This is a genomic window from Brevundimonas sp. (genome assembly GCF_019636155.1).
GTDB lineage: Bacteria > Pseudomonadota > Alphaproteobacteria > Caulobacterales > Caulobacteraceae > Brevundimonas.
In genome coordinates this window covers 1-107,376 of sequence record NZ_JAHBYB010000010.1, presented here as the reverse complement: position 1 = coordinate 107,376, position 107,376 = coordinate 1, and the positions used below count along the sequence as shown (strand labels likewise).

General features: G+C 67.8%; 110 protein-coding genes and 3 tRNA genes. 64 read left to right on the top strand and 49 right to left on the bottom strand.

From position 1 onward, the window contains the following. The first annotated feature begins 19 nt into the window (after window positions 1-19). From trbE to KF910_RS11575, 8 genes are read left to right on the top strand one after another with little or no spacing between them, the layout of a single operon-like run. The gene (gene trbE / locus KF910_RS11610; protein WP_292263027.1) at window positions 20-2,476 is read left to right on the top strand and encodes a conjugal transfer protein TrbE; all 2,457 of its coding nucleotides are present in this window, start codon (window positions 20-22) and stop codon (window positions 2,474-2,476) included. Further along, window positions 2,473-3,249: a P-type conjugative transfer protein TrbJ gene (gene trbJ / locus KF910_RS11605; protein WP_099957429.1), complete on the top strand. Its 777-nt coding sequence runs from the start codon at window positions 2,473-2,475 to the stop codon at window positions 3,247-3,249. Before trbE ends, trbJ begins: the two co-directional genes overlap by 4 nt. A 10-nt stretch (window positions 3,250-3,259) precedes the next feature. Then, window positions 3,260-3,649, top strand: coding sequence for a putative entry exclusion protein TrbK-alt (trbK-alt, locus tag KF910_RS11600; RefSeq protein WP_099957428.1), 390 nt, complete (start codon window positions 3,260-3,262; stop codon window positions 3,647-3,649). A 4-nt stretch (window positions 3,650-3,653) separates the two neighbouring features. Then, entirely contained in the window at window positions 3,654-5,009 is a 1,356-nt protein-coding gene (gene trbL, locus KF910_RS11595; protein ID WP_111467807.1) for a P-type conjugative transfer protein TrbL, read from the top strand. Next, window positions 5,009-5,692 carry a conjugal transfer protein TrbF gene (trbF, locus tag KF910_RS11590; protein ID WP_099957426.1) on the top strand — a complete coding sequence of 228 codons (684 nt, stop codon included), beginning with the start codon at window positions 5,009-5,011 and terminating at the stop codon, window positions 5,690-5,692. The genes trbL and trbF overlap by 1 nt, the downstream gene beginning before the upstream one ends. Next, on the top strand, window positions 5,689-6,738 hold the full coding sequence (gene trbG, locus KF910_RS11585) for a P-type conjugative transfer protein TrbG (RefSeq protein ID WP_099957425.1): 1,050 nt from the start codon (window positions 5,689-5,691) through the stop codon (window positions 6,736-6,738). Before trbF ends, trbG begins: the two co-directional genes overlap by 4 nt. After that, window positions 6,735-7,955 carry a TrbI/VirB10 family protein gene (locus KF910_RS11580; RefSeq protein ID WP_099957424.1) on the top strand — a complete coding sequence of 407 codons (1,221 nt, stop codon included), beginning with the start codon at window positions 6,735-6,737 and terminating at the stop codon, window positions 7,953-7,955. The genes trbG and KF910_RS11580 overlap by 4 nt, the downstream gene beginning before the upstream one ends. Window positions 7,956-7,957: 2 nt before the next feature. Then, a complete protein-coding gene (locus tag KF910_RS11575; RefSeq protein WP_099957423.1) occupies window positions 7,958-8,182 on the top strand; it encodes a DUF2274 domain-containing protein in 225 nt (74 codons plus the stop codon). 370 nt (window positions 8,183-8,552) lie between these two features. On the opposite strand, the gene KF910_RS11570 is transcribed toward KF910_RS11575, so the two are convergent. Next, window positions 8,553-9,791: an outer membrane beta-barrel protein gene (locus tag KF910_RS11570; protein WP_099957421.1), complete on the bottom strand. Its 1,239-nt coding sequence runs from the start codon at window positions 9,789-9,791 to the stop codon at window positions 8,553-8,555. A 179-nt stretch (window positions 9,792-9,970) separates the two neighbouring features. After that, the gene (locus tag KF910_RS11565; protein ID WP_099957420.1) at window positions 9,971-10,867 is read right to left on the bottom strand and encodes a LysR family transcriptional regulator; all 897 of its coding nucleotides are present in this window, start codon (window positions 10,865-10,867) and stop codon (window positions 9,971-9,973) included. 502 nt (window positions 10,868-11,369) lie between these two features. Here KF910_RS11565 and kdpF point away from each other — a divergent pair. The 12 genes from kdpF to rnk all read left to right on the top strand — a co-directional run bounded on the left by kdpF (window position 11,370) and on the right by rnk (window position 25,199). Continuing rightward, window positions 11,370-11,465 carry a K(+)-transporting ATPase subunit F gene (kdpF, locus tag KF910_RS11560; RefSeq protein WP_206289431.1) on the top strand — a complete coding sequence of 32 codons (96 nt, stop codon included), beginning with the start codon at window positions 11,370-11,372 and terminating at the stop codon, window positions 11,463-11,465. Between the two features lie 130 nt (window positions 11,466-11,595). After that, window positions 11,596-13,299, top strand: coding sequence for a potassium-transporting ATPase subunit KdpA (kdpA, locus tag KF910_RS11555; RefSeq protein ID WP_099957419.1), 1,704 nt, complete (start codon window positions 11,596-11,598; stop codon window positions 13,297-13,299). Between the two features lie 103 nt (window positions 13,300-13,402). Next, window positions 13,403-13,990 (top strand): potassium-transporting ATPase subunit KdpC, encoded by a 588-nt coding sequence (gene kdpC, locus KF910_RS11550; RefSeq protein WP_416354707.1) that lies wholly within the window; start codon window positions 13,403-13,405, stop codon window positions 13,988-13,990. Window positions 13,991-14,005: 15 nt separating this feature from the next. Further along, window positions 14,006-16,090 carry a potassium-transporting ATPase subunit KdpB gene (gene kdpB / locus KF910_RS11545; protein WP_099957417.1) on the top strand — a complete coding sequence of 695 codons (2,085 nt, stop codon included), beginning with the start codon at window positions 14,006-14,008 and terminating at the stop codon, window positions 16,088-16,090. Window positions 16,091-16,127: 37 nt separating this feature from the next. Next, window positions 16,128-18,818: a sensor histidine kinase gene (locus KF910_RS11540; RefSeq protein ID WP_099957416.1), complete on the top strand. Its 2,691-nt coding sequence runs from the start codon at window positions 16,128-16,130 to the stop codon at window positions 18,816-18,818. Next, window positions 18,790-19,509 (top strand): response regulator, encoded by a 720-nt coding sequence (locus KF910_RS11535; RefSeq protein ID WP_099957415.1) that lies wholly within the window; start codon window positions 18,790-18,792, stop codon window positions 19,507-19,509. Before KF910_RS11540 ends, KF910_RS11535 begins: the two co-directional genes overlap by 29 nt. 44 nt (window positions 19,510-19,553) lie before the next feature. Then, the gene (locus KF910_RS11530; protein WP_099957414.1) at window positions 19,554-20,306 is read left to right on the top strand and encodes an STAS/SEC14 domain-containing protein; all 753 of its coding nucleotides are present in this window, start codon (window positions 19,554-19,556) and stop codon (window positions 20,304-20,306) included. Between the two features lie 467 nt (window positions 20,307-20,773). Beyond that, window positions 20,774-21,742: a magnesium and cobalt transport protein CorA gene (locus tag KF910_RS11525; RefSeq protein ID WP_099957413.1), complete on the top strand. Its 969-nt coding sequence runs from the start codon at window positions 20,774-20,776 to the stop codon at window positions 21,740-21,742. A gap of 209 nt (window positions 21,743-21,951) precedes the next feature. Then, window positions 21,952-22,281 carry a hypothetical protein gene (locus KF910_RS11520; protein ID WP_123834561.1) on the top strand — a complete coding sequence of 110 codons (330 nt, stop codon included), beginning with the start codon at window positions 21,952-21,954 and terminating at the stop codon, window positions 22,279-22,281. A 30-nt stretch (window positions 22,282-22,311) separates the two neighbouring features. Next, a complete protein-coding gene (locus KF910_RS11515; RefSeq protein ID WP_275298328.1) occupies window positions 22,312-22,440 on the top strand; it encodes a hypothetical protein in 129 nt (42 codons plus the stop codon). A 108-nt stretch (window positions 22,441-22,548) separates the two neighbouring features. Further along, a complete protein-coding gene (locus KF910_RS14335; RefSeq protein ID WP_099957412.1) occupies window positions 22,549-23,448 on the top strand; it encodes a LysR family substrate-binding domain-containing protein in 900 nt (299 codons plus the stop codon). 1,322 nt (window positions 23,449-24,770) lie between these two features. Then, window positions 24,771-25,199 carry a nucleoside diphosphate kinase regulator gene (rnk, locus tag KF910_RS11505; RefSeq protein ID WP_099957410.1) on the top strand — a complete coding sequence of 143 codons (429 nt, stop codon included), beginning with the start codon at window positions 24,771-24,773 and terminating at the stop codon, window positions 25,197-25,199. A 78-nt stretch (window positions 25,200-25,277) separates the two neighbouring features. Here rnk and KF910_RS11500 read toward each other — a convergent pair whose 3' ends face one another. After that, window positions 25,278-25,952, bottom strand: a complete 675-nt coding sequence (locus tag KF910_RS11500) for a glutathione S-transferase family protein (protein ID WP_165080823.1) — start codon at window positions 25,950-25,952, stop codon at window positions 25,278-25,280. Between the two features lie 241 nt (window positions 25,953-26,193). On the opposite strand from KF910_RS11500, the gene KF910_RS14330 reads away from it, so the two are divergent. The 3 genes from KF910_RS14330 (at window position 26,194) to KF910_RS14325 (ending at window position 28,401) form a co-directional block, all read left to right on the top strand. Then, window positions 26,194-26,904: an AraC family transcriptional regulator gene (locus KF910_RS14330; RefSeq protein WP_416354706.1), complete on the top strand. Its 711-nt coding sequence runs from the start codon at window positions 26,194-26,196 to the stop codon at window positions 26,902-26,904. 60 nt (window positions 26,905-26,964) lie between these two features. Beyond that, window positions 26,965-28,136 (top strand): IS3 family transposase gene (locus KF910_RS11495; RefSeq protein ID WP_292262996.1). Its coding sequence is split into 2 segments (ribosomal slippage): window positions 26,965-27,229 and window positions 27,229-28,136, totalling 1,173 coding nucleotides; the frame shifts between segments, so codons are not numbered across the junction. A 43-nt stretch (window positions 28,137-28,179) separates the two neighbouring features. Then, the gene (locus KF910_RS14325; protein ID WP_416354705.1) at window positions 28,180-28,401 is read left to right on the top strand and encodes a helix-turn-helix transcriptional regulator; all 222 of its coding nucleotides are present in this window, start codon (window positions 28,180-28,182) and stop codon (window positions 28,399-28,401) included. A gap of 307 nt (window positions 28,402-28,708) precedes the next feature. On the opposite strand, the gene KF910_RS11490 is transcribed toward KF910_RS14325, so the two are convergent. From KF910_RS11490 to KF910_RS11460, 7 genes are all read right to left on the bottom strand, one after another. Continuing rightward, window positions 28,709-29,449 carry an SDR family NAD(P)-dependent oxidoreductase gene (locus KF910_RS11490; protein ID WP_099957407.1) on the bottom strand — a complete coding sequence of 247 codons (741 nt, stop codon included), beginning with the start codon at window positions 29,447-29,449 and terminating at the stop codon, window positions 28,709-28,711. Window positions 29,450-29,518: 69 nt separating this feature from the next. Next, on the bottom strand, window positions 29,519-30,541 hold the full coding sequence (locus tag KF910_RS11485; protein WP_099957406.1) for an NADP-dependent oxidoreductase: 1,023 nt from the start codon (window positions 30,539-30,541) through the stop codon (window positions 29,519-29,521). Between the two features lie 45 nt (window positions 30,542-30,586). After that, a complete protein-coding gene (locus KF910_RS11480) occupies window positions 30,587-31,012 on the bottom strand; it encodes a nuclear transport factor 2 family protein (RefSeq protein WP_206289432.1) in 426 nt (141 codons plus the stop codon). A gap of 20 nt (window positions 31,013-31,032) precedes the next feature. Next, window positions 31,033-31,482, bottom strand: a complete 450-nt coding sequence (locus tag KF910_RS11475) for a VOC family protein (protein WP_099957405.1) — start codon at window positions 31,480-31,482, stop codon at window positions 31,033-31,035. 2 nt (window positions 31,483-31,484) lie between these two features. Beyond that, complete coding sequence (locus KF910_RS11470) at window positions 31,485-31,877, bottom strand: ester cyclase (RefSeq protein WP_099957404.1); 393 nt, start codon at window positions 31,875-31,877, stop codon at window positions 31,485-31,487. A 42-nt stretch (window positions 31,878-31,919) separates the two neighbouring features. After that, the gene (locus KF910_RS11465; protein ID WP_099957403.1) at window positions 31,920-32,576 is read right to left on the bottom strand and encodes an NADPH-dependent F420 reductase; all 657 of its coding nucleotides are present in this window, start codon (window positions 32,574-32,576) and stop codon (window positions 31,920-31,922) included. Continuing rightward, window positions 32,573-33,538 carry an SDR family NAD(P)-dependent oxidoreductase gene (locus KF910_RS11460; protein WP_099957402.1) on the bottom strand — a complete coding sequence of 322 codons (966 nt, stop codon included), beginning with the start codon at window positions 33,536-33,538 and terminating at the stop codon, window positions 32,573-32,575. Before KF910_RS11460 ends, KF910_RS11465 begins: the two co-directional genes overlap by 4 nt. Before the next feature lie 148 nt (window positions 33,539-33,686). On the opposite strand from KF910_RS11460, the gene KF910_RS11455 reads away from it, so the two are divergent. Further along, window positions 33,687-34,268 carry a TetR/AcrR family transcriptional regulator gene (locus tag KF910_RS11455; protein ID WP_099957401.1) on the top strand — a complete coding sequence of 194 codons (582 nt, stop codon included), beginning with the start codon at window positions 33,687-33,689 and terminating at the stop codon, window positions 34,266-34,268. Between the two features lie 76 nt (window positions 34,269-34,344). Here KF910_RS11455 and KF910_RS11450 read toward each other — a convergent pair whose 3' ends face one another. Together KF910_RS11450 and KF910_RS11445 are read right to left on the bottom strand one after the other, a co-directional pair. Then, window positions 34,345-34,908 carry a carboxymuconolactone decarboxylase family protein gene (locus KF910_RS11450; RefSeq protein ID WP_099957400.1) on the bottom strand — a complete coding sequence of 188 codons (564 nt, stop codon included), beginning with the start codon at window positions 34,906-34,908 and terminating at the stop codon, window positions 34,345-34,347. 9 nt (window positions 34,909-34,917) lie between these two features. Next, window positions 34,918-35,814: a LysR family transcriptional regulator gene (locus tag KF910_RS11445; RefSeq protein ID WP_099957399.1), complete on the bottom strand. Its 897-nt coding sequence runs from the start codon at window positions 35,812-35,814 to the stop codon at window positions 34,918-34,920. Window positions 35,815-35,961: 147 nt separating this feature from the next. Here KF910_RS11445 and KF910_RS11440 point away from each other — a divergent pair, with 147 nt between their 5' ends. Genes KF910_RS11440 through KF910_RS11430 form a run of 3 tightly spaced genes read left to right on the top strand, consistent with a single transcriptional unit; the run spans window position 35,962 to window position 37,993 of the window. Then, on the top strand, window positions 35,962-36,366 hold the full coding sequence (locus KF910_RS11440; protein WP_099957398.1) for a Dabb family protein: 405 nt from the start codon (window positions 35,962-35,964) through the stop codon (window positions 36,364-36,366). Window positions 36,367-36,371: 5 nt separating this feature from the next. Next, window positions 36,372-37,544 carry an alpha/beta hydrolase family protein gene (locus tag KF910_RS11435; RefSeq protein ID WP_099957397.1) on the top strand — a complete coding sequence of 391 codons (1,173 nt, stop codon included), beginning with the start codon at window positions 36,372-36,374 and terminating at the stop codon, window positions 37,542-37,544. Between the two features lie 5 nt (window positions 37,545-37,549). Beyond that, entirely contained in the window at window positions 37,550-37,993 is a 444-nt protein-coding gene (locus KF910_RS11430; protein WP_165080825.1) for an ester cyclase, read from the top strand. A 130-nt stretch (window positions 37,994-38,123) separates the two neighbouring features. Here KF910_RS11430 and KF910_RS11425 read toward each other — a convergent pair. Continuing rightward, window positions 38,124-38,200: transfer RNA gene (locus tag KF910_RS11425), tRNA-Arg, on the bottom strand. Between the two features lie 309 nt (window positions 38,201-38,509). Here KF910_RS11425 and KF910_RS11420 point away from each other — a divergent pair. Together KF910_RS11420 and KF910_RS11415 are read left to right on the top strand one after the other, a co-directional pair. Beyond that, on the top strand, window positions 38,510-39,805 hold the full coding sequence (locus tag KF910_RS11420) for a hypothetical protein (protein ID WP_292262983.1): 1,296 nt from the start codon (window positions 38,510-38,512) through the stop codon (window positions 39,803-39,805). A 38-nt stretch (window positions 39,806-39,843) separates the two neighbouring features. Continuing rightward, complete coding sequence (locus KF910_RS11415; protein ID WP_292262981.1) at window positions 39,844-41,070, top strand: CaiB/BaiF CoA transferase family protein; 1,227 nt, start codon at window positions 39,844-39,846, stop codon at window positions 41,068-41,070. Here the strand turns inward: KF910_RS11415 and KF910_RS11410 are convergent. Continuing rightward, the gene (locus tag KF910_RS11410) at window positions 41,067-41,630 is read right to left on the bottom strand and encodes a GNAT family N-acetyltransferase (protein WP_292262979.1); all 564 of its coding nucleotides are present in this window, start codon (window positions 41,628-41,630) and stop codon (window positions 41,067-41,069) included. The two genes, KF910_RS11415 and KF910_RS11410, sit on opposite strands and share 4 nt — an antisense overlap. Beyond that, window positions 41,627-42,163, bottom strand: a complete 537-nt coding sequence (gene thpR / locus KF910_RS11405) for an RNA 2',3'-cyclic phosphodiesterase (protein ID WP_292262977.1) — start codon at window positions 42,161-42,163, stop codon at window positions 41,627-41,629. Before thpR ends, KF910_RS11410 begins: the two co-directional genes overlap by 4 nt. Before the next feature lie 129 nt (window positions 42,164-42,292). Here thpR and KF910_RS11400 point away from each other — a divergent pair, with 129 nt between their 5' ends. Continuing rightward, on the top strand, window positions 42,293-43,042 hold the full coding sequence (locus KF910_RS11400) for a Bax inhibitor-1/YccA family protein (RefSeq protein ID WP_292262975.1): 750 nt from the start codon (window positions 42,293-42,295) through the stop codon (window positions 43,040-43,042). A gap of 51 nt (window positions 43,043-43,093) precedes the next feature. Here KF910_RS11400 and KF910_RS11395 read toward each other — a convergent pair whose 3' ends face one another. From KF910_RS11395 to KF910_RS11385, 3 genes are read right to left on the bottom strand one after another with little or no spacing between them, the layout of a single operon-like run. After that, entirely contained in the window at window positions 43,094-44,266 is a 1,173-nt protein-coding gene (locus KF910_RS11395) for a DegT/DnrJ/EryC1/StrS family aminotransferase (RefSeq protein ID WP_292262973.1), read from the bottom strand. Next, window positions 44,260-44,886, bottom strand: a complete 627-nt coding sequence (locus KF910_RS11390; RefSeq protein ID WP_292262971.1) for an acetyltransferase — start codon at window positions 44,884-44,886, stop codon at window positions 44,260-44,262. Before KF910_RS11390 ends, KF910_RS11395 begins: the two co-directional genes overlap by 7 nt. Window positions 44,887-44,914: 28 nt before the next feature. Continuing rightward, on the bottom strand, window positions 44,915-45,790 hold the full coding sequence (locus KF910_RS11385; RefSeq protein WP_292262970.1) for an isoaspartyl peptidase/L-asparaginase family protein: 876 nt from the start codon (window positions 45,788-45,790) through the stop codon (window positions 44,915-44,917). A gap of 110 nt (window positions 45,791-45,900) precedes the next feature. On the opposite strand from KF910_RS11385, the gene KF910_RS11380 reads away from it, so the two are divergent. The 3 genes from KF910_RS11380 to KF910_RS11370 are packed head-to-tail and all read left to right on the top strand — an operon-like array spanning window position 45,901 to window position 48,394. Beyond that, window positions 45,901-46,908 (top strand): NADPH:quinone oxidoreductase family protein, encoded by a 1,008-nt coding sequence (locus KF910_RS11380; RefSeq protein WP_292262968.1) that lies wholly within the window; start codon window positions 45,901-45,903, stop codon window positions 46,906-46,908. Next, window positions 46,905-47,636 carry a 2OG-Fe(II) oxygenase gene (locus KF910_RS11375; RefSeq protein ID WP_292262966.1) on the top strand — a complete coding sequence of 244 codons (732 nt, stop codon included), beginning with the start codon at window positions 46,905-46,907 and terminating at the stop codon, window positions 47,634-47,636. The genes KF910_RS11380 and KF910_RS11375 overlap by 4 nt, the downstream gene beginning before the upstream one ends. Next, the gene (locus tag KF910_RS11370) at window positions 47,633-48,394 is read left to right on the top strand and encodes a 2OG-Fe(II) oxygenase (RefSeq protein ID WP_292262964.1); all 762 of its coding nucleotides are present in this window, start codon (window positions 47,633-47,635) and stop codon (window positions 48,392-48,394) included. The genes KF910_RS11375 and KF910_RS11370 overlap by 4 nt, the downstream gene beginning before the upstream one ends. Here the strand turns inward: KF910_RS11370 and KF910_RS11365 are convergent. After that, complete coding sequence (locus KF910_RS11365) at window positions 48,388-48,786, bottom strand: YkvA family protein (protein ID WP_292262962.1); 399 nt, start codon at window positions 48,784-48,786, stop codon at window positions 48,388-48,390. The two genes, KF910_RS11370 and KF910_RS11365, sit on opposite strands and share 7 nt — an antisense overlap. Window positions 48,787-48,841: 55 nt before the next feature. Between KF910_RS11365 and KF910_RS11360 the strand changes: the two genes are divergently transcribed. Then, window positions 48,842-49,624 (top strand): SDR family oxidoreductase, encoded by a 783-nt coding sequence (locus tag KF910_RS11360; protein ID WP_292262960.1) that lies wholly within the window; start codon window positions 48,842-48,844, stop codon window positions 49,622-49,624. Between the two features lie 143 nt (window positions 49,625-49,767). After that, window positions 49,768-49,842 (top strand) — tRNA-Gly (locus KF910_RS11355). Window positions 49,843-49,975: 133 nt separating this feature from the next. Here the strand turns inward: KF910_RS11355 and katG are convergent. Further along, a complete protein-coding gene (gene katG / locus KF910_RS11350) occupies window positions 49,976-52,210 on the bottom strand; it encodes a catalase/peroxidase HPI (RefSeq protein ID WP_292262958.1) in 2,235 nt (744 codons plus the stop codon). A gap of 257 nt (window positions 52,211-52,467) precedes the next feature. On the opposite strand from katG, the gene KF910_RS11345 reads away from it, so the two are divergent. Next, window positions 52,468-53,025, top strand: coding sequence for a peroxiredoxin (locus KF910_RS11345; RefSeq protein WP_416354704.1), 558 nt, complete (start codon window positions 52,468-52,470; stop codon window positions 53,023-53,025). Between the two features lie 171 nt (window positions 53,026-53,196). Next, window positions 53,197-53,733, top strand: a complete 537-nt coding sequence (locus tag KF910_RS11340; RefSeq protein ID WP_292262955.1) for a carboxymuconolactone decarboxylase family protein — start codon at window positions 53,197-53,199, stop codon at window positions 53,731-53,733. A gap of 2 nt (window positions 53,734-53,735) precedes the next feature. On the opposite strand, the gene KF910_RS11335 is transcribed toward KF910_RS11340, so the two are convergent. Both KF910_RS11335 and KF910_RS11330 read right to left on the bottom strand, forming a co-directional pair. After that, window positions 53,736-54,257, bottom strand: coding sequence for a hypothetical protein (locus tag KF910_RS11335; protein ID WP_292262953.1), 522 nt, complete (start codon window positions 54,255-54,257; stop codon window positions 53,736-53,738). A gap of 46 nt (window positions 54,258-54,303) precedes the next feature. Next, window positions 54,304-55,155, bottom strand: coding sequence for a glutamate racemase (locus KF910_RS11330; RefSeq protein WP_292262951.1), 852 nt, complete (start codon window positions 55,153-55,155; stop codon window positions 54,304-54,306). Between the two features lie 124 nt (window positions 55,156-55,279). Between KF910_RS11330 and KF910_RS11325 the strand changes: the two genes are divergently transcribed. Both KF910_RS11325 and KF910_RS11320 read left to right on the top strand, forming a co-directional pair. Continuing rightward, the gene (locus KF910_RS11325) at window positions 55,280-57,445 is read left to right on the top strand and encodes a M3 family metallopeptidase (protein WP_292262949.1); all 2,166 of its coding nucleotides are present in this window, start codon (window positions 55,280-55,282) and stop codon (window positions 57,443-57,445) included. 92 nt (window positions 57,446-57,537) lie between these two features. Further along, window positions 57,538-58,047: a pyridoxamine 5'-phosphate oxidase family protein gene (locus KF910_RS11320; RefSeq protein WP_292262947.1), complete on the top strand. Its 510-nt coding sequence runs from the start codon at window positions 57,538-57,540 to the stop codon at window positions 58,045-58,047. Window positions 58,048-58,111: 64 nt separating this feature from the next. On the opposite strand, the gene KF910_RS11315 is transcribed toward KF910_RS11320, so the two are convergent. Beyond that, the gene (locus KF910_RS11315; protein WP_292262945.1) at window positions 58,112-58,987 is read right to left on the bottom strand and encodes an AraC family transcriptional regulator; all 876 of its coding nucleotides are present in this window, start codon (window positions 58,985-58,987) and stop codon (window positions 58,112-58,114) included. 116 nt (window positions 58,988-59,103) lie between these two features. On the opposite strand from KF910_RS11315, the gene KF910_RS11310 reads away from it, so the two are divergent. The 6 genes from KF910_RS11310 to KF910_RS11285 all read left to right on the top strand — a co-directional run bounded on the left by KF910_RS11310 (window position 59,104) and on the right by KF910_RS11285 (window position 63,779). Then, a complete protein-coding gene (locus KF910_RS11310) occupies window positions 59,104-59,451 on the top strand; it encodes an ArsR/SmtB family transcription factor (RefSeq protein ID WP_292262942.1) in 348 nt (115 codons plus the stop codon). Continuing rightward, on the top strand, window positions 59,448-59,921 hold the full coding sequence (locus tag KF910_RS11305; protein WP_292262940.1) for an SRPBCC family protein: 474 nt from the start codon (window positions 59,448-59,450) through the stop codon (window positions 59,919-59,921). The genes KF910_RS11310 and KF910_RS11305 overlap by 4 nt, the downstream gene beginning before the upstream one ends. Continuing rightward, the gene (locus KF910_RS11300) at window positions 59,918-60,571 is read left to right on the top strand and encodes a glutathione S-transferase family protein (protein WP_292262938.1); all 654 of its coding nucleotides are present in this window, start codon (window positions 59,918-59,920) and stop codon (window positions 60,569-60,571) included. Before KF910_RS11305 ends, KF910_RS11300 begins: the two co-directional genes overlap by 4 nt. A 13-nt stretch (window positions 60,572-60,584) precedes the next feature. Further along, the gene (locus KF910_RS11295) at window positions 60,585-60,878 is read left to right on the top strand and encodes a DUF167 family protein (protein WP_292262936.1); all 294 of its coding nucleotides are present in this window, start codon (window positions 60,585-60,587) and stop codon (window positions 60,876-60,878) included. A 67-nt stretch (window positions 60,879-60,945) separates the two neighbouring features. Next, complete coding sequence (locus KF910_RS11290; RefSeq protein WP_292262934.1) at window positions 60,946-62,418, top strand: amidohydrolase; 1,473 nt, start codon at window positions 60,946-60,948, stop codon at window positions 62,416-62,418. Then, window positions 62,418-63,779 carry an amidohydrolase family protein gene (locus KF910_RS11285; RefSeq protein WP_292262932.1) on the top strand — a complete coding sequence of 454 codons (1,362 nt, stop codon included), beginning with the start codon at window positions 62,418-62,420 and terminating at the stop codon, window positions 63,777-63,779. Before KF910_RS11290 ends, KF910_RS11285 begins: the two co-directional genes overlap by 1 nt. A gap of 1,148 nt (window positions 63,780-64,927) precedes the next feature. Here the strand turns inward: KF910_RS11285 and KF910_RS11280 are convergent. Both KF910_RS11280 and KF910_RS11275 read right to left on the bottom strand, forming a co-directional pair. After that, window positions 64,928-66,529 (bottom strand): helicase HerA-like domain-containing protein, encoded by a 1,602-nt coding sequence (locus KF910_RS11280; RefSeq protein WP_292262929.1) that lies wholly within the window; start codon window positions 66,527-66,529, stop codon window positions 64,928-64,930. Between the two features lie 60 nt (window positions 66,530-66,589). Then, entirely contained in the window at window positions 66,590-67,147 is a 558-nt protein-coding gene (locus tag KF910_RS11275; RefSeq protein WP_292262927.1) for an IPTL-CTERM sorting domain-containing protein, read from the bottom strand. Between the two features lie 105 nt (window positions 67,148-67,252). On the opposite strand from KF910_RS11275, the gene KF910_RS11270 reads away from it, so the two are divergent. The 9 genes from KF910_RS11270 (at window position 67,253) to KF910_RS11230 (ending at window position 77,487) form a co-directional block, all read left to right on the top strand. After that, window positions 67,253-68,440 (top strand): AI-2E family transporter, encoded by a 1,188-nt coding sequence (locus KF910_RS11270; protein ID WP_292262925.1) that lies wholly within the window; start codon window positions 67,253-67,255, stop codon window positions 68,438-68,440. Window positions 68,441-68,708: 268 nt separating this feature from the next. Beyond that, complete coding sequence (locus KF910_RS11265) at window positions 68,709-73,559, top strand: NAD-glutamate dehydrogenase (RefSeq protein ID WP_292262923.1); 4,851 nt, start codon at window positions 68,709-68,711, stop codon at window positions 73,557-73,559. Window positions 73,560-73,575: 16 nt separating this feature from the next. After that, complete coding sequence (locus KF910_RS11260; protein WP_292262921.1) at window positions 73,576-74,040, top strand: universal stress protein; 465 nt, start codon at window positions 73,576-73,578, stop codon at window positions 74,038-74,040. A gap of 97 nt (window positions 74,041-74,137) precedes the next feature. Further along, window positions 74,138-74,692, top strand: a complete 555-nt coding sequence (locus KF910_RS11255; RefSeq protein WP_292262919.1) for a NifU family protein — start codon at window positions 74,138-74,140, stop codon at window positions 74,690-74,692. A 62-nt stretch (window positions 74,693-74,754) separates the two neighbouring features. Continuing rightward, window positions 74,755-75,333, top strand: a complete 579-nt coding sequence (locus KF910_RS11250; protein ID WP_292262915.1) for a helix-turn-helix domain-containing protein — start codon at window positions 74,755-74,757, stop codon at window positions 75,331-75,333. A gap of 66 nt (window positions 75,334-75,399) precedes the next feature. Continuing rightward, window positions 75,400-75,774 carry a helix-turn-helix domain-containing protein gene (locus KF910_RS11245; protein ID WP_292262909.1) on the top strand — a complete coding sequence of 125 codons (375 nt, stop codon included), beginning with the start codon at window positions 75,400-75,402 and terminating at the stop codon, window positions 75,772-75,774. 91 nt (window positions 75,775-75,865) lie between these two features. Beyond that, window positions 75,866-76,549 carry a tRNA (adenosine(37)-N6)-threonylcarbamoyltransferase complex dimerization subunit type 1 TsaB gene (gene tsaB, locus KF910_RS11240; RefSeq protein ID WP_292262906.1) on the top strand — a complete coding sequence of 228 codons (684 nt, stop codon included), beginning with the start codon at window positions 75,866-75,868 and terminating at the stop codon, window positions 76,547-76,549. Beyond that, window positions 76,546-76,962 carry a ribosomal protein S18-alanine N-acetyltransferase gene (gene rimI, locus KF910_RS11235; protein WP_292262895.1) on the top strand — a complete coding sequence of 139 codons (417 nt, stop codon included), beginning with the start codon at window positions 76,546-76,548 and terminating at the stop codon, window positions 76,960-76,962. The genes tsaB and rimI overlap by 4 nt, the downstream gene beginning before the upstream one ends. Window positions 76,963-77,013: 51 nt before the next feature. Then, on the top strand, window positions 77,014-77,487 hold the full coding sequence (locus tag KF910_RS11230) for a Fur family transcriptional regulator (RefSeq protein ID WP_292262892.1): 474 nt from the start codon (window positions 77,014-77,016) through the stop codon (window positions 77,485-77,487). A gap of 27 nt (window positions 77,488-77,514) precedes the next feature. On the opposite strand, the gene KF910_RS11225 is transcribed toward KF910_RS11230, so the two are convergent. The 4 genes from KF910_RS11225 to coaBC form a co-directional block, all read right to left on the bottom strand. After that, window positions 77,515-77,817 (bottom strand): DNA-binding protein, encoded by a 303-nt coding sequence (locus tag KF910_RS11225; RefSeq protein ID WP_292262891.1) that lies wholly within the window; start codon window positions 77,815-77,817, stop codon window positions 77,515-77,517. A gap of 72 nt (window positions 77,818-77,889) precedes the next feature. Beyond that, window positions 77,890-78,249, bottom strand: a complete 360-nt coding sequence (locus KF910_RS11220) for a hypothetical protein (RefSeq protein ID WP_292262890.1) — start codon at window positions 78,247-78,249, stop codon at window positions 77,890-77,892. A 71-nt stretch (window positions 78,250-78,320) separates the two neighbouring features. Then, a complete protein-coding gene (gene dut, locus KF910_RS11215) occupies window positions 78,321-78,770 on the bottom strand; it encodes a dUTP diphosphatase (RefSeq protein WP_292262889.1) in 450 nt (149 codons plus the stop codon). Then, window positions 78,767-79,999, bottom strand: a complete 1,233-nt coding sequence (gene coaBC, locus KF910_RS11210; protein ID WP_292262888.1) for a bifunctional phosphopantothenoylcysteine decarboxylase/phosphopantothenate--cysteine ligase CoaBC — start codon at window positions 79,997-79,999, stop codon at window positions 78,767-78,769. Before coaBC ends, dut begins: the two co-directional genes overlap by 4 nt. Window positions 80,000-80,124: 125 nt before the next feature. On the opposite strand from coaBC, the gene KF910_RS11205 reads away from it, so the two are divergent. Beyond that, a complete protein-coding gene (locus KF910_RS11205; RefSeq protein WP_292262879.1) occupies window positions 80,125-80,625 on the top strand; it encodes an S-type pyocin family protein in 501 nt (166 codons plus the stop codon). Between the two features lie 21 nt (window positions 80,626-80,646). Here the strand turns inward: KF910_RS11205 and KF910_RS11200 are convergent, their stop codons facing one another. The 8 genes from KF910_RS11200 to dnaK form a co-directional block, all read right to left on the bottom strand. After that, the gene (locus KF910_RS11200; RefSeq protein ID WP_292262873.1) at window positions 80,647-81,060 is read right to left on the bottom strand and encodes a helix-turn-helix domain-containing protein; all 414 of its coding nucleotides are present in this window, start codon (window positions 81,058-81,060) and stop codon (window positions 80,647-80,649) included. 87 nt (window positions 81,061-81,147) lie between these two features. After that, the gene (lnt, locus tag KF910_RS11195) at window positions 81,148-82,728 is read right to left on the bottom strand and encodes an apolipoprotein N-acyltransferase (RefSeq protein WP_292262866.1); all 1,581 of its coding nucleotides are present in this window, start codon (window positions 82,726-82,728) and stop codon (window positions 81,148-81,150) included. Beyond that, on the bottom strand, window positions 82,725-83,165 hold the full coding sequence (ybeY, locus tag KF910_RS11190; RefSeq protein ID WP_292263033.1) for an rRNA maturation RNase YbeY: 441 nt from the start codon (window positions 83,163-83,165) through the stop codon (window positions 82,725-82,727). Before ybeY ends, lnt begins: the two co-directional genes overlap by 4 nt. A gap of 17 nt (window positions 83,166-83,182) precedes the next feature. Continuing rightward, complete coding sequence (locus tag KF910_RS11185) at window positions 83,183-84,193, bottom strand: PhoH family protein (RefSeq protein ID WP_292262862.1); 1,011 nt, start codon at window positions 84,191-84,193, stop codon at window positions 83,183-83,185. Beyond that, window positions 84,193-85,620 carry a tRNA (N6-isopentenyl adenosine(37)-C2)-methylthiotransferase MiaB gene (miaB, locus tag KF910_RS11180; protein WP_292262860.1) on the bottom strand — a complete coding sequence of 476 codons (1,428 nt, stop codon included), beginning with the start codon at window positions 85,618-85,620 and terminating at the stop codon, window positions 84,193-84,195. Before miaB ends, KF910_RS11185 begins: the two co-directional genes overlap by 1 nt. A gap of 42 nt (window positions 85,621-85,662) precedes the next feature. Further along, complete coding sequence (dapB, locus tag KF910_RS11175) at window positions 85,663-86,412, bottom strand: 4-hydroxy-tetrahydrodipicolinate reductase (protein ID WP_292262858.1); 750 nt, start codon at window positions 86,410-86,412, stop codon at window positions 85,663-85,665. Beyond that, on the bottom strand, window positions 86,409-87,608 hold the full coding sequence (gene dnaJ / locus KF910_RS11170; RefSeq protein WP_292262856.1) for a molecular chaperone DnaJ: 1,200 nt from the start codon (window positions 87,606-87,608) through the stop codon (window positions 86,409-86,411). Before dnaJ ends, dapB begins: the two co-directional genes overlap by 4 nt. A gap of 251 nt (window positions 87,609-87,859) precedes the next feature. Further along, window positions 87,860-89,782 carry a molecular chaperone DnaK gene (dnaK, locus tag KF910_RS11165; RefSeq protein WP_292262854.1) on the bottom strand — a complete coding sequence of 641 codons (1,923 nt, stop codon included), beginning with the start codon at window positions 89,780-89,782 and terminating at the stop codon, window positions 87,860-87,862. A 272-nt stretch (window positions 89,783-90,054) separates the two neighbouring features. Here dnaK and KF910_RS11160 point away from each other — a divergent pair, with 272 nt between their 5' ends. From KF910_RS11160 to KF910_RS11150, 3 genes are all read left to right on the top strand, one after another. Next, window positions 90,055-90,450: a hypothetical protein gene (locus tag KF910_RS11160; RefSeq protein ID WP_292262852.1), complete on the top strand. Its 396-nt coding sequence runs from the start codon at window positions 90,055-90,057 to the stop codon at window positions 90,448-90,450. Between the two features lie 202 nt (window positions 90,451-90,652). Next, entirely contained in the window at window positions 90,653-91,372 is a 720-nt protein-coding gene (locus KF910_RS11155; protein WP_292262847.1) for an alpha-ketoglutarate-dependent dioxygenase AlkB, read from the top strand. A gap of 61 nt (window positions 91,373-91,433) precedes the next feature. Then, window positions 91,434-92,324, top strand: coding sequence for a dienelactone hydrolase family protein (locus tag KF910_RS11150; protein ID WP_292262842.1), 891 nt, complete (start codon window positions 91,434-91,436; stop codon window positions 92,322-92,324). Window positions 92,325-92,761: 437 nt separating this feature from the next. Here the strand turns inward: KF910_RS11150 and KF910_RS11145 are convergent, their stop codons facing one another. From KF910_RS11145 to hemC, 5 genes are all read right to left on the bottom strand, one after another. After that, window positions 92,762-93,244: an SRPBCC domain-containing protein gene (locus KF910_RS11145; RefSeq protein WP_292262838.1), complete on the bottom strand. Its 483-nt coding sequence runs from the start codon at window positions 93,242-93,244 to the stop codon at window positions 92,762-92,764. Beyond that, entirely contained in the window at window positions 93,237-93,584 is a 348-nt protein-coding gene (locus KF910_RS11140) for an ArsR/SmtB family transcription factor (protein ID WP_292262836.1), read from the bottom strand. Before KF910_RS11140 ends, KF910_RS11145 begins: the two co-directional genes overlap by 8 nt. 78 nt (window positions 93,585-93,662) lie before the next feature. After that, a tRNA-Thr gene (locus tag KF910_RS11135) sits at window positions 93,663-93,738 on the bottom strand. A gap of 35 nt (window positions 93,739-93,773) precedes the next feature. Next, window positions 93,774-94,451 carry a uroporphyrinogen-III synthase gene (locus KF910_RS11130; protein WP_292263031.1) on the bottom strand — a complete coding sequence of 226 codons (678 nt, stop codon included), beginning with the start codon at window positions 94,449-94,451 and terminating at the stop codon, window positions 93,774-93,776. Window positions 94,452-94,471: 20 nt separating this feature from the next. Further along, window positions 94,472-95,410, bottom strand: a complete 939-nt coding sequence (gene hemC, locus KF910_RS11125) for a hydroxymethylbilane synthase (RefSeq protein WP_292262823.1) — start codon at window positions 95,408-95,410, stop codon at window positions 94,472-94,474. A gap of 41 nt (window positions 95,411-95,451) precedes the next feature. Between hemC and tsaD the strand changes: the two genes are divergently transcribed. The 3 genes from tsaD to KF910_RS11110 are packed head-to-tail and all read left to right on the top strand — an operon-like array spanning window position 95,452 to window position 97,992. After that, on the top strand, window positions 95,452-96,594 hold the full coding sequence (gene tsaD, locus KF910_RS11120) for a tRNA (adenosine(37)-N6)-threonylcarbamoyltransferase complex transferase subunit TsaD (protein ID WP_292262818.1): 1,143 nt from the start codon (window positions 95,452-95,454) through the stop codon (window positions 96,592-96,594). 13 nt (window positions 96,595-96,607) lie between these two features. After that, complete coding sequence (locus KF910_RS11115; RefSeq protein WP_292262815.1) at window positions 96,608-97,606, top strand: NAD(P)H-dependent glycerol-3-phosphate dehydrogenase; 999 nt, start codon at window positions 96,608-96,610, stop codon at window positions 97,604-97,606. Then, window positions 97,603-97,992: a Rieske (2Fe-2S) protein gene (locus KF910_RS11110; protein WP_292262808.1), complete on the top strand. Its 390-nt coding sequence runs from the start codon at window positions 97,603-97,605 to the stop codon at window positions 97,990-97,992. Before KF910_RS11115 ends, KF910_RS11110 begins: the two co-directional genes overlap by 4 nt. Before the next feature lie 6 nt (window positions 97,993-97,998). On the opposite strand, the gene KF910_RS11105 is transcribed toward KF910_RS11110, so the two are convergent. The 4 genes from KF910_RS11105 to KF910_RS11090 are packed head-to-tail and all read right to left on the bottom strand — an operon-like array spanning window position 97,999 to window position 102,159. Beyond that, window positions 97,999-98,817 (bottom strand): creatininase family protein, encoded by an 819-nt coding sequence (locus KF910_RS11105; RefSeq protein WP_292262804.1) that lies wholly within the window; start codon window positions 98,815-98,817, stop codon window positions 97,999-98,001. A 51-nt stretch (window positions 98,818-98,868) separates the two neighbouring features. After that, entirely contained in the window at window positions 98,869-99,468 is a 600-nt protein-coding gene (locus KF910_RS11100) for a TetR/AcrR family transcriptional regulator (protein ID WP_292262799.1), read from the bottom strand. 1 nt (window position 99,469) lies between these two features. After that, a complete protein-coding gene (locus KF910_RS11095) occupies window positions 99,470-101,041 on the bottom strand; it encodes a DHA2 family efflux MFS transporter permease subunit (RefSeq protein WP_292262795.1) in 1,572 nt (523 codons plus the stop codon). Continuing rightward, window positions 101,038-102,159, bottom strand: a complete 1,122-nt coding sequence (locus KF910_RS11090) for an HlyD family secretion protein (RefSeq protein ID WP_292262781.1) — start codon at window positions 102,157-102,159, stop codon at window positions 101,038-101,040. The genes KF910_RS11095 and KF910_RS11090 overlap by 4 nt, the downstream gene beginning before the upstream one ends. Window positions 102,160-102,291: 132 nt before the next feature. On the opposite strand from KF910_RS11090, the gene nth reads away from it, so the two are divergent. After that, on the top strand, window positions 102,292-102,978 hold the full coding sequence (nth, locus tag KF910_RS11085; RefSeq protein WP_292263029.1) for an endonuclease III: 687 nt from the start codon (window positions 102,292-102,294) through the stop codon (window positions 102,976-102,978). On the opposite strand, the gene KF910_RS11080 is transcribed toward nth, so the two are convergent. After that, window positions 102,959-103,843 carry an ATP-grasp domain-containing protein gene (locus KF910_RS11080; RefSeq protein ID WP_292262775.1) on the bottom strand — a complete coding sequence of 295 codons (885 nt, stop codon included), beginning with the start codon at window positions 103,841-103,843 and terminating at the stop codon, window positions 102,959-102,961. The two genes, nth and KF910_RS11080, sit on opposite strands and share 20 nt — an antisense overlap. 80 nt (window positions 103,844-103,923) lie before the next feature. Between KF910_RS11080 and KF910_RS11075 the strand changes: the two genes are divergently transcribed. Beyond that, complete coding sequence (locus KF910_RS11075; RefSeq protein ID WP_292262773.1) at window positions 103,924-104,943, top strand: adenosine kinase; 1,020 nt, start codon at window positions 103,924-103,926, stop codon at window positions 104,941-104,943. A gap of 3 nt (window positions 104,944-104,946) precedes the next feature. Here KF910_RS11075 and KF910_RS11070 read toward each other — a convergent pair whose 3' ends face one another. Together KF910_RS11070 and timA are read right to left on the bottom strand one after the other, a co-directional pair. Then, entirely contained in the window at window positions 104,947-106,098 is a 1,152-nt protein-coding gene (locus KF910_RS11070) for an MltA domain-containing protein (RefSeq protein ID WP_292262767.1), read from the bottom strand. Then, a complete protein-coding gene (timA, locus tag KF910_RS11065) occupies window positions 106,095-106,706 on the bottom strand; it encodes a TIM44-related membrane protein TimA (protein ID WP_292262763.1) in 612 nt (203 codons plus the stop codon). The genes KF910_RS11070 and timA overlap by 4 nt, the downstream gene beginning before the upstream one ends. A 151-nt stretch (window positions 106,707-106,857) precedes the next feature. On the opposite strand from timA, the gene secB reads away from it, so the two are divergent. Further along, the coding region (gene secB, locus KF910_RS11060) for a protein-export chaperone SecB (RefSeq protein ID WP_292262758.1) at window positions 106,858-107,376 on the top strand (519 nt) is incomplete at its 3' end.

Genomic DNA, 107,376 nt, shown 5'->3' with positions numbered 1-107,376 from the left:
GGTCTGAGGAGCGACGCCGATGATGAACCTCGCCGAATATCGCAACCGCAACACTCGGCTCGCCGACTATCTCCCTTGGGTCGCTCTGATCGGCGAAGGCGTGGTGCTGAACAAGGACGGCAGCCTGCAGCGCACCGCGCGCTTCCGCGGCCCCGACCTCGACAGCGCCGTACCGGCCGAGCTGGTCGCAGTCGCCGGTCGGCTGAACAACGCTTTCCGTCGTCTCGGCTCAGGCTGGGCCATCTTCGTCGAGGCGCAGCGGCACGGCGCCGCCACCTATCCCGCCAGCATGTTCGCCGACAGCGCCTCGGCCCTGGTCGATGCCGAGCGCAAGGCTGACTTCGAGGAAGCCGGCGCGCATTTCGAGTCCAGTTATTTCCTGACCTTCCTCTATCTGCCGCCGGCCGAGGACGCCGCCCGCGCCGAGACCTGGCTCTACGAGGGCCGCGATCGCAGCGGCGTCGATGCGCATGAGATCCTGCGCGGCTTTGCCGATCGCACCGATCGCATCCTCGAGCTGATCGACGCCTTCATGCCCGAATGCGCCTGGCTCGATGACGGCGAGACGCTGACCTATCTGCATTCGACCGTCTCGACGAAGCGGCACCGCGTCCGCGTCCCCGAGACGCCGATGTATCTCGATGCGCTGCTCGCCGATCAGCCGCTGACCGGCGGGCTGGAGCCCCGCCTGGGCGATGCGCATCTGCGCATCCTCACCATCGTCGGCTTCCCGACAGCGACCACGCCCGGCATCCTCGACGAGCTGAACCGCCTGGCCTTTCCCTATCGCTGGTCGACGCGCGCCGTCCTCCTCGACAAGACTGACGCGACCAAGCTGCTGACCAAGATCAGGCGGCAATGGTTCGCCAAGCGCAAAAGCATTGCGGCGATCTTGAAAGAGGTGATGACCAACGAGGCTTCGGCGCTGGTCGACACCGACGCGGCCAACAAGGCGGCCGACGCCGACATGGCGCTGCAGGAGCTGGGCGCCGACTACGCCGGCCAGGCATATGTGACGGCGACGATCGCGGTTTGGGATGACGATCCCCGCATCGCCGCCGAAAAACTCCGTCTCGTCGAGAAGGTAATCCAGGGCCGCGACTTTACGGCAATGCCCGAGACCATCAACGCCGTGGATGCTTGGCTCGGCTCGCTGCCTGGCCATGTCTACGCCAATGTCCGGCAGCCGCCGATCTCGACACTGAATCTCGCCCACATGATCCCGCTGTCGGCGGTGTGGGCTGGACCGGAACGGGACGAGCACTTCAATGCACCCCCACTGCTTTACGGCAGAACCGAAGGCTCGACCCCGTTCCGGCTTTCCATCCATGCAGGCGACGTCGGCCATACTCTGATCGTCGGCCCGACCGGCGCCGGCAAATCCGTGCTGCTCGCCCTCATGGCGCTTCAGTTCCGGCGCTATCCGCGATCCCAGGTCTTCTCCTTCGACTTCGGCGGCTCGATCCGGGCCGCAGCCCTCGCCATGCGCGGCGACTGGCACGATCTCGGCGGTGGGCTTACCGAAGGCGCTGACGACAGCGTGTCACTGCAACCGTTGGCGCGGATCGACGATGTCGCCGAGCGGGCATGGGCCTCCGACTGGCTGATCGCGATCCTGGGGCGCGAAAGAGTCCCGGTCACGCCCGAGGTCAAGGAGCATCTGTGGTCGGCGCTGTCGTCGCTGGCCTCCGCGCCTATCAGCGAACGCACCCTAACGGGTCTCTCGGTTCTCCTCCAATCCAACGATCTGAAACAGGCGCTCCGACCATACTGTGTTGGCGGCCCCTATGGCCGGCTGCTCGATGCCGAGGCCGAGCATCTGGGCGAAGCCAATGTTCAGGTCTTCGAAACCGAGGGATTGATCGGCACCGGTGCTGCCGCCGCTGTGCTCGCCTATCTCTTCCATCGCATAGAGGACCGCCTAGACGGGCGTCCGACGCTGCTGATCGTCGACGAAGGCTGGCTCGCGCTGGACGACGAAGGGTTCGCCGGCCAGCTCCGCGAATGGCTGAAGACGCTGCGCAAGAAGAACGCCAGCGTCATCTTCGCCACCCAGTCGCTCTCCGACATCGACGGCTCGGCGATTGCACCGGCGATCATCGAGAGCTGCCAGACACGCATCCTTCTGCCTAACGAGCGCGCGATCGAGCCGCAGATTACCGCCATCTATCGCCGCTTCGGTCTCAATGACCGGCAGATCGAGATCCTCGCCCGCGCGATGCCAAAGCGCGACTATTACTGCCAGTCGCGGCGCGGCAACCGCCTGTTCGAGCTCGGACTATCCGATGTCGCGCTGGCGCTGTGCGCAGCCTCATCCAAGCAGCACCAAGCGCTGATCGCCGAGGTTCACGCGCGAAGCGGCACCGACGGCTTCCTCTCCGAATGGCTGATCTCGAGCCGGCTCGCCTGGGCTGCCGATCTCATTCCCAACCTCACCAACGTCATCCCCCAAGCCCATCAGGAGGTATTCTCATGACACGCTCATTCCGTTCGCGCTCTCGCGCACTGCGTTTCGCCACGATCATCGCTGCGACACCAGTCGCTATCTCGCTCTTTATCAGCACGCCAGCGGCGGCCCAATTCGGCGGCATCGTCTACGATCCGACGAACTACGCGCAGAATGTGCTGACGGCTGCGCGGACGCTCCAGCAGGTCAACCAGCAGATCACGCAGCTTCAGAACGAAGCGACAATGCTGATCAATCAGGCCCGCAACCTTGCGAGCCTGCCATACTCGTCGCTTCAGCAGCTTCAGCAATCGGTACAGCGCACGCAGCAGCTCCTGCAACAGGCGCAGGGCATCGCCCTCAACGTCCAGCAAATCGATCGCGCGTTCCAGACCACCTACGGAAATGCATCGATGTCGGCTTCCGATCAAGCGCTTGTCGCGCAGGCGCGTGAACGCTGGCAGAACACCGTCGGCGGGTTGCAGGACGCCATGCGCGTCCAGGCCGGCGTTGTCGGCAACATCGACACCAACCGTAGCGAGATGTCCGCGCTTGTCGGGCAGAGCCAGGGCGCGACCGGTGCGCTGCAGGCGACCCAGGCCGGCAACCAGCTTCTCGCCCTGCAGGCGCAGCAGCTTGCCGACCTCACCGCGGTCGTGGCCGCCAACGGCCGTGCGCAGAGTCTGTCCGAGGCCGAGCGTGCGGCCGCGGCCGAGCAGGGTCGTGAGCAACGCCGTCGCTTCCTGACGCCTGGCAACGGCTACCAGCCGGGCAACGCCCGCATGTTCCCGAACGGCAACTGAGACCGCGGCCATGGACGGCAAGATGCTCGCTAGGATCGGCGCGGCGGTGTTCGTCGCCGTCGCGATCACCGCGACCGCGATCGAGATGACGCGGAAAGAGGAGGCGCCAGCGTCTTGGTCGTCAGGCCGCGCCGTTCAAGCGCGGGTCGATCCGCTGCGCGACGCCCTGATCCGCTGCCAGGCGCTCGGCGAAGACGGACCGCGCGATCCGGCGTGTCGCCGCGCATGGGCCGAGAACCGAAACCGCTTCCTCGCGCCCGGTGCCCGCCCGGCCGAGCGTTTGCCGGACATGCCGTCCGCGCCGCGAGAGAGCCTCACCCCTCAGCCTGATGAGCGCAACCCTCCGATGCCGCCGGCCGCCGCGCCAAGCCTCACCCCACAGCTCGACGAGGCTCGGTAACGTCATGGGCAACACCGGCGTTATCGACCATTTCCTCGAGGTCTTCACCCGCTACATCGACAGCGGTTTCGGACTGCTCAGCGGCGAGGTCGCTTTCATTGCGACCACGTTGATCGTGATCGACGTGACGCTGGCCGCGCTGTTCTGGAGCTGGGGCGCCGACGACGACATTTTGGCCAGGCTGGTCAAAAAGACGCTGTTCGTCGGTGTCTTCGCCTACATCATCGGCAACTGGAACAACCTCGCCCGCATCATCTTCGAAAGCTTCGCGGGCCTCGGCCTCAAAGCCAGTGGAACAGGCTTCACCACGGCCGATCTCTTGCGTCCGGGCAAGGTCGCACAGACGGGTCTGGACGCCGGCCGGCCGCTGCTCGATTCCATTTCCAGCTTGATGGGCTACTGGTCGTTCTTCGAGAACTTCATCCAGATCGCCTGCATGTTCCTGGCCTGGGCGCTGGTGCTTCTCGCCTTCTTCATCCTCGCCATCCAGCTCTTCGTCACGCTCATCGAGTTCAAGCTGACAACGCTCGCCGGCTTCGTGCTGATCCCGTTCGGCCTGTTCGGCAAATCGGCCTTCATGGCCGAGCGAGTGCTTGGCAACGTGATCTCGTCCGGGATCAAGGTCTTGGTGCTGGCCGTCATCATCGGCATCGGCTCGACGCTCTTCTCCGAATTCACGTCCGGTTTCGGCGGCCAGAACCCCTCGATTGATGAAGCGATGGCGATCGTGCTGGCCGCTCTGTCGCTACTCGGTCTTGGCATCTTCGGTCCCGGCATCGCCAGCGGGATCGTCTCAGGCGGTCCTCAACTCAGCGCCGGCGCCGCCGTCGGGACGGGCCTTGCCGCCGGTGGCATGGTCGCTCTTGGCGCCGGCGCCGTCGGCGCGGCCGCATCCGGCGGTGCCGCACTGGCTGGTGGCGCCGCCGCCGCCGCTCGGGGCGGCGCCGCGCTCGCGGGTGGCGCATCGACCGCATACAGCCTTGGCGCAGCCGGACAGTCCGGTGCAGCCGGCGTCGCTTCCGGGCTCGGCGGGGTCGCCCGCGCCGGCGGCAGCGCCGCCGTGTCGCCGCTGCGCCGTGCCGCGTCGCGCGCTGCCGAAAGCATGCGTTCCAGCTTCAGCGCTGGCGGCAAGGCGGCATTCGAAGCCACAGGCGGAACTTCCACCATGGGCTCGATCGGCGGTGATGCCGCCGGCGACGGAGCAGCGCCCGCGCGCGCTGGCGGCGCTCCGGCCTGGGCGCAACGCATGCGGCGCTCCCAACACATGACCCACGCCGCGCAGGCCACAGCCCATGCCGTTCGCTCAGGCGACGCACATGGCGGTGGCTCGTCCGTCAACCTGTCCGAAGGCGATCGCTGATGTTCAAACGACCCTCTACCCATTACGGCAAGGCTCCCGAGCCGGAGACGCCTTATCAGCGCGCCGCCCAAGTTTGGGACGAGCGCATCGGCGCATCACGCATCCAGGCCAAAAATTGGCGATTGATGGCGTTTGGCTCGTTGCTCCTGTCAGCCGGATTCGCCACCGCGCTCGTCGTACAGTCAGCCCGCGGGACCATCGTGCCCTGGGTGGTCCAAGTCGACCGGCTCGGCCAGGCGCAAGCGGTTGCCCCCGCTCAGGCGGACTATCGTCCGACCGATCCGCAAATCGCCTTTCACCTCGCGCGCTTCATCGAGCAGGTCCGATCGATTCCCGCGGACGCCATCATCGTCCGCCAAAACTGGCTGCGAGCTTACGATTTCACGACCGACCGCGGCGCTGCAGCCCTGAACGACTACGCGCGGTCGAACGACCCGTTCGCAAAGGTAGGCCGTCAGCAGATCGCCGTCGATGTCTCCAGCGTCATTCGCGCGTCACCCGACAGCTTTCGCGTTGCCTGGGTCGAGCGCCGCTACGAAAACGGCCAACTCGCCGAGACCACGCGCTGGACCGCGATCCTGACGATCGTGGTCCAGATCCCCCGCAACGCCGATCGCCTCCGGGCGAACCCGCTCGGCATCTACGTCAACGCAATAAATTGGTCACGGGAGCTTGGGCAATGAAGCCGTCTTTCCGTAAAGCCGGAAACCCGGCTTCACACAGTCTCGCATTTCCGGCTCTCCGCAGAGCCGCAATCCCGGCGATCCTGCTGGCGACGACTGCCCTCGCTGGCTGCGCCACCACCACGCCGCCGCCCGAGATTTCCTACGACAACGCGGCTCCCGCCGTGCAGACTGTCGATCCGCCTGCACCTGTCACCGTGGTCGAGCTGCCGCGCCCGCTGCCGCTGCCCGGCCAGTTGCAGCGCGTCGAGCCATCGCGGCGTCCGGCCGAGCCCGCTGATCCGACGGCGCGAGTGAACCAGGCCAACGCCGCCGCGCGCATTCAGCCGGTGCGCGATGGCTTCATCAATTCGATGCAGGTCTATCCCTTCACCCAAGGCGCACTCTATCAGGTCTATACCGCCGTCGGTCAGATCACCGATATCGCGTTGCAGCCGGGCGAGCAGCTCGTCGGCTCCGGCCCCGTCGCCGCCGGCGACACCGTGCGCTGGATCATCGGCGACACCGAGAGCGGCGCGGGTGCGACGCGGCAGATCCATATCCTGGTGAAGCCAACGCGCGCCGAACTGATGACCAACCTCGTCATCAACACCAACATGCGCACGTACCACATGGAGCTTCGGTCGACCGAGCGCACCTATATGGCATCGGTCTCCTGGCAGTACCCGCAGGACCAGCTCATTGCGCTGCGCCGGCAGAACGCCGAGGCCCAGGCGGCGCAGCCTGTGGCCAGCGGTGTCGATCTTGCCAACGTCAACTTCCGCTATGCGATCGAAGGTGATCGGGCACCCTGGCGTCCCTTGCGCGCTTTCGATGATGGTCGCCAGGTCTTCATCGAGTTTCCCCGCGGCATCGGTCAGGGCGAAATGCCGCCTCTCTTCGTCGTTGGCGCGGAAGGCGACACCTCAGAGTTGGTGAACTACCGCGTGCGCGGGCACCACATGATCGTCGACCGCCTCTTCGCCGCCGCTGAACTGCGGTTTGGTTCCGGCGATCGGCAGCGGCGCGTTCGCATCACACGCACCGACGGGAGGCCGACTTCGTGAGCGAGAACCCTCTCCGGAATGAGGATGCGCCCAACGACGACGCGCAGCCGTTGACCGGCGAACCGGCCAGCGCGGCGCCGATGCGGCTGCGCGCGGATCCACCCCGCGTCACCCGGCTATCGCGCAAGGTCCTGGCTGGCGTGGGCCTCGTCGCGAGCCTCGGCCTCGGTGGCGCCTTGATCTACGCGCTTCAAACCCGCGACAGCGGCCGACCCAATGAGGAACTCTACTCGACCGAGAATCGCTCGACGGCTGACGGGCTCGCGGGCCTGCCGCGCGATTACAGCGGTGTTCCTCGGCTCGGTCCACCGCTTCCCGGCGATCTCGGCCGGCCGATGCTCAGCCCGGCGAACGGCGGACAGCCTGTTCCGGCCCCTGGCATCGCGACTCCGAATCCCGGGGTTAGTCAAGAGGAGCAGCGGCGCCTTCAGGAAATCGAAACCGCCCGGACCAGCCGGCTGTTCTCCGGGTCGGAGTCCCGCGTCGGTGCCCCCGCAACAACGCCGGCCGTCGTGCCTCCGCCGACGCCAAATCTCGCCAGCCTCGGGCTCGCGCCGCCGCCGGCAACGCCTTCAGCCCAGGATCGTCAGAACGCCTTCCTCAATGCCGCGCCCGATCGCAGGACGGTGGCGCCCGATCGAGTCGTCGCGCCGCCGTCTCCAAACGTTCTGCAAGCCGGCGCCGTCATCTCGGCTGCGCTCATCACCGGAATTCGTTCCGATCTACCTGGACAGATCACGGCGCAGGTCACCGAGAACATCTACGACAGCCCGACCGGGCGAATCCTTCTCGTGCCGCAGGGCACGCGCGTCGTGGGCCAGTACGACAACAGCGTGCAATTCGGACAGAGCCGCGTGCTCTTGGTCTGGAACCGGCTGATTTTCCCGAACGGTCGTTCGATCGTGCTAGAACGCCAACCCGGAGCTGACTCCCAAGGATTTGCCGGCCTTCAAGATGGCGTGGACTACCACTGGTGGGATCTCGCCAAGGCCGCTGGTCTGTCCACACTCCTCAACGTCGGTGCTGAACTTGCCGTCGATGATCAAGACCGGCTGCTGCGAGCCATCCGCAATGGTGGCCAGGACACGATCAACGATGCCGGTCAGCAGATCGTTCGCCGCCAGCTTAACGTCGCTCCGACGCTCACGATCCGGCCGGGCTTCCCGGTCAGGGTGATCGTGACGCGGGATCTGGTACTAGAACCATATGGAGGGTGATCATGGCGAAGCTCAAGCTTGGCGCGCTCTTGGAAGACAAGGCTGTTAAGGTGTCGCTCGAACTGCCGGCCTCGCTGCATCGCGACTTGGTGCTCTACGCCGAGGTCCTGGGGCGCGAACAGGGGCAAACCATTTCAGATCCGATCAAGCTCATAGCGCCGATGTTGCAGCGTTTCATCGCGACCGATCGCGCGTTCACAGCCGCCAGGAAGTCAGCTCCGGACTGACGGGGACGACCCCATCAGTATATTCCGTGTATGACGCGAACAGCGGTGCTAACCAAAAGCAGCCACAGCGCCTCGTCCCAATGGTTGAACCCATCACGCCTCAGGAATTTCTCACGGAGCGTGATCGCAAAGACGGCGCTACAGATCGAGTAAAGCGAGAGTACGAACGACACCATTGGGAAATAATGCGCCCGGCCGTATAGCCCAATAATAGAGGAGACGCAGAGTTTTGTAGCGAAGCGTCGAAGCGTCAGGCGCGACTCGGCGTCTAGATGCGGCATCATGAATGCTCGCTGCCATCATCGCGCCGACTATGCGTTCGCGGGTCCCATCGATCAGCTCGCACGTGCGCGATAGCGCGGTGCGGCCTTCAAAAAAGTATGCCTGTCTCGATCAGCGCGCGCACCTGATCGCGTCGATCGAAGTCACGACCGAAGCCAAAGCCCGCCTCGAGGTTCCCGATCCGGGTGTACGACACCTCTCCTCGCGCGAAGAATATGCCTTTCTGATAAGTCGGCGTTAAGGTCAGCGACCAGGCACTGCTTCCGGGACCATAAAGCAAGTTCGTTGGCGCACACGACGCGTCCGATCCGCATCTTCCCCCGCTAGTCTTCAGATACTCAGCCCGCGCGCCGAGCGACCACTCCTTGTCGATCGCGTATTTAACGAGCAGCGCCCCGCCGTAGGTATCGGCGGAACGATTGATGCCGAGCTGATCATCGCGGCCAACGTGGCTGTATTGGAGATACGGCGTCAGCGTGAGCGGACCGCTCGTATGGGTGTAAATGAGATTGAAAATGCTGCTATTGTTCTGCGCCAAAGGCGTCGCGAAGGAGGATTTGTCATTACGCGATAGCGCACCAGCGCCGACGAAGCTCAGCGAATTCGAGGAATCAAACGCGTAGGAAAGCGTGCCCGAGAGCCAGTTCAGCTTTCCCGAAAAGTAGCCGTCGTTAAGCGAGACCGCCGCACTGACCGCTCCCTTGGCGTAGTTCACTTGAACGCCGCGGCTGATGGCCGGCTCCTGATTCCACAGCAAGCCGCGCTCGATATTGACGTTTTGGAAGGTGAACGTCGACTCCGCGCCGACCATCGTCGGCAGTAATCCGGCAGACACGGATAGTTCGGGCGATATCACCGCTTTCGCGTACGCCACCGGAACCGGACCAAAAAGCTGTTCTGTCGCTTCGGTCGCCTTCAGGTAAGACGTACCCAGCGAAGGGATGGAGTAAATGCCCGTCTGAACATAGAACTGTAGCGGGCCCCGGGTCGTTTGAAACTGGACTTGCGCGTTGCTGATATCGACGAAGCCATCGCGGTTGCCGATCCCGCCGGCGTGCGTTGCATTGGTCTGCGCGACGCCAATGCCCGTCACTTGGCCCGACACCAGAACCTGACCGAACGGTCCTGCCTCAAGCGCGATGGCGTCAGGATTAGGGACGAGGGGGCCAGCAAAACTGGGTGCCGGAACCGGATCTGCATATGCCGCGCTCGCGCCGAAGAGCGTAGCGCACGCCACTCCAAGCGCCAGGGTCGAGGGCGATGTCAACCACCGTTTGTGTCGCGGCGTCGACTTGCGAATAGCAGAGAAATCGGCAGGTCCGGGCATATTGCATCCCCATTTGATTGGGCAGATGCAGCGAAGCACTAATTTTACGCGTATAAAGTCGGCGCTTTATCTGACGCTGGGACGTAAGGATCGCATATATATTTGGGAGGGATCGGCACTGTTTGACGCCGCTTAGACCGCCTGGCGGTAATGGAACTCAGAAACGGCGGCTTCGACCATTATGCAGTAGCTGCTTGCCCGGACGTCAAGCTCAGCAGCCGACGAAAGGGCGGGTTGTCATTCTCGGTCGACCAAACCGCCGAGAAGGGCACCGCACACCCTTCGAGCCTCCGATAGGTGATGCCGGGGAACGACGTCTCCGCGACCGATTGGCTTGCTATCGAGATGCCCCTGCCAATCGCAACCAACTGCATCAGGGTCTGTGACGACACCCGGTCACGCTGTATCCGTGGCGAATATCCAATAGAGGAGAGGTGCCGGAAAACGAACGCTTCGATATCGCGTCCCGGCGTAGCTTCGGTCACCAGAAACTGCTTCAGCCGGATGTCACTCCACGCGATTTCGCTCTTCTTCGTGAGTGCATCACTCTCCGGCAAGACGACGAACACATCCTCGCTCCACAGCCGTTTGGTGGCAAGGCTTCCAGTGTCAAGCGGCGCGGCCATGAACGCGATATCGAGATTGCCGCGCTCCAGGTCCTCGAAGAGCTGTGTATGTGTGCCTTCCACAAACTCAAGCTGCACCGCTTCATGCTGCCGACAAAAGCGAATAAGGAGCTCCCCGAGAAACCCGGTTGCGAGCGGAGATGACAGGCCGACGCGAACCGTACCGGACCGGCCGCGACCTATCGTGCCGACATCGCCTACCGCGCGATCAATCTCGTTCAGCGCGGCTTGGGCATGCTCGACAAAAATCGAGCCAGCTTGCGTTAGCGAAACGCCCGACCTCTTGCGAAGAAATAGGCTGGAGCCCAGCCCGTCCTCCAAGTTTCTGACCTGTCGACTGATCGTCGACTCCCGCACCCCAAGGCGTGAGGATGCCTTGCGAAAGCTTCCAAACCGGGCGGCCGTCACAACGTATCGTATGTGCCTAAGTTCTAGCTCAAATGCCTTCACCGCCGGAGGGGCCGAGCTGTGCAGCGATGTCGGCGGCGATGGAAGCTACAGCGCATCTCGGCGTTACCTGTGATTGGAACGCGTCGAGTCGAACGCGATGCTATAGGAAGCTGCTTACCCCGCGTGACATAAGGATCGCGTAGAGTTTCGGGGGCGACCGCAAAGACCGCGTAAGACGCAGCCCTCATTCGCCAGTTCGAAAGCCTACTCTACTTCACTCGCATTCATCTATTCATGACCGGCCAAGAAACGTCGCAGGCGGTAGCTGTGACATGCTCCCTTACGCCATCCTTATACACGGGCGTAAAAACTCAGCGCCGCCTTTACGTGCAACGTCTTAAAGGCGTCCCGCAGACTGACACTAAACTGGAGCTGCAGCCAAAATGCTCAGCAACTTTCTGGCCGAGAAGCCGAGATCTGCGCGTCTACTGAGCCGCGTGCGTCCGCGCTCGCGCACGCAGAGACGATCTTTCGGCGTCGTCGCGCTGTTTGGAGAATCCTCGTGACCGAAACCCTCATGATTGGTCTGGCCGGCGCCTGCGCGGTCGGCCTCTTCATCTACCTTTTCTACGCCCTCATGAAGCCTGAGCGCTTCTGAGCATCAACGATCCATTCTAACCGGCAGGTGGCAAATATGGGCGACCTCATCTTCGTAGCGGTAACGCTCGGATTCTTCGCAATCACAGCAGGGTTCATCGTGGCCCTCGATCGAATTTGAGGGGGCTCTGATGGGATACGATCTGAATCAATTCATCGTCGTTCTGGCGATCATGACGGGCCTCGTCTTTGTGACTGGCCCGTGGCTCACGCGCATCTTCACCGCGCCTGGACACAATATTATCGAGCGCGGCACCTACCGGTTGCTGGGCGTCGATCCCGCCGAGCCGATGTCTTGGAAACGCTATGGCGCGGTGCTGCTCCTCAGCAACGCCGCCATGATGCTGCTCGGCTACCTGATTTTGCGCATCCAGCAACTTCTGCCCGGCGATTCGCTCGGTCGCTCTTCGCAGACACCCGACCTCGCGTTCAACACCGTCGCCTCGTTCATCACCAATACCAACTGGCAGGCCTATTCTGGCGAAACGAGCCTCTCGAACCTGTCGCAGATGGCGGTCATCACGTTCCTGATGACCGTCAGCGCCGCGACCGGCGTTGCCGCCGCGGGCGGCTTCATCCGGGGCCTTAGCCGCAAGAGCGCCGGCGACATCGGCAATTATTGGGTCGACTTCACGCGCGTCACCTACCGCCTGCTGCTCCCGGTCTGCTTCGTCCTTGCGCTCATCTATGTGTGGCAGGGCATGCCGCAGACGCTGACGGCCGACACGGTGGTCACGACGCTCGAAGGCGCTCGCCAGCAACTCATCATCGGGCCGGTGGCCAGTCTCGAGACCATCAAGCACATCGGCACCAACGGCGGTGGCTTCTTCGGCATGAACGCCGCGCATCCTTTTGAAAACCCGACACCGCTCACCAACACGCTGCACATCCTGAGCATGTTGTTGATCCCGTCGGCCCTGACCTACGTCTTCGGATCGATGATCGCCAACCGCAAGCAGGGTTGGTCGTTCTTCGCCGCCTTCTTCGTCATGTTCCTCGGTTTCCTAGCGCTGGTCTACGGCGCCGAGCATGCGGGCAATCCGATGCTCTCGCCGCTGGGAATTGATCAGGCGCAGACCGCAACGCTCGGCGGCGGCAACATGGAGGGTAAGGAACTTCGCTTCGGCATCGCGCAGACCAGCCTGTTCGTGACCACCACGACGGCGGCGACGACGGGATCGGTCGACTCGATGCACGCCTCGCTGACGCCGCTTGGCGGCCTCGTCCCGATCGCCCAGATGATGCTCAACAACGTGTTCGGCGGCGATGGCGTCGGCCTCATCAATCTCGTCACCTATGCAATTCTGACCGTCTTCCTGGTCGGCATGATGATCGGGCGAACGCCCGAATTCCTCGGCAAGAAGGTCGAGGCGCGCGAGATGAAGTTCGTGATGCTGGCTGTTCTGGCCCATGCCTTCAGCATCCTCGGTTTCACGGCGCTCGCATGCGTCATGCCCTCCACCGTCGACAGTCTGGCCAACATGGGGCCCCACGGTTTCAGCGAAGTGCTCTACGCCTATACCTCGGGCACCGCCAACAACGGTTCGGCCTTCGCCGGCTTCAACGCCAACACGCCCTTCTTCAACACAACCATTGGGCTCGCGATGCTGGTCGGGCGCTATCTGACCTTGCTGCCGATGCTGGCGGTCGCGGGCGTGATGGCGGCGAAGACGACGGTGCCGGCTGGCCCAGGGACGCTCTCGACCGCAACGCCGCTGTTCACAGGGCTTCTCGTGTTCGTGGTGTTGGTGGTCGGGGGTCTGACCTTCCTCCCCGCGCTCGCGCTCGGCCCCATCGTCGAGCATCTGCTGATGCTGTCTGGCACGACATTCTGAGGACATCGCCATGCACAACGATCAATCGACATCCGCCGACCTCTCTGCCACCTCCGCCTTCAAGGGCATCGCCCGGCCGGTGCTTGTTTCAGCCCTGCTATTCATGGTGGTGACAGGTCTGGCCTATCCGCTGGCGACAACCGGCGTCGCCAATCTGCTCTTCCCGAGCCAGGCTCAGGGAAGCCTGATCGAGAGAAACGGGCAGGCCATCGGGTCTCGCCAGATCGGACAATATTTCGCACGCCCGGAATATTTCCATAGTCGGCCAAGCGCCACGTCGGGTCCCGACCCGCAGGACCCCTCCAAGACGGTCGACCAGCCGTATAACGCTGGAGCCAGCGCCGCGAGCAACCAGGGTGTTCTCAGCAAGAAGCTCCTCACCGCGGTCGAAGAGCGCGCCATCGCCTACCGTCAGGAGAACGGACTGGCGGCCAACGCCGCCGTTCCGGTCGACGCGGTGACCGCGTCCGGCTCAGGTCTCGACCCGCATATCTCGATCGCCAACGCCAACATCCAGGCGCAGCGGGTCGCTCGCGCCCGAGGGGTGGCGGTGGACCGCGTCCTGGCGCTGATCAATGAGAATGTCGATCGACCGCAGTTCGGTCTGTTCGGCGACCCACGCGTCAATGTCCTTGCACTCAATCTCGCGCTCGACGCGGCTGCCGCGCCGGCCCGTCCGGCTGCCCAATAAAACCGAGGTGGCATCATGTCCGATCTAGAGACTCCTACGGCGCAGAGCGCCGCCGTCCTCGGCGGAAACGTCAAGCAAGTGCCGTGGGCATCAGTGGCCGCGGAAGCCTTCAAGAAGCTGTCACCGCGCGTTCAGATCAAGAACCCGGTGATGTTCGTCGTGTTTCTCGGCAGCATCGTCACAACTTTGCTTTTCATTCAGGCCGTGACCGGCAAGGGCGAGGCGTCCGCTCCCTTCATCTTCGCGATCGCCGCATGGCTTTGGTTCACGGTCCTTTTCGCCAACGCTGCCGAGGCCATGGCGGAAGGGCGCGGCAAGGCGCAGGCCGATGCGCTGCGCGCCACCCGCCAGCGCGTTCTCGCTCGGATGCTCAAGGAGCCGCGACGTGACGCCGAATCCTGGCCTCAGGCGAGCGACGAACTGGGTGTGGGAGCATACGTGCTTGTCGAGGCTGGCGAGATCATCCCGGCCGACGGCGAAGTGCTGCAAGGCGCAGCTTCGGTGGATGAGTCCGCAATCACCGGCGAGTCCGCCCCCGTCATCCGCGAGGCAGGCGGCGACTTCGCATCCGTGACGGGCGGCACACGCGTGCTTTCGGACTGGATTGTTGTCGAGGTCACTGCCAAGCCGGGCGAGGCCTTCCTCGATCGCATGATCGCGATGGTCGAAGGCGCTAAGCGTGGCAAGACACCCAACGAGATCGCACTCACGATCCTATTGGTCGCACTCACGATCATCTTCCTGCTCGTCTGCGTCACCCTCCTGCCGTTCTCTAGCTTCAGCACGATCATCAACGGCTCGGGCACGGTGGTGACGATCACGGTGCTCATTGCGCTTCTCGTTTGCCTCATCCCGACGACGATCGGAGCACTGCTCTCAGCCGTGGGCATCGCCGGTATGAGCCGGATGATGAAGGCCAATGTGCTGGCCACCTCTGGCCGCGCGATCGAGGCGGCGGGTGATGTCGACGTCCTCCTCCTCGACAAGACCGGCACGATCACGCTCGGCAATCGCGAGGCGACGAAGTTTCATCCCGCGCCCGGCATCAAAGAGCCCGCGCTGGCCGACGCGGCGCAGCTCGCATCCCTTGCCGACGAGACGCCCGAAGGGCGCTCTATCGTGATCCTGGCCAAAAACGCTTTCGGCATCCGCGGCCGCGAGCTTCAGGGCGCGGAGACAATCGGTTTCACCGCGCAAACCCGAATGAGCGGCATCAACATCGACGGCCGCCAGATCCGGAAAGGTGCGGCCAGTGCGATCCGCGCCCATGTCGAGGCGATGGGCGGTGTCTTCCCCAAGGAAGTGACCACGACCGTCGAAGAAGTTTCTCGCCGCGGCAGCACACCGCTCGTCGTTAGCGACGGAACCAATGTCCTGGGCGTGATCGAGCTCAAGGACATCATCAAAGGCGGGATCAAGGAGCGCTTCGCCGAGCTTCGCGCGATGGGCATCAAGACCGTGATGATCACCGGCGACAACCAGTTGACGGCAGCGACCATCGCGGCCGAAGCCGGCGTCGACGATTACTTGGCTGAGGCGACGCCGGAGGACAAGCTCCGGCTTATTCGCCAGTACCAGGCTGAGGGACGGCTCGTCGCGATGACCGGCGACGGCACCAACGACGCGCCCGCGCTCGCCCAAGCCGATGTCGCCGTCGCGATGAACAGCGGTACGCAGGCGGCCAAGGAAGCCGGCAATATGGTCGATCTCGACAGCAACCCAACCAAGCTGCTGCGCGTCGTCGAAGTCGGCAAGCAGATGATCATGACGCGCGGCGCGCTCACGACCTTTAGCGTCGCAAACGACCTGGCCAAGTATTTCGCGATCATTCCCGCCGCCTTCGTCGCGACCTATCCGCCGCTCGCCGCGCTCAACGTGATGGGACTGCACAGCCCGGCCTCGGCGATTCTCTCTGCGGTCATCTTCAACGCGCTGATCATCGTCGTGCTAATCCCGCTCGCCCTACGCGGGGTGAAGTATCGCGCCGAACCGGCGGCGCGGCTTCTCGGTCGGAACCTGCTCATCTACGGATTAGGCGGGATTATCGTGCCATTTATAGGTATAAAGCTCATCGACCTCGTGCTCACGCCGTTCTTTTAGACGAACGGCGTGCGGCACTGGCGTGAGGCAGTAGACGATGAACGATCAGCGACCTGATCCGGACGCTCTTCTGGAGGCCGTAAGAGGTAACGCAGAGCACTCCAAACGCGGACAGCTCAAGATTTTCTTCGGGGCCTGCGCTGGGGTGGGGAAGACCTTTGCGATGCTTCAAGCGGCGCGGCAGGCTCAGGCTGAGGGCGTGCGCGTCGGAATCGGCATCGTCGAGACGCACGGCCGCAAGGAAACCGAGGCGCTGATCGACGGCTTTGCCATTCTCCCGCGCAAGACGTTGCCGGGTAATGGCAGGCCTGTCACCGAGTTCGATCTCGATGGCGCCCTGGCGTCCGACTACAAGCTGCTGGTGGTCGACGAGCTTGCCCACACGAACGTCGCCGGCAGCCGCCATGCCAAGCGGTGGCAAGATGTCGAAGAGCTGCTCGACGCCGGCGTCGATGTCTACACCGCGCTCAACGTACAGCACCTCGACAGCCTCAACGACATCGTCGGCGGCATTATCGGCATTCGCGTCCGTGAAACCGTACCCGATCGCATTTTCGATTCCGCGACCGATGTCGTGCTGGTCGATCTGCCGCCGGACGATCTGCTCGCCCGCATGAACGCCGGCAAGGTCTACTTGCCCGTGTCAATCGAGCGCGCGCGTCAGAACTTCTTCCGCCGCGGCAATCTGATCGCGCTACGCGAGCTTGCGCTCCGCCGCGTCGCCGACCGGGTCAACGCCGATGTCCGGACCTACCGCGTCTCGCACGCGATCAAGACGGTCTGGCCGACGCAGGAATTGCTCATGGTCTGCGTCAGCGCGGATCGGTCCCAGGAAAAGCTCGTCCGTGAAGCCGGGCGCCTCGCCCAGCGGCTTCAGGCCAAATGGATCGTCGTCCACGTCGATCAGCCCTATCAAAATAATGACGCGCGATCCCGCGAGGCGCTGCTCGTCATCGCGAAGACGGCCCAATCAGCCGGCGCGGAGTTTGCAAATGTCCCTGGCCAAGACATTACCGAGGCGATCCTCGACTATGCTCGAAAGCGCAACGCCACCAAGCTCATCATCGGAAACACAGCTCGCCGACGCATATTTACGTTCAAACGTCGATTGCAGGAACGGCTTGCCCGCGCCAATCCGGAAATTGGGCTCCTGCTGCTGAGCGTTGACGAAGTCCGGGCGACCCGCCGAGTTCGTTGGATACCGGAGGAGCCGCAGACGCAGATCGCGGCGCTTGGCATCGCCACGCTCGCATGCGGCGCGGCGACCTTCCTCGCCTCCCAGCTCGTAGGCTTTTTCGATCTTTCCAACGTCGTCATGCTTTTCCTGGTGACGACCGTGTTCATCGCCTTGCGACTCGGCCGCCTCGCCGGGGCGTGGGCGTCCCTGCTTTCGGTAGGCTGCTTTGACTTCTTCTTCGTCGAGCCGAAGCTCTCGTTCGCGGTCACCGACACGCAATACATATTCACTTTCGCGCTTATGATGGTAGTCGCAGTCGTGATCAGCCAACTCGCGGCGCGCCTCCGATCGGAAGCTCGTGTAGCCCGTGCCGGAGAACGACGGGCGTCGGCCTTGGCCAGGATCGCCCGCGACCTCTCAAGCGCGATCAAGATTGACCAAGTTGTCGCGATTTGCCGGGAAGCGCTGACACCACTGTTCGAAGCGCGGATCATCCTCCTGGTTCCCGACAAGAACGAGCGCTTGATGCCTACCGAGGACCCCGGCCTTGTCGATACATCGACCGCACAATGGGCTTTCGATCATGGACAACAAGCGGGCCTTGGCACTCAGACCTTGAGCGCCGCCCACGCCCTGTACCTTCCCCTGAAAGCGTCGATGGCCATGCGCGGAGTGCTGGCGGTCGTGCCGGTCGGCGCGCCGCTGCCCGACGATCCGGACGATCGCCGTCTGCTTGATGCCTGCTGCTCGACCATTGGCCTCACGCTCGAGCGCATCCACTTCATGGAAGTCGCACAGGAAACCCTGGTCCGGATGGAGGGTGAGAAGCTCCGCAACGCGCTGCTGTCGGCCGTATCGCACGACCTCAAGACGCCGCTGACCGCGATCCGCGGCCTGGCCGAGACGCTCGAGCATCGCAAAGAGCTTCCAGTCGAAGATCGCAGTGACCTGGCGCGCTCGATCCGGGTTCAGGCCGACGAGCTCAAGCGCCTCGTTGCCAACCTGCTCGACCTGGCACGCATGCAAAGCGAAGGCGTGCGGCTCAACAAGGAATGGAATTCCTTGAGCGAGATCGTCGGCAGCGCCGTGTTACAATCGCGCGCGATCCTCGAACCTCGCAAGGTTCGCACCAATCTGCCGGCGGATCTTCCGCTCATAGAGGCCGATGCCACGCTCATCGAGCGCGTTCTTATCAATCTGTTCGACAACGCCGCCAAGTATACGCCGCGCGATAGCACGATAAACGTTCGGGCCGGTGCTACGGCGGACACCATGTATCTTATCGTTGAAGATAATGGCCCCGGGCTCCCCGTGCGGGATCCGGAAATGCTCTTCGAGCCGTTCGCGCGCGGGCAGAAGGAGTCGTCGGTCGCCGGCGTTGGATTGGGGCTCGCGCTCTGCCGCAGTATCATCACGGCTCACGGCGGAAGCATCCGAGCCGAACAGCGCAAACCAAACGGAGCTGCGTTCGAGATACGACTGCCGCTTGGGACGCCGCCTGCGATCGAAAGTGAACCGATCCATGATCAAGCCGCGCATTCTGATCGTTGAAGACGAAGCCGATATTCGGCGCTTTATCCGCATGGCGCTGGAAAAAGAGGGCATGAATGTCTTCGAGACGGCGACGGCCGAAGAGGCGCGGCTGAATGCGGGCAGTCGCAAGCCCGACCTGATGATCGTCGATCTCGGACTACCCGACGGCGACGGCAAGACGCTGATCCGGGAAGTGCGCGGCTGGATGTCAGCGCCCGTTCTCGTACTATCCGCGCGCGAGCAGGAAACCGAAAAGGTGGAGGCGCTTGACGCCGGCGCCGACGACTATCTGGTCAAGCCGTTTGGCGTGCCCGAACTCCTGGCGCGAGTGCGGGCACAACTGCGGCGCGCCGGCACCGTATCGAACGGCGGCGCAGCGTCGCCCGTAGCCAAGTTCGGGTCGGTCACCATCAATCTTGCCACGCACGAAGTTGCGCGCGCGGGCATACCCGTCCATCTCACGCCCAACGAGTTTCGACTTCTGACGGCGTTGGTCCGTGGCCACGGCAAGGTGCTAACCCACCGCCAACTGCTTATGGAGGTGTGGGGTCCCGGATACTCAGAACGCGCCCATTACCTCCGCATCTACATGGCGCAGCTCAGGCAAAAGCTCGAAGAGGAGCCGTCGCAGCCCCAGCACCTCCTGACGGAATTGCAGGTCGGATACCGCTTGTCCGGCCTGGAGGCCGCCGAGGCACGTCATAGCTGAGGCTGAACAACCGGATCAATCCGACAATCCGCAAGGACCAGATCATGGCCGAAAATCAGAATGAAACTGTCATCGAATTGGCCACCGACGGCCGTATCGAGAAAGCTGACGTCGAAACCGCCATGCGGCAGCTTGATACGGCGCTTGAGCGCGGCGACACCGTCCATGTCTTCGCGGAAGTCCGCAACTTCAAGGGCATGTCCTCGGAGGCGTGGCGTAGCGATCTTGGCAATGCGTTCCGCTACTTGGCACGGCTCAGACAATTCGGACGGATCGCCATCGTCAGCGACCAGGCTTGGATCCGTAACGCCGCCCGGATCGAAAACGCCTTGCTGCCCTATGTCAGCTATCAGTCCTATACGCCCGATCGTCGGGAGCACGCCCTCGCCTGGGTTCGCGGTGACGTCGATTGCGCGCATCCTGAAAGCCTGCGGGTCTTAGAGAACGGTGATTCCGATATTTTCACCTTCGAGATCGACGGGCGCATCACCAGCGCGGATGCGCGCAATCTCGCCGAGAGGCTTTCGGCCGCGTTCAGCGGCGGGGGCGGTCGCCGTCTCCTCGGCATCGTCCGTCACTACGACGGCTTCGAGCCGTCGCTGCTCGTTGATACGAGGCTGCTCGAACTGAAGATCGGACTGTTACGCCATATCGAGCGATATGCGCTCGTCGGCGGGCCCGACTGGATAAGTCGCCTCACCAACCTCTTCGATCCGCTGCTCAAGATGGAAGCCCGTCATTTCGCGGCTGGCGACGAAGAGGCTGCACGGGCCTGGTTGCGCCGCCATGGCGGCTGAAGAAGAGCCCGTCCCCGCCAGCCCATCGGAGACTGCTTCCTCGGTCCGGAGCACCAACGCGAAGAGCGTCGATCCGGTATCGGACGAAGCATATTTCGCCCGCCGGGCGGCACAGGAACTGGAGTTAGCGGCCAACGCTTCAGATGTAGCGGTCAAGAGACTTCATCTCGATCTCGCCGCGCGATATGCAACGCGCCGCGAGTTGGCTGCGCGAGACGTCGAGGCGAGTCATCCAATCGGTCGAACATGATTTTACCGCCGGCCGCCGAGAGCGAGGTCAAGCCCCGACCAGAGGTGCTCCCCAAGCCGGCATCGACCGCAATGTCCGCGCCGCTTAGAACCACGGCGAGCCAATCAGCCCGACGTCACAAGCGCTGTAGCCGCACACAATCGTCGGTCATCGCGATGACGACTGCAGGTCGGGCGACTAAGCTCGGGCCGCACCTCCTCATACAGAAAGAGGACTGATGCCAGTCATCGCAGCGTATCTCTACCGCGACGGTCGTCGGATTCGCGAGGTCGACATCGGCGAACGGGTTGATTGCCCGACGGATCGCTCCGAGTTCGTTTGGATAGGCTTGTCGGACCCATGCGCGGAGGACGTCATGGCATTACAGGCCCTCTACAATCTTCACCCACTCGCGGTAGAAGACTCGCTCAAAGACGGCCAGTTGCCGAAGGTCGATATCTACGGCGATCAGTTGTTCCTGATCGCGCGCACCGCGCAACTGGACGACGGCGTCATTGCCTACGGACAGACCGCCGTGTTCCTCGGTCACAGTCACATCATCACGGTGCGGCAAGGCTCAACCCGATCACACCTTCCGCTGCGCAAGCACCTGGAAGAGTCGCCAGATCTCCTCGGCCAAGGCACGGACTATGTGTTGCACGCAGTGCTGGATTTCATCGTCGACGGGTACATTCCACTGGTCGAGTCGCTCGAGGAAGAAGTCTCGGCTATGGAGCAGCGCACGCTCGACGCCTTCTTGGGTCGAACCGAGATCGCCCGAATATTCACGCTTCGGCGTCAGCTCACTCGCTTTGGACACATCCTGATACCCATGGAGGAGGTGGCCCGTAAGTTAGCTCAGACCAACCATCCTTGCATCGATGCCGAGGCTCGCCACTATTTCGGCGATGTGCTGGATCACGTGCGGCGGGTGGAGACGATGAACACTGGTCTCCGCGAGGTGCTGACTTCCGTTTTCGAGTTCAGCAATCTGATGGAGCAACAACGCACTGGCGCCATCACCCGCCAACTGGCGGCATGGGCGGCGATCCTGGCCGTGCCGACTGCCTTGGCTGGCATTTACGGGATGAACTTCGAGCATATGCCCGAGTTGCATTCCGTCTATGGCTACCCTGCGGTTATGTCGATCATCGCCGTGATATGCCTTACACTCTACCGGCGCTTCCGAAAAACTGGATGGCTATAGCCCACACTACTTAAGGCCAAAGACGCGGCATACCTCACGGCTGCCGACTTAGGAAGTAAGGCGCATATATACACCATCTTTACGTCTAGCCCGAAAATCTGATCTCGAATCTTTATGATCGTGCCTTTAGTTGGATTGCCGCCACCATGGAGGGCGGCATGCCAATCGCAGCAACTGATGCAAGGAATGCAGGGTTACGACTAGCGGGCTTGCTGGGCGTGATCATTGCCGCACTTGCGTTGAGCCGCCTGTACGCACTTGTCCATGTGCTTCCGCTGCATGAAGCCACGCCCTTTGAGATGCTTCTGGCGGCGTTGGGCTTCGTCGGCATGAGCGCGGGCAGCGCCTTGCTCGTGCTCGGTCGCCACATCTTTGATCAGATCGAGCTACCGAGGCGCTCTCCGGCGAACCCTCTCCACATTCCCTCCGAGAAGGCCTCGCACGCAATGAGATGGACCGTGGCGCCCGCCAATCCATCATCGGTGTCTCCGCGCCCGCCGCGCGCCAGCAACCATGTTCTGCTGCGGGGAGCACGATGAGGCACAATGATGAATCCAGAAGGCCTCCTGATGCTCCTGCTCATCATCGGCGGGTTGCTGTGGTTGAACATCTACCTCCGCGTAAAGCTGTTTCTGGCGAGCCGCCGGGACAGGCGCAAAGCAACAAAAGACCGCGGATCGGAGGAACGCTCCGCCTGAAAAAATCGCAAACATGATTGGAGCAGCCGCGATCAACCTGAGAGCAAGCGAACTTCGATCAACGTCGCGGCTTCGATTGACCGTCCGCTCGGTTTCACGGAATGACCAATGTCTGGCGCGTCCGTCTTCATCATCTTCTTGGCAGTGCTCTTGATTGCAGCACGCCTGTTGCTTCGCCCGGAGCGCCGACCGCCGGTCCCCGCGAGCGAAAAAGCCGAAGGCATTCCACGTAGCGATAGACCAGTTGGAACACGCCCTACAACGTTTGAGCCAAGCAAAAATCGCCGCTTTCTCAAGTTGTCCGCCCCTTCCGGTGGGCCTCAAAAGAGGCTCTCACATAGCCTGCGCGACGCTTGCAGTCATTTCACCGGCGGCAGCACATCGGCATCGCTTCGGATCGGACTGGACGCCTCCCTGAGCTATGGCCCACTTCGAAACGTGCTCGCTCGGCTCCAAAAAACAGAAGCAGCAATAGATGTACGTTTTGTCGAGGGTGACGGCGACGATATCGCCGATCAAGTTGCGCGCGGAACAATTGACGTCGCTTTCATACAAGAGCGGGTGGATAAAGCGTCCATCGTGTCCGAGCACTGCTGGAACGAGACGATCGTAGTAGCCTTGCCGGAGGGTCATCGGCTCGCCGGTCACCACGCCCTTCGTCGCGAAGCACTCAGATGCGAAACGTTTCTGATGGCGATCGATGAAACGCGCGTCATCCGCACGGCGAACGAAATAGCGACAATACTCGAAGGCCGGCCACGGTTGATCATTCCAACCCAGGTCCATCGCGACACTCTCATGCATCTCGTAGGATTGGGGTTCGGGATCGCGCTGACACGCTCTTGCGCACTAGGCGTTTATTACCCCGGCGTCATCTACCGACCGATCAGCGCTCCGGAGCCTCACGCTGCGGTCTACGCAATATGGCGGCCGGAGACCCTCTCGCCAGAGGCGTCAGTTCTGCTCGCCTATGCCCAGGCCGAAGGCCGTCAAGGAGCGGTGGAGTGATCGCCCCGTCAACCCATGCTGCGCGCCGCCGCCTGAGCTTCCTTCGGCTCATAAGGGCTTTTGCACCGACCTCGCCCAGGGTGCTATAGGATGCCGCCCCTCAGCATTCTTTCCGCGGCCGTTAAGATCATCGGCGTCTCAGGCCTGATCGGCCTGCTCGTGGCGGCTCATCATATACCAGCGGCCGCGACGCCGTTGCGCGCGGTCGCCTTGCTTTGGTTTCTTGCGCTCGGGATCATCTACGTTCTGATCCCGGGGAAACGAAGCGGGCGCTCCTTCCTTGGTCGCCGTCCATGGCGGTGAACAGCTTTCACGCTGATGTCGGCGACTGGATCCTCATGCTCGCGCGCTTCGCTTTGCTCGTGTCGCTAGTGGCGTTGTTCGTACGGCGACGCCAAGTCACACGAGGCATAATGGCGAAGCTCGACACGCTCGCGAAGTCTCGGCTCATCAACAAAGCCAAAGATCGGTCTGTAACCGAGGCTCCACAAGAACCTCTAGCTGGAGATCGAGGTCGGCTTAATGGATCTCAGGACGAGAAAGACTGAAAGCGAAGATCTTAGACGAAGCTAATCTGCCCTAACGCAATATTTGCGCGGTTTGGCCCGATCATACGCCATCCTGATGTCGGTCGAGCTACCGTTCGTTGCATTGGCCTCGCGCGGCCGTGACCGGCGAGCCTTGGAGCAATGATAGGGCACTCGCCGACCATGTGGGAAGCGGTCACGCGATTCCGGTGGATGAGGTTGTTGCGTGAGCAGGATAGCCGCTCGCGGATACACCTCCGCGCGTTTTGCGGGCAAGTCGGATTGATCCTCCTACTCTGCGCACCAACCTTTGCGCTCGATCATCGGCCGCCCTTTCTTTTCCTGTTCTTCGTGCATTTAATGTTTGCTGCATCCGCGCTCGTTCTCGTTGGGGTGGCGCTGGTCACGCGACAGCCAGTTTCGCGTACGAGCCTCTGCATGTGGGATCACGTCTTCGCCATGTTGCTCCTGATGCTGATCAGCTCCGCGGGACTCAGAATGCTGGTCAGCTAAGGCCGTGCGCTCGCCGTTCTCAGCCAAATCGGGTTCACCGGGTTACGTAACACATCGCTCTGAGGCTCGCGGGGCGATTGACGGGGCTAGGGCCGCAGCCCATGGTCGCTTGGTTATGCAAGCGTCGAAGGCTCACGTCCGATTCTGCAATCGCGGGTGCCAGCTCATGTCGGGCTGTTAGCCCCGGGTCCGGACGTTCGCGTGCTGGGTTCGGGGTAAGGGCATAGCCCGATCCGCCACGCCTCGCCAGCGTTCGCAACCCTCACACTACGAGCCTTCGTCATGACCCTTGTTAAAGCTGCCGCGCGCCCTCCCATTCATATGATCGACACCGAAGCCGATGCGCTGTCCGATCTCGGAATGCGTGCCCACGCCCGCCAGTCAGATGTTAGCCGCCTGTTGATGGCCGAGATCGAACGCGCCAGGATTCACACCGCCGAGGACATTCCTCCTGACGTCGTTACCATGCGTTCGACGGTCGAGTTTGTCGATCAGGCAACCGGCACCCGTCGTACCGTCGAACTTGTCTACCCTGCCGAGGCCGATATTGCTGCGAACCGGATCTCCGTACTCACTCCTGTCGGCGCCGGGCTCATCGGCTTGCGCGAAGGTGACTCAATACTCTGGCCAGATCGCGATGGACACGAGCGCACGCTGAGCGTGGTCAAGGTGATACAACCGGTGCGAGGCGCGAAAGCAAAAGGTCGGTGATCGCGACCCCGGCGGCCGATTCGACCGCCTACTTGATGAGCCTAAGGCCGGCTGACGACCGAAGAGCTGCGATTGGCGTTATTGCGCCGCTAGCTCTACGCGAGATCCAAAGGGTTTCAGCATTTGTTTGGCGGCAGGCCGCGCAGACATACGGTCGTACCAACCGCCCACCGAGGGCCGTTGCGGCACGTTTAGCCATGGCGTCTCTGGCCCGGCCGCAGCCATAAAGCCGTATAGAATGATATCCGCCATGCTCAAATTCTCGCCCGCAATGAAGGCCTTTTCCGCCATCTCATCGTCGAGCATGTTGAGCCCGCGTTCGGCGATCAGCCGGTTTGAGTGCATGGCTTCAAGCTGAAGGATTCGGTTGCCCCGATAGGCTTCGACCGCGATGTCCGACCCTCGGAACCATGCAACGAAATGGGAAATTATCTCCAAGTACATTCGCCGAGTCCACATGTGCACCTCAGCGCGCTCAATGGGCGAGTTGCCGCACAGGTGCCGGCCACCTTGAGCGATTTCATCGAAGTAGCCGCAGATCGCCGTTATCTCGGTAATCACACGACCATCATCCAACCGGAGGGCTGGTAATTCTCCGCGAGCGTTTACGTTCTCGAGATACGGACGACGGCGGTTCTCTAGTGCGGCAAGGTCAATAGTCTCCACATCGAAAGAAAGCCCTCCACGCTCAAGTACAAAAAGGCGGACAGTGGTCGGGTTCGGTCCAGGTTGCTTGGCGTCATAAAAAATCAAGATCCATCTCCTCATCAAGACGCGACACGGCGGTATGCTCCACCCCCTCGTCCTTGCCTTCCCGCACCCCAGTTTTCCGGAAGGCGACACATCCGTTAGAATGCAGGCCAGCGACAAAATCACCCGATGCGCGGGAAAAAGGGCAAGTCCTCGGAAAACTTGAGCAAGATGTCGTATATCGACCTCATGCTCGCTAGCGTTGCGAAGATCAGTCCATTGTTGTCGATTGGAAGCTTCGAAGATGTATGATCCAGCTAGCCTGGCGTGTCAGAATGCACTCGGTGGTGTCGTCTTGGAAACGAGCCGGGCCGTAGGATGGCGCTCTCTGCTGGTCGAACGCCGGCGATGGACTGCGGGTGAGATCGAGCTAAGTGGGACGCCGTCGCCAGATCTCCGTCTCGCAGTAGCGTTAGGCCCGACGCATTACGCCGAAGTGTTCTCAGCCGGGAAGTGGCGCGGTTCAAAAGTCCGCCGTGGCACAATCGGCGTTACGGCGCCCGGTGACACGGATCGGCTCCGGTGGAGCGCCCAAACAGCACTGGAAGCCACCAGCCTCTATATATCTCAAGCAATTCTTGCAGCGGCATCTGACCAGCTGCGAATATCGGGCGCTCATGGCGCGAACATCGCAAGCGCGAAGCCTATTTTTGCGGATGCGGCGGTGACGGGCGTGGTAAGCAGCCTAATTTCCGGCATGCGACGCGGTGCTCCGGAAATTTATGCAGAGTCGTGCGTATGCTGGCTAGCGATGCATCTAATGTTGATGCACGGCAGGATTGATCCTCTGACCCATTTCGCAGGGCAGGAAGGCATCACCGACAAGCGCCTATTGCGCGCCGTGGACCTAATTCGAATGCGGTATGCCGAGAATCTCACCCTAGACGAGCTTGCGTCGGTAGCTTGTGTGAGCAAGTTCCACTTTTCTCGACTGTTTAGGAAGCGGACTGGGTGAGGTGGTGCCAGAAAACAGGACAGGGTGTTAAGCTCATCCCGACGTGAGGAACGGACGGGAATGAAGAAGACGAGAAAGCGCTACAGCGCGGATTTCAAGGCGAAGGTAGCGATGGAGGCGATCCGGGGCGAATTGACGCTGGCTGAGTTGGCCGCCAAGCACGGGGTCCACCATACGATGATCGGGGCGTGGAAGCGTCAGGTGATGGAAGGGATGGCAAGCCTGTTCGACGGCGGGGATCAGCCGTCGAAGGCCGAAGCCGAAGCGGAAATCGAGAAGCTGCACGCCAAGATCGGGCAATTGCTGGTGGAACGCGATTTTTTAGCGAAAGCCTCCGGTCGATGAGCGCGGGCCAGAGGCGATCACTGATCGAGCCTGCTCACCCACACCTGTCGATCGCGGGGCAATGCCGCCTGCTGTCGATCAGCCGGTCCTCGTATTACTACGCCCCGGCACCCCAGAGCGCGGAGACGCTGGCGCTGACGCGCCTGATCGACGAGGTGTTCATGGACTGCCCATGGTATGGTAGCCGGCAGATGGCGCGGCACCTGCAGCGGCTTGGGCATGCGGTGGGCCGCCGCCGGGTACGACGGCTGATGGCGAAGATGGGACTGGTGGCGATCTACCAGCGCCCGCGCACGAGCGATCCGCACCCGGAGCATCGGATTTATCCCTATCTGCTGCGCGATCTGGAGATCGCGCGGCCGGGCCATGTGTGGTGCGCGGACGTGACCTATCTGCCCATGCGCCGGGGGTTCCTTTACCTCGTTGCGATCATGGATTGGGCGAGCCGCAAGGTGCTGGCCTGGCGATTATCCAACACCATGGACGCTGCATTTTGCGTCGAGGCGCTGGAAGAGGCCATGGCCCGCTATGGTCAGCCGGAAATCTTCAACACCGATCAAGGCAGCCAGTTCACCAGCCAGGCCTTTACCGGCGTTCTGCGCGCGGCGGACGTCAAGATCAGCATGGATGGCAAGGGCCGCTGGATGGATAACGTCTTCATCGAGCGGCTGTGGCGATCGGTGAAATATGAATGCGTCTACCTGCACGCCTTCGAGGCCGGTTCCGAACTGCGCGCGGGCTTGGGGCGTTGGTTTGACTATTACAACCATCACCGCCCTCATTCGCGCCTTGCGGGCAAAACCCCGGCCGAGGCATATGGGCAAATCGACGCTTCAGATCATGGGGGGCATGCCCCCCATGATCTGATGACCAGAATGGCGGCGTGAACGACAACACGGATGAGCTTAATTTAGCCCCAAACCTGTCCAAATAGGCGGCACCACCTCAGGGCTGTCTCCCCACGCGTTTATCATGGAGGAACGAATGAAGACCGCTCGTGCCCTCCTGCTTGAGACTGATCTGCAGGTAGCCGAGGTCGCTCGGAGAGTTGGATACGCGCGTGCCTCAGCGTTCAGCGTTGCCTTCCGAAGCATAGTTGGCACTACGCCGTCTGATTTTCGCGTCGAGGCGCTACAATCAGACGTGACTTAGAATAGCGACGAACGAGCGGAACGCGCCCTCCGCCTGCAGGCGCCGGCTTTCCGCTTCGAACACGCGGCATGCGCGCTTAAGCTCCTGCGGCCTAGCATCCGGCAGGGTTGCACGAAGGACATCCTCGACCTTCTCCGACCATTGGACGAGTGTTCGGGAAACATCAAAAGTGGTCGTTGCCACGGCCTAAGTCCCTTCGCGACGGTCTTTATAGGCCATACGGTGCCGAGTGGCTCCCCAAGCCAATGTCGACTCCGTCGATCGGCAACTCCAGCGCACGGACACGAACCGGAGGGCCCGCCTTGCATCAGGCATTGAAACCGCCATCCGCCGTGATGGCGGACCCAGTCATAAAGCCGGCCGCGGGGCTCGCAAGGAAGCTCACGACCGATGCGATCTCATGTGGCTGGCCGACACGCTTGAGCGCAGTGAAGTCGATATTGACGTCGTTGAGCGCTCCATCGGCGGGGTTAAGGTCGGTCCTGATCGGCCCGGGCTGGACGAGGTTGACGGTGATGTTGCGGGTCCCAAGCTCGCGGGAGAGCCCGCGCGTGAGGGCAAGCTGCGCCGACTTGGTCACCGCGTACATCGTCAGCTGCGGAAACGGAACGCGCTCGGCGATGTTCGAGCCGATGAAGATGATGCGACCGCCCTCGGGCAGGTGCGGGATCACGGTCTGCGCCACCAGCACGGCGCCGCGGACATTGATATGCAGGAGGGTATCGATGTCGTCGAGGCTTAGCTCGGCAATCGTGCCGGTACGCGCGGTTCCGGCGTTGTTCACCAGGATGTCCAGACCGCCGAGCTTCGCGACCGCTTCTGCGACGAGACGCTTCACCGCTGCTGGATCAGCATTGTCGGCCTGGACCGCAAAGCCCCGCCGCCTTTTCGCTTCGATCTGTCGGACGATGTCCGCCGCGCTGTCGGCGTCGTTCTGATAGCTGAAGGCGACATCTGCGCCCTGGTTAGCCAGCTCGACCGCGATCGCCGCGCCGATGCCGCGCGAACCGCCCGTCACCAGGGCGCGCTTGCCGTTGAGGTCAGTCATGGATGATCTCCGGTATTGGCGGCGTGCGAGCCGCGAGTGTGTTAGATGAAGCAAGCGCTCGACGGCGGATCAGTCGGCCCGGACAATCAGCTTCTTGCCGCTGTGGCTGCCGTCGAAAAGCTTCAGGAAGGTTTCGGGCAGGCTCTCGAAGCCTTTGATGAATTCCTCGCCGTAGATGATCCTGCCGCTCGTCACCAACGGCGTCATTTCCGCGAGGAATTCTGGAAACGTGTCCAGCACGTAAGGCGTCGCGAACGCCTTGATGCTGACGAAGCGGTAGTGGATCAGCGTGATCATCCGAGGCAGATAGTTGGTGCCCTTAGGCAGCTCGGTGTCGCTGTAATCGGCGATGGTCCCGCAGAGCGTCATCTTCGCGTCAGTGTTGAAATGCTCCATCAGCACCGGGAAAAGCGGGCCGCCGACATTCTCGAAAAACGCGTCGATGCCGTTGGGCAGTGCGCGGGCAACCTGCTGCTCAAGGTCGTCGGCCTTGTAGTCGATCGCTTCATCCAGGCCGAGCTCGCGCTTGAGGAAAGCCACCTTCTCCGGTCCGCCGGCTACACCGACGACGCGAAAGCCCCGCAGCTTGCCGAGCTGCGCCGCGGTCGAGCCCACCGATCCCGCCGCACCGGTGACGACCAGCGTGCCGCCGGGCTTGAAGTCGTGGACCTTGGTCATGCCGTACCAGGCGGTGAAACCGGTAAGGCCGAGAGGCCCGAGCGCGGTCGAGAGGGGCGCGATATTCGGATCGAGCTTGCGAAGGTCGGAGCCGTCCGACACCGCATAGTCCTGCCAGCCCGTCCAGGTCTGGACGTGATCGCCCACCGCGAAGTCCGGGTTGCGGCTCTCCTCGACCACCGCCACCGTCGGCCCGCCCATCGGATCGCCGATCTCGATGACCGGCCATTCGGACGAGCCGTTGCCCATCAGGTTGCGCTGATAGGGATCGATCGAGAACAGCGTGTTGCGAAAGAGCACCTCGCCGTCCTTCGGCGACGGGATCGCGCTTTCCACGAGCTCGAAGTCGCTGAGCCTGGCCTGGCCCTGGGGGCGGGCGGCGAGCGTGAACTGGCGGTTGGTCTTCCTCGTCATGCGAAATTCCTCGTGAAGCTTGATCGTTGAATGGCGTTACGGCGCTCAGCTCAGCGCGGCGATCAGCGCCGTGTCTTTGTTGGTGAAATCCGGGTCGACATAGATGCGCACGGCACGGATCAGGTCGCCGTCGAACTCGAAGACGTTGCAAAACAAGCCCTGGGAGATCTCGCCGTCCGGGAACGGCGTGCCGTCTGACGTCTCGCCCCACTCGCGCCCCTCGACCGCGATCGTGTCGCCGGCTTCGATGAAGGACAGGCCGTCGATGTCGTGCTCGAGCCTGCGCAGCACCTTCGCCATGCGGATCGTGAAGGTGCGCACTGCCTCCTTGCCGATCGCCGTGCCGAACTTGGGATAGGTCAACCGGATATCGTCGGTGTACAGGTCAAGGACGCGGGTATCGGCGGCATCGGCATAGCGGAAGAACTGCCGGATCATATCGCGCCGGTCGGTGGAGTCTGGGTTCGCCACTGCGGCTCTCCTGTCGACGCTCACGCGTCCTGGATGATCTCGATGAGGTTGCCCCAGGGATCGGCGAAGAAGCCGCCGCGTCGCCGGATCGGCTCATATTCGAGTGGGCCGGCGACGATCGTCACGCCGCGCCGCCCGAGCTCGGCAAGCGTGTCCTCGATGCTGTCGACCTTGAGGCAGAGATGGTGCCAGCCCCGCTGACCGAGTGAGGCCTCGATCTCCCCCGCTCCCGGGCGGTCGACGGCGCCGGGGCCAGCCGCGATCTCGATCTGGAAATCGTCGTCGTCCGGCGGCGCGAGGAAGCCCCACTTCAACCCGACCGCCTCGGTGGTGGCGGTCAGCCGGAAGTCGAGCTTCTCGGTGTACCAGGCAACGGCTGCGTCGAAATCGGGCACGCGCACGCCGGCATGGTCGCCGCGCATCGACGCGAGCGGGCTGGACGGCTTTCGGGGCGGTGAGAACAGCGCCATCGTCAGGCGCTCAGCTGCCGGGCGACCGCCTCGGCATCATGGATCGCCGCCATGTGCTTGAAGCGGCCGTCGATCACCTGATAGACGGCATATTCGACGACCTCGAACGAGGCGCCGGTCGGCTCGACACCAACGAAGGTCTTGGCCGGGGTGCCAGTGTTCACGAGCTGCGCGCCGAGCCGGTCGCCGTCGATGATGAGGTTCGTCAGCTCCCAGTGAAGGTCTGGAACCGCGCCGGCCTCTTCCCGCTGCACCGCGAGGATGTCCTCGCGGGTGGCCGGCTTGCCATTGAGGGTGACCTCGTCATGGATGAATGTGTCCATGACATCGAAGTCCCTGGCATTCAGGGCGGCAATGTAGCGATCGTAGAAATCGCGCAGGTCTGGGTTCGACATTGTTATCTCCATTGATCGGTCAGGTGGAAGCTTGCTGGATTCTCAGCTTGACGGTTGTCCGGGGCGGTGCGCGCGGGCGAGATTGGCGACCAGCTCGGCTCGGGTCTGAGCACTCTGCTTCCAGGCGGGCTGGCCCGGGCGGGTCCGCCAGGATTCGCTGAGAGGGCTGTTGTCGACGTTGTCGAAGCCGAACTGGTCGTAGAGCCGCGCGACGATCGCGACGGCCTCGGGAAAGTTGCTGGACGCGGACAGCGCCAGCCGGTCGGGTGCCCCGGAGGGTTTACCCCAGGTCAGAATCCGCGGCGCCTGGATGTGGGTGAACGCCTTCACCACCTTCGAAGCGGGGAGCTGCTCCTGCCGCAGCTCGTGCTCGGTCTTCTCGCCCGAGTCGACGATTCCGTAGTTGCCGTCGCGCCACGGCATATAGTTGTTGGTGTCGATCACGACCTTGCCCGCGAGCGCATCAGCCGGCATGTCGTTGACCAGCTTGAGCGGCGCCGCGACGACGACAAAATCGCCGGCGGCAGCGGCTTCCGCCGCCGTGGCAGCGCGCGCCGCCGGACCGAGTTGTTCGACGAGATCGGCCAACGTCTCGGGCCCGCGCGAGTTGGCGAGCACGACCTCATAGCCGCTGGCGATCGCCGCACGCGCGATATGACTGCCGACCTCGCCCGCGCCGATGATGCCGATGGTGGTCATGCGGCCCCGACCAGCGCTTCGCTCCTGGCCCAGAGCTGCCGCGCCTTTCCCTCATCGAGCGCATAGGAGCGCACGCCATCGGCGAAGGGGTTGGGCGTGTCGTCGACTGTCGCAACACGGACATCTTCGAGATACCTACCGCCGATCTCGTCTCCGTCTGCAACGACCGCGGCCCAGACCGTCGTCGCGGCCGCCTGACCGACGTCCTTCAGTTCCGCTGGCGGCAGCCCCGCCTCGGCGCGCGCATTGCCCACGGTCTGGAACAGGCCGTTCAGCTCCTCTTCGCTGAAGTTGCGGGGAAGGTCGGTCAGGCTGTTGCCGGGCATGACCGCGGCCGCGCGGATGCCGCGGGCTCGATGGCGGCGGTCGAACTCGACGGCGAACAGCGCATTGGCCGTTTTCGACCGGCCATAAGCGACGAACGGCTCGTATTCCTGCCGCTCGAAATTGGGATCGTCCAGATCCACGTCCGCGACGCGATGCGCCTGCGACGACAGCACCACGAGGCGGCCGCCGTCGACAAACAACGGCTCGATCCGGGTGACGAGCGCGAAGTGGCCGAGGTGGTTGGTCCCGAACTGCGTCTCGAAGCCGTCGGCGGTCCTGCCAGCGGGCGTTGCCATTATGCCGGCATTGGCGATGATGGCATCAAACCGGCGGCCGTCGGCGAGCAGCCTGTCCGCGGCGGCCCGAACACTCGCCAACGACGCAAGGTCGAGCTCGATCAGTTCGAGGCTGCCGCCGGCGGTTTCGGCCTCCTTAAGGACCGGCACCGTCGCCGCCTCCGCCTTTGCGATGTCTCTCACCGCGCCGACGACGCTGGCGCCGCGCGCGACCAGCGCCCGCGCCGTCTCCAGCCCGATCCCCGACGAGATGCCCGTGATAAGGTAGCGCTTTCCCGAAAGATCGATACCGGCGAGGACCTCGTCGGCGGTCGACCGGGCGTTGAAATTGTCTGTCATTTTCACTCCTGCTGACCATCGCGCCAGTGAGCCAACCCCGGCCATCCGATAACATAACGGACATTACGATAATGACTGTTACGGAATCTGGACAAACAGAGTCAAGCGGTTTAGTAATGACCGTTATGAAAAGTGGGGAGCCGACCTGATGGGACGTCGTCGTGAGTTCAATGAGGTGGAAGTGCTCGACGCCGTGCTCCCGGTTTTCTGGCGAAAGGGCTATGAAGGCACGTCCTATGCCGATCTGGTCGATGCGGCCGGCGTGGAGCGGCCGGCGCTCTATTCGGCGTTCGGAAACAAGGAAGCGCTCTTCCGCAAGGCGCTGGCCCGCTATGAGGAGCTGTATCTCCACTATATTCCCGAGGCGCTCGAGCTGCCTACGGCGCGTGACGTCGCGGCGCACTTCCTGCGCAGCACGGTCGAGCTCAATACGCGTTTTGAGGATCGCACCGGCTGTCTGGGCATCAATGGAGCAATGGCGGGCGGCGAAGAGGCCGAGCCGGTGCGCCAAGCGCTGGTTGCGTTTCGCGCAGCCGGCCAGCAGCGCTTCCGCGAGCGCTTCGAAAGCGCCAAGGCGGAGGGTGATTTGCCCGAGGCCGCGGACCCCGCCGTGCTGGCCGCCTACGTCATGACGGTCAGCCAGGGGATCGCGGTGCAAGCCAAGGCCGGGGGCTGCCGCGCGCTGCTGCACGCGGTGGCGGAACAGGCGCTGGCGTCCTGGCCGACGTAGGTCGGCACGCGCGGCGACCCTGCCCGAATGCGCGCGGAACTCACCCTGGGATTGCGTGCGGAGCGGCGTGACTGGATCAGTTCTCGGGAACCGGCACGTCGAACGCGTTCAGCAGAATGCAGATCACGGTGTAGCTGGCGACCAAGAATGCGAGTTCGCCCACACCTTCGTTGCCAAACAGCGCTCGTGCCTGTTCGTAGGTCGAGGCGGGCACCGAGCCGCCGCCGGTCGCCGCCGTCACGAAGTCGAAAGCGGCAGCCTGCATCTCGTCGAGATCCGGCGGACGCTGGCCGGCGGCGATCGCCGCGATCAACGGTCTCGGCAATCCTGCCTCCACCGCCATCTTCTCGTGGGAATAGAGTTCGTATCGCGCCTTGAAGCGCGCGCCGACCGCCAGGATCACCACCTCCCGCACCGTCTCCGGCAGGGTCGCGCCTCCGACCAGCGAGTCGAGAAACGCGAACGCCGGCGCGCCGAACCGCGGGAAGTGCAGCAGCGCCGGGAACGGACCGATCAGCGCGCCGTCCGCGTCCTGCGAGGCGAAGGCCGACAGGCTTCGTCCCATGCGCTCGACGATCGCGTCGTGCAGGGCACGCACCTCCGGTGAAAGATCATTGGGCGGGATCGGCGGCAGGCGCATGGCGGATCCTCAGGGCTGACCGGGAAAATGGTCGCGGATCAGCGCTGCGACATGGGCGACGGCGACGTCGCCCTGCGCGCGATTGGCGACGGCGAGGTGCAGCGGAAAACCCTCGACCGCGATCGGCGGCTCGCAATAGTGCAGCTCGGGTTCGTGATGCATGCACGCGCGCGGCAGCATGGCGATGAGGTCGCTGGCCAGCAGCAGCGGCGGCACCATCAGGAAACTCGGCACGGTGATCCCGACCCGCCGCCTGCGTCCGAGCAGCGCGAGCTGGTCGTCGAGCGGCGTGCGGCGGCTCCCGCGCGCCGAAAGGACGACGTGCGGAAAAGCGAGCCAGCGGTCGAGATCGAAGTCCTGCGCCGCCGGATGCCCGCGCCGCATGGCGACGCAATAGCGCTCGACATAGAGTTCGGTGCGCACGAATCCGCTGCCGGCCTGCGGCAGAACCGAGATGGCGACGTCGGCCTGGTCGCGCGCGAGCGCATCGATAACGTCCTCGCTCTCGCGCCAGTGCAGCAGCACCAGGCTGATGCCCGGCGCGGTGCGTCGGGTCTGCTCCCACAGGATCTGGAGCAGCGTGAGCGCGGGAATATCGGTGGAAACGATGCGGACCGTGCGCTCCACCGTGGCCAGTTCATCAGGCGGGGCGCCAATCACAGCGCGAGCCTGTGTCAGCAACGCGCGGATCGGCTCGCGTAGTGCCTGTCCGCGCGCGGTGAGTTCCATCCCCCGGCCGGCGCGCACGAGGAGACGATCACCGAACAGCTTGCGACACCGGTCGAGCGCGCCCGAGACCGAGGGCTGGGCCATGCCGAGCCGGCGCGCCGCGCTGACGAGCTTGCGCTCCTCGAGCACGACATCCAGCACGACCAGAAGATTCAGATCGACATCCCTAAGGTCCATGTGACGAGGCTATCTGCCAATCGGCCGTGACGATAGACGGAACGCGGATCATCGCCGCTGTCGATTGTCCGATATAGGCCACGCCTATCGATCCCATCCGCTCTCGCGACGTTTACGGTTCAAGATCAATCGCCGGAGTACGCAGTCATGATTTTTCATTCGATCCGCTTCCAGTTGAAGGAGAGCGTGACGCCGGAGCAACTCGATCCCGTGCTCAAGCAGTTACACAAGATGGGCACCGAGATTCCGGTCATTCAGACTTACTGCGTCGGCCGCGATATCGGCGGTGACTTCGACTATGGCGCCACCTTCGTCGTCAAGAACATCGACGACTACAAGACCTACATGCATTCGCCGATCCACCGGAAGGTGGACGAGATCGGCCTGCCGCTGGTGGTCGACATGGTCTCGTTCGACGTCACCGACGAGGAGGACCCAACCATCCCCGACCAGATCAAGGCGATCCACAAGGAGCGGTTCGAAAGCGACCCAGCGCTCGCCAAGCTGGTGCAGGGCCTCAAGTCCTACTCCGGTAGCAGCAGGCCGGAGTGAACGCGATGGCGAAGCCCGTGCTCACCGCCACCGGCGGTGGCTACGCCCCGGACGGCTGGAAGCAGTGGCCCGAAGACGAGGAGTTCTCGGCCCAGTTCGTCCGCATCCTGGCCGCCGCGCAGGACGGCGCGAGCACGGTCGGCGAGTGCTTCCAGACGGCGGGCCGCATCCAGTCGGGCGATCGCGATGGCTGGCACGAGTCCTGGCTCACGCCGGCGGAACGCTCCGTTTCGCGCGCCGAAGCGGCCGAGGCCGCCGGTCATCGCCTGACTGCCCGTGCCAACTGGATCCGCGCGGCCAACTATTTTCGAACCGCCGAATTCTTCCTCGACCCGGCCGATCCCCGGCGCCTTTCGACATTCGACCGGATCGAGGCCTGCTCGCAGCGCGCGCTCACCTTGTTCGAGCCGGCCGGCGAGATCGCGCGCATCCCCTATGAAGATGGCACACATCTCGACGCCTATTTCCTGATCGCACCGGGCGAAGGGCGCCGCCCGGCGGTGATCGCCTTCGGCGGCCTCGACGAATATAAGGACGAGCTGATCCAGGAGATGGAGCGCTATGCGCTCGCCCGCGGCCTCTCGCTGCTGCTGGTCGACCTTCCCGGACAGGGTGGAACGCTGCGTCGGGAGGGAATCACCGCGCGACCGGACACCGAGGTGCCGGTGGGGGCCTGCATCGATTGGCTGCTTGGCCGCGATGATGTCGATCCCGGTCGGATCGGGGTCTACGGCGCGAGCCTGGGGGGCTATTACGTCACCCGCGCCGCCGCGCGCGAGCATCGCGTGGCCTGCGCCGTCTCAGACGCGGCGCAGTGGAAGGTGGCAAAGTCGGCGCAAGCGCTGTTGGCGCAGCCCAACAGCATGACGGCAGTGCTCTCGCGCTGGGTGTTCGGCGCGCGTGACATGGAGGAGTTGGTCACCGTCACCGAGCCGTTCGATCTCGAAGGCGTGGTCAAGGATATAGCCTGTCCCTTCCTAATCGTGGCGGGTGAGCTCGACAGCTTCGGCACCCACAACGCCGAGAGCGTATATGCAGAAGCCAAGGCGGCGGGCGTCGACGTGACGATCAAATGGTTTTCGCCCGAAGAGACCGGGGCCGCGCATTGCCAGATCGACAATCCGACCATCGGCATGGAGCTGATCTGCGACTGGCTCGCCGATCGGCTGGGGCGTTGAGCACCATGTCCGAAACCACTCTCGTCACGCTTGCCGAACGCTGGCGGCTGCTTTGGAACGGGGATCTGGCGCTGGGACGCGAGATCATCGCCGACGACTTCGTCGCCCATGCCGCGCCTATGACCGGATCGGGCGATGACCTCATTCGGGGACGTACGGCGCTCGAAGCCTGGATCTCAGGCATTCACGAATTGCTCGACGAGCTCGCCTTCACCTACGAGCTGGGGCCGATCACCCAGGGCAACCTGATGGCGGTGCGCTGGCGCGCGCGGGGCTGCTATCGTGGCGGCTTTCCCGGCAGTCCACCCGAAGCGATCGGCCGCGCGGTGACCTTCACCGGCACCGACAGCCTACGCACAGAAGATGGCTGCATCGTCGAATATTGGGGCAACGCAGACAGCCTGCTGTTCGTCCAGCAACTCGGTGTTCAGACGATGCCGGGCTACTAGCGACTCGCGCTACCCAATAGGGCCGCCACAGCGATGACTCGAACTGCATGCCGCTATCGGCCGCCGTATCCGCTGCGCTGGCGTACTCCCGGCGACGTTAGAGCAGGATACGGCGGCGAACGGCGGTATGTGGCGCACCCGACACGATTCGAACGTGTGGCCTCCACCTTCGGAGGGTGGCGCTCTATCCAGCTGAGCTACGGGTGCATTATGCTTACGCGGTGCTTACGCGAAAAATCTTAGAGTTGAAAGCGCCAACCTCGGTGCTCTCAAAGTGCTGTATTTCAAGTGTTTTTCGAACTCCTTCTCACAATCGTTCCGCTTGACATCAGCCTTCGGAGGGCAACGCTCTATCCAGCTGAGCTACGGGTGCGGACCGCCGTGCGGGGCGGAGCAAGGGCTCTACAGCATGGGCGGGGCGGCCTCAATCCCCTGCGCGCCAGGACGGCGCTTGGCGCAGCCCTCACGGCGCCCTAGCTTCGCGACCCCAACCGACCCCCGTCCGTGGAGAGGCCGATGCGCGCCCTGGTCCTGTCGATCCTGTTGCTGTTCTGGGGCGGGGCGGCCGCCGCCCAGCCTGCGCCTGCGCCGAGCGAGGCGGCCCGGACCCTGGACGCCGCCGCGCGCGACTATGTGGCCCTGATCCTGGAGATCGGCGAGCATGAGGACGGCTATGTCGACGCCTATTACGGACCGCCGGAATGGCTGGCGGCGGCCAAGGCCAACCCCCGGTCGGTCGCCGACCTGACCCAGGCGGCGGCCGCCCTGTCCGACCGGATCGCGGGGGCGCCCGACGCCGACCTGGACGCGATGGAGCGTCAGAGGAAGAAATATCTGCTGGCCCATGTCTCGGCCGCGGCGGCGCGACTGCGGATGATCTCGGGCCAGGTCATGGGCTTCGCCGACGAGGCCGAGGCCCTGTTCGGGGTGCGGCCGGACCTGCCGCCGCTGGAAAGCTTCGATCCGGTTCTGGCCGAGCTGGAGACCCTGGTTCCTGGCGAGGGCCCCCTGGGCGAGCGGATCACCGCCATGCGCGCCCACTACGTCATTCCCAAGGACCGGCTGGATGCGGTGATGCGGACGGCCATCGCCGAATGCCGCGCCCGCACGGCCCGGCGCATCGCCCTGCCGGACAACGAGCGCTTCACCCTGGAGTTCGTCACCGACAAGCCCTGGTCCGGGTATAATTATTACAAGGGCGACGCCGAGAGCCTGATCCAGATCAACACCGACCTGCCCATCTATATCGACCGGGCGGTCGATCTGGGCTGCCACGAGGGCTATCCGGGACACCACGTTTACAACGCCCTTCTGGAGCAGGCCTTCGTGCGTGACCGGGGCTGGGTGGAGATGAGCGTCTATCCGCTGTTCTCGCCGATGAGCCTGATCGCGGAAGGCAGCGCCAACTACGGTATCGACCTGGCCTTCCCCGGCCATGAGCGGACCGAATACGAGGCGCGGGTGCTGTATCCCCTGGCGGGGCTGGACCCGGCGACGGCCGAGGACGGCGGGCGGCTGGTGGCCTTGGCCGACCGGCTGAAACCGGCGGAATACACCATCGCCGACGACTTCCTGTCCGGCCGGGTGGGGCGCGAGGAGACGCTGGAGCGGATCCAGAAATACGGCCTGGCCGACCGGGCGCGGGCGATCCAGCGGCTGAGCTTCATCGAGACCTATCGCAGCTATGTGATCAACTATGGACTGGGCCGCGACATGGTGCGTGACTGGGTGGCGCGTCAGGGCCAGGATCACTGGCTGGGCATGAAGACCCTGCTGGCCAGCCAGACCCTGCCGGTCGACCTGGCCGACTGACACTTCCGGCCGGCGTCACGACCGGCTAGGTCAGGGCCATGAGCGACACAGCCACCCCCCGCCCGCTTGACGGCGTCCGCGTCCTGGACCTGTCGCGGGTTCTCGCCGGCCCCTGGGCGACCCAGGCTCTGGCCGATCTGGGGGCCGAGGTGATCAAGATCGAGCGGCCGGGCGCCGGCGACGACACCCGCCTGTGGGGGCCGCCCTTCGCCGAGGCCGCGGACGGCGGGTGCGGGGACGCGGCCTATTTCTTCGCCGCCAACCGGGGCAAGCGGTCGGTGACCCTGGACATGGCCCAGGCCGAGGGCGCCGAGATCATCCGCCGCCTGGCCGCCGACAGCCATGTGGTGGTCGAGAATTTCAAGGTCGGCGGTCTGAAGAAATACGGTCTGGACTACGCGGCCCTGTCGGCGGTCAATCCGGCCCTGGTCTATTGCTCGATCACCGGCTTCGGCCAGGACGGACCTGACGCGCACCGCGCCGGTTACGACTACATGATCCAGGCCATGGGCGGGCTGATGTCGATCACGGGCCAGCCGGACGGCGCGCCGGGGGCCGAGCCGATGAAGGTAGGAGTGGCGGTGGTCGATCTGTTCACCGGCCTCTATGCGTCCAACGCCATCCTGGCCGCTTTGATGCAGGCGCGGGCGACGGGCAGGGGCGCGCACCTGGACATCGCCCTGTTCGACGTCCAGGCGGCGATGCTGGCCAACCAGGCGACCAACTGGTTCGTCAGCGGCCGGACGCCGCGACGCCTGGGCAACGCCCATCCGAACCTGTCGCCCTATCAGCCCTTCGCCTGTTCCGACGGGGCGGTGGTGGTGGCGGTCGGCAACGACGGCCAGTTTCGGGCCCTGTGCGGCGCCCTGGGCCGGGCCGAACTGGGGACCGACCCCCGCTTCGCCGCCAACGCCCAGAGGGTCGAGAACCGCGAGGCCCTGACGCCCCTGCTGGCCCAGGAGACGGAGCGTTTCACCATGGCCGGGCTGATGAGCGCGCTGGAGGCGGCGGGCGTGCCGTGCGGACCGGTCAATACGGTGGACCAGGTCTTCGCCGAGCCCCAGGCGGTTCATCGCGGCCTGACGGTGGAGCAGAGCCGGCCCGACCTGGCCGCCCCGATCCGCACAGTCGCCTCGCCCATCCGGATGGACGGACGGCCCTGTGTCCATCCGGTTCCGCCCCCGGCCCTGGGCCAGGACGCCGAGGCGATCCTGGGCGCCCTGGGCCTGGACGTCGCGGCCCTGCGCGCGCGGGGCGTGGTCTAGATCGACAGACGGGTGCGGTTGATCGCCCAGTCGGCGCGGGACTGCCCCCATTTCTCGGCTTCGATCTGGTCATAGGGGGGCGGGCATCGGGTCATGCCCAGGACGCGCGAGCCCAGTTTCCGCGCCAGCTTCTGGGACGGGACGTTCTCCGGATCGATGCAGTGGATCACCTCGTCCCAGCCCAGGACGTCGAAGGCGTAGTCCAGGGCCGCAACCGCCGCCTCCAGCGCATAGCCCTTGCCCGCCGCGTCCGGATGGACGCCCCAGCCGACCTCGTTGCCGGGCCAGCCGTGCGGCCGCCACGGCCCGATCCGGCCCATCCAGAGGCCGCTGGATTTCTCGACCAGGCTGAACATGGCGACGCCGGTCAGGGTCCAGGCCCCCGCCATCGTCATCAGGCCGCGCCAGGCGATCTCGGGCGGCATGGGGCCGCCGATGAAGCGGGCGGAGGAGTCGGCCATGGCCTCGGCCCAGCGCGGGAAATCCTCCATCCGCGTCGGGCGCAGGATCAGCCGCGCCGTCTCGATCACTGGACCATCCGTTACGGGGCCGCCGGTCATAGAGGATACTCCCGTTCAAGCGCGTAATGGCTGCCGTCGTGGGTCAGGACGCTGGAATAGAGGCCGAACCGGTCCACCCGGATCGGCGGCGAGCGCAGCAGGTTGTGGCCCTGGATCCAGGCGGCGATCCGCGCCGGGTCGGCCTGGGGCTTCAGATAGGCCAGGGTGACGTGCGGGCGGTAGGCGCGCTTCTCCAGCTTCAGCCCGGCCCGTTCGCCCGCCGCCCGGCATCGCCCGGCCAGGACGTCCAGCCGGTCGTTCGGCGCCACCCCGGCCCAGACGGCGTGGGTGCGGTGGCCCTCGCCGAAGGCGCCGACGCCGCTCAGTTCGATCTCGAACGGCCCGCCGCCCGCCCGCGACAGTTCCGAGGCGACCTCGTCGGCCCGGCGCTCGTCCATCTCGCCGTAGAAGGCCAGGGTGACGTGCAGGGCCTCGGCCGGACGCCATTTCGCGCCAGGCAGGCCCGATTGGCGCCGGTTCAGGGTCTCGGCGACATCGGGTGGGATGGCGATGGCGGCGAACAGGCGGATCATGCGACCGTTGGTAGCGGGACCGATCAGGTCCGGAAAGGGCGGATTCTCTTGCGCCGCCGGGCCGCCGCCCCGATATTCGACGGCAAAGGCGGACGGCGGACCGTTCGCCATCGGGAGACGAGACGCGCGATGAGCGATTTCAGAAACGACTACGCCCGCACCGCGCCGGCCAGCCTGGACATGTCGGTCGACACCGGGCTGCGCGCCTTCATGCTGGGCGTCTACAACAAGCTGGCCCTGGGCCTGGTCCTGGCGGGCGCCCTGGCCTGGGTGACGGGCAATGTCCCGGCGGTCCAGCAGTATCTCTACACCACCACGGCCGACGGCCGGCTCAGCCTGACCCTGCTGGGCATGGCGCTGCAGTGGTCGCCGCTGGTCATGCTGTTCGGCTCGATGTTCTTCATGCGCAATCCGTCGCCGCGCGGGGCCAGCCTGCTGTACTGGGCCGTGGTGGCGACCATGGGCGCCTCCCTGGGCTGGATCTTCCTGATCTACACCGGCGCGGGCATCGCCCAGACCTTCTTCGTCACGGCGGCGGCCTTCGGCGGCTTGAGCCTGTTCGGCTATACGACCAAGCGCGACCTGTCGCCGATCGGCACCTTCCTGATCATGGCGGTGATCGGCCTGATCATCGCCTCGGTGGTCAACATCTTCCTGGCCTCCAGCGCCCTGTACTGGATCATCTCCGGCGCGGGCGTGCTGATCTTCTCGGGCCTGATCGCCTATGACACCCAGAAGCTGAAGATGACCTACTACGCCCTGGGCGGGAACCAGGCCGGCATGGCCGTGGCCACCAGCTATGGCGCCCTGAACCTGTTCATCGACTTCCTGAACCTGTTCCTCTTCCTGCTGCGCTTCATGGGCGGCAACCGGAACTGATCGGTCCGGAACACGACGCGAAAGGCCCCGGTTCACCGGGGCCTTTTTCGTTCAGAGGGAGGCCTCGTCCATCACGGCGTTGATGGCGGCGCGGGTCCGGTCGATCTCGGCCTCCGTCAGAGTCGGGTGGACCAGGAAGCACAGGCCGGTCTCTCCCAGGCGCCGCGCCACCGGCAGACGCCCGGCCGGGCGGCCCGCCCCCTCGAAGGCCCGCTCCAGATAGACCTCGGGCGCCGAGCCGTGCAGGCAGGGAACGCCCCGCGCCTGGATCGCCGCGATGATCCCCTCGCGGTCCCAGCCGGGCTTCAGCCTTTCCGGAACCACGAAGGCGTAGGCCCGATACCAGGCCGGCGCCGCATCGGCCGGCGCGGCCGGGACGCGCAGGGCCGGCCATCGGCCGCAGGCCTCCAGGATGCGCGCGGCGTTATCGGCGCGCCGCGCGGTCCAGTCGGCCATCCGGTCCAGCTGGATCAGGCCGATGGCCGCCTGCATCTCCAGCATCCGGGCATTGGTTCCCAGCCGGTCGTGAACCAGGCGCGGACCCGGCGGATGGTCGCGGTCGTGCACCGCCTGCCAGGTCTTGCCGTGGTCCTTCCACGACCAGACGGCGTCCCACAGGTCAGGATCGTCGGTGGTGACCATGCCGCCTTCGCCGCCGGTGGTCATGATCTTGTCCTGGCAGAAGGACCAGGCCGCGATATGCCCCAGGGCGCCGACACTGCGCCCGCGATAGCGCGCGCCATGCGCCTGCGCGCAGTCCTCGATCACCTTGAAGCCGTGCTGGTCGGCCAGGGCCAGGATCGGGTCCATGTCGCACGGCGTCCCGCCCAGGTGGACGCAGATCACCGCCCGCGTGCGCGGCGCTAACACCGCCCGGATCGTCTCGGCCGACAGCCCTTGTGTGTCCGCATCGACATCGGCGAACACCGGCCGGGCGCCGGCCATGGCGATACAGGCGGCCGAGGCGACGAAGGTGCGCGGGGTGGTGATCACCTCGTCCCCCGGCCCGATCTTCAGGGCGGCCAAACAGGCGTCCAGCGCCGCCGTTCCGTTGGACAGGGCGACGGCGTGTTTCGTCCCAACCCAGTCGGCGAACCGGCGCTCGAAGGTGCGGCCCAGCTCTCCCGTCCAGTAGTTGACCCGGTTGGACGCCAGGACCTCGGCGACGGCCCGCGCCTCCTCGGGCGAATAATCAGGCCAGGGCGAAAAGGGGCCGTTCAGCATCCGCCGCCCCGCATCGGTTGCGCGGGAACCCCGACCACCGTCTGTCCCGTCTCCACCGGCCGGATCACCACGGCGCCGGCCCCGACGCGCGCGCCCTCGCCGATCATCAGCCCCTCGCGCACCACGGCGCCCAACCCGATCCAGGCGCGATCCCCGACCGTCACCCCGCCCGCCAGCCGCGCGCCGGGCGCCACATGGACCCCGTCGCCCAGGACGGCGTCATGATCGACGCTGGCGCCCGTATTGACGATCACGGCCCGCCCCAGCCGCGCCCCGGTCCCGACCACCGCCCCGGCCAGGACCACCGTCCCGCCGGCCAGCCGCGCCCGCGGACTGACCCAGGCCGTGGGATGGACCACGCTCGCCAGGGCCGCACCGCGCGCCGCCAGCTTCAGTGTCCGTTCCAGCCTCAGCCCATTGTCCCCGACGGCCGCGACGACCCCGTCGAATTCCGCCAGCCGTGCGAACAGGGCGTCGCTGTCGCCCAGGATCGGCCAGGGATGGTCGCCGGGCGGCGACTGGTCGTCGAACAGGCCCGGCACGGTCCAGCCGGCGGCCTCGGCCGCATCGGCCACGACCCGGCCATGGCCGCCCGCGCCCAGGATCGCCAGTCGCCTCATGCCGTGCGCGCCTCCCTTCGCCTGCGCTTCAACGTCCGAAGACATCGACGCCGATCTGGCCCTCGACCGTCATCCAGGCCCGCTTCATGCCCTGGCTGTTATAGGGGTCGGCGATCTGGCCGTCGGCGTCCAGGGCGATCAGGCCGCCGTCGCCCCCCAGGGCGCCGATCTGATCGACCACGGCCCGCGCCGCCTGGTCCAGCGACGCTCCGGCCGCCACGCGCCAGGCCGTCTGGGCGCAGGCGGCGACGCGGATGAAATATTCGCCCTGGCCGGTGGCCGAGGCCGCCACCCGGTCGTCGGCCCAGACCCCGGCGCCGGGCAGGGGGCTGTCGCCGACCCGCCCGGCCATCTTTCCGAAGACGCCGGCGGTCGAGGTGGCCGCCGCCAGCCGCCCTTCGGTGTCCAGCACGCAGCAGCCGACCGTGCCGTGGGCCAGGGTTCCGGGCGGATGGTTGTCGTCGCCCTGGCCCGCATGGGTGAACCAGGCCGCCTCGTCGCCGATGGCGTCCAGTCCCTGTTCGGCCGCGAACAGGGCCGCGCCCTCGCCGGCCAGCAGGACGTGCGGCGTCTCTTCCATCACCGCGCGCGCCGCCAGGATCGGATTGCGAAAGCCCTGCAGGGCCGCGACGGCGCCAGCGCGGCCATCGGGACCGACCATCAGGCTGGCGTCCAGTTCATAGGCCCCGGCGGCGTTGGGCGAAGCGCCCCGTCCGGAGACATAGAGGCCGGAGTCCTCTAGCATGACCACCGCCTCGACCACGGCGTCGGCGGCGGGCAGGCCGTCCATCAGGCGGGGCTTCATCGTTTCGACCACCTGGCGCATGTGGGCGACCTGGGGGTCATAGTCGACACCCCGCCGGGCCCCGGCGCCGCCGTGCAGGATCAGGGCGGGTCGGCCCATGTCGTCGTCTCCCGAATCGTCCGTTCGGCCTCTTTGCAAACGGACCGGGGCCTGATTAGCGTTCCCCGATCCGGGACGCCATGTCCCCTCTTGCGAACGAGCGGTCCCTCATGCGCGCCATCCTGTCCAAGACCCCCGGCGGTCCCGAAACCCTGGCGCTGGAAGAGGTGCTGGATCCGACGCCCCAGCCGGGCCAGGTGGTGATCGAGGTCAAGGCGGTGGGGATCAACTTCCCCGACACCCTGATCATCGAGGACAAATACCAGTTCAGGCCCGAACGGCCCTTCGCCCCGGGCGCCGAGGTGGCGGGGGTGATCGACGCCCTGGGTGAAGGGGTCAAGGGGCTGAAGAAGGGCGACCGCGTCATCGCCGTGCCCGGCTGGGGCGGCCTGGTCGAACGCATCGCCGTCCCGGCCCAGAGCGTCATCAGGATGCCCGACGCCATGTCGTTCGAAGAGGCCGCCGCCCTGGTGATGACCTATGGCACCAGCTACTACGCCCTGAAGGATCGGGCCCAGCTGAAGCCTGGCGAGACCTTGCTGGTCCTGGGCGCCGCCGGCGGCGTCGGCGCGGCGGCGGTCGAGCTGGGCAAGGCCATGGGCGCGCGGGTCGTGGCCGCCGCCTCGACCAACGAAAAGGTCGAGTTCGCCCTGGACCTGGGAGCCGACAACGGCCTGATCTATCCCACCGGCCCGATGGACAAGGCGGCCCAGAAGACCCTGTCGGGCGAGTTGAAGCTGGCCACCGGCCGGGACGGCGCCGATGTGGTCTATGACGCTGTCGGCGGCGACTACTGCGAGCCGGCGCTCAGGGCCATGGACTGGAACGGCCGCTATCTGGTGGTCGGCTTCCCGGCGGGCATCCCGTCCCTGCCGCTGAACCTGACTCTGTTGAAGTCGGTGTCGGTGATCGGCGTCTTCTGGGGCGCGGCGGTGATGCGCGACCCGGCCGCCCACGCCCAGAACATGGCCGAACTGATGGGCCTTTATGCCGAGGGCCGCATTCGCCCCCGCGTCAGCCGCACCTTCCCGTTCGAACGGGCGGCCGAGGCCATTCAGGCCCTGGGCGACCGCCAGGCCCTGGGCAAGATCGTGGTCACGGTGGACGACCCGGCATGAGCTTCCGCATCGCCCCCGACCTGGACCTGACCGCCGCCGCCGAACGGCTGGCCGGCGCCGGCCGGGTGCGGCTGCATGGGATTCTGGGCCAGGGGTCCGGCGCCGTGCACGCCGCCATGACCGATCCGGCCATGGTCTGGAACCGGGCCATCCGCAATCCCTACAACGCCGACGTGCCGGTCGCGGTGTTCGAGAACGAGCCGTTGGAGGAACAGGCCCGGCTGGTCGGCATGGCGCACCAGGAAGCGACCGACGGCTTCCAGTTCATCTTCGATCGTCTGCGCCTGGGTCAGGCGCGGGGCATGGGGCTGGCTGTGCCCCAGCCCCTCTATGATCTGCACGCCTGGTTCAACGGGCCGGAATGGCTGGACTTCGCCCGGCGGCTGACCGGGGACGACCGCATCGCCTATGCTGACGCCCAGGCCACCCGCTATCTGCCCGGCCACTTCCTGAACGGCCATACGGACGAGCACGAGGGGGCGGGCCGTCTCTACGCCTATGTGCTGAACGTCTCGCCGGTCTGGCGGGCCGAATGGGGCGGTCTTCTGATGTTCATGGACGACCAGGGCCGGGTGACCGAGACCTTCACCCCCCAGTTCGATACCCTGAACGTCTTCCGCGTCCCGGCCCTGCACGCGGTGTCCATGGTCGCGCCCTTCGCCGGGGCGCCGCGCTATTCGATCACCGGCTGGTGGCGCGTCAATCCGCCCGAGGCTGGCCAGCCGTGAGCCGGCCGCTCATCGCCCTGAACCCTGGCCTGGACCGTCCGGCGCTGAAGGCCGCCTTCGCCGAGACCCGGCGCATCCATGTCCCCGCCATACTGACGGCCGCGGCGGCCGAGGCCGTGGCCGAGGCCCTTGAGGCCGAGACGCGCTGGAAGACCACGGTGGCGGCGGGCGGCGCCTTCTTCGAACTGCCCCTGGACGGAACCCGGGCGGCCGATCCGCAGAAACAGGCCTGGCTGGACGAGGCGGCCGTCGACGGCGCCAGCCCCCTGACCCAGTATATCTTCGACAACCGTCGCCTGGGTCCCGAGCACGAGGACGGGCCGCAGGACGCCGCCGACGCCGTCCACGCCTTTCTGAACAGTCCGCCCTTTCTGGACTTCGTCCGCGCCCTGACCGGCGACGATCGCGTCGATCTGGCCGACGCCCAGGCCAGCCGCTATCGCCCCGGCCATGTGCTGACGGCGCACAATGACGTCTCGGCGGGCAAGAACCGGCTTTACGGCTATGTGCTGAATTTCAGCCGCGACTGGCGCGCCGACTGGGGCGGGAACCTGCTGTTCTACGGGCCGGACGGCCATGTCGAGCATGGCTGGGTCCCGGCCTTCAACGCCCTGAACCTGTTCTCGGTGCCGACGCGCCATGCGGTGACCCAGGTGGCCAGCTTCGCGCCGCGTTTCCGCTATTCCATCGTCGGCTGGATCCGCTCGAACCAGACGGTCGGACCGCAGACGCGCGAGGAGGCGCGCCGCGCCTACTGAGCCTTCAGCCGCTCCAGCGCCTGGGCCGCCTGGTCGCGGTGCCGCTTGCGGATATTGGCGCTCAGGGTGGCGATCAGGGCGGCGATCACCGCCGCGTCGTCGGTGAAGCCGATGCCGGCGAAGACATCGGGAATGGCGTCCACCGGCATGACGAAATAGGCCAGGGCCCCCAGCATGATCCCCTTGGCCGCCGTCGGCGTCTCGGGATCGCGCGCGGCGTACCAGACCGCCAGAACCTGGTCGGCGAAGGGGATGCGCGCCGCCGTCCGGCTGATCTTGGGCCAGAAGCCGCGCGAGACCCGCCGCTCGTTGACCCTCTGGACCGAGGGAACCAGGGCCTTTTTCGGATCGATGGCCTCTTGGGCCGGATGGGGTTTGGCTTTGGCGGTCATGGCCGCTAAATCCCGCGACAGACTTCAGGTTCACACAGATATAGGGGCTCCGGCCATGAAACTCGACGGGTCGATCGCGGCGGTGGTGACGGGCGGGGCCTCAGGGCTCGGCGAGGGCACGGCGCGCGCCCTGGCGGCGAAGGGGGTCAAGGTGGCCCTGTTCGACCTGAACGAAGAGCGGGGCGAGGCCATCGCCAAGGAGATCGGCGGCGTCTTCTGCAAGGTCGATGTGACCGACGACGCCTCGGTGGCCGCCGCCTTCGAGAAGGCCCGCGCCACCCATGGTCAGGAGCGTCTTTGCATCAACTGTGCGGGCATCGCCACCGGCATGAAGACCGTCAGCCGCAAGAAGGACACCGGCGAGATCAAGGCCCATGACATGGCCCAGTTCGAGCGCACCATCCGCGTCAACCTGTTCGGAACCTTCCGCGTGGCCAGCCAGTCGGCCGCGGGCATGGTCACCCTGGACCCGATGGACGACGGCGAGCGCGGCCTGATCGTCAATACCGCCAGCGTCGCGGCCCAGGACGGCCAGATCGGCCAGGCGGCCTATTCGGCGTCCAAGGGCGGGGTCTACGCCATGACCCTGCCGATGGCGCGCGACCTGATGAGCGAGGGGGTGCGGGTCAACACCATCCTGCCCGGCATCATGTGGACGCCGATGATGGCCGGCATGGACCAGAAGGTTCAGGACGCCCTGGCCGCCATGATCCCCTTCCCCAAACGCCTGGGCACGCCGGCCGACTATGCGGCCCTGGCCCTGCACCTGGCCGAGAACACCTATATCAACGGCGAATGCATCCGTCTGGACGGCGCGATCCGTCTCGCTCCTCGCTGATCGCCAGCGGCGATCAGCAGGCTTTGTGGCGCTATGCTCGCGACGCGGTCGCTCGCGACTTGAGCGCGATGCGCACAATTTCTTGCGCAGGGGCTTGCAGGGGTCCGCGCGGGTCCGGTATACGCCCGCCCTCGACTGAGAGCGCGGGCGTAGCTCAGGGGTAGAGCATCACCTTGCCAAGGTGAGGGTCGGGCGTTCGAATCGCCTCGCCCGCTCCAGTCGAAGCTCGAAAGGGCCGGCCGCAAGGTCGGCCTTTTGCTTTGACGTCGCGGCGCCTCGACGGCGCTCCCCCCCGGAAACAGAAAAGGCCCGGTCGCAGGACCGGGCCTTTCCGTTGGGCGTCAACCTCGATCAGGCGGCCTTTCGGGCCTGTCGCGGCAGGTCGTAGCGGTCGGCGTTCATCACCTTGACCCAGGCGCGGACAAAGTCGGCGACGAATTTGTCGCCCGCGTCCGCCGAGGCGTAGACCTCGGCCAGTGCCCGCAACTGGGAGTTGGAGCCGAACACCAGGTCGGTGCGGGTCGCCGTCCAGAGTTCCTCGCCAGTGATGCGGTCGGAGCCCAGGAAGACCTCGTCGCCCCGGTCATCGACCTCCTTCCAGCCGGTCTTCATGTCCAGCAGGTTGACGAAAAAGTCGTTGGTCAGCTGGCCCGGGCGATCGGTCAGGACCCCATGGGTCGAGCCGCCGTGGTTGGCGCCCATGACGCGCAGACCGCCGACCAGCACCGTCATCTCCGGCGCCGTCAGCCCCAGCAGCTGGGCGCGATCAACCAGCAGCTCCTCGGTCGGTACATTGAAGCGCACGGACAGATAGTTGCGGAAGCCGTCAGCCTTGGGCTCCAGCACCGAGAAGCCGTCGATGTCGGTCTGTTCCTGGCTGGCGTCGGTCCGGCCGGGGGTGAAGGGAACCTCGATCGACCGCCCGGCGGCCCGGGCGGCCTGCTCCACCCCGACCGAACCGCCCAGGACGATCAGGTCGGCGATGGAGACATTCAGGCCCGAGGCCGCCTTGATGTCCTCATAGACCTTCATCACCCGCGCCAGGCGTTTGGGCTCATTGACCTCCCAGCTGCGCTGGGGCTCCAGCCGCAGCCGTCCGCCGTTGGCGCCGCCCCGGTGGTCCGACCCGCGATAGGTGACGGCGGCGGCCCAGGCGGTGGAAACCAGTTCGGCGACCGTCAGGCCGGAGGCGGCGATCCGGTCCTTCAGCGCCCGGATGTCGCCGGCGCCGATCAGCGGCCCCTGGTGCGGCGGGATCGGGTCCTGCCAGATCAGATCCTCGCCCGGAACCTCGGGACCCAGGTAGCGGGCCTTGGGGCCCATGTCGCGGTGGCACAGCTTGAACCAGGCGCGGGCGAAGGCGTCGGCGAAATAGGCCGGGTCGGCGCGGAATTTCTCCATGACGGCGCGGAAGCCCGGATCGACCTTCAGCGCCATGTCCGCGGTGGTCATCATGGTCGGGACGCGTTTGCCCGGCGTATGGGCCGCCGGCGCCTGGGTGTCGGCCGGATTGCCCACCGGCTGCCATTGCTTGGCCCCGGCCGGGCTTCGGACCAGTTCGTATTCGTGGTCCAGCAGCATGTCGAAGAAGGTCATGTCCCAGGTCGTGGGCGTGGGGGTCCAGGCGCCCTCAAGGCCCGAGGTGATGGCGTGGTCGCCGACCCCGCTCTCGTGGCCCGACTGCCAGCCCAGGCCCTGCTGGGCGATATCGGCGCCTTCGGGCGCGGAGCCGACCTTGGACGCGTCGCCCGCCCCGTGGGCCTTGCCGAAGGTGTGGCCGCCGGCGGTCAGGGCCGCCGTTTCCTCATCGGTCATGCCCATGCGCGAGAAGGTCTCGCGGATGTCGCGGGCCGACTGCAGGGCATCGGGAATGCCGCCCGGACCTTCCGGGTTCACATAGATCAATCCCATCTGGATGGCGGCCAGGGGGCTTTCCAGGACCATGCCCTTGTCGGGCTGGATACGGGTCTCGTTACCTTCCTGGCCGACCCACTGTTCCTCGGTGCCCCAGTAGACGTCCTTTTCCGGCTCCCAGACGTCGGCCCGGCCGCCGCCGAAGCCGAACACCGGTCCGCCCATCGATTCGATGGCGACATTGCCCGCCAGGATCATCAGGTCGGCCCAGCTGATCGCCGCGCCGTATTTCTGCTTGATCGGCCACAGCAGGCGGCGCGCCTTGTCCAGGTTGCCGTTGTCCGGCCAGGAGTTCAGTGGGGCGAACCGCTGCTGGCCCGCGCCGGCCCCGCCGCGGCCGTCGCCGATGCGATAGGTGCCGGCGCTGTGCCAGGCCATGCGGATGAAGAAGGGGCCGTAGTGGCCGTAGTCCGCCGGCCACCACGGCTGGCTGTCGGTCATCAGGTCGCGCAGGTCGCGCTTTAGCCCGTCATAGTCCAGCGAGCGGAAGGCTTCGGCATAGTCGAAGTCGTCACCCATCGGGTCGCCGGTCTTGCCCTGCTGATGCAGGATGTCCATCGACAGGTGGTTGGGCCACCAGTCGCGATTGGTCCGGCCCAGCAGCGAGCGCAGGGCTGCGGGTTCCTTACGGGGGTCGTTGAGGGGCGAGGGGCCGCCGGCGTTTCCGTCCATATGACTGATCTCTCTTGCTGGGGATCGAGAGAATGAGCCTATGCCGGGCAGCCCTAAAGGCAAATCGATAAACTTTGGATTTGGCAACAATATTATTTATGAAGATCGAGCACCGACAGCGCCCCGGATTCCATAAGATAAGTTTATGGAAATGCGACGTTCGGCCTATTTGACTTCGCAGTTGCGAAGGGCCATTTGCCATCGGGCGGCAGGCTCCCCCCTCCGCACCATTCCGTATCGAGACCATGGAGATCCACATGCTGGGCGTCGGCCAGATTCTGCCTGACTTCAAGATCATCGGCGTCAAGCCGGGCTTCAACAGCCACGAAGAGAACGGCCAGTCGGCCTTCGAGGCCGTCACCAAGGACAGTTTCCCCGGCAAGTGGAAGGTCATCTTCTTCTATCCGAAGGACTTCACCTTCGTCTGCCCGACCGAGATCGCCGAATTCGCCCGTCTGGGCCGCGACTTCGAGGACCGCGACACCGTCGTCCTGGGCGGCTCGACCGACAATGAGTTCACCAAGCTGGCCTGGCGCCGCGACCACGCCGACCTGGACAAGCTGCCGATCTGGCAGTTCGCCGACAACGGCGGCAAATTCGCCCGCGACCTGGGCATCCTGGACGAGGCCGAGGGCGTCGCCCTGCGCGCCACCTTCGTCGTGGACCCGCACAATGTGGTCCAGCACGTCTATGTGACCAACCTGAACGTGGGCCGCGCCCCGGCCGACACCCTGCGCGTCATCGACGCCCTGCAGACCGACGAACTGTGCGCCTGCAACCGCCCGGTCGGCGGCGAGACCCTGATGGCCGCCTGAGGCGCCCGCCAGGATCGACATCGAGGAGCGGCGGCGGGCCTCGCCGCCGCTCTTTACTTTTTTACCCTCAACACGGCCTCATGCGGCGCACGTGGCGGGAGCGGTAGGCCCAAACGGCCTCAAGCAGCGAACGCCCGCGGCGTGAGCGGTAGGCCCAACCAAGGAAACACCATGTCCATCGACGCCCTGCGCGACCTGATCCCGTCCTACGCCAAGGACATCTCCCTGAACCTGTCGTCCCTGGCCGGCGAGACGGTGCTGAACGACCAGCAGAAGTGGGGCTGTTTCCTGGCTTCGGCCCATGCGGTCGGGACCCCCGCCGTGGTGCGCCAGATCGAGACCGCGGCTTCAGCCGCCGGCCTGTCGCCCGAAGCCGCCGACGCGGCCCGCGCCGCCGCCGCGATCATGGGCATGAACAACATTTACTACCGCTCGCTGCACCTGATGAAGAACCAGGAATACGCCACCCTGCCGGCCCGGCTGCGGATGAACGTCATCGCCAATCCCGGCGTGGACAAGTTGGATTTCGAACTGTGGTGCACGGCGGTCTCGGCCATCAACGGCTGCGGCGCCTGCCTGGACGCCCACGAAGGCGAGTTGCGCAAGCACGGCGTGGCCAACACCCAGATCCAGGCCGCCCTGCGCATCGGCGCCGTGGTTCATGCCGCGTCGAAGGTCGTGGCCTCGTCCGAGGTCCTGGCGGGCTGAGTTCAGGCGCCGGGCGCCGCGCCATATTCCAGAAAATGCATCCAGCGCTGGAAGCCGGCGCCCATCACCCCATCGACCGCGTCGGCCAGGGCCCCCAGGCCCGGCCCCTCGACCACGAAGGTCCAGGTCGGCGTCCAGCCCCGGCTGGCCGGCGGCCAGGTGACCGTCAGCTCGGCTTTCGTCGCCTTGCCGCGCAGGGGACCAAAGGGGGCGTCGAAGGTGATGTGATCCTCGGCGACCTCGACCGTGCGGCCGTGGTCGAAGGCCGGATTGTCGGGCAGCGTCTCGCACCAGCAACCGCCGGGCGACAGGTCGAGGCTGAGATTGGCGGCGTCGCCGGAATAGGTATGGGAGGCCTGCCACCACTGCGGCAGGGCCTGAAACGCGCCGGGAATGTCGGCGGGGTCGATCTCGGCCTCGACCGCGAATTTCAGGGTGAAGCCGTTCTCGCCGCGGGCAACCACCTCGGCGTCGGCAGACGTGGCCGCCAGCACGGCGGCCGCGGCCAGAAAATAGCGGATCATTGGACAGCGCCTCCGGGGCGTATGAGCGCCGGCCGAAGGCTGCTCGTCAAGCCGCGGAGAAGGTCAGGGGCGCGCCCCAGAACTGGCTGACCCGGTCGGTCTGGGGGCCGGGAGTTCCGGTGGTCAGGAAGTCGCGCCGGCCGCCGGCGCCCAGATCATATTCCGGATGGCGCGCGAAATAGCGGTCCAGGGCGTCGGCCACGGCGGTCGGCTGGTGGATCACCGGCGTGCCTTCGGGCAGGGCGTCCGCGAACAGGTCGGCGACGATCTGATAGTGGGTGCAGCCCAGGATGGCCTTGTCCGGATGACGGCCGATGCGGCGGCGCAGGGCGTCGACATGTTCGTCGACCACAACCTTCAGCTCCTCGGTCGTGGCGCCCAGTTCGATCAGACCCGCCAGGCCGGGGCAGGCCTCGGAAAAGACCGCCAGGTCCTCGCGCCGCTTGTCGATCTCGATCTCATAGACCCGGCTCATGGCCGTGGCGGCGGTGCAGAAGACCCCGGTCACCTCGATCGCCTCGATCTTCTCGCCGGACCGGTCGGCCTCATAGGTCCAGGGCAGGCCGGTCGCCGCCTCTATGGTCGGCACGATGATGCCCAGGACGTTCAGCGGCCGGCCGAAACGCTCGCGCGCCTGGGGCGCCCAGGTCTGCTGCAGCCGGCGCAGGGCGATGGCGCTGGCGGTGTTGCAGGCCAGGACGATGACCGAGGCGCCGGCCTCGAACAGCCGCTCGCATCCTTCGCGCGTCAGGTCGACGATCTCCTCCCCGCCACGCCCGCCATAGGGAGCGTTGGCCTGGTCGGCCAGATAGACGAAGTCCCGGTCGGGAAACCGTCGGGTCAGTTCGCGGTGGACCGTCAGTCCGCCCACGCCGGAGTCGAAAACGCCTATCGCCATGGCGTGGGGCTTTAGAGAGGTCGGCCCTCCGGTTCAATCGCCGTGCGACATCGGCGCCTCGGTGACGGCGCGACCGCACGGCGCTAGGGTAGTCCGAAAGCCCCGCTGTTCGAAGGATCCGCCCATGCATCGTCGCCACCTCCTGATCGCGGGCGGAAGCCTGTTCGCCCTGACCGGCTGCGCCACGGCCGGAGCCGAGACCGGCGGCTGGGGCGGGGGCGACATGTTGGCAGCCCAGGCGGCCGAAGCCCGCGCCGTCCTGCCGGCACAGACGCCGCGGGCCGAACTGCTGCAGCCCTGGACCGGCCCCTATGGCGGGGTTCCGCCCTGGGACCGGGTGACGGCGGCCAAGCTGCGCGAGGCCATCGTGGAAGGCATCGAGTTGCAACGGGCCGAGATCGCCGCCATCGCCGACAATCCGGCGCCGGCGACCTTCGCCAACACCCTGGTGGCCCTGCAGATGGCGGGCGAGCCGCTGGACCGGGCCCGGGCCCTGTTCGGGGTCATGACCTCCAACATCGGGTCGGACGACTATCAGGCGGTCGACCGCGAGGTCTCGCCCCTGCTGGCCGCCGCCGGCGACGAGATCAACTTCAACGCCCGGCTGTTCGAACGCGTCCGCCAGGTGGCCGACAACGCCGCCGCCATGGGACTGAACGCCGAACAGGCCCGGCTGGCCACGCGCCGCCGCGACGCCTTCATCCGCAACGGCGCCGCCCTGGACGCCGCCGGCAAGGCCGAGCTGGGCCGCATCAACACCGCCCTGTCCCACGCCTTCACCAGCTTCGGCCAGAAGGTGGTGGCGGACGAGAACGCCTGGATTCTGGTCGCCGACCAGGGCCGTCTGGCGGGCGTGCCGGACGATGTGAAGGCCGCCGCGGCCGGCGCCGCACGCCGCCGCAACCTGCAGGGCTGGGCCATCGTCAACACCCGCTCCAGCGTCGATCCGGTGCTGAGCTTCGCCGACGACCGCGCCCTGCGCGAAGACGTCTGGCGCAAATTCGTCAACCGCGGCGACAACGGCGACGCCAACGACACCAACGCCGTGATCGCGGAGATCGTGGCACTGCGCGCCCAGCGGGCCCGTCTGCTGGGCTTCGCCAACCACGCCGAGTGGCGGATGCAGGACACCATGGCCCGGACCCCGGCCGCGGCCATGGATCTGATGAACCGCGTCTGGGCGCCGGCCAAGGCGCGGGTCGCCGAGGAGGTGGCCGACATGCGCGCCATCGCCGGGTTCGATATCGAACCCTGGGACTACCTCTATTTCGCCGAGAAGGTCCGCAAGGCCAAATACGATCTCGATCAGAACGAGCTGAAGCCGTATTTCGAGCTGAACAACGTGCGCGCCGGCAGCTTCTACATGGCCGAGCGGCTGTACGGCTTCACCTTCGAGAAGCTGGCGCCTGGGACCGTGCCGGTCTTCCATCCCGACGTCGTTGTCTATGAGGTCAAGGATCACGGTCGCCACGCCGGGCTCTATTACGCCGACGACTACGCCCGCGCCGGCAAGCGGTCGGGCGCCTGGAAGACGACCTATCGCTCGCACTCGACTTACGACGGCGACGAGAACGTGCTGGCTTCCAACAACAACAACTTCATCAAGGCCGAGGACGGACCGGTCCTGATCTCGCTGGACGACGCCGAGACCCTGTTCCACGAATTCGGCCACGCCCTGCACTCCTTCGCGTCAAAGGTCGTCTATCCGGCCCTGGACGGCACGCCGCGCGACTATGTCGAATATCCGTCGCAGGTGCACGAGCACTGGGTGCTGTCGCGGCCCATCCTGGACGGCTTCATGAAGCATGTCGGGACGGGCCGGCCGATGTCCCAGGCCCTGGTCGACAAGATCGAAGCGGCCGCCACCTTCAACCAGGGCTATGCGACGGTCAGCTATCTGTCCTCGGCCCTGGTGGACATGGACCTGCACACCCGCGCGACCCCGCCGACCGACATCGACGCCTTCGAACGCGAAAGCCTGGCCCGATACGGCATGCCGAAGGAGATCGTGATGCGGCACCGCCTGCCGCAGTTCAATCACCTGTTCACGTCCGACAGCTATTCGGCGGGCTATTATTCCTACCTTTGGTCCGAGGTGATGGACGCCGACACCTGGGCCTATTTCGAGGAGTCCGGGGACGTCTTCAATCCGGACATCGCCGGCCGCTACAAGGCCATCATCCTGGCCGAGGGCAATTCGTCCGATCGGGCCGAAGCCTATCGCCGGTTCCGGGGCCGCGACCCGGACGTGGCGGCCCTGCTGAAGGTGCGGGGCTTCCCCACGAGCTGAGGCCTTTGCACGCGGCGGGGCGCCGGCGACGGAACCCCGCCCGCCGTCTCGTGGTTTGACCGGGCGAACCCGAGCCGCGAGGAGAGATCGACATGGGCGACAAGACCCTGACGGCCGCCGAGGCCGAAAAAGCCTTCTGGGACAGTCTGAAGAGTTCCAACACCGGCCTTTTGGGCCTGGACCAGCCCGGCTATCACGCCCAGCCCATGACCGCCTTCCGCGAGGCGGAGACCGGGACCATCTGGTTCTTCACCCGCGACGACGCCGACCTGGCCCGTGACGCGGCCGTCGGTTCGGGCCAGAGCGCGATGTTCCACTATGGATCCAAGGACCAGAAGGTCTGGGCCTGCATCCACGGCGACCTGTCGGTGCACGGCCACGACCGGACGATCATCGACCGCCACTGGAACCCGGTCCTGGCCGCCTGGTATCCGAACGGCAAGGACGATCCCCATCTGACCATCCTGCGGTTCGACGCCGGGGACGGCCGGGTCTGGGTCAGCGACGGCGGCCTGCTGAAATTCGCCTTCGAGATCGCCAAGGCCAACATCACCAGGACCCTGCCCGACGCGGGCGGTGTGACCGACGTCAACCTTCAGTAACGGCCGCCAAGGGACGGGGGCGCGTCGCCGGTTTTCGCGCCCTCTCTGTCTCCACCAACCAGCCTCACTTCAACGGCAGGAAAAGCTCCGCCGCGGTCCCCAGTTCGGGCTCGTCCAGGAAGAAGCGCTGGCAGTAGATGGGGAAGTCCCGCATCTCCTCGCCGCTGGACGGCAGCCAGTCGCGATACAGATAGAGGGCCGCCGGCTCCAGATTATGGGTGTCGCCGGTTACGCGCAGGACCGCACAGCGCCCGCCGGGGATCAGCCCGGCCCGGACCGTTTCGTCGTCGTCCTCGATCCGGTCGCCCTCGCCCAGCCCAATGCACAGATCCATGCGGTAGTCCGCCGGGTTCGCCGGACGGCGCTCGGAATGCCAGATGTTGAAGGTCGGGTGGGTGCGAGGCGAGAAACCGGCGGCCTTTCGCCAGGCGATGAACCTCTGGATGGTGGCCTCCAGGGTCGCCGGATCGCCATGGTGTTCGAAGACGGCGACGCGGGTGGCGGCGACCTCGCGCAAGGCGACCTGATCGGGCATGAAGGTGGTGGGCATGAGCCGGCTCCTGGCGCTGTTGAAGGGCTGAAGGGCGCGCAGCCACGGCGCCCAGTCGGGGGATTTGCGAAAGTCCGACGGCGACTGGTCGAACCGCTGGCGGAAGGCGCGGGCGAAGGCGTCGGGCGTCTCGTAGCCGGCCTCCAGGGCGATGTCGGTGATCCTGGCCCCTTCGCCGGCCAGCCGTTTTGAGGCCCGCCTCAGGCGCGCCAGCTGGACATAGCGATGCAGGGAGACGCCGAAGGTCGCCGTGAACTGGCGATGGAAATGGAATTTGGAAAAGGCCGCGACGCCGCTGACCGCGTCCAGGTCCAGATCGCCATCCAGATGCTGGTCGATATGGTCCAGCGCCCTCTTCATCCGCGCCTGGTATCGGTCGATCGCCGTCATCATCCTCATCCGCCCGTGGTTTCCCCAGACTGCCGCATGGCGCGGTCGCGCGCTCGACCGATCTTGCTGAGATCCAGGCCTTGACCGCCAGGGCGTCCGTGTAGATACTTAAGTCAATGCTACAGTATCAACCCGCGCCCCTCGACCTCGCCTTCCAGGCCCTGTCCGATCCCGGACGGCGCGCCATGGTCGAGCGGTTGAGCCAGGGTCCGGCCTCGGTCAGCGATCTGGCCCGGCCCCTGCCCATGACCCTGTCGGCCGTGGCCCAGCATCTGAAGGTGCTGGAGGCGGCGGGGTTGGTGCGGAGCGAAAAAGTCGGCCGGGTGCGCACCTGCGCCCTGGAAATCCAGGCCATGACCCAGGTCGAGCGCTGGATCGCCGAACGCAAGCGCTTCTGGGAGCAGCAGTACGACCAGCTCGAGGCCTATCTGGCCAAGACCGATCCGGAGGAGACCCAGACGTGACCGTTACATACGCCACCTTCACCATCGAGCGGGTGCTGAAGGCCCCGCCCGCGCGGGTCTTCGCCGCCTACAGCAGTCTTGAAGCCAAGATGGCCTGGTTCAAGGCGCCCAGCGACATCGTGACCCTGAGCCGGGATTTCGACTTCCGCGTCGGCGGCAAGGAGCGGTTTCACGCCCGCTGGCCCAGCGGCATGGAGTCCGACTTCCAGGCCGTCTATCACGACATCATCCAGAACGAGCGGATCGTGCTGGTCTATGACCTGTTCCACGACGCCGAAAAGCTGTCGGTCTCACTGCAGACGATCGAACTGCGGCCCGAAGGGACGGGAACCCGCCTGCTTCACACCGAGCAGGGCGTCTATTTCAGCGGCGGGCAGGAGGCGGTCCAGGGCCGCGAACACGGCACCGCCTGGCATGTCGACAACCTGGTCGCCCTGATCGAAGGGCATGAGCCGAGGGCCATGTCATGACCCTCGAACTGTTCGCCCATCCCTTCTCCTCCTATTGCCAGAAGGCGCTGATCGCCTTCTATGAAAACGACATCCCCTTCACCTACCGTATGCTGGAAGACCCGGGAGTGGCCGAGGAGCTGGCCGCCCTGTGGCCGATGAAGCGGTTTCCGATCCTGCGCGAGAGGGACCGTGTGGTGCTGGAGGCCACCAGCATCATCGAATACCTGCAGGTCCGTCATCCGGGGCCGACGCGCCTGATCCCCGATGATCCCGACCTGGCCGTTGAGGTGCGGATGATGGATCGGGTGTTCGACAACTATGTCATGACGCCCCAGGGCAAATTCGTCTTCGACGCCCTGCGCCCGGCCGACCGCCGCGACCCGCACGGCGTCGAGGAGGCCGGCCGGATGCTGGACACGATCTACGCCTGGCTGGACCAGCGGATGAAGGACCGGACCTGGGCGGCGGGCGAGACCTTCACCCTGGCCGACTGCGCCGCGGCGCCGTCCCTGTTCTACGCCGACTGGACCCATGGAATCCCCGAGCGGTTCGAGGCCCTGTCGGCCTATCGCGCCCGGCTGCTGCGACGGCCGTCCTTCGCCCGGGCGGTGGAGGAGGCGCGGCCGTTCCGCGCCTATTTCCCGCTCGGCGCCCCGGACCGGGACTAGGAGCGGGGGCGCGATGGCCGATCTCTTCGTCAAGCTGCAGCCCGGCGCCTCGGCCGACCGGATCGAGGGCTGGGAAACCGATCCCGAAGGCCGGCCGGTGCTGAAGGTTCGGGTGCGGGCCCGGCCGGTCGATGGGGCGGCGAACGCGGCCCTGGTGCGATTGCTGGCGCTGGCGCTGGGCGTGGCCCGGTCCAGCGTGACCCTGGAGCGCGGCGGCCAGTCGCGGCTGAAGCGGCTGTCCATCGCGGGACTGGACGATGTCGAGACGAAGCGGCGTTTGGACGCGCCGGACGCTGCGGGCGATTGACGGCGGGGCCCGCGCCCTCTTCTATCCCTGCGCCGTGCGCCGGCCTGGCGCGAGGGGGAGGCTTTCCATGCGATCACACCGCCTGACCGGCGCCAGCCTGGCCGTGCTTTCGGCCCTGGCCCTGTCCGCCTGCGCCACGACCGGTTCGACCGGCGACGCTTCGTCGTCCACGCCGCGCCAGCGCGAGGCCCTGGCTCCAGGCCTGGACTATGCGGCCAATCCCGACCCCTATCCCTCGACCTACGCCCCCCTGCCGACCGAGAACATGGCCATCGTGGGCGCGACGGTCCTGACCGGGGCGGGCGCAAGGATCGACAACGGCGTCGTGGTAGTCACCGACGGCCGCATCGCCGCCGTCGGCGGGGCCGATACGCCGGTCCCGGCCGGCCACAAGGTGGTGGACGCCCGCGGCCGCTTCGTCACCCCCGGCGTCATCGACGCCCACAGCCACCTGGGGGTCTATCCCTCGCCCGGCGTGATGGGGATGAGCGACGGCAACGAAGCCACCAGCCCCAACACCGCCCAGGTCTGGGCCGAACACAGCCTTTGGCCCCAGGATCCCGGCTTCAACACCGCCCGCGCCGGCGGGGTGACGACCCTTCAGATCCTGCCCGGCTCGGCCAATCTGTTCGGCGGGCGTGGCGTGACGGTGCGCAACGTGCCGTCGGTGACCATGCAGGGGATGAAATTCCCCGGCGCCCCCTATGGGCTGAAGATGGCCTGTGGCGAGAACCCCAGCCGCGTCTATGGCAGCCGCAACCAGAGCCCGGCCACCGGCATGGGCAATATGGCCGGCTATCGCGCCGCCTTCATCGCCGCCCGCGACTACAAGGCCAAGTGGGACAAATGGCGCGAGACCGGCGAGGGCAGCCCGCCGACCCGCAACCTGCAGAACGAGACCCTGGCCGGCGTGCTGGACGGTTCGATCCTGATCCAGAACCACTGCTACCGCGCCGACGAAATGGCCATGATGATCGATCTGGCCAAGGAGTTCGGCTATCGCGTCACCGCCTTCCACCATGCGATCGAGGCCTACAAGATCGCCCCGATGCTGGCCCGCGAGGGCATCTGCGCCGACATGTGGACCGGCTGGTGGGGCTTCAAGATGGAAGCCCTGGACGCCATCGAGGCCAACGCCGCCATCGTCGACGCCCAGCCCAACAGCTGCGCCGTCATCCATTCGGACGACGCCCAGCTGACCCAGAGGCTGAACCAGGAGGCCGCCGCCGCCGTGGCCGCCGGGCGCCGCATGGGGATGGACATCCCCGAGGAACGGGCCATCGCCTGGATCACCCTGAACCCGGCGCGGTCCCTGGGCATCGCCGACCAGACCGGCAGCCTGGAGACCGGCAAGCGCGCCGACCTGGTGATCTGGAGCGCCAGCCCCTTCAGCATCTACGCCCGCGCCGATCAGGTCTTCATCGACGGCGCCCTGACCTTCGACCGCATGAACCCCGCCTATCAGCCGGTGTCCGATTTCGAACTGGGCCAGCCCGGCTTCGGCATGCCCGCCGCCACCGTCGATCAGGGAGCCCGCTGATGCGTCTCAACAGCCTCATCCTCGGCGCCGCCCTTCCCGCGATTCTTGGCGCCCTTGCCCTGGCCGCCCCCGCCGGCGCCCAGTCCCTGACGGCCGTGACCGGAGGCCGGGTCCTGACCGGGACCTCGGTGATCGAGAACGGCACGGTGGTGATCCAGAACGGCCGCGTCGTCTCGGTCGGAACCGGTCCGGCCCCGTCCGGCGCCCGGGTCATCGACGCCCACGGCAAGACAGTGACCCCGGGCTTCGTCGTGGTCGATTCCGGCCTGGGCGGATCCGAGATCGGTTCGGTGCGCGGATCGGACGACCTGAGCAACAGCGCCAACTCCATCTCGGCCTCGTTCGACGTCTCCTATGGGCTGGATCCCTGGTCGATCACCCTGCCGGTGGCGCGACTGGGCGGGGTGACCCGCGCCGTGGTGACGCCCAGCCATGCGGGCGGGGGCGGCGGCGCCCACGCCCATGACGACAGCGACTTCGCCGGGGTCGGCCACGCCGGCCTGCAGTCGCCCGGCCTGTTCGCGGGCCAGGCGGCGATCATCGACCTGGCGCAGGACGACGACATCCTGGTCCAGCCGCGCGTGGCCATGGTGGCCCCGTTCGGCGAGGCCGGGGCCGGTATCGCCGGCGGCGCCCGCGGGGCCCAGTTCGTCCAGTTCAAGGAGACCCTGGCCGAGGTGCGGCTGTATGCCCGCAACCGCGCCGCCTACGACCGGGCGGCCCTGCGCGATCTCAGCCTGTCGCGCGCCGACCTGGAGGCCCTGATCCCGGTGGTCGAGGGTCGGATGCCCCTGATCGTCACCGTGCGCCGCGCCGCCGACATCCGCCAGGTCCTGCGCCTGGCCCGCGAGGAGGGGGTCAGGATCATCCTGGACGGCGCCGAGGAGGGCTGGATGGTGGCCGAGGAGATCGCCGCCGCGCGGGTTCCGGTGCTGCTGGACGTGACCAACAACCTGCCCTCCAACCTGGAGATGCGGGGCGCGCGGATGCAGAACGCGGCCGCCCTGGACGCCGCCGGGGTGGTGATCGCCATCAAGGGCTCGGAAGGCTCGACCCACCGGGCGCGGGAACAGCGCTACAACGCCGGCAACGCCGTCTCGCACGGCCTGCCCTACGCCGCCGCCATCCGCGCCATCACGGTGAACCCGGCGCGCATCTTCGGCATGGAGGGCCGGTTCGGCGAACTGCGCCCCGGCGCGGCGGCCGACCTGGTGATCTGGTCCGGCGACCCGCTGGAGCCGCTGAGCCAGGCCGAACAGGTCATCATCGACGGCCAGGACCAGCCGATGACCAGCCGCCAGTTCCTGCTGCGCGACCGCTACGCCCGCCCCGGAACCCTGCCCCCGGCCTACGGGCGGTAGGGACGGGCCCGTCTCCTCCCTGTCGCGCAGCGATGGGGAGGTGGATCGGCGGCGACAACCGACGAGGCGGAGGGGGTCTGTTCGTCGCGTGGCCCAAGAGCCCCTCCGTTGCCCCATCGTCCTTCTCCCCTTGCGGGAGAAGGTGGGCGGCGGAGCCGCTCGGATGAGGGGGCGGCCCGACCCATCCCCATCGTCCGACGACCCTCGCGCGGACCCAGCCCCCTCATCCGTCATGCGCTGCATGACACCTTCTCCCCCCGAGGGGAGAAGGATGTTTGCGCCCTATGCTCGCGACGCGGTCGCTCGCGGCTTGAGGGCAATGGCCTGCCCTAGGCTCGCCGCGCGGCGGCTCGCGGCTTGAGGGCGGAATTGGCGGCGCCTCCGCCAGCGGATGCTGCGAAGTTCGGGAAGGCGGCGGAGCGTCGGGCCTTCGCCCGGCTGGGTTGGGCATTCGATGCCGTGTTCGGCGAGAGGTCTGACGCTCCGCACGGAGGGTTTCCACGAGCTCGGGGCGGGCGCCGATCTTTTCGGCTACTCCCGGTGGCCCGCGGCGGGCGGGCCGGGCCAACGACCCGGTCCCGGAACGGCCAGAGTAACCCCCTCGACCCTCCCTCGATCGCCGGACCCGTCGCCAATGACTGTCCGATCCGACGACCGCAGGCCCGTGCGTGTGAGTGACACGCACAGCCCCGCTTCCTCCGCTCCCGCCGCCGCGAAGTCGCTGGCCTCGCGGCCTCCCCATGCGACGGGACCTGGGGAGTATAGGGCCGTTCCCAGCCCAGGCGTGCGAGATGGGGTTGGCGGCGGGGATTGATGAGTGAAGTCAGAGGGTTAGGTTCCCTGGCGCGCGCAGTTGGCGTTCCTGACCCCTCTCCCGTTGGGAGAGGGCTTGAGGCTCGCAGAGCGTAGCGATGCGCATAGCCGAAAGGGTGAGGGGTTACGGCGCCCGCCCGGTGAGAGCGAAACCCCTCACCCTTTCACGCAAGTCCAATCGCCCTGACGGGCTCTTGGGCGTTCAAGCCCTCTCCCTATGGGAGAGGGAGGAGTGTGTGAGGTCGAAGGTCGGAGCCCTCGGCCAGCCCCCTCCACCGCTTCGCGGTTCCCCTCCCCCGAGCGGGGAAGATCCGGGGGTTCCGCGGTGGCGGGGGTCAGCGTCGCTTCATTCCGCCCAGGACGCCGCGCAGGATTTCGCGGGTCAGGGTCGATCCGGCCGTGCGCAGGACCGACTTGGTCAGGGCCTCCATCGGCGTCTGGCGGGTCGAGGCGCGGGCGCGCGGGGCCGTGCGGGCCGCGGCGCGTTCGCGGGCCAGGCGGTCGCGTTCGGCGGCGCGGGCCGCCGTCTGGGCCGCCTTTTCCGCCTGGGCGTCGGCCTTGGCCTGGGCCTTGGCTTCGGCCTCGGCCTCTTCGCGCGCCTGGGCGTCGGCGCGGGCCTTCAGATCGGCGGCCTGGGCGTCCTCGCGCCGGCCGGTCAGAACCTCGTGGGCCGACTCGCGGTTGACCGGCGTGTCATAGAGGCCGCGCACGGGGCTGGAGGCCATCGCCTGGGCGCGCTCGGCGTCGGTGGCGGGCCCCAGGCGCGAATCCGGCGGGCGGATGCGGGTGCGGGCGACGACACAGGGCGCGCCCTTTTCGTCCAGGACCGAAACCACGGCCTCGCCCACCCCCAGGGCCTGGATGGCCTCGGCGGTGTTGAAGGCGGGATTGGCGCGGAAGCTCTCGGACGCCGCCTTCAGCCCGCGCTGTTCGGCGGGGGTATAGGCGCGCAGCGCGTGCTGGATGCGGTTGCCCAGCTGGGCCAGGACGCTGTCGGGAATGTCGGCCGGGTTCTGGGTGATGAAATAGACGCCGACTCCCTTGGACCGGATCAACCGCACCACCTGTTCGACCTTTTCCAGCAGGGCCTTGGGCGCGTCGCGGAACAGCAGGTGGGCCTCGTCGAAGAAGAAGACCAGGCGCGGTTTATCCGGGTCGCCGATCTCGGGCAGCTGTTCGAACAGTTCCGACAGCAGCCACAGCAGGAAGGCGGCGTAGAGACGCGGGCTGGACATCAGCCGGTCCGCCGCCAGCACATTGACCTGGCCCCGGCCGTCCAGACCCGTCCGCATCATGTCTTCCAGCCGCAGGGCCGGTTCGCCGAAGAAGGCCTTGCCGCCCTGTTGTTCGAGCTGGAGCAGGGACCGTTGGATGGCGGCGATGGAGACGGGGGCGACATTGCCGACCTCGCGGCCGATGCGCTCGGCGTTTTCGCCCACATAGGCCAGGAGGCTGCGCAGGTCGTCGAGGTCCAGCAGCAGGAGCCCCTCCTGGTCCGCGACGTGGAAGGCGACCGAAAGCACCCCTTCCTGCACCTCGTTCAGGTCCAGCATCCGGGCCAGCAGCAGGGGGCCGATCTCGCTGACGGTGGTGCGGATCGGGTGGCCCTTCTGGCCATACAGGTCCCAGAAGACGGTCGGGGCGGCGCGCGGGTTCAGGGTCAGCCCCATGCCGGCGGCGCGATCCAGCAGTTTCTCATTGGGCGATCCGGCCTGGCTGATGCCCGACAGGTCGCCCTTCACGTCGGCGCAGAAGACCGGCACCCCGGCGTCCGAGAAGCCCTGGGCCATGATCTGAAGGGTGACCGTCTTGCCCGTGCCGGTGGCGCCGGCCACCACCCCGTGCCGATTGGCGCGGTCGAAACGCAGCACCTGGGGCTGGGCGCCGTCATCGGCCAGGGATTGGCCCAGGAACAGGCCGGGAAGGGCGTCGGTCATCGGGGAGTCTCCTTGAGCCCCCCGATTAGCTTATTCCCCAGGCGTCGAAAACTGCTTCGCTCAGGCCAGGCGGCGGCGCTGGATCATCCAGCCTCCACCCGCCAGCAGCAGCCCGCCGAACAGGATCATGGCCCACGCCGACAGGGTCGGAACGACCGCCGGCGCGCCGAGGACCACCGCCCCCGGACCGTCGAAGGTATAGACGGTGTCGCCGGTCGCGCCGGAGTTGTAGGTCGAGCCGATCAGCACATAGGGTGTTCCGGCCGTCAGGATCATGGCTGCGCCCACGTCGTCTGAAATCGACACGCAATTGGTGCTCGGGTTCAGCGGGTCGAAGGGGGCCGCATAGATGGCGGCCATGCCGTCCACGGTTGCGGGACCCGTCTCGGGCGGGATGTAGCTGCCGGTCACCGTGACGGTGAAGGGGATCTGGACGTAATGGTAAGATCCGCCCGGAGAGACGGGCGGGCACGGCGTGGCGCTGCCGTTGAAGGTGTAGGGCAGGGCAGGTTCGGAGCCGGTCACTGTATAGGGCACCGGCGTGAGAACCTGAGCCTGGGCCGACCCCGCGGCCGCGGCGATGAAGGCGGCGGCGACGGCTGAGATAGTTGCTTTCATGACGGCCCCTCGTTCATGATCAACTGCATACCTCGGTTATCTGAGGGGTGAAACAGAGGACTCGTCCTTATTGACGCGCAGGCCGTCGGCTCGGACAACGGTCGCATGAAACCCGCCATCGCCGTTCCGACATCCGCCGTCGCCCGCAACGCCCTGGTGCTGATCGCCGTGGTGGCGGGCGGGGCGGCCGTTTACTGGCTGCGGGACATTCTGACGCCCCTGGCCATGGCCATCTTCCTGATGATCATGATCGACGGGGTGAAGCGCTGGATCGAGATGCGGGCCGGGCTGAGCCCCCGCTGGGCCGGGATCGCCGCCCTGCTGGTGGTGGTGGCCGGCTTCATCCTGTCGATCTGGATCATCGTCGACGGGGCGGCGGGCTTCTTCACCGACGCCTCTGGCGTCAGCGCCAACATCGGGCCGCGTCTGGACCAGGTTCTGCGCGACCTGTCGCATCTGGTCGGGGTGGACACCCCGCCGACCGCGGCCGAGCTGATTTCCGGCATCGACCTGAGGGGCTATCTGACCCAGCTGGCCTTCCAGGCCCAGGGGATCGTGTCCGGCGCCTTCTTCGTCATGGTCTATCTGGGCTTCCTCTTGGCGTCCCAGGCGGGGTTCCGGCGCAAGATCGTCGGCATGTTCCCCAACCGCGAGAACCGTTCGGAGGCCCTGGAAGTGTTCCAGCGGGTGCGCGGCGGGGTCGAGGGCTATCTGTGGGTCCAGACCGTGACCGGGGTGATGATCTGCGCCGCCGCCTGGGTGCTGATGCGGCTGGTCGGCCTGCAGAACGCCGAGTTCTGGACCTTCGTCATCTTCGTGGTCGGCTTCATCCCGGTGCTGGGCGGAGCCGTGGCGGGCCTGGCGCCGCCGCTGTTCGCCCTGGTGCAGTTCCCGACCTACTGGCCGGCGCTGATCCTGCTGATCGGGCTGCAGACCATATTGTTCATCAGCGGCAATCTGATCCAGCCGCGCATGCAGGGCGACAACCAGAACATCGACCCGGTGGTGGTGCTTCTGGCCCTGGCCTTCTGGGGCAAGGTCTGGGGGGTGGTGGGCATGTTCCTGTCGACGCCCCTGGCGGTGATGGCCATGGCCGTGCTGGCGGAATTCCGCGGCTCGCGCTGGATGGCCATCCTGCTGTCGGGCGACGGCGAACCCTATGCCGACGAGGATCCGATCCGCGCCGGGCGGACGCCCGCCAAGCCTCCCGAAACCAAGGCCCGAAAGGCGGCCGGGGGGCGCGGCGCCGTGTCGCGGGGGGGCAAGGCCGGGACAGGGTCTGCGAAGACTTGAACCTCTCCGCGGGCCGCCTATCTTTCATTCAGACGGCGCGGGCCCCTCCCTCCCCTCAAAGCCCCCGTCGTCAAGCGAGCGCCGGTTCCCTCCCCCCTCCCGGACCCGGCCCCCGTCAGGCCGCCGAGCGCCCCGCGCCCGGCGGCCTTGTCGTATCGGACGAGGTGAACGGCGGTCAGGCGCGCGGGGGGCTTCCCCGGATCGTCAGGACGGCCTAGTCAGCGGAGTGCGGCGACGTCCCGCCGCGTCTGAAGAGTCACGCAGCATCATGTCCGCCGCCGACACGCGCCCCGCCCCGTCCCAGAGCATCGACCTGAAGTCGTTGAGGATGGCCATGGCGCGCCGGCTGGGGGTCAAGGCCCTGGATGACCGTCAGGGGCTGTTCGCGGCCCAGGCGCACGAGGACTACGCCGCCGACGAGACCCCGGAACTGGACGCCGAGGCCTTCGCGGCCCTTCTGGCCGAGGCCTGGACCGCCGCCGAGGCGCGGCCCTGCGGGGCGCCGGCCCAGATCACCGTGCGCGGCCTGTCCACCGACGCGGGCCGCGGCGCCTATGACCTGGTTCAGATCATCCAGGACGACTGCCCCTTCCTGGTCGACAGCGTCATGGGCGAACTGGCCGAGGCCGGGGTCTCGGTGCGGGCCCTGTTCCACCCGGTGACGCCCGAGGCGGGGGGGCAGGAATCCGTCATCCTGGTCGTCATCGATCCCCTGCCGCAGGAACGGCGCGACGCTCTGGGCGAGGGCCTGGCCGAAACCCTGGCCGATGTGCGGGCGGCGGTGGGCGATCACGAGGCCATGGTGGCCCTGATGAAGACCTCGGTGGCCCAGCTGGAAGCCTCGGCCCCCGGCGCCGACCCCGAACTGGTGCGCGAGCAGGCCGAATTCCTGCGCTGGCTGAAGGGGGACCATTTCGTCTTCCTGGGCGCGCGCGACTACGAATATCCGCGCACCAAGGACGGCGCCTATGAGGCCGAGGCGCCCCTGTCGCAGCCCACCGAGGGGCTGGGCGTCCTGCGCGATCCGAACCGCACCGTCCTGCGCCGGGCCAGCGAGCCGGCCGTGCTGACCAAACAGATGAAGCGCCAGCTGGACCTGGGCGACCCGGTCACCGTGGCCAAGGCCAACGCCCGGTCGCGCGTCCATCGCCGCGCCTACATGGACTATATCGGGGTCAAGCGTTACGGGCCGGACGGCAAACCGTCGGGCGAGACCCGGTTCGTCGGCCTGTTCACCGCCGAGGCCTATGACCGCGCCGCATCGGAGGTGCCGCTGGTGCGGCGCAAGGTGGCCAACGCCCTGAAGCGCGCCGGCAAGGCGCCCGGCAGCCACAATGAAAAGCGGCTGAGGAACATCCTGGAGAACTACCCCCGGGACGAGCTGTTCCAGATCGGCGAGGACGAACTGCTGTCCATCGCCCTGAGCGTGCTGCACCTCTATGACCGGCCGCGCATCCGCATGTTCACCCGGGTCGATCCGTTCGACCGGTTCGCCTCGATCCTGGTCTATGTGCCGCGCGAGCGCTACGATGTTTCGGTGCGCCAGCGCATCGGTCGCATCCTGGCCGAGGCCTGGGGCGGCCGGGTTTCGGCCTGGTATCCGCAGCTGTCCGAACAGCCGCTGGTGCGGATCCACTACATCATCGGCTTCGAGCCGGGGAATCACCTGAACCCCGAGCCGCAGGCCCTGGAAGCGGCGGTGGCGGCGGCCGGGCGCGGCTGGGTCGACCGGTTCGAGGCCGCCCTGCGCGACGCCGATTTCGACGAGATCGCCGTGGGCCCGACCAGCGCCAAATGGGCCGAGGCCTTCGGCGCCGGCTATCGCGACCGCTATGACGCCGACGAGGCGGTGCGCGACCTGGAGTCCATCGACCGGCTGAACGCCAGCGGCGAACGGGACGGCGGCGAGCCGGTGGCCGTGCGCGCCTTCCGCAGGCCCGAGGATTCGGCCCTGCGGTTCCGCTTCAAACTGTATCGGCGCGGGGCGGCGGTGCCCCTGTCGGACGTCCTGCCGATCCTGGCGGACATGGGTCTGAAGACGCTGGAGGAATTCGGCCACGCCATCCGCCCGACCGGCGATGCGGAAATCCATGTCCATGAATTCCTGCTGGAGGACCCGCGCGGCGAGCTTCTGACCTTCGGCGACATCCAGGGGCCGTTCGAGGCGGCCTTCGGCGCCGTCTGGGACGGCCGCACCGAGAGCGACGGGTTCAACCGGCTGGTGCTGGAGCTGGGCGTCGACTGGCGCCGGGCGGCCCTGGTGCGGACCCTGGCCCGCTATCGCCAGCAGACCGGGCTGGACCCCAGCCAGGCGGTGCAGGAAGAGGCCCTGCGCGAATATCCCGACATGGCGCGGCTGCTGCTGAGCCTGTTCGAGGCGAAATTCGACCCGGACGGCGCGGTCAAGGACCGCGAGGCGGCGGCGGCCGAACTGTTCGAAAAGGGCCTGGCCCTGCTTCAGGACGTCAAGTCGCTGGACCACGACCGGGTGCTGCGTCGCCTGATGCTGCTGATCCAGGCGATCAAGCGGACCAATTTCTACCAGACCACGGCCGATGGCGAGGTCAAGCCGCACATCTCGATCAAGATCGCCTCGCGCGAACTGGACGACCTGCCCCTGCCCAAGCCGTTCCGCGAGATCTTCGTCTGGGCGCCGCATATCGAGGGGGCGCACCTGCGCTTCGGCCCGGTGGCGCGCGGGGGCCTGCGCTGGTCCGACCGCCGCGACGACTTCCGCACCGAGGTCCTGGGCCTGGTCAAGGCCCAGCAGGTCAAGAACGCGGTCATCGTGCCGGTCGGGTCCAAGGGCGGCTTCTATCCCAAATGCCTGCCGCGCGGCGGCGACCGCGACGCCATCCAGGCCGAGGCCATCCGCGCCTACAGGACCTTCCTGTCGGGCATGCTGGACGTCACCGACAACATCGGCGCCGACGGGGCGGTGATCCCGCCGGAACGGGTCGTGCGCTGGGAAGGGGACGACCCCTATCTGGTCGTGGCCGCCGACAAGGGGACGGCCACCTTCTCGGACATCGCCAACGGCATATCGGCCGACTACGGCTTCTGGCTGGACGACGCCTTCGCCAGCGGAGGGTCGGTCGGCTACGACCACAAGGCCATGGGCATCACCGCCCGCGGGGCGTGGGAGGCGGTCAAGCGCCACTTCCGCGAAATGGGCAAGGACATCCAGTCCGAACCCTTCACCGCGGTCGGCGTCGGCGACATGTCGGGCGACGTCTTCGGCAACGGCATGCTGCTGTCCAAGGCCATCAAACTGGTCGCCGCCTTCGATCACCGCGACATCTTCATCGACCCGAACCCGGACCCGGCCAAGTCGTGGGCCGAGCGCAAGCGTCTGTTCGACCTGCCGCGTTCGTCCTGGCAGGACTATGACAAGGCGCTGATCTCGGCGGGCGGCGGGATATTCCCGCGCGCGTCCAAGTCGATCGACCTGACGCCCGAGATCCGGGCCCTGCTGGGGATCGAGGCCGAGGCCGTGGATCCGGCCGCCCTGATGCAGGCCATCCTGCGGGCCGATGCGGAACTGCTCTATTTCGGCGGCATCGGCACCTATGTGAAGGCGAGCAGCGAGAGCAACGCCCAGGCCGGCGACAAGGGCAATGACGCCATCCGCATCGACGGCGCCGAACTGCGGGCCAAGGTGGTCGGCGAGGGCGCCAACCTGGGCATGACCCAGGCGGGCCGGATCGAGGCGGCGCGCAACGGGGCGCGGATCAACACCGACGCCATCGACAACTCGGCCGGGGTCGACAGCTCGGACCACGAGGTCAACATCAAGATCCTGACCGGGACGGCGATCGCCTCGGGCTCTCTGAAGGCGGCGGACCGCAACGCCCTTCTGGCCTCCATGACCGACGAGGTGGGCCTGAAGGTCCTGGCCCACAACTACGACCAGACCCTGGCCCTGACCCTGCAGCAGGACGAAGGGGCCGCGGCCCTGGACGCCCAGCAGCGGTTCATGCAGTGGCTGGGGGCCAAGGGGAAACTGGACCGCAAGGTCGAGGGCCTGCCCGACGACCTGAAGCTGGCCGAGATGAAGGCTTCGGGCCAGGCGCTGACGCGGCCGGAACTGGCGGTTCTGACGGCCTATTCCAAGCTGGAGCTGTTCGACGACATCGTGGCCACGACGGCGCCGGACGACCCCTTCTTCCACCGCACCCTGGTGCGCTACTTCCCCGAGCCTCTGGCGAAATACGAGGCCGACATGGAGCGGCACCGGCTGAAGCGCGAGATCATCTCGACGGTCCTGTCGAACGAGATCGTCAACATGTGCGGCGCCACCTTCCCCGAACGGCTGCGTCTCTCGGCCCAGGTGGACACCGGGGCCATGACGGTGGCCTTCGAGGCGGCGCGCCAGGTGTTCCGCCTGGACGAGGCCTGGGACGCCGTCTCGGCCCTGGACCTGAAGATCCCGGCCGAGGCCCAGACGGCCCTGTATCGCGAGATCGCCACCGTGCTGCGGCGCCAGACCTACTGGCTGTCCAAGCGGGCGGCGCGCGACGAAACGACGGTCGACGGTCTGATCGCCGCCTATCGCCCGGCGGCGGACGCCCTGCGCGCCGCCGGCGGCGGGGTGCTGAGCCGGTTCGAGGCGGCGCGGCTGGACGAGCGGGTCCAGGCGTTCGAGACCCTGGGCGCCCCCGCCGACCTGGCCCGCGACTTCGCCATGCTGCGGCCCCTGGTGGCCACGGCCGACATCGGCGACCTGGCCAGGGAGTCCGGCTGGGACGAGCCGTCCATGGCCATGCTGTATCACCAGGTCGGCGCCGCCTTCGATTTCGACCGGCTGCGCGCGGCGGCGGGGCGGGTGCCGTCCGGCGATCATTTCGACCGGCTGGCCGTGCGCCGCCTGATCGAGGACCTGATGTCGGAACAGCGTGACCTGACCCGCGCCGTGGCCGCCGCATCCAGCGCGGCGGCCGGGGCCAGCGAGGCGGCGGCCGAGGCGGCCGTCGACGCCTGGATCGGGACGCGCCTGGCCGAGGTGGAGGCCATCCGCGCCTCGGTCGACGAGATCGAGGCCTCGGGCGCCGGCTGGACCTTCGCCAAGCTGACCATCGCCAACGGGGCCATACGCGCCCTGGCGGCCCTGGCCGCCTGAAGCGCCGGGAGGGGCCATGCCGCGCAAATTCCTTGTCGTCGTCGACGACAGTCCGGAGTTCGAGGCGGCCCTGCGCTACGCCTGCCGGCGCGCACGCTCGACCGGCGGGCGGGTGGCCCTGCTCAGGGTCATTCCCCTGGGGTCGGACGAGCACTGGTCCGGGGTGCGCGAGGAGATCGAGCGCGAGCAGAGGGCCGAGGCCGAGGCCCTGCTGACGCGGCTGGGGGAGGAGGCGACCGACCGATCGGGCGCCCCGCCCCTGTTCCTGATCGAGGCCGGAGAGGCGCCCGACGCCATCCGCCGGGTGGTCGAGGCCGATCCGGAGATCAAGATCATGGTCCTGGCCGCCGGATCGGGGTCGCGCGGGCCGGGACCCCTGGTCACCACCGTGCTGAAGGGCGTCGGTTTCGCCGGCCGCAAGCTGCCGGTCACCATCGTGCCGGGCGAACTGACCGAGGCGGACATCGAAGACCTGGCTTGATTGGGCGCTAGCGCTCGCCGCGCGGCGGCTCGCTGCTTGAGCGGGATGGGACGCACCCGGGGTTGAAGCGGGGGGCGGTCGGGCGCATCTGAGCTTCATGTTCATCCAGACCGAAACCACCCCCAACCCGAACGTGCTGATGTTCCTGCCCGGGCGCCCGGTGTCGCCCGAGGGGCCGCTGGACTTTCCGACCGAGGAAGCCGCCGGCGGCTCGCCCCTGGCGCGGGCCCTGTTCGCCCTGGACGGGGTGGCGGGGGTCTTCTTCGGCGCCGACGCCGTCTCGGTGACCCGCCTGCCCGAAGGCCCGTCCTGGGCGGAGATGAAGGCGGGCGTCCTGACAACCCTGATGGACCATTTCGTTTCAGGCGCGCCCCTGATTGACGCCTCCGTCCCGGCCGAGGTCGAGGGGGAGGACAGCGAAATCGTTTCGGAGATCAAGGGGCTGCTGGACAGCCGCATCCGCCCGGCCGTGGCCCAGGACGGGGGCGACATCCTGTTCGACCGGTTCGACGAGGCCGAGGGGGTGCTCTATCTGCGGATGCGGGGAGCCTGTTCGGGCTGTCCCTCGTCCTCGGCGACGCTCAAGGCCGGGGTCGAGCAGCTGATGCGCCACTATGTGCCCGAGGTGAACCGGGTCGAACAGGTGATCTGAACCCGTCCGCCGGGAAACGAATTCGTCCTCGCGCGCGGCGGCGGACGGCGCCATGATGGGCCATGGCCCGCTTCACTTCAGACGATGACACACGCCGGCTGGGCGAGGCCCTGGCGGACCTGCGCCGCGACCGAGGGCTGAGCCAGGCCGAGGCCGGACAGCGCGTCGGCATGACCAGCCAGGGCTGGGGCCTGTATGAGGCCGGGCGGCGTCCGGGCCTGTATCGTCCCGATGTCCAGCGCCGCCTGACCGCGGCCCTGGAGGCCACGCCCGAGGATCTGCTGCTGCGCGCCGCTCCGCCTGCGACCCCGCCCGTATCCGCGCCCGCCGCGGGGGTCGAGGCGACCGGCCGAGCCTTTCGTCCTGCCCCATCGGCCGAGGTGCGGATGATGCAGCTGACCGGCGACGAGATGGCGCCCTGGGCGTCGGCGGGGGTGACGGTCGCCTATCGCCCGGGCCAGGCGCCGCGTCCGGGCCAGGGGTGCGTGGTGCGGCTGACGGACGGACGCCGCATCGTGGCCCTGTTCGAGGAGGGGGGCGAGGCCCTGCACCTGTCGCGGCCGAACGGTGAACGGTTCGACCTGGCCCGGTCGGAAGTGGCGGAATTGTCGGCGATTGTCGGGCGGCTGGAAGACAATTGAAACACTATGGTTGCAAACCTTATGGTTTCATGAAACCTTTCCGCATCGACGATGAGGGAGGCGGCCATGGCCAAGACGGGAACGCGCAGCGCCGATGCGGTCGATCGCCTGGTCGGACGGCGGATCGCGGCGCGGCGGATGGCGCTGGGCCTGTCGCAGACGGCCCTGGCGGCCCAGGCGGGCGTCAGTTTCCAGCAGCTGCAGAAATACGAGGCAGGGCTGAACCGGGTTTCGGCCTCGCGCCTTCACCGGATCGCCACCCTTCTGGGCGCGCCGGCGGCCGATTTCTTTCCGGACGAGACGGACGACCGGGCTCCGTCGCCCCGGCCCGCCCCGACCCTCAGCCCCGAGGCCGCCGCCCTGGGCGCCGCGTTCGAGCGCATTCCGGCCGCGCCGGTGCGGCGGGCGGTGATCCGCATCGTGGCGGCCCTGGCGACCTGAAGCGCGGGCGGGAGGCGGTTTCGTCAGGCCGGACAGACCGCGCCTCGCCCATGACGGACACGACCGCGCGGCGGGGAAGGGACGGCGGGCGATGAGGCTGCTGGTCCTCGATACGGCGCTGGACGCCTGTCAGGTCGGGCTGTTCCAGGACGACCGGGCGATCCTGACACTGGAACAGCCGATGGTGCGCGGCGGGATGGAGCGGATCGCCCTGATGACCCGCGACCTGATGGCCGCCGCCGGCCTGTCGCTGGAGACCATCGACCGCATCGGGGTGACGGTGGGGCCCGGCTCCTTCACCGGCCTGCGGGTCGGCCTGGCCTTCGCCCAGGGCCTGGGGGCCGGGGTAGGGCGGCCGGTGGTCGGGATTTCCAGCCTGGACGCCCTGGCCGCCTCTGTAGGGTCGGAGCCTGATGTGGCGCCGGGGCCGGTCCTGGCGGTGATCGACGCCCGCCGGGGCCAGGTCTATGCCCGCGCCTTTGACGCCGGCCGGCCGACGATGGAGCCTATGGCCCTGACGCTGGAGGCGGCGCGGACACTGGCGGACAGGCTGGGACCCCGGCCGATCCTGGTCGGATCGGGCGCGCCCCTGCTGGCGGAAGGACGGGAGGGGGCGCGGGTCATCCCCCTGGCCGCGCCCCGGCTGGCGGCGGTGGCGCAGCTGGCCCTGGCGGCGGATCCGGCCCAGGCGCCGCCGCGCCCCCTGTATCTGCGGGCGCCGGACGCCACCCCGCCGACGCGGCGGCCCGGCGCGCCCCGGCGCGAGGCCCCATGACCCGTCCGGCGGACCTGGCCGCCCTGCACGCCCAGGCCTTCGCCACGTCCTGGACCGCCGAGGCCTTCGCCGACCTGCTGGATCAGGCGGGCGTCTTCGTCGAGGCCGAGGATGGCGGCTTCATCCTGGTCCGGGTCGTGGCCGACGAGGCCGAGATCCTGACCCTGGCGGTGCGGCCACAGGCGCGACGCCAAGGCGTTGCGACCCGCCTGGTCCAGGCCGCCGCAGGCCGCGCCGCCGGCCGGGGCGGGCGCCGGCTGTTCCTGGAGGTGGCCGAGACCAATGACGCGGCGCGGGGCCTGTATGAACGGTGCGGATTCGACACCGTGGGGCGGCGGCGCGCCTATTACGCAGACCCCAAGGGCGGGCCGGCCGTCGACGCCCTGATCCTGGCGCGCGTCCTGGGCGACTGAAATCCCCCGCCATGGCTTCCCTAGGCCGGAGGCCCGGCCTATCTTCGCCTCATGGACCGGATCGAGAAGCTTTGCGCCGAACGCGGGATGCGGATGACCGAACAGCGGCGGGTCATCGCCCGAGTGCTATCCGACGCCGAGGATCACCCGGATGTCGAGGAGCTGTACCGCCGGGCGTCCAGCACCGACCCGCACATCTCCATCGCCACCGTCTATCGCACCGTGCGCCTGTTCGAAGAGGCGGGGGTGGTCGAGAAGCATGATTTCGGCGACGGGCGCAGCCGCTATGAAGAGGCGGGCGACGATCACCACGATCACCTGATCGACACCAAGACCGGCGATGTGATCGAATTCTTCGACGCCGAGATCGAACGGCTGAAGACCGAGATCGCCAAGCGGCTGGGCTTCGAACTGGTCGGCCACAAGCTGGAACTGTATGGCCACGCCATTCCGGGGGCCGAGCCAAGCGAGCGCGAGGGCCTGATCTACCGCCGTCACCGCAGCACGCCGGACGAGGCGGACTGACGCCTGCGCCAAAGGGCGCTCTGACTGTCAGGCCACGTCGTCGTCTCCGACCGGCCCGCCTTCGTTCTCCAGCCGATTGATCGAGCGGGCGTCGCCCCGGCGGAATTTCAGCCGCACACCGACCCCGGCCTCGTCCTCTTCGATGAAGACGGCGCCGCCGGATTCCAGGGCCGAGACCAGCCTTTGCTTCGCCTCCGGATCGAGATCGAGACGGCTGTATTCGAAATCGGCCAGGGCGCCGGGAACCAGCCCGGCCAGCCGGGCGACGTGGTCTCGCGGCCATTCGACCAGGGCGCGGGCGGCGCGGGCCTGGGGACCGGTGATCGGCATGGGCGGCCTCCGAATTCTGGCCGCCAGCCTAGCCGAGATACCGTCCTGACGGAAATCGGAAGCGCGAGCGACTCAATGGGCGTGGCTGTGGCGGTGTCCGCCGGTCAGCAGGGTGCGGATCAGGAAGAAGACCGCGATCACCACCGCATAGCCCAGGAACAGGGCCAGGGTCAGCATCCAGAAGCCCAGGGTCAGCAACGGCGGCAGGGCGAAATCGCCCCCGTCCAGCACCGGCCGCAGGGCGTTGATCAGGTGATGGATCACCGTGGCCCCCAGGGCGGTGGCCCAAAGGCGGCTCCAGGCCGGCATGGCCAGGGCGGCGATGACGGCGATCAGCAGTCCCATCACCTGATTGACCCCGTCGAACCCGGTCTGGGTCAGGCTGAACAGCCCGCCCGCCAGGGCCCCGATCTGGTCGAAGAACGTTTCCACGCCGCACCTCCCGCGTCAGCGGCCCAGCTTGGCCGCGACAGGGTTAACGCCGGTCGGCGAAAAAGGCTGCCTCAGCGGCCGGTGGAGCCGAATCCGCCCGCGCCGCGCGCCGTCTCGTCCAGGCTCTCGACCTCGGCCACCGCCGCCTGTTCGTGGCGGGCGACGACCATCTGGGCGATGCGTTCGCCGCGGCGGATGACGAACGGCGCCTGGCCCAGATTGGCCAGGATCACCCCGACCTCGCCGCGATAGTCGCTGTCGATGGTGCCGGGACTGTTCAGGCAGGTGATCCCGTGTTTCAGCGCCAGGCCCGAACGGGGCCGCACCTGGGCCTCATAGCCCGGCTCCAGGGCGATCTTCAGGCCGGTGGGAACCAGGGTGCGAGCCCCCGGCTCCAGGGTCATCGGCGCGTCCTCGGCCACGGCCGCGCGCAGGTCCATGCCGGCCGATCCCGCCGTCTCATAGGCGGGCAGGGCCAGGCCCTCCGAATGGGGCAGGCGCTGGATACGCAGGGTGGTCATGCGGGGGCCTTGAAATGGTCGGCGATACGGACGGCCAGGGCGCGGGCCACGGCGGCCTTGGACTGGCGCGGCCATGCCTCTTCACCGCCCGAGCGTTCGATCAGGGTGACGGCGTTGCCCTCGGCGCCGAAGACGTCGTCGGACACGTCGTTGGCCACGATCCAGTCGCAGCCCTTGCGTGACAGCTTGGCCCGGGCGTTCTCGATCAGGTTCTCGGTCTCGGCCGCGAAACCGACGACCAGGGCCGGACGGTCCGGACCGGCGGCCGACAGCCCGGCCAGGATGTCCGGATTCTCGATCAGCCTGAGGGTCGGCGGCCCGTCCGGCGCCTTCTTGATCTTGCCCGAGGCCACCGCGTCGACGCGCCAGTCGGCCACGGCGGCGGTCAGGACGGCGATGTCGGCCGGCAGGGCGGCCTGGACCGCCGCCTGCATCTGAAGCGCGCTTTCGACGGCGACCCGCGTCACCCCCGGCGGGGCGGTCAGGGCGACCGGGCCGGAGACCAGGGTCACCTCAGCCCCCAGGGCGGCCAGGGCGCCGGCGATGGCGTAGCCCTGTTTGCCGCTGGACCGGTTGGTCAGGCCGCGCACGGGATCGACCGCCTCGAAGGTGGGGCCGGCGGTGACCAGGGCGCGGCGTCCTCTTAAGGGTTGATCGGCGGCGCCGGACAGCAAGGTCTCGGCCGCGTCCAGGATGGCGGCCGGCTGGGCCATGCGGCCGGGGCCGAACTCGCCGCAGGCCATCTCGCCCTCGTCCGGCCCGACCCAGTGGAAGCCCGTGCCGCCGTCGAACCCGTCCAGCCGCGCGACATTGGCGGCGACCGCCGGATGCAGCCACATGCGCACATTCATGGCCGGAGCCATCAGCACCGGCTTGTCCGTGGCCAGAAGGGTGGTCGAGGCCAGGTCGTCGGCCATGCCGTTGGCCGCCTTGGCGATCAGGCCCGCCGTGGCCGGGGCGACCACCACCAGATCGGCCCAGCGCGACAGTTCGATATGGCCCATGGCCGTCTCGTCGTCTGGGGCGAACAGGCCCTCGCGCACCGGATGTCCGGTCAGGGCGGCCAGGGACAGGGGGGTGACGAAGGCGGCCCCGCCGGCGGTCAGGATGGCGCGGACCTCGCCGCCCGCCTTGCGGATCAGCCGCACCAGCTCCAGCGCCTTGTAGGCGGCGATGCCGCCGCCGACGATCAGAAGGATCCTGCGGCCATTCAGGGCGCCCGTGCTCATGGTCCGGGTTTAGCGGCCGAAGACGACAAGGTCGAGACGGCGCCCGCCGATGCCGGAGCGGAACATTGCAAGAACATGAAACCTGTGACTAGATAACGCCGGTAGGTCGAAAGCGGGAGGACACCATGACCGACAGGATGATGATCGCGGCGGCCCTGGCCGTCCTGGGGCTGGCGGGATGCGAACGCTCCTCGGCGGTCGAGACGCGGGATCGGGGGGCCGAGCCGGCGCCGGCCGCGGCCCTGGCCGCCCTGCCCGCCGAGAACGAAGCCGCCCCGCCGGCCGAGGCGCGGCCGGTTCTGACCGCCAACCGGCGCGAGACGACGGACGCCAAGATCGAGCGTCTGTACCGCCGCAACGGCGCGGCCTTCGGGGCGCGCTCGGCCGAGGATTATCTGGCCCGGGTGACGGCCTTCACCGGCAATCCGCCGCGCGACGCCGAGATCGCCAAGCGACCGAATGGGGACACCCTGATCTACCAGGCCTCGACCAACACCTTCGCCGTGGTGGCGCGCGACGGAACCCCGCGCACCATGTTCAAGCCGGACGACGGCGCCGCCTACTGGGCCGACCAGAAGGCCAAGGCCCCGGACTTCGGCCGCTCGCGCCGGTCGTCCGGAGAATAAGGGGGCCAGGGGCCGGGAGGCTCAGGCGGGTTCGTCGCCGGGCTTTCCGGCCATCTCGCGCACCATGTCCAGCACCAGCTTCTGCTGGCGCACCGGCAGGCTGGGCGTCAGGCGGGCGACCTCGATGGAATAGCGGGTGGCCGGGAAGTCGTGCTCGAACGCCGGCGCCTCGCCCTCGGCCAGGCCCGGCTGGGCCGCCAGGCCCTGGAAGAAATAGCCGATGTCGACGTTGAAGAAGCGGGCGATGTCCCACAGCTTGGAAGCCGAGATGCGGTTGGCGCCCTTCTCGTATTTCTGGATCTGCTGAAAGGTCAGGCCCAGGGCGCGGCCGAGGTCGCTCTGGTTATAGCCCAGGCTGATCCGTTTCTCGCAGACACGCCGCCCGACGTGGCGATCGACGGGATGCGGGCCGTGTTCCGCAGCGCTTCTGGGCATGAGGACCTTCCGTAAGACTAGCCCCAGCCGAGGGTTTGCGATGGAATGGTCCCGCTGTCACTTAAATTCTTGCACTTTGTCCGGACATCATTGTGGCAAGACCCGACGACGGCCCCCGAGAAACGCGGGCGACAGGCCGGCCAGGATCATGAACAGGACCGGAAGATCGCCGAACCGGCCGTAGGGTGTCACGGCGGTCGGATGCGGAAGGCGGACATCGATCACCCCGCTCTCGCCGGCGTTCAGACGGTCGTGCGCGCCCACTCGGCCCCAGGAGTCGATCAGGGCCGAGACCCCCGTCGGGGTCGATCGGACGATGGGCAGTCCGGTCTCGATCGCCCGATAGGCGGCCAGGTTCAGATGCTGGACCGGACCGGAGGTCGCCCCGAACCAGGCGTCGTTCGAGATGTTGACGATCCACCCCGGCCGGCCGCCGGCGCCGGGGGTGAAGCCGGGATACAGCCCCTCGTAGCAGATCAGGGGCTGGGCCCGTCCAGCGCCGGGAATCTGGATCGGGGCGGGGCGGGGCCCGGCGCTGAAATCCGCCGGCACATGCACCAGGCTGCGTACGCCCAGGGCGCTCATCACGGCGCCGAGGGGCAGGTATTCGCCGAACGGCACCAGCCGGTATTTGTCATAGACGGCGGCGATCCGCAGCCCCGCCGCCCCTTCGTCGTGCAGGACGAACAGGCTGTTGAAATAGCGGGCGCCGCCCTCGGCCGACGGATCGGCCTGGCCCCGGCTGAGGCCCATGATCAGGGTCTGGCCCGGCTGGAGCGCCCGGGCCAGGGCGTCCGCCTCGGGCGATCCTGGGCCGAAGACGTCGGCCGCCGTGGCCGGAAGTGCCCCCTCGGGCCAGACCACCACATCGGGTCGGACGGCGGCCGGCTGGGTGGTCAGGTTCAGGTAGCGATCAACGATGGATCCATAGGCGTCGGCCGACCATTTGTAGTCCTGGGCGATGTCCGCCTGGACGATCCGCACCGTGACCGCGGTCGGCTGGACCCGCGCCTGGGCCAGGCGCACCGTTCCGCCCAGCACCAGGCCCGCCAGGGCCAGGGCGCCCAGCCCGGCGGCGACGATCCGCCCGCGCCGCGGCCCGGCCACGGCCAGGGGCCCGAAGGCCGCGAAGGCGGCCACGGTGACCAGGCTCAATCCATAGACCCCGGCCACGGCCGCGAACTGGGACGCCGCCGATCCCGCCTTCCACCCCGCTCCGGCCGGGTTCCAGGGGAAGCCGGTCAGAACATGGCCGCGCAGCCATTCCAGCAGGCCGAACAGGGCCGCGAAGACCAGCACGCGCCAGGCGTCCGGGCGCGCGAACCGGCGATACAGGGCCATGGCCGCGGCCCAGAACAGGCCCAGCCCCATGGGCAGCAGGCTGGCCGCGAAGGGCGCCATCCAGGCCTGGGCCGGATTGACCAGGAAGGCCTCGGCCACCCACCAGCAGCCGATCAGGAAATAGGCGAACCCCGCCAGCCAGCCCATCCAGGCCGCCCCGCGCACGGTCGCCGACCGTTCGGCCAGCAGCATCAGCAGCGGATAGCCCAGCATGCCGGGCAGAAAGCCGAACGGCGTATGGGCCAGGGCCGCCCCGGCGCCCGCCGCCAGGGCCAGGCCGATGCGCGCCCAGCGATGGCCCAGAACCGTCTCGATCCGCCCCGTCATCGGTCCCCCGCATAGGGATCGGCCACGCCCAGGGTCGCCAGGATGGTCCGCTCCTCGGCCTCCATCGCCTCGGCCTCGGCCTCGTCTTCATGGTCCCGGCCCCGCAGGTGCAGAACCCCGTGCACGACCAGATGGCTCAGGTGATCGGCGACCGTCTTGTTCTGTTCCGCCGCCTCGGCGACGCAGACGCCGTGCGCCAGCACCAGGTCGCCCAGATGCGGCCGCGCCGTCTCGGGCGCCGGAAACGACAGCACGTTCGTGGGCCGGTCCCTGCCCCGGAACCGGGCGTTCAGATCCTGCACCGCCGCATCGTCGGTCAGCAGCACGACCACCGCACCCTCGACGTCGCCCAGGGCGGCGGAGGCCGCCGCCTGGACACGCGCCTCGACGTCAGGGACCGTCGCCCAGGCCTCATCCTCGATCTCGATGTCGATCACGGGCGCGGCCACGGCGATCAGTCCGCGTCTTCCAAGTCGGGGGCGGGGCGGCGCTTGGCGGCGTCGGCGTCATAGGCGCGCACGATCCGCTCGACCATGGCGTGGCGAACCACGTCCTCAGCCCTGAAGGTCTCGATCCCCACCCCCTTGACCCCGTCCAGGATGCGCAGGGCGTGGGCCAGGCCGGAATCGCGCGGATTCAGCAGATCGACCTGCGACGGGTCGCCCGTCACCACCATACGCGAGCCTTCGCCGACGCGGGTCAGGACCATCTTCATCTGCAGGCGAGAGGTGTTCTGAGCCTCGTCCACGATGATGAAGGCGTGGCTGAGCGTCCGGCCGCGCATGAAGGCGATGGGGGCGGCCTCGATCTCGCCCTTGTCGCGGCGCCGGCGCACCTCGTCCGGCCCCAGTATGTCGTCCAGCGCCTGCCAGATCGGCGCCAGATAGGGATCGACCTTCTCGTTCAGATCGCCGGGCAGGAAGCCCAGCTTTTCGCCCGCCTCGACCGCCGGGCGGGTGACGACCAGCCGGTCCACCTGGCCGCGCCGCAGCAGGCTGGCGCCATAGGCCGCCGCCAGGAAGGTCTTGCCCGTGCCCGCCGGGCCGACGCCGAAGCTCAGCTCGCACCGCGCCAGGGTCTCCAGGTACCGGGCCTGGGCCGCCGTCTTGGGCACGATGGCCCCGCGCCGTCCGACCGGCAGGGCCACCGATCCGCTGGGGCTTTCGACCGTCGGGGCGTCGGCGCTGGCGGCGGGCATGGCCCGGCCCATGACGGCGCCCAGGGCGGCGCGCACATCGGCCTCGGTCACCTCGGCGCCCATGGCGGCGCGCGAGGCCAGGTCCTCTATCACCCGCCGGGCCTGGCCGCGATCCCGCGCCGAGCCGTTGACCGAGACCCCCGCGCCGGGCTGTTCGATCAACACCTTGAAGGCGTCCTCGACCAGGGCGATGTGGCGGCTGGCCGGGCCGACCACGGCCGCCAGTTCGACCGCGTTCAGGGGAATGAAGTCGGTGTCCTTCGCCACTATGCGGCCTCTGTCGGTTGACGCGCGACGTCCGCCCCGTCGCGGGTCGCCGAAGGCGTAACGAGCCGGCCGGTCAAACTGTTCTGCTGTCCGCTGGTGATGGTCACCGGGACGATACGGCCGATCAGGTCGCGCGCGTCCTCGACATGGACCGACTGCAGATAGGGCGAGCGGCCGATGGCCTGCTGGCGATGACGGCCGACCTTTTCGAACAGCACGGGCAGGGTCTTGCCCGCCTGGCTTTCGTTGAAGGCGATCTGCTGTTGAATCAACAGTTGCTGAAGCGCGTGCAGACGGTCCTTCGCTACCTGGGCCGGGGCCTGGGCCGCCATGGTCGCGGCGGGCGTGCCGGGGCGCGGCGAATAGATGAAGGAGAAGGCGCTGGCGTAACCGACCCGGCGCACCAGATCCATCGTGTCCTCGAAATCGCGGTCGGTCTCGCCAGGGAAGCCGACGATGAAATCGCCCGACAGGGCCATGTCCGGTCGCGCCTGGCGGATGCGGTCGATCAGGTCGAAATATTTCGCCCGGCCGTGCTTGCGGTTCATCAGCCGCAGGATGCGGTCCGACCCCGACTGCACCGGCAGGTGCAGATAGGGCATCAGGGCGTCCAGATCGCCATGGGCGGCGATCAGTTCATCCGACATGTCGTTGGGGTGGCTGGTGGTGTAGCGGATGCGGTCGATGCCGGGGATGTCTGCTAGGGCATAGGCCAGGCGCGCCAGGGTCGAGGGTTTTCCGTCCGGACCTTCGCCGTCATAGGCGTTGACGTTCTGGCCCAACAGGGTGACCTCGCGCACCCCGCGCGCCGCCAGTTCGCGGGCCTCGGCCAGGATGGAGGCGACCGGCCGCGACCATTCGGCCCCGCGCGTATAGGGCACGACGCAGAAGGTGCAGAATTTGTCGCAACCCTCCTGCACCGTCAGGAAGGCGGTCACCCCCTCCACGCCGCGCGTGGCGGGCAGGGCGTCGAACTTTTCGACCGGGGCGAAGTCGGCGCCGATGCGTTCGCCCCGCGCCCGCGCCGTGCGGGTCAGCAGCTCGGGCAGCTGGTGATAGGCTTGGGGCCCGACCACCAGATCCACCGCCGGCTGGCGGCGCATGATTTCTTCGCCCTCGGCCTGGGCCACGCAACCGGCCACGGCGATGGTCATCGCCCCCGCCCCGGCCTGGGCCTTCTCCTCCTTCAACATCCGCAGTTTGCCCAGCTCGGAATAGACTTTCTCGGCCGCCTTCTCTCGGATGTGGCAGGTGTTCAGGATGACGAAGTCGGCGTCTTCGACCGTGTCGGTCGCGGCATAGCCCAGCGGGCGCAGGATGTCGGCCATGCGCTCGGAATCATAAACGTTCATCTGACAGCCGTAGGTCTTGATGAACAGGCGGCGCGGGGCGCAGGCGGCGATCTCTGGGTCCGGGGTCCGGGTCATCGGCGCTGTTTAGAGCATTTTCGAACGCGCCGCGACGGGCTGTCAGGCCTGGCGGAAGCCCAGGACATCCTGCATGTCGTAGAGGCCGGGGCGGCGGTTGCGCACCCAGGCGGCGGCGGCCACGGCGCCCTTGGCGAACAACGACCTGTCGATCGCGGAGTGGCTGAGGGTCAGGACCTCGTCGTCCGAGGCGAACATGACCGTATGGTCGCCGACGATGCCGCCGGCGCGCAGGGCGGCGAAGCCGATGCGGCCGGTCTGGCGCGGCTCGCCCACCCCGTCGTGCGGGGGGCTGCGGACATCATCCAGGTCGACGCCACGCCCGCTGGCGGCCGCCTCGCCCAGCATCAGGGCGGTGCCCGAGGGGGCGTCGGCCTTGCGCCGGTGGTGAGCCTCCAGGATCTCGATGTCCCAGTCGCGGGCGTCCAGCCGCAGGGCCGCGTGCTCGACCAAACCAATCAGGATGTTGACGCCCAGCGAGAAATTGCCGCTGCGGACGATGGCCGTCCCTTCGGCGGCCGCCTGGATGGCGGCCTCCTGTTCGGGGGTGAAGCCGGTCGAGCCTATGACCAGGGCCGGGCCGCCCCGGGCCGCCGCCTGGCGCGCCAGCTCGACCGAGGCCTCGGACGTCGAGAAGTCGATCACCACGTCGCACAGGGACAGGTCGGGGGTCTCGCCGCGATCGAACCGGGCCGCCACCATGACGTCGTCGCGAGCGTCCAGAACCTGGGACACGGCGCGGCCCATGCGGCCCCGCGCCCCGGAGATGCCGACGTGGAAGGGCGCGCTCACGCCACCCCGGCCTTGTCGCTGTCGCCCAGGATGTCGGCCCAGAAGCGTTTGGCCTTGCCGGCGAAACTGGTGTTGCGCGGCGTCTGGGTCTCGCCCAGGGAGGCGGACAGTTCGGACAGCAGCTCCTTCTGGCGCGGGGTCAGGTCGGTGGGGGTCTCGACGAACAGTTCGACCACCAGGTCGCCGCGCTGGCGGCCGTTCAGATGGGGCATGCCCTTGCCCTTTATGCGAACCGTCTTGCCGGTCTGGGCGCCCGCCGGCACCTCGACCGCGGCCTTGCACTTGCCGTCGCAGGCCTCGGACACCAGGCAGGGGGCGTCCACGATCCCGCCCAGGGCGGCGACGGTCATGGGCACGGGCACGGTGACCAGCAGGTCCAGGTTGTCGCGCTCGAACAGCTCATGCGGGGTGACCGACAGGAAGACATACAGGTCCCCGCGCGGGCCGCCGCGCTGGCCGGCGTCGCCCTCGCCCGACAGGCGGATGCGCGAGCCGTCATCGACGCCGGCGGGAATCTTCAGGTTCAGCTTGCGCGTGCGGCGCACCTGGCCGTGGCCGTGGCAGGTGGTGCAGACGTCGGCGGCGGCGATGCGCCGGCCGGCCCCGCCGCAATGGGGGCATGTCCGCTCCATCTGGAAGAAGCCGTTGGCCTGGCGGATGCGGCCGGCGCCGTTGCAGGTGGTGCAGGTGGTCGGCTGGGCCCCCTTCCGGGCCCCCGAGCCGTCGCAGACATCGCAGGCGGCGGTGGAGGGCACGGCGATCTCGACCTCGGCCCCGCGATAGGCCTGTTCCAGGCTGATCTCCAGGTCGTGGCGCAGGTCCGAGCCCCGGCGCGGTCCGGCGTCGCCCCGTCGCGGCCCACCGGCCCGGCCGCCGAAGACGTCGCCGAAGGCGTCCCCGAACACCTGGGAGAAGATGTCGTTGATGTCGTGGAAGCCCGCGCCCCCGGCGCCGAACGGATTGCCGCCGGGCCCGTCGCCGACATGGCCGAACCGGTCATAGGCGGCCCGCTTCTGATCGTCGGACAGGACGCTGTAGGCCTCGGACACTTCCTTGAAGATGGCCATGGACTCTTCCGAGCCGCCGTTGCGGTCGGGGTGATGCTGCATGGCCAGCTTGCGATAGGCCGATTTCAGCCCCGCCGCGTCGACCGTGCGTTCGACGCCCAGGATCTCGTAATAGTCACGCGTCGCCATCCGGCGTTGATCCTCTTACCCCGCCTCGCGGCGCCTCTTTGCGGGCGCTGGTCGAAGGCGTCGACCCGATCCAGACATGGGGACCGGGCCGTTCGATGCAAGTTCCCTGACAATCCTCCCCCACCGGGGGAGGGGGACCGCGAAGCGGTGAAGGGGGCCGCCGCGCATACCGAGCGTGGGCCGCCCCCTCCACCCCGGCGCTGGCGCGCCGCGGTCCCCCTCCCCCTGCGCTAGGCTGGGGGGAGGATTTATCAGGCGTCCTTCTTGTCGTCCCTCGAATCGGACTCCGGCGAGACTTCCTCGAACTCGGCGTCGACCACGCCGTCGTCGGCGGGCTGGCCCTCGGCCGAGGCGCCGTCGCCGGCGCCCTGCTGGGCCGCATACATGGCCTCGCCCAGTTTCATCGAGGCCTGGGCCAGGGTGTTGGTCTTCTCGCGGATGGCCTCGGGGTCCGTGCCGTCCTTGGCCGACTTCAGGTCCTCAAGGGCCGTCTGGATGGCGGCCTTCTCGGTCTCGCCGATCTTGTCGCCATGCTCGCCCAGGGCCTTTTCGGTCGAGTGGATCAGGGCGTCGGCCGAGTTCTGGGCCTCGACCAGGTCCTTGCGGGCCTTGTCGGCCGCGGCGTTGGCCTCGGCCTCCTTGACCATCTTGTCGATGTCGGCGTCCGACAGGCCGCCGTTGGCCTGGATGCGGATCGACTGCTCCTTGTTGGTCGCCTTGTCCTTGGCCGTCACGTGCACGATGCCGTTGGCGTCGATGTCGAAGGCGACCTCGATCTGGGGCATGCCGCGCGGGGCCGGCGGAATTCCCATCAGGTCGAACTGGCCCAGGATCTTGTTGTCCGCCGCCATCGGGCGTTCGCCCTGGAAGACGCGGATGGTCACGGCCGACTGGTTGTCGTCGGCCGTCGAGAAGGTCTGGGCCTTCTTGGTCGGGATGGTGGTGTTGCGTTCGATCAGCGGGGTGAAGACGCCGCCCAGGGTTTCGATGCCCAGGGTCAGGGGGGTCACGTCCAGCAGCAGGACGTCCTTGACGTCGCCTTGCAGAACGCCGGCCTGAACGGCGGCGCCCAAGGCCACGACCTCATCGGGGTTGACGCCCTTGTGCGGCTCCTTGCCGAAGAATTTCTTCACCGCTTCCTGGACCATCGGCATGCGGGTCATGCCGCCGACCAGGACGACCTCGTCGATGTCCGAGGCCTTCATGCCGGCGTCGGCCAGGGCCTTCTTGCACGGTTCGATGGTGCGCTGGACCAGGTCCTCGACCAGGGATTCCAGCTTGGCGCGGGTCAGCTTGATGTTCAGGTGCAGCGGCCCCGAGGCGTTCATGGTGATGAAGGGCAGGTTGACCTCGTACTGGGCGGTCGAGCTGAGTTCCTTCTTGGCCTTCTCGGCCTCTTCCTTCAGCCGCTGCAGCGCCAGCTTGTCGGCGCGCAGATCGACGCCCTGCTCCTTCTTGAACTCGTCGGCCAGGAAGTCGACCAGGCGCAGGTCGAAGTCCTCGCCGCCCAGGAAGGTGTCGCCGTTGGTCGACTTCACCTCGAACACCCCGTCGCCGATCTCCAAGATCGAGACGTCGAAGGTGCCGCCGCCCAGGTCATAGACCGCGATCTTCTGGCCGTCGTTCTTCTCCAGCCCGTAGGCCAGGGCCGCCGCCGTCGGTTCGTTGATGATGCGCAGGACTTCCAGCCCGGCGATCTTGCCGGCGTCCTTGGTCGCCTGGCGCTGGGCGTCGTTGAAATAGGCCGGGACGGTGATGACCGCCTGGGTCACCTTCTCGCCCAGATAGGCCTCGGCGGCCTCCTTCATCTTGCCCAGGGTGTAGGCCGAGACCTGCTGGGGCGAATAGTCCTTGTCGTGGGCGCGCACCCAGGCGTCGCCGTTCTGGCCCTTGACGATGTCGAAGGGGACCATCCCCTTGTCCTTGGCCACCACCGGGTCGTCATAGTTGCGGCCGATCAGGCGCTTGATGGCGAAGAAGGTGTTGGACGGATTGGTCACCGCCTGGCGGCGGGCCGGCTGGCCGACGAGGATCTCGCCCCCGTCCTGGATGGCGACGACCGAGGGGGTCGTGCGGGCGCCTTCGGCGTTCTCGATGACCTTGGGATTGCTCCCGTCCATCACCGCGACGCAGGAGTTGGTGGTGCCGAGGTCGATGCCGATGATCTTGGCCATGGGCGTTCTTTTTCTCTTTCGTAACGGCGGGCGATGCGGCGGCCTTGGATCAAGCGCCGCGCGTGACCGCCCCCTTGGGTTGAAGTCCTGATCCGGCGGGGGCGCCGGGTTCGGACCCGATATGGGAAAGCCCGCAGGCCCTGCAAGGGCTTTGGTCCGCGCCCCTCTTTTCGATGCGTCAGGCCGCGTCAGGTGCGACAACCGGCGAAATGCGGCATAACGGCGTCATCGCTGCTCCGAACGGGGGGCGGCCTGTTTGGAGAGAGATTGAGATGATCCGCCTGAAGTCCGCGGCCCTGTGCGCCGCCGCAGCCGCCACGGCCCTGGGCGCCATGGCCTTCGCCCCCGCCCCGGCCGCGCCCGCCGCCGGCGAGAAGACCGCCGTGATCCATGTGTCGCGCGACGGCTACAACCGCCGGGTCCGCGTTCACAACCAGACCGGCTGGACCATGCTGCGCTTCTACGCCTCGGATTCGCGCACCACCAGCTGGGAAGAGGACATCCTGGGCCGCCGCGTCCTGGAATCGGGCCGCAGCCTGACCATCAACATCGACGATGGTTCGGGCGCCTGCGTCTATGATTTCCGCGCCGAGTTCACCAACGGCCAGGTCCTGACGCGGATGAACGTCAACGTCTGCCAGATCGCGGACTACTACTACACGCGCTGATCTGTTTAGGGCGCTAACGCTCGGCTCGCGGAGCCTCGCTTCTTGAGCGCATGTCTGGGGCGCTAACGCTCGGCTCGCGGAGCCTCGCTTCTTGAGCGCATGTCTGGGGCGCTAACGCTCGGCTCGCGGAGCCTCGCTTCTTGAGCGCATGTCTGGGGCGCTAACGCTCGCCGCGCGGCGGCTCGCTGCTTGAGCGCAGGGGATGCACGCCTATGTTTGGGGCGTGAGCGAGCGGCGCGAGATCGAGACCGGCTTGGAGGGCTTCCGGCTTTGGCCGGGAGCCCTTTGCGCTGACGAACAGGCCGCCCTGGTCGATCGGGTTCTGGCGGCGGCGGCCGAGGCGCCCTTCTATCGGCCGGTGACGCCGGGCGGAAAGCCGATGTCGGTGCGGATGACCAATCTGGGGCCCCTGGGCTGGGTCACGGACCGCAGCGGCTATCGCTATCAGCCGATCCATCCCGTCACCGGCCGGCCGTGGCCGCCGATCCCCGACGCCCTGACGAGGCTGTGGGAGGACCTGCTGGGCGGGCCGGGGCCGGACGCCTGCCTGGTCAATCTGTATGAGGCCGAAGCGCGGATGGGCCTGCACCAGGACCGGGACGAGGCAGACCTGACGGCCCCGGTCCTGTCCGTCTCCCTGGGGGACGCGGCGCTGTTCCGGATCGGACCGGCGGGCGGAGGGCCGACGCGATCCTTCCGCCTGAGTTCGGGCGACGTCTGCGCCCTGACCGGGCCGGCGCGGCTGGCGCGGCACGGGATCGACCGCATCTGGGCCGGCTCATCCCGCCTGATCCCGGGCGGCGGCCGGCTGAACCGAAAGCCTCACCGCTCTCGCGCCAGCGTATCATCCCGCCTGATCCCGGGCGGCGGCCGGCTGAACCTGACCCTCAGGCGGGCCGGCTCTTCGTCACGCGCATCGTGACTCGACGCCGTGGCGCGGCGGCGGCACAGTCCGCGCCCGACCGCGATGCGAAAGGCCGCCGATGACCCTGCTTCCCCGTCCCGAGGGTTTCGAGCCCGCCGACCTGCAGCTGAGCCGCCGCCTGCTGGGCGGCCTGTTCTTCGCCGGATACGCCGCCGCCGCCCTGGCCCAGGACGCCCGACCGGTGGCCACATCCGCCGAGGGCCTGACGACCGAGGACGTGACCTATCGCGCGCCGGACGGTTTCGACCTGCCCGCCTTCGTCGCCCGGCCCCAGGGCGACGGCCCCTTCCCGGTGGTCATCGTCGTGTCCGAGATCTTCGGGGTGCACGAATATATCCGCGACATCTGCCGCCGCCTGGCCCAGGCCGGCTACGCCGCCGTCGCCCCCGCCTTCTTCGTCCGCGTCGAGGATCCGGCCCCCCTGACAGACATGGGCCGCATCCAGCAGATCGTGGCCGCCGCCGGCTATGAGCAGGTGATGGGCGACATCGCCGCCACCCTGGAATGGATCGACGGCCAGATGTGGGCCGATGCGGACCATGTCGGGATCACCGGCTTCTGCTGGGGCGGCAAGGTGGTCTGGCAGGCGGCGGCGCGGTTCGCCGCCATCGACGCCGGGGTGGCCTGGTATGGCCGCCTGGCCCCCGCCGCCGACGCCTCGGCGGACCAGGTCGCCGCGGGCCGCCCCTGGCCGGTCGACCTGGCGGGCGACCTGAAGGCGCCGGTCCTGGGCCTGTACGGCGGCCAGGACCAGGGCATTCCCGTCGAGTCGGTCGAGACCATGCGCCGCGCCCTGGAGCGCGAGCAGGCGGAGGGCAGCGCCATCCACCTCTATCCCGACGCCCCGCACGGCTTCCACGCCGACTACCGCGCCTCCTACCGGCCCGAGGACGCCGCCGACGGCTGGCGCCGCCTGCTGGCCCATTTCGAGGCGCGGCTGAAAGGGTGAAGGTATCGGCAAAGACGTCGTCCCCTCCGAGCTCTGGCAGGCGCCGTCAGCCCTAGTTCCGAGGTCGCAGTTCAAACGAGTGTGACGTGTGCAGGCAGATTGGTTCATCTGCACATCCCGATCTGGCGATCGTGCCCTCCAGGCACATGAACCTGTTGTCGATTTCCCCCAGAGTGTCGGCCATCTCAAAACTGAGGCCTACGCCCGCTCCGCGCTCCCGAAGCCGCAGGTGGGCGGACATCTCCCAGACATTGCGGTTCTCGAACCGGTTCGTCACGAAGCCGCAGACACGAACTGGCTGCCCGACAAATGACGCCGGATCGCGCAAGACCTCCGGCGGAGATGTCGCTTGGTTCGCCGCGACACCGTTGCACGACGACAGCATGGTCAAGATTAAGAGACGCGGTGAGAACTCTCATGTCACGACTCCGATGCCCTCAGATCGCAGCGCCCGGGTCGGCGAGGAGGGCCTCCAGGGCCTCGAACTGCTCGGGCCAGGCGCCGGTGGCGCCCGAGGCCATGGCGGCGTCCAGCGCCTCCCGGGACGGATAGAGGTCGCGCACCACGACCCGTGTCGCCCCGTCGGCTTCCTCGAGGGTCACCGTGGTCACGGCCCCCTCCTCGCCCTCCTCATTGGTCCAGACGATGCGGGAGGGCGGGACGACCTCGATATAGCGGCCGAAGAAGGCCATGGGCTCGGGCGCGGCGGGGTGGCTGATCTCCAGCCGGTAACCGCCGCCGGTGCGGACATCCATCTCGCACGAGACCAGGGTCAGGCCCATCGACTGCGGAATCCACCATTGCCGGAAAAGCTCGGGGCGCGCGAACGCCTCGAACACCAGGCGGGCGGGCGCCTGAACGGTTCGCGAGGCCGTCAACTCCCGGTCCGAGGTCCGTTCGACCCTTGTGCGGCTATCCATCGACTGTCTCCTGTTTCAACTGTTCGACGACCTGGTCCAGGGCGTCGAAGCGCGCGGCCCACAGCCGGCGCCGGCCCTCGATCCAGGCCGCCTCCTCCTCGAAGGCATGCGGCCCCAACCGGCAGGTCCGAACCCGCCCGACCTTTTCGGTGGTGACCAGTCCCGCCCGCTCCAGCACCCCGACATGTTTCTTCATCCCGGTCAGGCTGATGCGGAACCGGTCCGCCAGTTCGGTGATCGAGGCCTCCGACCGCCCCAGCCGCTCCAGAACCCCGCGCCGGGTGGCGTCGGACAGGGCGGCGAAGGAGGCGTCGAGCCGGGCTGTCTGATACTGAACCATTTGGTTCATTATTAGTCTGTGCTCGTGCAGCGCGCAAGAGGGTCGCGCACGGTCCGATGCTGTGGCTTGCTTGAAAGGTGGTGCCGCCTGCGTGACTCGAACACGCGACCCTCGCATTACGAATGCGATGCTCTACCGGCTGAGCTAAGGCGGCCCGGTCGTCGGACGGGCCGACGCGAGCCCGGCTCTTTATACGGACGCGGGCGGCTTGCCAAGACAAGCCGTCAGGGCGGCCAGAAGGGCGGTTTCGTCCGGCGTGGCGGCGACCGCGATGCGGGCGAAGCTCAGGGCCATCAGGGGGGCGGCCGCGGCGTGCGAGATGGCGCAGGCGATCCGATCCAGGGCCTGATCCGGCGTCAGGGCATTGGCCAGGGCGCCGCCGGCGCGGGGGGAATGGATCAGGACGGCGTCGAAGGCCTGGGGCGCCGCCGCCCCTGTGATGACCGCGCGATAGACGGGCAGGGCCTGCACCGTCGCATGGCCCGCGACCAGGGCGTTCAGGTCGCCGGCCGGGATCTCGGCGCCCGGATGCAGCAGGCGCGCGCCCCTCAGGTCCGGGTCGGCGCGGATCAGGGCGGCCAGGGCCTTCAGGTCGCCGCTGGCCGAGCGCGCCTGGGCCCAGCCCGCCGTTCGGGCCGCCAGCGCCGTGGCGTCGCCGACCGCCAGCACCGGCGCGGCGCGGTCGGAGGTCAGGGCCGTCCAGGCGGCGACGGCGTTGGGACTGGTGAAGACCAGGGCGTCATGAGGCTCGGCGAGCGCTTGCACCGCCAGGGGTTCGATCCGCAGCAGGGGCGCGACCAGGGGCGTCAGGCCCATTGCCGCGATCCGGGCGGCGGTGCGGGCGGCGCCAGGTTCGGCGCGGGTGATCCAGACGCGGGCGGGCGCGCTCAGAGCGAGATCCGCTGGTCGCCGGCCTCGTCGCGCACGGCCTGGCCCAGGGACAGGCCCAGGTCACGGGCGGCGTCCGGCCCCGCGGCGGCGGCGATCTCTCCGGCGCGGCGCCAGCGGGCCGAACCGTCGGGGGCCAGCATCTCGACCGTCAGGCGCAGGCGGCCTTCTGCAATGACGCCCAGGGCGCCGATGGCGGTGCGGCACGACCCTTCCAGCGCCGTCATGGCCCCGCGTTCGGCCGCGACGCACAGGGCGGTGTCGGCATGGTTCAGGGCGGTCAGCCAGGGCGCATCGGCGTCTTCGGCCCGGCACTGGAGGGCCAGGGCGCCCTGGCCCGGCGCGGACAGGAAGGCGTCGGGCGACAGCCGTTCGCCGATCACCCCGGCCAGGCCCAGTCGCGACAGACCGGCGGTCGCCAGCAGGATGGCGTCGAAATCCCCGTCCTGAAGCCGTTTCAGCCGCGTATCGACATTGCCGCGCAGCATCTCGATCTTCAGGTCGGGCCTCAGGGCCAGGGCCTGGGCCTGGCGCCGCAGGGAGGCGGTGCCCAGGACGGCGCCGGGCGGCAGGTCGTCGAAGGTCTCGGCGTTGCGGCCGATGAAGGCGTCGCGCGGATCCTCGCGTTCGGGCGCGGCGCCGATGGTCAGGCCCGGCGGCTGTTCGGCCGGCACATCCTTCATCGAATGGACGGCCAGGTCGATGCGGCCGTCCAGCAGCGCCTCTTCGATCTCCTTGGTGAACAGGGCCTTGCCGCCGATCTCCAGCAGGCGGCGGTCCTGGACCCGGTCGCCGGTGGTGACGATCTGGACCAGTTCGACCCGTTCTGGCGCCAGTCCGGCCGCCGCCGCCACGGCCCGCTGCATCATGCCCGACTGGGCCAGGGCCAGTTTCGAGCGGCGGGTGCCGATGCGGATGGGGCCGTCGCTGGGGATCATGAGGCGTTGCGCAAAAGTGGGGGGGTCGCTACCTCGACCCGATGAACTCAGGCGCGGACTATAGCAGCGGGACCGGGGCGACAACCGTCGTCGGGTCGCGCGCCCTGCCCCTGACGGTGCTGGGGTTCGAGACCAGCTGCGACGAAACCGCCGCCGCCGTGGTGCGCCTGACCGATGAGGGGGCGCAGGTGCTGTCGTCGGTGGTGCACAGCCAGATCACGGAACATGCGGCCTTCGGCGGGGTGGTGCCCGAGATCGCGGCCCGCAGCCATGTGGAGATGATCTCCGGCGTCGCCGCCCGTGCGCTGGCCGAGGCGGGCTTGGATTACGCCGACATGGACGGGATCGCCGCCACCGCCGGGCCGGGCCTGGTCGGCGGGGTGATGGTGGGCCTCAGCTTCGCCAAGGGGGCGGCCCTGGCGCGGGGCCTGCCGCTGATCGCGGTCAATCATCTGGAGGGGCACGCCGTCTCGGCCCGGCTGGGGGCGCAGATCGCCTATCCCTTTCTGCTGCTGCTGGTGTCGGGCGGTCATTGCCAGCTGCTGGAGGTGCGCGGGATCGGCGACATGAGCCGGCTGGGCACCACCATCGACGACGCGGCCGGCGAGGCCTTCGACAAGATCGCCAAGGCCATGGACCTGGGCTATCCGGGCGGCCCGGCGCTGGAGCGGCTGGCGCAGACGGGCGACGGGTCGCGTTTCGCCCTGCCGCGCGCGCTTCTGGGGCGCAAGGACTGCGACTTCTCCTTTTCGGGCCTGAAGACGGCCGCGTCGCGCCTGGTCGAGACCTGCGAGACCGACCAGGACCGCGCCGATCTGGCCGACGCCGTCCAGACCGCCATCGCCCGCCAGCTGACCGAACGGTCCGAACGCGCCATGGCCGCCTATGCGGAACGGCATGAACACCGCATGTTTGTCGTAGCCGGCGGGGTGGCGGCGAACCGGACGGTCCGGCGGGTGCTGGAGGATGCCGCCGCAAAACACGGTTTCGCCTTCATGGCCCCGCCCCTGGCCTATTGCACCGACAACGCCGCCATGATCGCCCTGGCGGGGGCGGAACGGCTGGCGCTGGGCCTGACGTCCGAGCTGGATGTGGCGGCCCGGCCGCGATGGCCGCTGGACGAGGCGCGCGCCATGGCCGATCCTGTGCATCAGAAGGTGGGGCGCAAGGGCGCCAAGGCGTAGCTCGGGAGGGCGCATGGCGTTTCGCACGGCGGGGGTGATCGGCGCGGGGGCCTGGGGCACGGCCCTGGCCCAGGTGGCGTCTCGGGCGGGGCTGGATGTCGTGATCCAGGCGCGCGAGCCCGAGGTGGTCGACAGCATACGCGAGCGGGGGGTCAACGACCTGTTCCTGCCCGGCGTGCCGCTGGAGCCCAACATCCGCGCCACCGAGGATTTGGCCGACCTGGCCGACTGCGACCTGATCCTGGCCGTGCCGCCGGCCCAGCATATGCGATCGGTGCTGGAGGCGTTCCGGCCCCATCATCGCGCCGGGGTTCCCATCGTCCTGTGCTCCAAGGGGATAGAGCGCGGCTCGCTGAAGCTGATGACCGAGGTGCTGGGCGAGACCCTGCCCGATGCGCCCCAGGCGGTGCTGTCGGGCCCCAGTTTCGCGGCCGAGGTGGCGCGCGGCCTGCCCGGCGCGGTGACCCTGGCCTGCGCCGACGAGGTTTTGGGCGAGGCCCTGATGCAGACCCTATCGGGGCCGACCTTCCGCCCCTATCTGGCGCCCGATCTGATCGGGGCCGAGGTCGGCGGGGCGGTGAAGAACGTCCTGGCCATCGCCTGCGGCATGAGCGAGGGGCGCGGCCTGGGCCGAAGCGCCCACGCCGCCATCATCACCCGTGGTTTCGCCGAAATGACCCGCCTGGGCGTGGCCCTGGGCGGCCAGGCCGAGACGGTGGCGGGCCTGTGCGGCCTGGGCGACCTGGTGCTGACCTGCTCCAGCCCGCAATCGCGCAACATGAGCCTGGGCCTGGCCCTGGGTCAGGGCCAGACGGTGCAACAGGCCCTGGCGGGCAAGCGCTCGGTGGCCGAAGGCTATGAAAGCGCGCCCGCCGTGCGCCAGCTGGCGGCCAAGATGGGCGTGGACATGCCGATCTGCCTGGCGGTCGCGGACCTGCTGGAAGGCGTCATGACGGTGGAACAGGCCATCGAGGACCTGCTGTCGCGGCCGCTGAAGCCCGAGCGGGAATGAGCGACGCCGAACCCGCGCCGCCGCCGCCCGACCGACCGCGCGTCTGGAAGACGCCGCCGAACGTGCCCCTGTGCGTCGAAAGCGACATCGCCGACCCCGGCGCGCGGTCGTTCGTGCTGCAGATCGGCGAGGCCTTCTTCCACGGCTTCGTGGTGCGGAAGGACGGCCAGGTGGCGGGTTATGTCGACCGCTGCCCCCACGCCGGATACCCGCTGGCGGTCGAGCTGGACCGCTATCTGACGCCGGACGGCGGCCTGATCCTGTGTTCCTGGCACGGGGCGGCGTTCGAGCCTCTGACCGGCGCCTGCGTGGCCGGGCCGTGCGCCGGCGGGCGGCTGACGCCCTGGCCGGTGCAGGTGGCGGGCGGAGTGATCCGCACCGCCTGAGGCTGGTTAGTCCAGCGCCGGCAGGGTTTCCGCGGCAAAGGCCGTGACGTCCTCCAGCAGGGCGGCGGCCGATTTGTCGATGATCTGGCGGCCCTTTTCCGGGCTGGCCTGGGCCGGGTCGGAGCCGATGCGGCCGTCGGGGAAACGGGCGCGATAGTCGGCGGCGTCGCGGATCGGACCCATGGGGGCGATCCTGGGGCTGTAGTCCGCCGTCTTGATCCGGTCGGGATAGGCCGCCTGGGTGACCGCGATCTCGGACGGGGTGGCGTGGGCGCCGTGGCCGGTCGGGAACAGGCTGTTGCACAGGCCATGCACGCCCGGCAGATCCCACCAGTTCTTCAGCTTCAGCGCGAACGGCATGGCCACGCCCTTTTCCCCTAACGCGTCGCGCGCGGCGCTCCGCTGCTTGAGGGGGTGGGCGAAGGACCATTCGGCGTGGATCTCGGCGAAGGCGGCCTCGATGGTGGCGACATTGCCGCCGTGGCCGTTCAGGAAATAGATCCGCTCGAACCCGTGCCGCGTCAGGGACGAGACCCAGTCGCCGATGGCGGCCATGAAGGTGGAGGGCCGCAGCGTGATGGTGCCGGGGAAGCCCAGATGATGCTGGGCCATGCCGATGTTGAAGGTCGGGGCCACGATCACCGCCTCGTTCCGCGCCTCCAGATCATGGGCGATGATCTCGGGGCACAGCCAGTCGGTGCCCAGAAGGCCCGTCGGCCCATGCTGTTCGTTCGAGCCGATCGGCACGACCACGGTCCTGGACAGGGCATCGCCGGACTTCAGCCGGGCGTCGATCTCGGGCCAGGACGACAGGTGGATCAGCATGGGAACGCTCCTCGGGACAGGCCGTCGATCTAGGCCGATCCGGCGCCCCTGTCAGCCCTCGGGGGCGAAGGCGCGGATGAAGCGGCGAGCGGTCTCGCGGGCGCGGGCCTCGATGTCGGCGTCCGGGTGGGGCACGGCCAGGAGGCTGCGCAGATGGCCATGACCCAGGACCATGCCCGAGAACATCTCGGCCGCATGTTGCGGGTCCGGCACGGCCAGCCGCCCCGCCCGGTCCTGGTCCGCCAGCCAGGCGGCGATGCGGCGCAGGCTCTCGCCCGGGCCGGCGTCATAGATGGCGCGCGCCAGGTCCGGCGCCTCGGGCGACATCAGGGCGACCCCGCGCAGGGAGGCGCCCTTTTCGGCGTTGCAGACGCGGCGGATCAGGGCGGCGGCCATGGCCGTCAGCACCGTCTCGACATCGCCGCCGGCCCGCAAGGGGGCGGTGATGGCGTCGCTGCGCCGCGCGGCCAGGGCGCGGGCCACCTCGGCCTTGGAGGGATAGCGGTTGTAGAGGGTCTGTTTCGACACCCCGGCGCGCCGCGCCAGTTCGTTCATCGAGGCGTTCAGCCCCCGCTCGGCGAACAGCAGGGCCGCGGCCTCCAGTATGGCCTCGGTCTTGGCGGCGTCGACCTGACCAGGGGCGCGAGGCATGTCAGTGCGCCTCAGACGCCGCGGCCGCGCCCGAGGGAACGCCGACGGGGCGCGACAGCAGGGTGACGAAGGCGGCGAAGGCGCAGGCCAAGGCCAGGACCGCGAAGGCGTCGCCGAAGGCCAGGGTGGTGGCCTGGCGCTGAAGCATGCCGGACAGGGCCTTCATCGCCGCCCCCTCGGGGTTGGCCGACCCGGCGAACCGTTCGGTCAGGCCGGCGATCAGGGCCGCCATCTGGCTGTGGGTCTGGTCGATGCGCGAAGTCAGCTCGCCCATATGCTGGGCCGTGCCGGTGATCAGGGTGGTGTTCAGGAAGGCCAGGCCGAAGGCGCCGCCGACGTTGCGGCTGAGGTTCACAAGGCCCGAGGCGTTCTTGACCATGTGCGGCGGCAGGGTGGCCATGGTCACCTGCTGGGACGCGATCATGGCGATCATCACCCCGACGCCGCGCATGGCCTGGACCCCGGCGAACTCCCAGAAGCCCCATTCGCTGGTCACCGCGTGGGCGTCCCACATGCCCCAGGCGCACAGCATGAAGCCGCCGAACATCAGGATGCGGGCGTCGACCTTGCGCACCAGGCGACCGGCGAAGGGGCCGGTGGCGAACATGGCCAGGCCGGAGACGACCATGGTGGTGCCCACCTCGGCCGGCGAATAGTCGCGCACCCGCGCCAGGAACAGGGGCAGCAGGAAGGTGCCGCCGAACAGGGCCGCCCCGACCGTGAAGGTCATGATGACGCCGACGGTGAAATTGCGGTTGGCGAAGGCCCGCAGCTCGACGATCGGGTTGCGGTAGGTCAGGGACCGCCAGACGAAGGCCGGCCCGGTGATCGCCGCCACCACCGCCAGCAGCAGGATCATGTCGTCGGCGAACCAGTCGTCCTTGGCCCCCTCTTCCAGCACGAATTGCAGGCTCATCAGGAAGGCGGCCATCAGGGCCAGGCCCCACCAGTCGAACCCCTTGGCCAGGCTGGGGTCGCCCTTGTCGAAATGGGCGTAGCGGCCGACCAGGAACAGCACCAGGACGCCCGGCGCGACATTGATGAAGAACAGCCAGCGCCAGCTGAGCCACTCGGTCAGATGGCCGCCCAGGGTCGGGCCGACCGTCGGCGCCAGGGTGACGATCAATCCCATGACCACGCTGGCGGTCACCCGCTTCTCGGGCGGAAAGGCGGTGAAGGCCACGGCGAAGACGGTGGGGATCATGGCGCCCCCGACGAAACCCTGCAGGGCGCGGAAGACGATCATCATGTCGATCGAGGACGACAGGCCGGTGGCGACGCTCATCACCAGGAAGCCGGTGCAGCTGATCAGGAAGACCTTCTGGGTGCCCCACAGGCGCGACAGATATCCCGACAGGGGGATCATCACCACCTCGGGGATCAGATAGGCGGTCTGGATCCAGCTGATCTCGTCGGCCGAGGCGCTGATGCCCGCCTGGATCTGCGGCAGGCTGGCGGCCACGATCTGGATGTCCAGGATGGCCATGAACTGGCCGATGACCATGCCGGCGAAACCGAGCAGCAGGACCGTCCAGTTGACGCCGCCGTCGGCCCGGGTGGGCGCGGGGCTCACGGACGCGCGACCGCCGGCGTGGCGGCCTGGCCCGTGGTCTGACCGGCGGCCTGGGCCGAGGCCTGGGCGAAGGTGGGGCCCGAGGCGTCGCTCTTCAGATCGACCTTGACCTCGACCGACAGGCCGGGGCGCAGGACGGCGCCTTCAGGGTCCATGACAATCCGGACAGGCACCCTCTGGGTAATCTTGGTGAAGTTTCCGGTGGCGTTCTCGACCGGGATCAGGGCGAATTCCGAGCCGGTGGCCGGGGCGAAACTGTCGATATGGCCGTGCAGCCGCCGGCCGGGGAAGGCGTCGGCGGAAATCTCGACCGCCTGACCGACCCGCAGCCGGCCGACCTGGGTCTCCTTGAAGTTTGCGACCACATAGGTGTGCTGGACCGGCACGATCGACATCAGGGCGCCGCCGGGGCGGACATACTGGCCCGGCCGGACGCCGCGGGCGCCGACGACGCCGGCGACGGGCGCGCGGATCACGGTGCGGTCCAGGGCGATGCGGGCCTGTTCGACCTGGGCGCGGGCCTGTTCGACGGCGGCGACGCTCTGTTCGCGGGTCGAGCCCAGGACGGCGGCGGTCCGCTGTTCGGCGGTCAGGGCGGCGCGGGCCTCGGCCACGGCGGCGGCGGCGGTCTGGGCCGAGGCCTGTTCGGTCTGGATGCGCTGCTGCGAGACCCAGCCCTGTTCGGCCAGGCGACTGTAGCGATCGACCTGGGCGTGGGCCAGGCCGGCCTGGGCCTCGGCCTGGCCGACGGCGGCGGCGCGCGCGGCCACGGTGGCCCTCTCCTGGGCGGCGCGGGCGTCGACATTGCCGACAGCCGCCGTCAGCGCCTGAAGATTGGCCTCGGCCTGGGCCAGGCGAGCGCGGGCGTCGGCGTCGTCCAGCCGCACCAGGATCTGGCCGGGCTGGACCGTCTGATTGTCGCCGACCAGGACCTCGACGACATTGCCCTCGATCTGGGGGCTGATCTGGGTGGTGTCGGCCTGGACGAAGGCGTTGTCGGTGGATTCCCAGCGCTGCTTGCCCTGCCACCAGACCAGGCCGCCGATGATGACGATCAGTCCGACCATCCCCGCGACGATCAGCGGCAGGCGTTTCTTGATTTGGGGCGCGAGGGCCATGGGGGAGTCTCGGCAGGTTCGGGGAAGGCGCGTAAAATGGACACTGTCGTCCAGAAATCAACCGGCCTTGTGCGCCGCAGCGAACACGTCATGTTTCCGCCCGTGACCCGCGCGCCCAGAAGACCCGCCGTCATGACCGGCGCCGCCATCCCGGTCCTGAAATGGCCGCCCGATCCGGATCGGGTCGAGGCCGTCTTCGCGCGGCTGTCGGCCGTGATGCCCGAGCCGAAGACGGAACTGGACTACAGCAGCCCCTTCACCCTGGTGGCGGCCGTCGCCCTGTCGGCCCAGGCCACGGACGTTTCGGTCAACAAGGCCACCGCGCGGCTGTTCGCCGTCGCTGACACGCCCGAGAAGATTCTGGCCCTGGGAGAGGCGGGCCTGGTCCCCTACATCGCCTCGATCGGCCTTTACCGGAACAAGGCGCGCAACCTCATCGCCCTGTCGCGCCTGCTGATGGAAAAGCACGGCGGCCAGGTTCCGCTGAACCGCGCTGATCTTCAGGCCCTGCCCGGCGTCGGGCGCAAGACGGCCAGCGTGGTGCTGAACGAACTGGGGATCGAGCCGGCCATCGCGGTGGACACCCATGTCTTCCGCGTCTCCCACCGGCTGGGCCTGGCCAACGCCGGGACGCCGGACAAGGTGGAGGACCAGCTGCACCGGGTCGTGCCCCCGGCCTATCTGTCCAAGGCGCACCACTGGCTGATCCTGCACGGCCGCTATGTCTGCACGGCGCGCAAACCGAACTGCGCCGGATGCGTGATCTCGGACCTGTGCCCCTCGCGCGCCGGGCTGGCGGCTATGGGCGAGACGCGCTGATCCGGTCGCGCACCGCCCGGGCGAAGCCGGCGCCGCCGGCCGGGTCCTGGGCCAGGTAGAAGTCCGGCTCGATCAGTTCGGCCTCCATCAGCAGCCAGCGGCCGGTTTCGTCCGGCGCCATGTCGATGCGGGCGTAGAGGGTCTCGCGCCCGATGGCGGCCAGGGTCTGTTGGGCCAGGGCCACCGCGCCGGGCGCCGGATCGGCCACGGGATCGTAGCGGCCGCCGAACTGGGTCTGGATGCGGAAATCGCCGCCGGCCGGCCGTTTGTTGACCGCATGGCTGAACCGGCCGCCGAAGAACAGCAGGGAGGTTTCGCCCTCGGTCTCGATGGTCGGCAGATAGGGCTGGATCATGGCCCGGCCGGGCGGTGGGTCGATCAAGGCCTGGCCCGGCGACAGCTTCAGGGTGCGCCAGGCGCCGCCCGACACGGTCGGCTTGACCACCAGGCTGGAAGCCCCGGTCTCGGCGAAGGCCGCATCCACCGCCGCCTGGGTCGCCGTCTCGACCCAGAGGGTGGGCGGGATGGCCACGCCCCGCCCGGCCAGTTCGGCCAGATAGGCCTTGTCGGTGTTCCAGGCCAGCAGGTCCGGCGCATTGGCCACGGGCAGGCCGGCCCGGTCCCAGGCCGCGCAGGCCGCCAGCCACCGCTCCGGCTTCCGGTGATAACCCCAGGCCACCAGCGGCAGGATCAGGGCAAAGCCGTCCAGGCCCGACAGGTCGTCGATCTGTTCGGTCCAGGGGCGGGCGACCGCCTGGAGTCCCTCGCGGTCGAGGGCCTGGGCCAGGCGGTCCAGGACCTGGGGCCACTGGCTGGAATAGGTCGGATCGGCGGGGTCGGGCGTCAGGACGGCGATGGCGGTCATGGCCGTGTTCAAGCCGAAATCGCCGGGCGGCGCCAGCGGGCGCCTTCCGCAGCGGGGATCGAACCGCTAAAGGCCGCGCCATGACCGACGCCTCTCCCGCCCCCGCCCGCTTCGACGTCTGCGCCGTCGGCAACGCCATCGTCGATGTCCTGGCGCCCTGCGAACCGGCGTTCCTGGACGCCCAGGGCCTGGTCCCCGGCTCGATGCAGCTGGTCGACGAGGGCCAGAGCGCGGCCCTGTATGACGCCATGGCCGCCGGGGTCGAGGCCTCGGGCGGGTCGGCCGGAAACACGGTCGCCGGGGTCGGAAGTTTCGGCGGGCGGGCGGCCTATCTGGGCAAGGTGGCGGACGACGCCCTGGGCCAGGTCTTCGCCCACGACATCCGCGCGGCGGGCGTGCATTTCGACACCCCGGCCCTGACCGGAGGCGAAGGCACCGGCCGCTGCCTGATCAATGTCACCGCCGACGGCCAGCGCACCATGTGCACCTTCCTGGGCGCCGCCAACCAGCTGACGGTGGACGACATCGACGCGGCCGTCGTGGCCGACAGCGCCATCGTCTATCTGGAAGGCTATCTGTTCGATCCCGCCCCGGCGCGGGCGGCCTTCGAAAAGGCGGCGGCGGCGGCCCGTGCAGCCGGGCGGCGGACGGCCATCACCCTGTCGGACAGTTTCGTGGTCGGCCGCTGGCGGGCCGAGCTGCTGGACTTCATCGCCGCCTCGGCGGACATCGTCCTGGCCAATGACGCCGAGCTGGCGGCCCTGTTCGAGACCGAGGATTTCGACGCCGCCTGCGATCAACTGGCGGCCCTGGTGGAGGTGGCGGCGGTGACGCGCGGCCCCCAGGGCTCGGTGATCCTGCGCGGCAAGGAACGGGTCGCGGTCGCGGCCTGTCCGGTCGATGCGGTGGTCGACACCACCGGGGCGGGCGATCAGTACGCCGCCGGCTTCCTGCTGGGGCTGGCGCGCGGCCTGACCCTGGCCGAGGCGGGTCAGCTGGGCTCCCTGGCGGCGTCTGAGGTCATCGCCCACTGGGGCCCCCGGCCCATGACCTCGCTGGAGGCCTTAGCTCTGACCAACGATCTGAGCCTGCGGCCGTAGGGCTCAGTTCGTCTTCGGGGCCAGCCGCCACATCCGCAGGGGATGCCGCACGGCCCCGGCCTCCAGCCCCGCCGCCTCGCCCCGGCCCAGATAGAGGTCGGCGCGCACCGGGCCGCGGATGGCCGAGCCTGTGTCCAGAGCCATGACCAGGCCGCGATAACTGGCCCTGGCGCCCACCAGATCGCCGCCGTCCGCCTCGACCCAGACCGCATCGCCATAGCGCCAGGAGGCCGGATCGACGGCGATGGCCCGCCGCTCGGTCAGGGGAACGCCCGCCGCCCCGGACGGCTGGCCGCCGTCGTCGGGGTCCATGCGGAAGAAGATGTAGCGCGGGTTCAGGGCCATGACCGCCCGCGCCTCCTCACCGCGATGGGCCGCCAGCCAGGCGCGGATGGCCTCGCCGCTGGTTCCGTTGGCGGGCAGAAGGCCGCGCTCGGACATCGGCCGGGCGATGCCGGTGAAGGCCAGGCCGTTGTCGGCGGCGTAGGCGGCGCGGGCGCGGCCGCCGTCCTCGAACGTCAGATAGCCCGAACCCTGGATCTGCATGAAGAACAGGTCCTCGGCCCGCATCCAGGCCAAGGCCTGGTCGCCGCGCGCCGCCGCCTCTATGGCCGCGCGATCGGCATAGGGCGCCGTCCCACCGTCGGGGCGGCGGCGCATGAACCGGCCGTCCACACGCTCCAGATCCGCCGGCCGGGCCAGGACCGGGGCGTCGAACTCGGGCGACCAGGCGCGCCGGGCCGGATATTCCGGCGCGAAATAGGCCGTCAGCAGGCCCGGGCGGCCGTCGGGCGTCGTGGCTGGGATGGCGTCGAAATTCTGCTCGAAGAAGGCCCGCGCCTCGCTGGGCGTCGGCAGGCGGGCGGCCCGAGTCATGGCCTGGGCATGTTCGCACAGGACCGGCGCCTCGCGTCCCACGGCGCAGCCCTGAGCATAGGCGTAGAGGGCGGCGAGATGGTTCTCCTGGTCCCAGCCAGGCAGGCTGGCCACCGGCTGGGCGTCGGTCCGGGGCCGGGGGGGCGCGGGCTCGGCCGGGCGGGTCGCGGGGGGCGGCGGCGCGCCAGGGGCCGGCGCCGGTTGGGGCGCGGTGGCGCAGGCGGCCGCCAGCAGGGCCGCCAGGACGACCGCGGCCAGCCGCCTGCGCCCGACGGTCACGCCGAGGCCGGCTCGACCCGGGCCAGGACCCAGTTCGGATTGCTGGCGCCGAGGGGCCGTTCGAAGGTCCAGTGTTCGGCGGTGCGCCGCTCGTCCACCGTCTCGGCCTCGCCCCTGGTCAGGCGGCTGCGCAGTTCGGCCAGGAAGCGCACCTTGGCCACGGCCCGGTCGCCCTCGGCCGAGGCCAGTTCCAGATCGGCGCGCGGCGGATAGACGAACTCGACCTGTTCGCTTTCGCCCCGGGCCTCGCGCGCGGCCATCCCGGCCTCGAACGACTCCATGACGGCAGGGGTCAGCAGGGGTTTCAGCGCCCCTCGGTCCCCGGCTGCATAACCGCGCACGATGGTTTCATAGGCCTGGCGGGCGCCGTCCAGGAACCGGCCGGGATCGAAGGAGGGGTCGCGTTCGCGCAGCCCCGCCGTGGCGGTCAGGACGGCGGCGTCCAGCAGGGTCGGGCGCGGCGCCGCGGCGGCGGCGTCGGCCGGGACGGGCGCGCGGGCGTCCTCCTGAGGCTGGCGGCCGACCTTCTTGCCCAGGACATTGTAGAGCTGGAACAGGACAAAGGCCGCGATGACGGCGAAGACGATGATGGTGAAATGCGAGGGCAAGGCCGACCGGGGGTTCTGGGCGCCAGAGGCGCGACCCCTTCAGGATTAGGCGCCCGGCTCCCCCGGCGCAAGGCGCGGCGTTGCGGCGAGGCGCCGCCCCGTGCTAGTCGCCGCGGCTGTTTCCATTCGCCCGCAAGGCTGCTGACCCGACATGACCGACGCCGCACCGCCCGCCGACACGCCCGAAATCCCCGCTGACGCCGACGCCCCGATCCAGGGCCAGCCGGCCGGTCCGGGCTTCCGCATCCTGGCTCAGTATGTCCGCGACCTGTCGTTCGAGAACCCGCGCGCGCCGGAAAGCCTGCGCATCGACGGCAAGCCCAAGATCGACCTGGGCGTGGAGATGAGCGCCAACGGGCGTCAGGACGGCCTGTTCGAGGTCGATCTGAAGATGTCGGTCAAGGCGACGCACGAGGACAAGCCGGTCTTCCAGGTCGAACTGGTCTATGGCGGCCTGTTCGGTCTGCACGGGGTGTCGGAGCAGGACGTCGAGCCGATGCTGCTGATCGAATGCCCGCGCTACCTCTTCCCCTACGCCCGCGAGGTGATTTCCAAGGCCACGGGCGACGGCGGCTTCTACCCGCCCTTCCAGATCGACCCGATCGACTTCGGCGCCATCTATATGTCGCGCCAGGAACAGATCGCACGCGGCCCGGCCGAAGCCGGCCAG

Coding starts and splice junctions, on each gene's coding strand:
- trbE (WP_292263027.1), top strand. CDS start 20: ATGATGAACCTCGCCGAATATCGCAACCGCAACACTCGGCTCGCCGAC.
- trbJ (WP_099957429.1), top strand. CDS start 2,473: ATGACACGCTCATTCCGTTCGCGCTCTCGCGCACTGCGTTTCGCCACG.
- trbK-alt (WP_099957428.1), top strand. CDS start 3,260: ATGGACGGCAAGATGCTCGCTAGGATCGGCGCGGCGGTGTTCGTCGCC.
- trbL (WP_111467807.1), top strand. CDS start 3,654: ATGGGCAACACCGGCGTTATCGACCATTTCCTCGAGGTCTTCACCCGC.
- trbF (WP_099957426.1), top strand. CDS start 5,009: ATGTTCAAACGACCCTCTACCCATTACGGCAAGGCTCCCGAGCCGGAG.
- trbG (WP_099957425.1), top strand. CDS start 5,689: ATGAAGCCGTCTTTCCGTAAAGCCGGAAACCCGGCTTCACACAGTCTC.
- KF910_RS11575 (WP_099957423.1), top strand. CDS start 7,958: ATGGCGAAGCTCAAGCTTGGCGCGCTCTTGGAAGACAAGGCTGTTAAG.
- KF910_RS11570 (WP_099957421.1), bottom strand. CDS start 9,791: ATGCCCGGACCTGCCGATTTCTCTGCTATTCGCAAGTCGACGCCGCGA.
- kdpA (WP_099957419.1), top strand. CDS start 11,596: ATGGGATACGATCTGAATCAATTCATCGTCGTTCTGGCGATCATGACG.
- kdpC (WP_416354707.1), top strand. CDS start 13,403: ATGGTGGTGACAGGTCTGGCCTATCCGCTGGCGACAACCGGCGTCGCC.
- kdpB (WP_099957417.1), top strand. CDS start 14,006: ATGTCCGATCTAGAGACTCCTACGGCGCAGAGCGCCGCCGTCCTCGGC.
- KF910_RS11540 (WP_099957416.1), top strand. CDS start 16,128: ATGAACGATCAGCGACCTGATCCGGACGCTCTTCTGGAGGCCGTAAGA.
- KF910_RS11535 (WP_099957415.1), top strand. CDS start 18,790: ATGATCAAGCCGCGCATTCTGATCGTTGAAGACGAAGCCGATATTCGG.
- KF910_RS11530 (WP_099957414.1), top strand. CDS start 19,554: ATGGCCGAAAATCAGAATGAAACTGTCATCGAATTGGCCACCGACGGC.
- KF910_RS11525 (WP_099957413.1), top strand. CDS start 20,774: ATGCCAGTCATCGCAGCGTATCTCTACCGCGACGGTCGTCGGATTCGC.
- KF910_RS11515 (WP_275298328.1), top strand. CDS start 22,312: ATGCTCCTGCTCATCATCGGCGGGTTGCTGTGGTTGAACATCTACCTC.
- KF910_RS14335 (WP_099957412.1), top strand. CDS start 22,549: ATGTCTGGCGCGTCCGTCTTCATCATCTTCTTGGCAGTGCTCTTGATT.
- rnk (WP_099957410.1), top strand. CDS start 24,771: ATGACCCTTGTTAAAGCTGCCGCGCGCCCTCCCATTCATATGATCGAC.
- KF910_RS14330 (WP_416354706.1), top strand. CDS start 26,194: ATGTATGATCCAGCTAGCCTGGCGTGTCAGAATGCACTCGGTGGTGTC.
- KF910_RS11490 (WP_099957407.1), bottom strand. CDS start 29,449: ATGACTGACCTCAACGGCAAGCGCGCCCTGGTGACGGGCGGTTCGCGC.
- KF910_RS11485 (WP_099957406.1), bottom strand. CDS start 30,541: ATGACGAGGAAGACCAACCGCCAGTTCACGCTCGCCGCCCGCCCCCAG.
- KF910_RS11475 (WP_099957405.1), bottom strand. CDS start 31,482: ATGGCGCTGTTCTCACCGCCCCGAAAGCCGTCCAGCCCGCTCGCGTCG.
- KF910_RS11470 (WP_099957404.1), bottom strand. CDS start 31,877: ATGTCGAACCCAGACCTGCGCGATTTCTACGATCGCTACATTGCCGCC.
- KF910_RS11465 (WP_099957403.1), bottom strand. CDS start 32,576: ATGACCACCATCGGCATCATCGGCGCGGGCGAGGTCGGCAGTCATATC.
- KF910_RS11460 (WP_099957402.1), bottom strand. CDS start 33,538: ATGACAGACAATTTCAACGCCCGGTCGACCGCCGACGAGGTCCTCGCC.
- KF910_RS11455 (WP_099957401.1), top strand. CDS start 33,687: ATGGGACGTCGTCGTGAGTTCAATGAGGTGGAAGTGCTCGACGCCGTG.
- KF910_RS11450 (WP_099957400.1), bottom strand. CDS start 34,908: ATGCGCCTGCCGCCGATCCCGCCCAATGATCTTTCACCGGAGGTGCGT.
- KF910_RS11445 (WP_099957399.1), bottom strand. CDS start 35,814: ATGGACCTTAGGGATGTCGATCTGAATCTTCTGGTCGTGCTGGATGTC.
- KF910_RS11440 (WP_099957398.1), top strand. CDS start 35,962: ATGATTTTTCATTCGATCCGCTTCCAGTTGAAGGAGAGCGTGACGCCG.
- KF910_RS11435 (WP_099957397.1), top strand. CDS start 36,372: ATGGCGAAGCCCGTGCTCACCGCCACCGGCGGTGGCTACGCCCCGGAC.
- KF910_RS11430 (WP_165080825.1), top strand. CDS start 37,550: ATGTCCGAAACCACTCTCGTCACGCTTGCCGAACGCTGGCGGCTGCTT.
- KF910_RS11420 (WP_292262983.1), top strand. CDS start 38,510: ATGCGCGCCCTGGTCCTGTCGATCCTGTTGCTGTTCTGGGGCGGGGCG.
- KF910_RS11415 (WP_292262981.1), top strand. CDS start 39,844: ATGAGCGACACAGCCACCCCCCGCCCGCTTGACGGCGTCCGCGTCCTG.
- KF910_RS11410 (WP_292262979.1), bottom strand. CDS start 41,630: ATGACCGGCGGCCCCGTAACGGATGGTCCAGTGATCGAGACGGCGCGG.
- thpR (WP_292262977.1), bottom strand. CDS start 42,163: ATGATCCGCCTGTTCGCCGCCATCGCCATCCCACCCGATGTCGCCGAG.
- KF910_RS11400 (WP_292262975.1), top strand. CDS start 42,293: ATGAGCGATTTCAGAAACGACTACGCCCGCACCGCGCCGGCCAGCCTG.
- KF910_RS11395 (WP_292262973.1), bottom strand. CDS start 44,266: ATGCTGAACGGCCCCTTTTCGCCCTGGCCTGATTATTCGCCCGAGGAG.
- KF910_RS11390 (WP_292262971.1), bottom strand. CDS start 44,886: ATGAGGCGACTGGCGATCCTGGGCGCGGGCGGCCATGGCCGGGTCGTG.
- KF910_RS11385 (WP_292262970.1), bottom strand. CDS start 45,790: ATGGGCCGACCCGCCCTGATCCTGCACGGCGGCGCCGGGGCCCGGCGG.
- KF910_RS11380 (WP_292262968.1), top strand. CDS start 45,901: ATGCGCGCCATCCTGTCCAAGACCCCCGGCGGTCCCGAAACCCTGGCG.
- KF910_RS11375 (WP_292262966.1), top strand. CDS start 46,905: ATGAGCTTCCGCATCGCCCCCGACCTGGACCTGACCGCCGCCGCCGAA.
- KF910_RS11365 (WP_292262962.1), bottom strand. CDS start 48,786: ATGACCGCCAAAGCCAAACCCCATCCGGCCCAAGAGGCCATCGATCCG.
- KF910_RS11360 (WP_292262960.1), top strand. CDS start 48,842: ATGAAACTCGACGGGTCGATCGCGGCGGTGGTGACGGGCGGGGCCTCA.
- katG (WP_292262958.1), bottom strand. CDS start 52,210: ATGGACGGAAACGCCGGCGGCCCCTCGCCCCTCAACGACCCCCGTAAG.
- KF910_RS11345 (WP_416354704.1), top strand. CDS start 52,468: ATGCTGGGCGTCGGCCAGATTCTGCCTGACTTCAAGATCATCGGCGTC.
- KF910_RS11340 (WP_292262955.1), top strand. CDS start 53,197: ATGTCCATCGACGCCCTGCGCGACCTGATCCCGTCCTACGCCAAGGAC.
- KF910_RS11335 (WP_292262953.1), bottom strand. CDS start 54,257: ATGATCCGCTATTTTCTGGCCGCGGCCGCCGTGCTGGCGGCCACGTCT.
- KF910_RS11330 (WP_292262951.1), bottom strand. CDS start 55,155: ATGGCGATAGGCGTTTTCGACTCCGGCGTGGGCGGACTGACGGTCCAC.
- KF910_RS11325 (WP_292262949.1), top strand. CDS start 55,280: ATGCATCGTCGCCACCTCCTGATCGCGGGCGGAAGCCTGTTCGCCCTG.
- KF910_RS11320 (WP_292262947.1), top strand. CDS start 57,538: ATGGGCGACAAGACCCTGACGGCCGCCGAGGCCGAAAAAGCCTTCTGG.
- KF910_RS11315 (WP_292262945.1), bottom strand. CDS start 58,987: ATGACGGCGATCGACCGATACCAGGCGCGGATGAAGAGGGCGCTGGAC.
- KF910_RS11310 (WP_292262942.1), top strand. CDS start 59,104: ATGCTACAGTATCAACCCGCGCCCCTCGACCTCGCCTTCCAGGCCCTG.
- KF910_RS11300 (WP_292262938.1), top strand. CDS start 59,918: ATGACCCTCGAACTGTTCGCCCATCCCTTCTCCTCCTATTGCCAGAAG.
- KF910_RS11295 (WP_292262936.1), top strand. CDS start 60,585: ATGGCCGATCTCTTCGTCAAGCTGCAGCCCGGCGCCTCGGCCGACCGG.
- KF910_RS11290 (WP_292262934.1), top strand. CDS start 60,946: ATGCGATCACACCGCCTGACCGGCGCCAGCCTGGCCGTGCTTTCGGCC.
- KF910_RS11285 (WP_292262932.1), top strand. CDS start 62,418: ATGCGTCTCAACAGCCTCATCCTCGGCGCCGCCCTTCCCGCGATTCTT.
- KF910_RS11280 (WP_292262929.1), bottom strand. CDS start 66,529: ATGACCGACGCCCTTCCCGGCCTGTTCCTGGGCCAATCCCTGGCCGAT.
- KF910_RS11275 (WP_292262927.1), bottom strand. CDS start 67,147: ATGAAAGCAACTATCTCAGCCGTCGCCGCCGCCTTCATCGCCGCGGCC.
- KF910_RS11270 (WP_292262925.1), top strand. CDS start 67,253: ATGAAACCCGCCATCGCCGTTCCGACATCCGCCGTCGCCCGCAACGCC.
- KF910_RS11265 (WP_292262923.1), top strand. CDS start 68,709: ATGTCCGCCGCCGACACGCGCCCCGCCCCGTCCCAGAGCATCGACCTG.
- KF910_RS11260 (WP_292262921.1), top strand. CDS start 73,576: ATGCCGCGCAAATTCCTTGTCGTCGTCGACGACAGTCCGGAGTTCGAG.
- KF910_RS11255 (WP_292262919.1), top strand. CDS start 74,138: ATGTTCATCCAGACCGAAACCACCCCCAACCCGAACGTGCTGATGTTC.
- KF910_RS11250 (WP_292262915.1), top strand. CDS start 74,755: ATGGCCCGCTTCACTTCAGACGATGACACACGCCGGCTGGGCGAGGCC.
- KF910_RS11245 (WP_292262909.1), top strand. CDS start 75,400: ATGGCCAAGACGGGAACGCGCAGCGCCGATGCGGTCGATCGCCTGGTC.
- tsaB (WP_292262906.1), top strand. CDS start 75,866: ATGAGGCTGCTGGTCCTCGATACGGCGCTGGACGCCTGTCAGGTCGGG.
- rimI (WP_292262895.1), top strand. CDS start 76,546: ATGACCCGTCCGGCGGACCTGGCCGCCCTGCACGCCCAGGCCTTCGCC.
- KF910_RS11230 (WP_292262892.1), top strand. CDS start 77,014: ATGGACCGGATCGAGAAGCTTTGCGCCGAACGCGGGATGCGGATGACC.
- KF910_RS11225 (WP_292262891.1), bottom strand. CDS start 77,817: ATGCCGATCACCGGTCCCCAGGCCCGCGCCGCCCGCGCCCTGGTCGAA.
- dut (WP_292262889.1), bottom strand. CDS start 78,770: ATGACCACCCTGCGTATCCAGCGCCTGCCCCATTCGGAGGGCCTGGCC.
- coaBC (WP_292262888.1), bottom strand. CDS start 79,999: ATGAGCACGGGCGCCCTGAATGGCCGCAGGATCCTTCTGATCGTCGGC.
- KF910_RS11205 (WP_292262879.1), top strand. CDS start 80,125: ATGACCGACAGGATGATGATCGCGGCGGCCCTGGCCGTCCTGGGGCTG.
- KF910_RS11200 (WP_292262873.1), bottom strand. CDS start 81,060: ATGCCCAGAAGCGCTGCGGAACACGGCCCGCATCCCGTCGATCGCCAC.
- lnt (WP_292262866.1), bottom strand. CDS start 82,728: ATGACGGGGCGGATCGAGACGGTTCTGGGCCATCGCTGGGCGCGCATC.
- miaB (WP_292262860.1), bottom strand. CDS start 85,620: ATGACCCGGACCCCGGACCCAGAGATCGCCGCCTGCGCCCCGCGCCGC.
- dnaJ (WP_292262856.1), bottom strand. CDS start 87,608: ATGGCGACGCGTGACTATTACGAGATCCTGGGCGTCGAACGCACGGTC.
- dnaK (WP_292262854.1), bottom strand. CDS start 89,782: ATGGCCAAGATCATCGGCATCGACCTCGGCACCACCAACTCCTGCGTC.
- KF910_RS11160 (WP_292262852.1), top strand. CDS start 90,055: ATGATCCGCCTGAAGTCCGCGGCCCTGTGCGCCGCCGCAGCCGCCACG.
- KF910_RS11155 (WP_292262847.1), top strand. CDS start 90,653: ATGCACGCCTATGTTTGGGGCGTGAGCGAGCGGCGCGAGATCGAGACC.
- KF910_RS11150 (WP_292262842.1), top strand. CDS start 91,434: ATGACCCTGCTTCCCCGTCCCGAGGGTTTCGAGCCCGCCGACCTGCAG.
- KF910_RS11145 (WP_292262838.1), bottom strand. CDS start 93,244: ATGGATAGCCGCACAAGGGTCGAACGGACCTCGGACCGGGAGTTGACG.
- KF910_RS11140 (WP_292262836.1), bottom strand. CDS start 93,584: ATGGTTCAGTATCAGACAGCCCGGCTCGACGCCTCCTTCGCCGCCCTG.
- hemC (WP_292262823.1), bottom strand. CDS start 95,410: ATGATCCCCAGCGACGGCCCCATCCGCATCGGCACCCGCCGCTCGAAA.
- tsaD (WP_292262818.1), top strand. CDS start 95,452: ATGAACTCAGGCGCGGACTATAGCAGCGGGACCGGGGCGACAACCGTC.
- KF910_RS11115 (WP_292262815.1), top strand. CDS start 96,608: ATGGCGTTTCGCACGGCGGGGGTGATCGGCGCGGGGGCCTGGGGCACG.
- KF910_RS11110 (WP_292262808.1), top strand. CDS start 97,603: ATGAGCGACGCCGAACCCGCGCCGCCGCCGCCCGACCGACCGCGCGTC.
- KF910_RS11105 (WP_292262804.1), bottom strand. CDS start 98,817: ATGCTGATCCACCTGTCGTCCTGGCCCGAGATCGACGCCCGGCTGAAG.
- KF910_RS11100 (WP_292262799.1), bottom strand. CDS start 99,468: ATGCCTCGCGCCCCTGGTCAGGTCGACGCCGCCAAGACCGAGGCCATA.
- KF910_RS11090 (WP_292262781.1), bottom strand. CDS start 102,159: ATGGCCCTCGCGCCCCAAATCAAGAAACGCCTGCCGCTGATCGTCGCG.
- nth (WP_292263029.1), top strand. CDS start 102,292: ATGACCGGCGCCGCCATCCCGGTCCTGAAATGGCCGCCCGATCCGGAT.
- KF910_RS11080 (WP_292262775.1), bottom strand. CDS start 103,843: ATGACCGCCATCGCCGTCCTGACGCCCGACCCCGCCGATCCGACCTAT.
- KF910_RS11075 (WP_292262773.1), top strand. CDS start 103,924: ATGACCGACGCCTCTCCCGCCCCCGCCCGCTTCGACGTCTGCGCCGTC.